This window comes from Flavobacterium psychroterrae (assembly GCF_018380615.1).
Classification (GTDB): domain Bacteria; phylum Bacteroidota; class Bacteroidia; order Flavobacteriales; family Flavobacteriaceae; genus Flavobacterium; species Flavobacterium psychroterrae.
In genome coordinates this window covers 1-115,343 of sequence record NZ_JAGYVZ010000016.1, presented here as the reverse complement: position 1 = coordinate 115,343, position 115,343 = coordinate 1, and the positions used below count along the sequence as shown (strand labels likewise).

General features: G+C 34.3%; 100 protein-coding genes and 2 pseudogenes (1 of these 102 running past the window's edge). 43 read left to right on the top strand and 59 right to left on the bottom strand.

Going from position 1 to position 115,343, the window contains the following annotated elements; all coding sequences use genetic code 11:
- The 10 genes and pseudogenes from ligA to rpsF all read right to left on the bottom strand — a co-directional run.
- On the bottom strand, positions 1–163 hold the start of the coding sequence (ligA, locus tag KHA90_RS16875) for an NAD-dependent DNA ligase LigA (protein ID WP_213303209.1). 1,844 nt of this gene lie to the left of the window's left edge; only the first 163 of its 2,007 coding nucleotides appear in the window; the start codon lies at positions 161–163; its stop codon lies beyond the left edge, outside the window.
- A 245-nt stretch (positions 164–408) separates the two neighbouring features.
- Positions 409–2,343, bottom strand: a complete 1,935-nt coding sequence (locus KHA90_RS16870; RefSeq protein ID WP_213303206.1) for an OmpA family protein — start codon at positions 2,341–2,343, stop codon at positions 409–411.
- Positions 2,344–2,356: 13 nt separating this feature from the next.
- Complete coding sequence (locus KHA90_RS16865; RefSeq protein WP_213303203.1) at positions 2,357–3,289, bottom strand: PorP/SprF family type IX secretion system membrane protein; 933 nt, start codon at positions 3,287–3,289, stop codon at positions 2,357–2,359.
- Positions 3,290–3,334: 45 nt separating this feature from the next.
- A complete protein-coding gene (locus KHA90_RS16860; protein ID WP_394370702.1) occupies positions 3,335–10,480 on the bottom strand; it encodes an Ig-like domain-containing protein in 7,146 nt (2,381 codons plus the stop codon).
- A gap of 21 nt (positions 10,481–10,501) precedes the next feature.
- Positions 10,502–11,818: pseudogene (locus KHA90_RS25845) on the bottom strand (immunoglobulin domain-containing protein); the annotation flags it as partial.
- A gap of 72 nt (positions 11,819–11,890) precedes the next feature.
- On the bottom strand, positions 11,891–12,730 hold the full coding sequence (locus KHA90_RS25445) for an immunoglobulin domain-containing protein (RefSeq protein WP_244860407.1): 840 nt from the start codon (positions 12,728–12,730) through the stop codon (positions 11,891–11,893).
- Between the two features lie 1,230 nt (positions 12,731–13,960).
- On the bottom strand, positions 13,961–14,434 hold the full coding sequence (locus tag KHA90_RS16855) for a DUF6495 family protein (protein ID WP_213303200.1): 474 nt from the start codon (positions 14,432–14,434) through the stop codon (positions 13,961–13,963).
- A 143-nt stretch (positions 14,435–14,577) separates the two neighbouring features.
- Entirely contained in the window at positions 14,578–15,018 is a 441-nt protein-coding gene (gene rplI / locus KHA90_RS16850) for a 50S ribosomal protein L9 (protein ID WP_213303198.1), read from the bottom strand.
- 66 nt (positions 15,019–15,084) lie between these two features.
- Positions 15,085–15,381, bottom strand: a complete 297-nt coding sequence (gene rpsR / locus KHA90_RS16845) for a 30S ribosomal protein S18 (protein ID WP_002987043.1) — start codon at positions 15,379–15,381, stop codon at positions 15,085–15,087.
- A 5-nt stretch (positions 15,382–15,386) separates the two neighbouring features.
- Positions 15,387–15,728 carry a 30S ribosomal protein S6 gene (gene rpsF / locus KHA90_RS16840; protein WP_007810575.1) on the bottom strand — a complete coding sequence of 114 codons (342 nt, stop codon included), beginning with the start codon at positions 15,726–15,728 and terminating at the stop codon, positions 15,387–15,389.
- A gap of 177 nt (positions 15,729–15,905) precedes the next feature.
- On the opposite strand from rpsF, the gene KHA90_RS16835 reads away from it, so the two are divergent.
- On the top strand, positions 15,906–16,604 hold the full coding sequence (locus KHA90_RS16835; RefSeq protein ID WP_055097960.1) for a LytR/AlgR family response regulator transcription factor: 699 nt from the start codon (positions 15,906–15,908) through the stop codon (positions 16,602–16,604).
- Position 16,605: 1 nt separating this feature from the next.
- Here KHA90_RS16835 and priA read toward each other — a convergent pair whose 3' ends face one another.
- The 7 genes and pseudogenes from priA to nadC all read right to left on the bottom strand — a co-directional run bounded on the left by priA (position 16,606) and on the right by nadC (position 22,795).
- On the bottom strand, positions 16,606–19,056 hold the full coding sequence (priA, locus tag KHA90_RS16830; protein ID WP_213303195.1) for a replication restart helicase PriA: 2,451 nt from the start codon (positions 19,054–19,056) through the stop codon (positions 16,606–16,608).
- Positions 19,057–19,089: 33 nt separating this feature from the next.
- Entirely contained in the window at positions 19,090–19,428 is a 339-nt protein-coding gene (locus KHA90_RS16825) for a HepT-like ribonuclease domain-containing protein (RefSeq protein WP_213303192.1), read from the bottom strand.
- Positions 19,421–19,720, bottom strand: coding sequence for a nucleotidyltransferase family protein (locus tag KHA90_RS16820; RefSeq protein WP_213303189.1), 300 nt, complete (start codon positions 19,718–19,720; stop codon positions 19,421–19,423). Before KHA90_RS16820 ends, KHA90_RS16825 begins: the two co-directional genes overlap by 8 nt.
- Positions 19,721–19,754: 34 nt before the next feature.
- Positions 19,755–20,495, bottom strand: coding sequence for a subclass B1 metallo-beta-lactamase (gene bla-B1-FLAV, locus KHA90_RS16815; protein WP_213303186.1), 741 nt, complete (start codon positions 20,493–20,495; stop codon positions 19,755–19,757).
- Positions 20,496–20,511: 16 nt separating this feature from the next.
- Positions 20,512–20,943, bottom strand: a complete 432-nt coding sequence (locus KHA90_RS16810) for a DUF2147 domain-containing protein (protein ID WP_213303349.1) — start codon at positions 20,941–20,943, stop codon at positions 20,512–20,514.
- A 9-nt stretch (positions 20,944–20,952) separates the two neighbouring features.
- Positions 20,953–21,870: pseudogene (locus KHA90_RS16805) on the bottom strand (YihY/virulence factor BrkB family protein); the annotation flags it as partial.
- Between the two features lie 67 nt (positions 21,871–21,937).
- Positions 21,938–22,795, bottom strand: a complete 858-nt coding sequence (gene nadC / locus KHA90_RS16800) for a carboxylating nicotinate-nucleotide diphosphorylase (RefSeq protein WP_213303183.1) — start codon at positions 22,793–22,795, stop codon at positions 21,938–21,940.
- A 347-nt stretch (positions 22,796–23,142) separates the two neighbouring features.
- Between nadC and KHA90_RS16795 the strand changes: the two genes are divergently transcribed.
- From KHA90_RS16795 to rlmH, 8 genes are all read left to right on the top strand, one after another.
- Positions 23,143–24,243: a DNA alkylation repair protein gene (locus KHA90_RS16795; protein WP_213303180.1), complete on the top strand. Its 1,101-nt coding sequence runs from the start codon at positions 23,143–23,145 to the stop codon at positions 24,241–24,243.
- A 32-nt stretch (positions 24,244–24,275) separates the two neighbouring features.
- Positions 24,276–25,031: a YwqG family protein gene (locus tag KHA90_RS16790; RefSeq protein ID WP_213303177.1), complete on the top strand. Its 756-nt coding sequence runs from the start codon at positions 24,276–24,278 to the stop codon at positions 25,029–25,031.
- 204 nt (positions 25,032–25,235) lie between these two features.
- Complete coding sequence (locus KHA90_RS16785; RefSeq protein WP_213303174.1) at positions 25,236–26,117, top strand: pirin family protein; 882 nt, start codon at positions 25,236–25,238, stop codon at positions 26,115–26,117.
- 2 nt (positions 26,118–26,119) lie between these two features.
- Positions 26,120–26,515 (top strand): OsmC family protein, encoded by a 396-nt coding sequence (locus tag KHA90_RS16780; protein WP_213303171.1) that lies wholly within the window; start codon positions 26,120–26,122, stop codon positions 26,513–26,515.
- Between the two features lie 6 nt (positions 26,516–26,521).
- Positions 26,522–26,806: a GNAT family N-acetyltransferase gene (locus KHA90_RS16775; protein ID WP_213303168.1), complete on the top strand. Its 285-nt coding sequence runs from the start codon at positions 26,522–26,524 to the stop codon at positions 26,804–26,806.
- A gap of 212 nt (positions 26,807–27,018) precedes the next feature.
- Positions 27,019–28,434: an amidohydrolase family protein gene (locus KHA90_RS16770; protein WP_213303165.1), complete on the top strand. Its 1,416-nt coding sequence runs from the start codon at positions 27,019–27,021 to the stop codon at positions 28,432–28,434.
- Positions 28,435–28,711: 277 nt separating this feature from the next.
- A complete protein-coding gene (locus KHA90_RS16765; protein ID WP_213303162.1) occupies positions 28,712–29,014 on the top strand; it encodes an antibiotic biosynthesis monooxygenase family protein in 303 nt (100 codons plus the stop codon).
- 119 nt (positions 29,015–29,133) lie between these two features.
- Positions 29,134–29,607, top strand: coding sequence for a 23S rRNA (pseudouridine(1915)-N(3))-methyltransferase RlmH (gene rlmH / locus KHA90_RS16760; protein WP_213303159.1), 474 nt, complete (start codon positions 29,134–29,136; stop codon positions 29,605–29,607).
- 33 nt (positions 29,608–29,640) lie between these two features.
- On the opposite strand, the gene KHA90_RS16755 is transcribed toward rlmH, so the two are convergent.
- Genes KHA90_RS16755 through folP form a run of 3 tightly spaced genes read right to left on the bottom strand, consistent with a single transcriptional unit; the run spans position 29,641 to position 31,619 of the window.
- Complete coding sequence (locus KHA90_RS16755; RefSeq protein WP_213303156.1) at positions 29,641–30,270, bottom strand: hypothetical protein; 630 nt, start codon at positions 30,268–30,270, stop codon at positions 29,641–29,643.
- Positions 30,271–30,330: 60 nt separating this feature from the next.
- Positions 30,331–30,777, bottom strand: coding sequence for a hypothetical protein (locus tag KHA90_RS16750; protein WP_213303153.1), 447 nt, complete (start codon positions 30,775–30,777; stop codon positions 30,331–30,333).
- A 20-nt stretch (positions 30,778–30,797) separates the two neighbouring features.
- Positions 30,798–31,619, bottom strand: a complete 822-nt coding sequence (folP, locus tag KHA90_RS16745) for a dihydropteroate synthase (protein ID WP_213303150.1) — start codon at positions 31,617–31,619, stop codon at positions 30,798–30,800.
- A 254-nt stretch (positions 31,620–31,873) separates the two neighbouring features.
- On the opposite strand from folP, the gene KHA90_RS16740 reads away from it, so the two are divergent.
- The 6 genes from KHA90_RS16740 to tpiA all read left to right on the top strand — a co-directional run bounded on the left by KHA90_RS16740 (position 31,874) and on the right by tpiA (position 36,889).
- Positions 31,874–32,413: a DUF1599 domain-containing protein gene (locus KHA90_RS16740; RefSeq protein ID WP_213303148.1), complete on the top strand. Its 540-nt coding sequence runs from the start codon at positions 31,874–31,876 to the stop codon at positions 32,411–32,413.
- Positions 32,414–32,516: 103 nt separating this feature from the next.
- A complete protein-coding gene (locus KHA90_RS16735; RefSeq protein WP_213303146.1) occupies positions 32,517–33,290 on the top strand; it encodes a hypothetical protein in 774 nt (257 codons plus the stop codon).
- Positions 33,291–33,390: 100 nt separating this feature from the next.
- Positions 33,391–34,491: a BT_3928 family protein gene (locus tag KHA90_RS16730; RefSeq protein WP_213303144.1), complete on the top strand. Its 1,101-nt coding sequence runs from the start codon at positions 33,391–33,393 to the stop codon at positions 34,489–34,491.
- A 222-nt stretch (positions 34,492–34,713) separates the two neighbouring features.
- Positions 34,714–35,160 carry a hypothetical protein gene (locus KHA90_RS16725; protein WP_213303142.1) on the top strand — a complete coding sequence of 149 codons (447 nt, stop codon included), beginning with the start codon at positions 34,714–34,716 and terminating at the stop codon, positions 35,158–35,160.
- A gap of 376 nt (positions 35,161–35,536) precedes the next feature.
- The gene (locus tag KHA90_RS16720; protein ID WP_213303140.1) at positions 35,537–36,031 is read left to right on the top strand and encodes a TlpA family protein disulfide reductase; all 495 of its coding nucleotides are present in this window, start codon (positions 35,537–35,539) and stop codon (positions 36,029–36,031) included.
- 105 nt (positions 36,032–36,136) lie between these two features.
- Positions 36,137–36,889 (top strand): triose-phosphate isomerase, encoded by a 753-nt coding sequence (gene tpiA, locus KHA90_RS16715; RefSeq protein ID WP_213303139.1) that lies wholly within the window; start codon positions 36,137–36,139, stop codon positions 36,887–36,889.
- A 245-nt stretch (positions 36,890–37,134) separates the two neighbouring features.
- Here the strand turns inward: tpiA and KHA90_RS16710 are convergent, their stop codons facing one another.
- Positions 37,135–39,471 carry a hypothetical protein gene (locus tag KHA90_RS16710; protein WP_213303137.1) on the bottom strand — a complete coding sequence of 779 codons (2,337 nt, stop codon included), beginning with the start codon at positions 39,469–39,471 and terminating at the stop codon, positions 37,135–37,137.
- Positions 39,431–40,570, bottom strand: coding sequence for a hypothetical protein (locus KHA90_RS16705; protein WP_213303136.1), 1,140 nt, complete (start codon positions 40,568–40,570; stop codon positions 39,431–39,433). Before KHA90_RS16705 ends, KHA90_RS16710 begins: the two co-directional genes overlap by 41 nt.
- A 113-nt stretch (positions 40,571–40,683) precedes the next feature.
- On the opposite strand from KHA90_RS16705, the gene prmA reads away from it, so the two are divergent.
- The 12 genes from prmA to KHA90_RS16650 all read left to right on the top strand — a co-directional run bounded on the left by prmA (position 40,684) and on the right by KHA90_RS16650 (position 49,958).
- Positions 40,684–41,517, top strand: coding sequence for a 50S ribosomal protein L11 methyltransferase (gene prmA, locus KHA90_RS16700; RefSeq protein WP_213303133.1), 834 nt, complete (start codon positions 40,684–40,686; stop codon positions 41,515–41,517).
- A 144-nt stretch (positions 41,518–41,661) separates the two neighbouring features.
- A complete protein-coding gene (locus tag KHA90_RS16695; RefSeq protein ID WP_213303130.1) occupies positions 41,662–41,937 on the top strand; it encodes an ATP-dependent Clp protease adaptor ClpS in 276 nt (91 codons plus the stop codon).
- A 64-nt stretch (positions 41,938–42,001) separates the two neighbouring features.
- On the top strand, positions 42,002–42,199 hold the full coding sequence (locus KHA90_RS25440) for a hypothetical protein (RefSeq protein ID WP_244860405.1): 198 nt from the start codon (positions 42,002–42,004) through the stop codon (positions 42,197–42,199).
- Positions 42,200–43,261 (top strand): sterol desaturase family protein, encoded by a 1,062-nt coding sequence (locus KHA90_RS16690; RefSeq protein ID WP_244860403.1) that lies wholly within the window; start codon positions 42,200–42,202, stop codon positions 43,259–43,261. It abuts the gene before it with no gap.
- Between the two features lie 18 nt (positions 43,262–43,279).
- Positions 43,280–43,963, top strand: coding sequence for a lysoplasmalogenase (locus KHA90_RS16685; protein WP_213303127.1), 684 nt, complete (start codon positions 43,280–43,282; stop codon positions 43,961–43,963).
- A gap of 228 nt (positions 43,964–44,191) precedes the next feature.
- Complete coding sequence (locus KHA90_RS16680) at positions 44,192–44,644, top strand: 2-dehydro-3-deoxyphosphooctonate aldolase (protein WP_213303124.1); 453 nt, start codon at positions 44,192–44,194, stop codon at positions 44,642–44,644.
- A gap of 582 nt (positions 44,645–45,226) precedes the next feature.
- Complete coding sequence (locus KHA90_RS16675) at positions 45,227–46,018, top strand: arylamine N-acetyltransferase family protein (protein WP_213303121.1); 792 nt, start codon at positions 45,227–45,229, stop codon at positions 46,016–46,018.
- A 535-nt stretch (positions 46,019–46,553) separates the two neighbouring features.
- Positions 46,554–47,372, top strand: a complete 819-nt coding sequence (kdsA, locus tag KHA90_RS16670; protein WP_213303118.1) for a 3-deoxy-8-phosphooctulonate synthase — start codon at positions 46,554–46,556, stop codon at positions 47,370–47,372.
- 17 nt (positions 47,373–47,389) lie between these two features.
- On the top strand, positions 47,390–48,280 hold the full coding sequence (locus KHA90_RS16665) for a hypothetical protein (protein WP_213303115.1): 891 nt from the start codon (positions 47,390–47,392) through the stop codon (positions 48,278–48,280).
- Positions 48,281–48,434: 154 nt separating this feature from the next.
- Complete coding sequence (locus tag KHA90_RS16660) at positions 48,435–49,109, top strand: YiiX family permuted papain-like enzyme (RefSeq protein WP_213303112.1); 675 nt, start codon at positions 48,435–48,437, stop codon at positions 49,107–49,109.
- A gap of 86 nt (positions 49,110–49,195) precedes the next feature.
- On the top strand, positions 49,196–49,648 hold the full coding sequence (locus KHA90_RS16655) for a hypothetical protein (RefSeq protein ID WP_213303110.1): 453 nt from the start codon (positions 49,196–49,198) through the stop codon (positions 49,646–49,648).
- 4 nt (positions 49,649–49,652) lie between these two features.
- Entirely contained in the window at positions 49,653–49,958 is a 306-nt protein-coding gene (locus KHA90_RS16650) for a hypothetical protein (RefSeq protein WP_213303107.1), read from the top strand.
- 83 nt (positions 49,959–50,041) lie between these two features.
- Here KHA90_RS16650 and KHA90_RS16645 read toward each other — a convergent pair whose 3' ends face one another.
- From KHA90_RS16645 to KHA90_RS16580, 14 genes are all read right to left on the bottom strand, one after another.
- Positions 50,042–51,430: a M20/M25/M40 family metallo-hydrolase gene (locus KHA90_RS16645; protein ID WP_213303104.1), complete on the bottom strand. Its 1,389-nt coding sequence runs from the start codon at positions 51,428–51,430 to the stop codon at positions 50,042–50,044.
- 273 nt (positions 51,431–51,703) lie between these two features.
- Positions 51,704–53,623, bottom strand: a complete 1,920-nt coding sequence (locus tag KHA90_RS16640) for a discoidin domain-containing protein (RefSeq protein ID WP_213303101.1) — start codon at positions 53,621–53,623, stop codon at positions 51,704–51,706.
- An 11-nt stretch (positions 53,624–53,634) separates the two neighbouring features.
- Entirely contained in the window at positions 53,635–54,417 is a 783-nt protein-coding gene (locus KHA90_RS16635) for a glycerophosphodiester phosphodiesterase family protein (RefSeq protein ID WP_213303098.1), read from the bottom strand.
- 131 nt (positions 54,418–54,548) lie between these two features.
- Positions 54,549–56,849 carry a beta-glucosidase BglX gene (bglX, locus tag KHA90_RS16630; RefSeq protein ID WP_213303096.1) on the bottom strand — a complete coding sequence of 767 codons (2,301 nt, stop codon included), beginning with the start codon at positions 56,847–56,849 and terminating at the stop codon, positions 54,549–54,551.
- 93 nt (positions 56,850–56,942) lie between these two features.
- Positions 56,943–57,656 (bottom strand): carboxylesterase family protein, encoded by a 714-nt coding sequence (locus tag KHA90_RS16625; RefSeq protein WP_213303094.1) that lies wholly within the window; start codon positions 57,654–57,656, stop codon positions 56,943–56,945.
- Between the two features lie 12 nt (positions 57,657–57,668).
- The gene (locus KHA90_RS16620; protein WP_213303091.1) at positions 57,669–59,048 is read right to left on the bottom strand and encodes a glucoamylase family protein; all 1,380 of its coding nucleotides are present in this window, start codon (positions 59,046–59,048) and stop codon (positions 57,669–57,671) included.
- 71 nt (positions 59,049–59,119) lie between these two features.
- Positions 59,120–60,604 carry a RagB/SusD family nutrient uptake outer membrane protein gene (locus KHA90_RS16615; RefSeq protein WP_213303088.1) on the bottom strand — a complete coding sequence of 495 codons (1,485 nt, stop codon included), beginning with the start codon at positions 60,602–60,604 and terminating at the stop codon, positions 59,120–59,122.
- Between the two features lie 4 nt (positions 60,605–60,608).
- Entirely contained in the window at positions 60,609–63,632 is a 3,024-nt protein-coding gene (locus KHA90_RS16610) for a SusC/RagA family TonB-linked outer membrane protein (RefSeq protein ID WP_213303086.1), read from the bottom strand.
- A 244-nt stretch (positions 63,633–63,876) separates the two neighbouring features.
- Positions 63,877–66,621 carry a helix-turn-helix and ligand-binding sensor domain-containing protein gene (locus KHA90_RS16605; RefSeq protein WP_213303072.1) on the bottom strand — a complete coding sequence of 915 codons (2,745 nt, stop codon included), beginning with the start codon at positions 66,619–66,621 and terminating at the stop codon, positions 63,877–63,879.
- Between the two features lie 94 nt (positions 66,622–66,715).
- On the bottom strand, positions 66,716–67,900 hold the full coding sequence (locus KHA90_RS16600) for an acetate/propionate family kinase (protein WP_213303069.1): 1,185 nt from the start codon (positions 67,898–67,900) through the stop codon (positions 66,716–66,718).
- A gap of 179 nt (positions 67,901–68,079) precedes the next feature.
- Entirely contained in the window at positions 68,080–70,173 is a 2,094-nt protein-coding gene (gene pta, locus KHA90_RS16595; RefSeq protein ID WP_213303066.1) for a phosphate acetyltransferase, read from the bottom strand.
- A gap of 40 nt (positions 70,174–70,213) precedes the next feature.
- Complete coding sequence (gene corA, locus KHA90_RS16590) at positions 70,214–71,284, bottom strand: magnesium/cobalt transporter CorA (RefSeq protein ID WP_213303063.1); 1,071 nt, start codon at positions 71,282–71,284, stop codon at positions 70,214–70,216.
- 122 nt (positions 71,285–71,406) lie between these two features.
- The gene (locus KHA90_RS16585; protein WP_213303060.1) at positions 71,407–71,847 is read right to left on the bottom strand and encodes a hypothetical protein; all 441 of its coding nucleotides are present in this window, start codon (positions 71,845–71,847) and stop codon (positions 71,407–71,409) included.
- Entirely contained in the window at positions 71,837–73,018 is a 1,182-nt protein-coding gene (locus tag KHA90_RS16580; protein ID WP_213303057.1) for an AAA family ATPase, read from the bottom strand. The genes KHA90_RS16585 and KHA90_RS16580 overlap by 11 nt, the downstream gene beginning before the upstream one ends.
- Before the next feature lie 774 nt (positions 73,019–73,792).
- On the opposite strand from KHA90_RS16580, the gene KHA90_RS16575 reads away from it, so the two are divergent.
- A complete protein-coding gene (locus KHA90_RS16575) occupies positions 73,793–75,100 on the top strand; it encodes a site-specific integrase (RefSeq protein WP_213303054.1) in 1,308 nt (435 codons plus the stop codon).
- Between the two features lie 263 nt (positions 75,101–75,363).
- Here the strand turns inward: KHA90_RS16575 and istB are convergent, their stop codons facing one another.
- Both istB and istA read right to left on the bottom strand, forming a co-directional pair.
- Positions 75,364–76,101, bottom strand: coding sequence for an IS21-like element helper ATPase IstB (gene istB / locus KHA90_RS16570; RefSeq protein ID WP_213303051.1), 738 nt, complete (start codon positions 76,099–76,101; stop codon positions 75,364–75,366).
- A gap of 12 nt (positions 76,102–76,113) precedes the next feature.
- Positions 76,114–77,667, bottom strand: a complete 1,554-nt coding sequence (gene istA / locus KHA90_RS16565) for an IS21 family transposase (protein ID WP_213303048.1) — start codon at positions 77,665–77,667, stop codon at positions 76,114–76,116.
- A gap of 597 nt (positions 77,668–78,264) precedes the next feature.
- On the opposite strand from istA, the gene KHA90_RS16560 reads away from it, so the two are divergent.
- The 6 genes from KHA90_RS16560 (at position 78,265) to KHA90_RS16535 (ending at position 83,325) form a co-directional block, all read left to right on the top strand.
- The gene (locus KHA90_RS16560; protein WP_213303045.1) at positions 78,265–78,999 is read left to right on the top strand and encodes an SDR family oxidoreductase; all 735 of its coding nucleotides are present in this window, start codon (positions 78,265–78,267) and stop codon (positions 78,997–78,999) included.
- 125 nt (positions 79,000–79,124) lie between these two features.
- A complete protein-coding gene (locus tag KHA90_RS16555) occupies positions 79,125–80,057 on the top strand; it encodes a hypothetical protein (RefSeq protein WP_213303042.1) in 933 nt (310 codons plus the stop codon).
- 208 nt (positions 80,058–80,265) lie between these two features.
- A complete protein-coding gene (locus tag KHA90_RS16550; protein WP_213303039.1) occupies positions 80,266–80,784 on the top strand; it encodes a GNAT family N-acetyltransferase in 519 nt (172 codons plus the stop codon).
- A gap of 192 nt (positions 80,785–80,976) precedes the next feature.
- Positions 80,977–81,438, top strand: a complete 462-nt coding sequence (locus KHA90_RS16545) for a VOC family protein (RefSeq protein ID WP_213303036.1) — start codon at positions 80,977–80,979, stop codon at positions 81,436–81,438.
- Between the two features lie 361 nt (positions 81,439–81,799).
- Positions 81,800–82,663, top strand: coding sequence for a helix-turn-helix domain-containing protein (locus KHA90_RS16540; RefSeq protein WP_213303034.1), 864 nt, complete (start codon positions 81,800–81,802; stop codon positions 82,661–82,663).
- 74 nt (positions 82,664–82,737) lie between these two features.
- Positions 82,738–83,325 carry a DUF417 family protein gene (locus KHA90_RS16535; RefSeq protein ID WP_213303031.1) on the top strand — a complete coding sequence of 196 codons (588 nt, stop codon included), beginning with the start codon at positions 82,738–82,740 and terminating at the stop codon, positions 83,323–83,325.
- Positions 83,326–83,683: 358 nt separating this feature from the next.
- Here the strand turns inward: KHA90_RS16535 and KHA90_RS16530 are convergent, their stop codons facing one another.
- The 3 genes from KHA90_RS16530 to KHA90_RS16520 form a co-directional block, all read right to left on the bottom strand.
- A complete protein-coding gene (locus tag KHA90_RS16530; RefSeq protein WP_213303028.1) occupies positions 83,684–84,484 on the bottom strand; it encodes an SDR family oxidoreductase in 801 nt (266 codons plus the stop codon).
- A gap of 215 nt (positions 84,485–84,699) precedes the next feature.
- Positions 84,700–85,611, bottom strand: coding sequence for a helix-turn-helix domain-containing protein (locus tag KHA90_RS16525; RefSeq protein ID WP_213303025.1), 912 nt, complete (start codon positions 85,609–85,611; stop codon positions 84,700–84,702).
- A gap of 59 nt (positions 85,612–85,670) precedes the next feature.
- The gene (locus KHA90_RS16520) at positions 85,671–86,669 is read right to left on the bottom strand and encodes an MBL fold metallo-hydrolase (protein WP_213303022.1); all 999 of its coding nucleotides are present in this window, start codon (positions 86,667–86,669) and stop codon (positions 85,671–85,673) included.
- Positions 86,670–86,987: 318 nt separating this feature from the next.
- On the opposite strand from KHA90_RS16520, the gene KHA90_RS16515 reads away from it, so the two are divergent.
- From KHA90_RS16515 to KHA90_RS16500, 4 genes are all read left to right on the top strand, one after another.
- Positions 86,988–87,929, top strand: a complete 942-nt coding sequence (locus KHA90_RS16515; protein ID WP_213303019.1) for a heme-binding domain-containing protein — start codon at positions 86,988–86,990, stop codon at positions 87,927–87,929.
- Positions 87,930–87,934: 5 nt separating this feature from the next.
- Positions 87,935–88,417 (top strand): hypothetical protein, encoded by a 483-nt coding sequence (locus tag KHA90_RS16510; RefSeq protein ID WP_213303016.1) that lies wholly within the window; start codon positions 87,935–87,937, stop codon positions 88,415–88,417.
- Between the two features lie 163 nt (positions 88,418–88,580).
- Complete coding sequence (locus tag KHA90_RS16505; protein WP_213303013.1) at positions 88,581–89,039, top strand: OsmC family protein; 459 nt, start codon at positions 88,581–88,583, stop codon at positions 89,037–89,039.
- Positions 89,040–89,143: 104 nt separating this feature from the next.
- Positions 89,144–89,998, top strand: a complete 855-nt coding sequence (locus KHA90_RS16500; protein WP_213303010.1) for an MBL fold metallo-hydrolase — start codon at positions 89,144–89,146, stop codon at positions 89,996–89,998.
- Between the two features lie 132 nt (positions 89,999–90,130).
- Here the strand turns inward: KHA90_RS16500 and bshB1 are convergent, their stop codons facing one another.
- From bshB1 to KHA90_RS16450, 10 genes are all read right to left on the bottom strand, one after another.
- The gene (bshB1, locus tag KHA90_RS16495) at positions 90,131–90,838 is read right to left on the bottom strand and encodes a bacillithiol biosynthesis deacetylase BshB1 (protein ID WP_213303007.1); all 708 of its coding nucleotides are present in this window, start codon (positions 90,836–90,838) and stop codon (positions 90,131–90,133) included.
- 2 nt (positions 90,839–90,840) lie between these two features.
- Positions 90,841–91,461 (bottom strand): pyridoxamine 5'-phosphate oxidase family protein, encoded by a 621-nt coding sequence (locus KHA90_RS16490; protein ID WP_213303004.1) that lies wholly within the window; start codon positions 91,459–91,461, stop codon positions 90,841–90,843.
- 108 nt (positions 91,462–91,569) lie between these two features.
- Positions 91,570–92,553, bottom strand: coding sequence for a type I glyceraldehyde-3-phosphate dehydrogenase (locus tag KHA90_RS16485; RefSeq protein ID WP_213303000.1), 984 nt, complete (start codon positions 92,551–92,553; stop codon positions 91,570–91,572).
- A 15-nt stretch (positions 92,554–92,568) separates the two neighbouring features.
- On the bottom strand, positions 92,569–93,333 hold the full coding sequence (locus tag KHA90_RS16480) for a sulfite exporter TauE/SafE family protein (RefSeq protein WP_213302997.1): 765 nt from the start codon (positions 93,331–93,333) through the stop codon (positions 92,569–92,571).
- A 4-nt stretch (positions 93,334–93,337) separates the two neighbouring features.
- Entirely contained in the window at positions 93,338–94,252 is a 915-nt protein-coding gene (locus KHA90_RS16475) for an alpha/beta fold hydrolase (RefSeq protein ID WP_213302995.1), read from the bottom strand.
- A gap of 48 nt (positions 94,253–94,300) precedes the next feature.
- Positions 94,301–94,711 (bottom strand): nuclear transport factor 2 family protein, encoded by a 411-nt coding sequence (locus tag KHA90_RS16470; RefSeq protein ID WP_213303346.1) that lies wholly within the window; start codon positions 94,709–94,711, stop codon positions 94,301–94,303.
- A 91-nt stretch (positions 94,712–94,802) separates the two neighbouring features.
- Positions 94,803–95,666: an alpha/beta fold hydrolase gene (locus KHA90_RS16465; RefSeq protein ID WP_213302993.1), complete on the bottom strand. Its 864-nt coding sequence runs from the start codon at positions 95,664–95,666 to the stop codon at positions 94,803–94,805.
- An 11-nt stretch (positions 95,667–95,677) separates the two neighbouring features.
- Complete coding sequence (locus tag KHA90_RS16460) at positions 95,678–96,223, bottom strand: carboxymuconolactone decarboxylase family protein (RefSeq protein WP_213302991.1); 546 nt, start codon at positions 96,221–96,223, stop codon at positions 95,678–95,680.
- A gap of 251 nt (positions 96,224–96,474) precedes the next feature.
- Positions 96,475–97,308 (bottom strand): helix-turn-helix domain-containing protein, encoded by an 834-nt coding sequence (locus KHA90_RS16455; protein WP_213302989.1) that lies wholly within the window; start codon positions 97,306–97,308, stop codon positions 96,475–96,477.
- Positions 97,309–97,424: 116 nt separating this feature from the next.
- A complete protein-coding gene (locus tag KHA90_RS16450) occupies positions 97,425–98,105 on the bottom strand; it encodes a metal-dependent hydrolase (RefSeq protein ID WP_213302987.1) in 681 nt (226 codons plus the stop codon).
- Positions 98,106–98,398: 293 nt separating this feature from the next.
- Between KHA90_RS16450 and KHA90_RS16445 the strand changes: the two genes are divergently transcribed.
- A complete protein-coding gene (locus KHA90_RS16445) occupies positions 98,399–99,256 on the top strand; it encodes an SDR family oxidoreductase (RefSeq protein WP_213302985.1) in 858 nt (285 codons plus the stop codon).
- 189 nt (positions 99,257–99,445) lie between these two features.
- On the opposite strand, the gene KHA90_RS16440 is transcribed toward KHA90_RS16445, so the two are convergent.
- The 5 genes from KHA90_RS16440 to KHA90_RS16420 form a co-directional block, all read right to left on the bottom strand.
- Positions 99,446–99,910: a DinB family protein gene (locus KHA90_RS16440; protein ID WP_213302982.1), complete on the bottom strand. Its 465-nt coding sequence runs from the start codon at positions 99,908–99,910 to the stop codon at positions 99,446–99,448.
- A 16-nt stretch (positions 99,911–99,926) separates the two neighbouring features.
- Positions 99,927–100,814 carry an SDR family oxidoreductase gene (locus KHA90_RS16435; RefSeq protein WP_213302979.1) on the bottom strand — a complete coding sequence of 296 codons (888 nt, stop codon included), beginning with the start codon at positions 100,812–100,814 and terminating at the stop codon, positions 99,927–99,929.
- 128 nt (positions 100,815–100,942) lie between these two features.
- A complete protein-coding gene (locus tag KHA90_RS16430) occupies positions 100,943–101,521 on the bottom strand; it encodes a Crp/Fnr family transcriptional regulator (protein ID WP_213302977.1) in 579 nt (192 codons plus the stop codon).
- Between the two features lie 146 nt (positions 101,522–101,667).
- Positions 101,668–102,390 (bottom strand): YoaK family protein, encoded by a 723-nt coding sequence (locus tag KHA90_RS16425; RefSeq protein ID WP_213302975.1) that lies wholly within the window; start codon positions 102,388–102,390, stop codon positions 101,668–101,670.
- A gap of 20 nt (positions 102,391–102,410) precedes the next feature.
- Entirely contained in the window at positions 102,411–102,884 is a 474-nt protein-coding gene (locus KHA90_RS16420; RefSeq protein ID WP_213302972.1) for a Dps family protein, read from the bottom strand.
- Positions 102,885–103,484: 600 nt separating this feature from the next.
- On the opposite strand from KHA90_RS16420, the gene KHA90_RS16415 reads away from it, so the two are divergent.
- Positions 103,485–104,591 (top strand): alpha/beta hydrolase, encoded by a 1,107-nt coding sequence (locus tag KHA90_RS16415; RefSeq protein WP_213302969.1) that lies wholly within the window; start codon positions 103,485–103,487, stop codon positions 104,589–104,591.
- Between the two features lie 131 nt (positions 104,592–104,722).
- The gene (locus KHA90_RS16410) at positions 104,723–105,703 is read left to right on the top strand and encodes an MBL fold metallo-hydrolase (protein ID WP_213303343.1); all 981 of its coding nucleotides are present in this window, start codon (positions 104,723–104,725) and stop codon (positions 105,701–105,703) included.
- Between the two features lie 726 nt (positions 105,704–106,429).
- Here KHA90_RS16410 and KHA90_RS16405 read toward each other — a convergent pair.
- Entirely contained in the window at positions 106,430–107,203 is a 774-nt protein-coding gene (locus KHA90_RS16405; RefSeq protein WP_213302966.1) for a sulfite exporter TauE/SafE family protein, read from the bottom strand.
- Between the two features lie 210 nt (positions 107,204–107,413).
- Positions 107,414–108,268, bottom strand: a complete 855-nt coding sequence (locus KHA90_RS16400) for a helix-turn-helix domain-containing protein (RefSeq protein ID WP_213302963.1) — start codon at positions 108,266–108,268, stop codon at positions 107,414–107,416.
- Between the two features lie 462 nt (positions 108,269–108,730).
- Here KHA90_RS16400 and KHA90_RS16395 point away from each other — a divergent pair, with 462 nt between their 5' ends.
- Positions 108,731–112,969: a sigma 54-interacting transcriptional regulator gene (locus KHA90_RS16395; RefSeq protein WP_213302960.1), complete on the top strand. Its 4,239-nt coding sequence runs from the start codon at positions 108,731–108,733 to the stop codon at positions 112,967–112,969.
- 43 nt (positions 112,970–113,012) lie between these two features.
- On the opposite strand, the gene KHA90_RS16390 is transcribed toward KHA90_RS16395, so the two are convergent.
- A complete protein-coding gene (locus KHA90_RS16390; RefSeq protein WP_213302946.1) occupies positions 113,013–113,894 on the bottom strand; it encodes a helix-turn-helix domain-containing protein in 882 nt (293 codons plus the stop codon).
- Between the two features lie 509 nt (positions 113,895–114,403).
- On the opposite strand from KHA90_RS16390, the gene KHA90_RS16385 reads away from it, so the two are divergent.
- A complete protein-coding gene (locus tag KHA90_RS16385) occupies positions 114,404–114,907 on the top strand; it encodes a Dps family protein (RefSeq protein ID WP_213302943.1) in 504 nt (167 codons plus the stop codon).
- Positions 114,908–115,343 lie beyond the last annotated feature (436 nt).

Below are 115,343 nucleotides of genomic sequence, written 5' to 3'. Positions count from 1 at the left end.
CTTCATCAAAAAATTCAGGATGTTTATTTTCTAATTCCTGCAGTTCTTTTAGTTTTATATCAAAATCATAATCAGAAATTGTGGCATTGTCTAAGACATAATAGTTGTAATTATGTTGATTAAGTTCGTCTCTTAAAGTCTGAATTGTTTCTTGAATACTCATAAAATATTAAAATACTGGAGGTTGTGTTTTAGAATAACTGAATCTCAAAATTAGGATTATTTTGTTGAAAAAACAGTAAAAAACAAACTTTTATAAAATCAAAAATCAAGTTGCAAAACGATGCAACTTGATTTTCTTCTTGCCCATTATTCTTAAAAAGAATTTAAACAAAACCAACTTCCAAATGGTCTCTTCGCTTTATAACTTTACACTGATAATCAACTAATTACAATGCAAATATAAAACTATTTCTGAATAATGATAAAGTCTGAGCGTCTGTTTAACAAATGTTCTTCTTCTGTACATTTCACTCCATTTTTACATTTATTAATTAATCGGGTTTCACCGTAACCTATTGCACTTTCTATTCTTGAGGGATCTATTTGCTGTGAAACAATATAATCTCTTGTAGATTTTGCTCTGTTATCAGAAAGTTTCAGGTTGTAGGCATCTTTCCCGCGTGAATCTGTGTGCGATTCTATTTTGATTCTGATGTTAGGAAATTTTCTCATAATGAAAACTACTTTAGACAATTCATCGATAGCTAATGGTGTAATATCAAATTTGTCGTAATCAAAATAAATTGGATTTACGTCTACTTTTTCAACACCTTTCTTTTTAACTACTAAATCATCATAATTGCTTAATTCGAAATTGACATCGATAATTTCGCCTTCATTTTCCTTTGTTGTTTCAACTGTTTTTTCGTCGTTGCTGTAGTTTGTTTTTGTAGCCACTAATCGAACTGTTTTATTACAGGGAACTGTTACTGCATATTTTCCTTCGAAATTTGTTTTTGTCTCTGCCAGAATCTCGTTGTATGAATTATAAGCCACAATTGTAACATCAGTTATTGGTAATTTAGATTTTCTGTCAGATGCTTTTCCTGAAATATTCTGGTTGCAAACAGGTTCTCCTTTTACAAAGGAATAGATATCGTCATCGCCTTTACCTCCTGCTCTATTTGACGAAACATAACCATAAGTTCCAAATTTGTCGATTATAAAAGTAAAATCATCTTTGTTGCTGTTTATTGGTGCTCCAAGATTTCGCGGAGTTGTGAAATTTCCATCTGATAAAAATTTACTTTCATATACATCTAAATCTCCAAGTCCGTAATGTCCATCTGAAGAAAAATAAAGTATTCCGTTACGGAAAAATGGAAAAAGATCATTACCAATTGTGTTGATTTTTGGTCCAAGATTTTGTGGTGAACTCATTGTGCCGTCATCTGCAATTTTCACTACATATAAATCGGTTTCGCCGTATCCGCCAGGCATATCTGATGCAAAGAAAAGCCATTGTCCGTCGTCGCTTAAACAAGGATGTCCAACTGAATAGGCATCGTTATCAAAGAAAACTTTTTGTGGGTTTTCCAGTTTTCCGTCTATTATATCACCTTTAAGAATTTGAAAATTATTGATTTTATCTCTGTCAATAACTAATTTATTTTTTTTGATGATGTTTGTCGAATAGTACATTGTTTTTCCGTTGGCAGCAAAACTTGCTGTTGCTTCGTGATACTTTGTCATTACGTTAGGAATAAACAAGGTTTCGTTGAACAGACTTCCGTCAGCAGGATTTCTTTCAGAAACATATAAATTCAGAAACGGCTGATTGTTCCAGTTATACAATTTATCGCTAAACTTTGTGGTATCCCTTGCTGATGTAAATACAATTCGATCCTGATAAAACGTTGCTCCAAAATCTGATTTACCGGTATTTATATCTAAATTTTTAATAGTGTAAAGAGATTTTGCTTTTGATAAACTATCAAGTTGCTTTTTCTGGGCAACATATCGATTGATTTCTTTTTGATCTCCTTTTATATTCAGATATTCTTTTGTTAATTTATCAGCATCGTCATAATCCATTACTGCTTTCATTGTTTGAATATATCGCAGATAATAGATATCGGTTAAATTATTGCCTTGCACTTCGTATAATCTTTTGTACCATTTCAATGCATTTCTGGCATCGGAATTAAAATAATACGAATCTGCAGCATTTTTTAATGTTTGTGCCGATGGATTCTCGATGTTCTGCAAGCATTCTTCGTAGGCTTTTGATGCATCTGCATAGGAATAACTTTTAAACAGTGCATCGGCCTTTTTTAAATTAGTCTGAGCAAAACCTAATGTAAAACTCAATACTAAACTTAGGATATATAATTTTTTCATAGGGGTTTTGGGTTTAGAAGAATCGAGGTGATTTGATTTTACTTTCTCTTTGAGTAAATTGGTAACGCAAAATGATTTCGTGTGTTCCATCATTGTATTTGTTCAAATCGCTTACTGTGTAATCAAAGGCATATCCAATGTAAAAACTTCTGGATATTTGAAAACCTGCCAATATACTCACAGAATCATCTGTTCGATACGATCCACCGATTACAAATTTCTCTGCAATCATAAAATTCGCCGATATATCAGCAGTAAGCGGTGCTCCACTTACTGCTTTTACTAAAAATGCGGGCTTGAATTTTAAATTTGGATTCAAATCAAACACATAACCTCCCATTAAATAATAATGTAAACGATCGTAATCTATAGATTCCTGAACGTCGTCATAATAATCATTTTGCAAAAAGCTTGGGATTGAAAATCCTAAATACCATTTATCAGTATAGTAATAAATTCCTGCTCCAACGGCTAATTTCATTTGATTATCGATGTTTTGGTTCAACAAAACATCATTATTATTGTAAAATCTCCCTTTTGACCAATCAACATTCAACATTCGCATTCCTGCTTTAAGTCCAAATGCTAATCTTTTTTCATATCCCAGAGGAATTGAATACGAGAAGTTTCCGTCAACATACAATTCGTTTGATGGACCAATTTTGTCATTTACGACACTTAATCCTAAACCAATCATCTCGTTTACAAGAGGTGAATGTATTGAAAACGATTGCGTTTCTGGTGCTCCATCAATTCCTACCCATTGTGAACGGTGTAAAAGTGTTGCTTCTAATGTTCCCGTAGATCCAGCATAAGCTGGATTTACGGACATTGTGTTGTACATATATTGTGTGTACTCCGGATCTTGCTGTGCACTGGCACAAAATGTGGTAAAAGAACATATTAAAATAAAATACGTTTCTAATGATTTTATATATAGTTTCATAACGATACTTATTAAGTTTAATTAATTAGATGATTAATAGAGTGATTATCTCATGATAGATAACCATCCTTTTTTAACCGTTCCATCTCCAATGGTTATCACATAAAAATAAGTACCTGTAGGCAACATATCTCCTCTATTAATAACTCCTGATACATTGGCAGTTCCGTCCCAATCATTTTCATAATGTTGTTTACTATATACTAATGCGCCATATCTATTATAAACTTTCAACTCATTGTTAGGATATGATTCGATACAGTCTATTCTGAAAAGATCATTAGCTCCGTCATTATTTGGAGTGAACTCATTATAAACTGTCAGACAAACCGGAACAACTGTTACTGAAGCCGAATTATTTGATGCATCAACATCTAAAGGAGTCGAAATTTCGACAGTTGCAACGTTTGTATAATTACCGCTTGGCAATACTTCGGCAACGATTGTAAGTACAACACTTTGTCCTGCATTTAATGTAGGGATTGTCCAAAGCTGTGTATTTAAATCATATGTGCCTAAAGTGGTACTTGCGCTAATTAAATCGAATCCGCTTGGAAGCAACTCGCTCACTATGGTATTGATAAAGTTACCCTGACCCACATTATTAACTGTTACAGTAAATGTTATTTGCTCACCAAAATTAGGTGTAGGATTACTAACTGTATTTGTTATCGTTAGATCAGAACAAGTTGCTACGGTTACATTTAATGATTTAATTGTTCTTTCATTACATGAATTAATGTAACCAACCTCAACTTTACCAGGTCCAATATCAGACCATGAAACTGTTACGGTTCCATCGGCGTTTCCTCCTCCTGAAGTAATTGTACCGTTTGTGATAGACCAGACATAATCTGATTTTCCGTTAGCAATTGAATATGTAATTCCCTGGAAAACACATGGAGTATCGTCTGTTGTCGTGATTGGAACCATCGCATCATTTTCAAAAGCAATTGAGATTCCTAATCGTGAAGCAGCCGCACAACCATTTGTTGTATTATTAATCGCTGAAGCATAATATGTTGTGGCCGTAAGCGGTGTATTTGCTGCTAATGGTGTTCCTCCGGTTGCAGAAGCATAAAACGCTACATTTGCCTCATTTACCAAAATACTTGCTATTGTTGGTGCTGCTGATAAACAAAATGTTTGTGTTGTTCTGGGTGTTGTAACTAAAAGTGGTGTGTTAACATTTACCACAACTGCTAATCTATTTGGATTTTCACAACCTGAACCACTTGCCACAACTCCATAATAAGTACCACTAACTAAAGCTGTTGTTGCCGGAATTGCTGTTCCTCCTGTTGGAGTACTGTACCAAATTACATTGGCTTCGTTTACCTGAATATTAGCAACTGTTGGCACATTTACAGAACAGAAGTTTTGCGTAGCTGAATTTGTTGTAGGCGTTCCCATTGGGTTCACAATGGTAATTGTAACTGCTAAACGAGCTGCACTTTTACATCCTGTAATTGGATCTGTAAATTCTCCATAATAAGTACCTGAACTTAATGCTGTTGTTAATGGAATTGCTGTTCCTCCGGTTGAAGCACTAAACCATGATACATTACTTTCGTTTACCTGAATACTTGCAAATGTTGGTGCAGCATTTGAACAGAAGTTTTGTGCTGTATTATTTGTCGTTGGATTATTTGAATTTCCAACATTCACGGTAACCTGAAGTCTAACATTACTTTCACAACCTGTAATTGCATCTTTTAATGCTGCATAATAAGTTCCGCTTACTAATGCTGTTGTTACAGGTAGTACTGTTCCTCCCGTTGGTGCATTGTACCAAACTATATTTGTTTCGTTTAGCTGAATACTTGCCAGAGTTGAATTATTTCCTGAACAGAAGTTTTGAGTTCCGGCAGTTACTAATGTTGGCGTTCCGGGATCAGAAACGTTTATAGTTACTGATAATCGTGTTACGCTTTCACATCCTGATGTTGGATCTTTTATTACGGCATAATATGTTCCGCTTGTCAATACTGTAGTTGACGGAATCACTGTTCCCCCCACTAAATCTGTGTACCAAACTATATTTGCCTGATTGAACTGAACACTTGCAAATGTAGGCGCATTTACCTGACAGAAGTTTTGTGTTCCGGCAGTTACCAATGTTGGAGTTCCAGGATCAGAAACATTTATAGTTACTGATAATCTTACAGCGCTTTCACAAAGTGTTGTTGGATCCTGAATAACCGCATAATAAGTTCCGCTGGTCAATACTGTAGTTGAAGGAATTACCGTTCCACCCACTAAATCTGTATACCAAACTATATTTGCCTGATTGAACTGAACGCTTGCAAATGTCGGCGCATTTACCTGACAGAAATTTTGTGTTCCCGCAGTTACCAATGTTGGCGTTCCGGGATCAGAAACATTTATAGTTACTGATAATCTTACAGCGCTTTCACAAAGTGTTGTAGGATCCTGAATTACTGCATAATAAGTTCCGCTTGTCAATACCGTAGTTGAAGGAATCACCGTTCCACCCACTAAATCTGTATACCAAACTATATTTGCCTGATTGAACTGAACACTTGCAAATGTCGGCGCATTTACCTGACAGAAATTTTGTGTTCCCGCAGTTACCAATGTTGGTGTTCCGGGATCAGTAACGTTTATAGTTACCGTTAATCTTACAGAACTTTCACAAAGTGTTGTTGGATCCTGAATTACCGCGTAATAAGTTCCGCTGGTCAATACCGTAGTGGACGGAATCACCGTTCCACCCACTAAATCTGTATACCAAACTATATTTGCCTGATTAAACTGAACGCTTGCAAAAGTTGGTGCATTAACTAAACAGAAATTCTGAGTTCCCGCTGTTACTAGTGTTGGCGTTGCAGGATCGGTAACGTTTATAGTTACTGTCAATCGTGTTGCACTTTCACAAAGTGTTGTTGGATCTTGGATTACGGCATAGTAAGTTCCGCTGGTCAATACTGTGGTTGACGGAATTACTGTTCCACCAACTAAATCTGTATACCAAATAATATTCGCTTCGTTAAACTGAACGCTTGCAAAAGTTGGTGCATTAACCAAACAGAAGTTTTGTGTTCCCGCTGTTACCAATGTTGGTGTTCCGGGATCAGAAAGGTTTATAGTTACTGATAATCTTACGGCACTTTCACAAAGTGTTGTCGGATCTTGGATTACCGCATAATAAGTTCCGCTTGTCAATACTGTGGTTGAAGGAATTACAGTTCCACCAACTAAATCTGTATACCAAACTATATTTGCCTCATTGAACTGAACACTTGCAAATGTTGGCGCATTTACCAAACAGAAATTTTGTGTTCCTGCTGTTACTAATGTTGGCGTTCCGGGATCAGAAACGTTTATGGTTACTGATAATCTTACTGCACTTTCACAAAGTGTTGCAGGATCCTGGATAACCGCATAATAAGTTCCGCTGGTCAATACCGTAGTGGACGGAATTACTGTTCCTCCAACTAAATCAGTATACCAAATAATATTTGCTTCATTAAACTGAACACTTGCAAATGTTGGCGCATTTACCAAACAGAAATTTTGTGTTCCTGCTGTTACTAATGTTGGTGTTGCAGGAGCTGTTATAGTTACATTTACAACAGATCGAACTGAACTTTCACAAAGTATCGCCGGATCTAGTATAGCTCCATAATAAATTGTTCCATTTATCAATGCAGTTGTTGGATCCAAAGCCGTTCCTCCAGTTGGTGCAAGATACCAAACTACATTTGCCTCATTTGCCTGAAGATTAGCAACTGTTGGATTAGCCGTTGCACAGAAATTTTGAGGATCAGTAGTAGATGTTGGCGTTGCAGGATCATTAACAATAACCGTTGCAACTGCCAGTTCTCCGTTTTTATTTGGACAAGTAGTATCACTTGTAACCGCAACATAATAAGAAACAGGACTCATAGCTGTTGTTAAACCCGTAGCTGTTAAAACTCCTGCAGGGCTAACAGTATAGGTTACACCGCCAATTATTACACCATCTGTAATAGGCTGTGTTTTATTAGCATCTAAATACCACAAGAAAACCGGGTTCGTTAAAGGACTTGTAGGTGTTAATGTAGCTGCTGTATCATGACAAATCGAAGCATTGTCAACCAATATATCAGTTGACAGAGAACTTGGTAAAATTGTAAATGTTACCTGTTTTCTATCTGCCGGTGCAGTTTCACAAAATTCATCTGAACTAACTCCTACATAATATGTATAAGTTCCGGAAGCTAATCCTGTCAAAATTAATTGTGGCGTTATCTCACCTGCAATCTCCTGACTTGTTGTACCATCAAAACTATACCAGTGATATACCGGATTTGTAAGTGCCGGTACGCCATTTAAAATTGCATTTAATGTTACTGTACCGGTTTCGGTACAAACAATAGTATTATTATTTCCGTTTATTGTTACGTTTGCTATTGCAGCTGCAGGAGTAGTGGCTCTCACAATTACTGTTACTTCTCCTCTTTCTAAAGCTGGACAACCATAACGAATTGGCTGGATATAATATTTATATGTTCCGGCAGCCAATGTTTCAGGAAGTGTATAAGTTAAACCACTTGCCACCTGATTTCCGCCAGTTGGAGAATCATACCACGCATAATCAGCACAGGATTTAGGCGTAGCCGAGAGCGTTATAGCTGCTCCGGGACAAACCGTGACAGCATTATCAGGATCGCTTCCTATCACTTTAGTATTCGTTACACGATCAATAGTATGAACTCTAAGTTGATCTAAAACATTTGCAGCTCCTCCAAAAGTAATTACAACTTTATCATAAGGCTGTGTTTGTGGTGCAACAATTGTCATTGCCATTGTATCTCCTGCAAGTAATTTTAAAGTCAATAAATTACTTGTATTTTGAATTGGAGCTCCTACAGCAATATCTCCTGAATAAAGCTGGATAGTAAATCCTGTAAGTAATCCAAGATTTAAAAGAGTTCCGGGTTTTGAAATCGTAATTCTTAAACTATCCCCCACCATACTTGGTGTTCTAAAAGTTGTTGTAAGTTCGGCAGCAGCAAGAACTCCTACTCCTGTAAACATTGTAGCATAAGTAGCAACATCGCCATCAGCCACATTCCAAGGATCAGAAACTCCCACCGTTGTTGTTAATGCCCCAACTCCCAAATCTCTCACGCCAGAGAAAATATCTTCAATATCTCCTTGCCCGCAAGCAATTTGTGTTACCTGTTTTTTATAATGAGCATCGTAAACATTAATGTTTTGAGCTACACTTAAAACAGATCCTAATTCTACACGAATACCATCATAATCCTGAAGACCAGCTGTATTAGAAGGTACAAATGTATATTCAAATGAGTTTTGACCCGGTAATAAATTCAATAATGATCCTGATACTGATTGTAAAGTTCCAATATCAATAGGATTATTAGATCCGTCACGTTTTGTTCCTATTACCGAAATATTTTGTCCTACCGCAAGTAAACTATTTTGTAAACCTAGTTTTACTGTTACAGGAGTTCCTTTAGGAATTGTTGTTGGCCATTGCAAATTTTGCCAAGTTGTTCCAATTCCTAAAAGCCCTAAACCAGTGGTTATAGTTGAAAAAGTTGCGGGATTACCATCAGCTCCCGAAGGTCCGTTAGTAACAGATCCGGTAATAATACTTCCTGATAGTTGTGAATTAGCATAAACTCTTTCTAATAAAGAATCACAAGCAGCAGCATCAATAACACTAACAGTTATCGTCTGACTTACTGTACAAGTTCCAAGAGTCGCAATTACAGTATAACTGTAAACACCAACTGTATTAAGTACACCTGTATTATTTGATGGTAACAAATTACCTTGTTGATCATACCACGCAAAGGTTCCATTTGATGTTGCAGTTAATGCAACCGAACTTCCTGTTGTAACAGCAATAGAACTTGTTACTCCGGTTAATGTTGGTAACGGATTTACAGTTACTATTACTTGTTCTCTTAAAGATGGACAAGCAATTCCTGTTGTTTGTGCTTCGATAAAATAAGTACCACTTGCCAAAATATTTGAAGCAGCAAGATCTGTAATTGGATTATTTGATACATCAAAGAAAGTATAAACTGTATTTCCTGATGTATCTAAATTTGTGATAGCATCTCTTAAATTTGCTGTACCACAACGAACTAACGGAGTCTGAACTGTTAAAGCTGATTCAGCAGGATCATTTACTATAACTTCTTTTAATGTTCCGTTTATATTCTCGCAAGTTCCTCCGTTAAGTACAGAAACATAATAATTATAAGATGCATTAGGAGCTAATCCACTAATTGTAAGCGCTCCCGTTGTAGCATCTTTAGAGAAAGTTGCTCCCGGTTGAGCAGCAACAACAGATCCTGTTATAATTTCCTGTGTTTTATTTTGATCTGTATAGTATCTAAATGTTGCTCCCGCTAAAGCAGAAGTTGGAGTCAATACAACACCTCCAGCACATGAAGCTGTTAAAGGACTTGTAATCGCAATATCCGCAGCTGTTGGAATTGGCAATACCGTAATTGTAACCGGCTGGCGAACACTATTAACACAAGTTCCTCCGCGTGTGGCTTCTAAATAATAAATTGTAGTAGCATTTAAAGGAACAGTTGGATTAACAGCCACTATATTCCCTCCTGTTGGAGCATCATACCATGTAAAAGTTTCTGTTCCTGTAGAAGTTGCAGTTAATACAGCAGTTCCTCCAGCACAAATTGGCGCTGTTGCTCCGGTTATTGTTGCATCCGGAAATCTGTACGAAGCTTCATAAATATCTAAAGTAGTTAATAATGTTGCAACTGCTCCTCCTATTCTGATTTCGATTTTATCGAATGGTGCAGTAGCATTAAAACTAACTTTGAATTTATTTCCTGATAATAATTGCAGGCTTAATAAATTGTTAGTCAGTAAACGTCTGTCATTATTATAAGTTGCTCCATTATAAGTTGCAAGGCTAATGCCACCTCCTAATAATGAAACATCCGCAAGACCTGCCGGCAATCCTAATTCAATATCAATAATATCTCCTGCCTGACCTGGGGTAGGAAAAGTTAATTGCTGCTGTATGTAAGCACCAACTGCCGCAACAGGTGTCGAAAGACTTGCAAATGTGTTTATATTTCCATCAACAGAAGCATTTGGATTAGTCGAAGTACATAAAGCACATAATAAACCATCTGTTGTAGTTACCTGTGAATTTGGCTGTAAACAAGTACTCACCGTATTAATTACTATTACATTAATTACAGCTCTTGAAGGACTTGTACAATCTGACGTATTATTTGCCTGAACATAAAATGTTGTATTTGCAGTTAAAGCAGGATTGGGTGTATAAGTACTTGAATTTGCAATTAAAAGATTGCCTCCTGTTGGTGCATCATACCATGTATATGATATTCCTGCAGTAGCAGCAACGGATAATATGACAGTTTGGCCAGACTGAATCACCACATTTGATGATGTCGGAACCGGAACTGCCGGTCTTGGATTAACATTAACCGGAACCGCTGTACGCGCAGGACTTAAACAAGTTCCTATTACAGCTTCTACGTGATACGTTACAGAGCTGGTTAAATTAGGTGTTGTATAAGATGTTCCTGTAGACAATAAATTCCCGCCAGTCGCTGCATCGTACCAATTATATGTTGTACCTGCAACTGGTGCCTGAATTGTTATTGTAGTTGATTCTCCGCTACATAAATTTAAAGGAATAACGTCAATTGCTGTTGGAGCCACAGGATTATTTACTGTAACTATTACCGGAGTTCTTTCACTATTAACACAACCATTTCTGGCAACTTCAACATAATAAGTAGCAGTAGCATTCAAAATTGGCGTTGTATAAGCTGCTGTTGTTACCAGCGGAGCTCCTCCTGTTGCTGTAGTATACCAACCAACAGTTTCTCCCACGGCTAAATTAGCAACTAATGTTGCTGTTTGCCCACTACAAATAGTCGTGTTTCCTGAAACTACAGTTGCTTTATATCTGTAAGTAGCCTGATAGATATCTAAATTAGTTAAAGCGGTTACTATACCGCCTAATCTAATTTCGACACGGTCAAAATTTGCACCGGCAACAATACTAGCTCTAAATCTGTTTCCTGTTAGCAGCTGTAAGGTAACTAAAGGATTATTGATAAAGATTCTGTCGTTATTATAAGTTGCACCATTAAAGGTTGCTAAGCTAACTGCCCCTAGCAATGAAAGATCAGCAAGACCACCTGGTAATGCTAATTCCAAATCAACTATATCGCCTGCTTTACCAGGATTATTAAATTGTAATGTTTGTTGAATATATCCGTTTAGTAAACCTACCGGAAGAGTTATTCTGGCTGCAGTTGCAATATTTCCATCAACAGAATTATTTGGAGTTGTAGAAGAACAAAGTAAACAAAGTCCGTTTTGAGTTGTTTGCTGGCTATTAGCTTCCAAACATCCACCTAACGGATTAGGTAAAACAGTTACCGTTACGGGCACTCTTGTAGCGCTTACGCATCCTCCAACACTATTACGGGACTCAACATAATATGTTTTACTGGCAGTTAAAATAGGAGTTGTAAAAGTATTTGAATGTTAAAACAGTTGCAAGGAACTTCAATTTGTTCTACTGGAGCTACACAGGCAACAACTTTATCTGTTACTTATTGCAGGCTGTACAGGATCTACAACATTAATAGTTACCGGTATTCTTGCGTCACTTTCGCACCCTGCAATTCTTGAAGTACTTACATAATAAGTAGTTGAAGATGTTAAAGCTGGCGTGGTATAATTACCATTAGGTGAAAGTGCTGCGGTTGATGTTGGTGAATCATACCAGGCTACCGTTGTTCCTGCTGCGGCTGTTGCTGAAAGTGCAACTTGTTGTCCTGTACAAACAGCCTGTGTTTCTCCATTTGCAATAGTAGGTCTTGCAAATTGCAAGCGTACGTCATAAACTCTTAAATTAGACAATAAACTGACAAGTCCGCCTACTTGTATTCTAACCTGGTCAGCATCACCGGTAAGTGTATATCTAATAACACCAGTAGTATTTCCAGCCAATAACTGAATATTCAGTAACGGACTATTTAATGCAACTGTAGGACCAGTTGTCCCTGCTACCGAGTTTCTTGGCTGAATACTTGCATTAGACAATAAACCAACGTCTAACAAACCAGAATTTGAACCATAATAAATAACAATTTGATCTCCGGCGCGTGCCGTTTGATTAAATGTTAGCGTTTCCTGCGCAAAACAAAGTACACCAAGTGCATTTGTCAATGTCGCATACGTACTTAAACTCGAATCATAAGCCAAAGTTGGATTAAGAATTTCGGTTGTACCAAGACAAACACCACCAATACCAGAAGTATTAGAAGTAGGTCTGCAAAAGGTTTGTGCAAAGTTTTTATTGCACAAAAGCAATAAAAACAATAAACCTAACAATCTCGTCTTTACGATGAGATCATAAAAAGTAAAATTTTTTTTCATAATTTGGAAGATTAGAAAATGGACAATAAAATACCTGTTGCGATAAGCAGATATGCTTAGGCAATTTAAAAAACGTTAATAATCAGCTAGTTAAAATGAAATTTAAAATCCTAGAATGCTAAGAATGTAAACTGCATTTCAGTAAAAAAATCATGTTGTATTCAGTATACCAAAGTATACCGAAGAGCAATTTTTATCCTTTAGGAATAAAAAACGACTCAAAAATTTTAGGGAATATTGATCTGCATCAATCTTCCAAAAGGAGTGATTTGTCATAGGACTAATTTTCATAAAAGAAAATTTAAGTTGATGTAGAAGGGGGATTTCTATTTATATATAGTTGATTCAATATTCATAAAAAGTTGATTAGCCAATTTATAAATTTTGTTGCTTTAGAAATTATTCTAAAATTGAATCTATTATTTTAATTTGAAGTGTTTTTTGAATCTAAGAAACTAAAACATAAAAAAGCCTTTCATTTACAAAGTGGTCGTTTGGGCTTTGGAAATAAAAAACTGAAATAATTAAAAAATTGTTGAGAAAAGTCTGCACTCTTACGAAAATTAAATTTGATGATAAACTTGATTATCTTCAAACCAATAAAAAATAAACCTAAAATAATATGAATTGCTAATGCAAACTTGATAAAGAGAGTAAGTGTCAATTCCATATGCAAATTAATTTAGTTGGTATTTCATTTGTTTTCTTTTCGTTCTTTTTAAAAACATCTAATTGTAATTTGATTACTAATTATAGTATAAAATTATGAGATGATGGTATTTCTAAAAAGAACAAAAACCGTTTTGTTTAACTTTCTATTCTAAAATTAAAAAAAACTTAAATGTAAAACAAGAATAAAATTCTTATTTTTTTTAATTTAAATAAATCTTAAAATTAAACAAAACGCCAAAACATCAGGAAAATAAAGTCTTTTAAAGGAAAAATAACTGTTAGAATTATAACAAAATAATTATTTGGTTTTTGTTAAATATTAAAAAAGTAAGTTTTAGATTACTTTATAAGTTTCGAAATCGGTTGAGAAAGAAAATACTAAGAATATTTGAGAAGTAAAACTTACAAAATAAAAGTATATTGCAGGATTGAGAAAAAAGGAGTAGAAATACGGGGTAAAAAAAACAAAAAAGTTTAAACAACTGTTAAAAAAATAAAAAATGGTAAATAATTTAACATCAACTACTTACCATTTTCATAAAATATCAACTAGAAAAACTATGATTCAATAATAGTATTGATTTGAGTAAACAATTGACCGTCACTTAAAAACGCACCTTGCTGAATCAACTCAAAAATAGAAGCATTCCTATCTTCAGTAAATACTTTCTTTCCAACTTTCATTTCTATGTTTTCAGTAAACATATTATCGCTTAACCACTGCAATCCTTCTTTTGTTAAAAAATCCGTTTCAGGAATCAACGATTTTAAGACTATTGATTGTACATCTTTATCAAAACACTTGAATAAGAAAATATGATTTTTAGAGAAATGTTCTAAATATTCGGCTCTGGATAAAACACCTTCCCAAATTAAATCAGAGAAAACATCTAATTCCTGTTCTGCTACTTCCGGCTTATTTATTTTAATAGAATCCCACTCTGCTTTATCAATGGTTTGAGTCGCTAGAAAATTAGTGAATTCTGCGTGCAATTCATCAAATTGCTCTTTTGTTAATCTTGCGTATTTCATTTTCTTTTTAGGCTTTATGCCTTACGCTATAAGCTTTAAGCAAGATGCTTTATGCAAATAACTTTAAGTCTGATTAATTATTATTTCATTTAAACAAAAAAATCCCGATTCGCATCGGGATTTTTATATAATATATAAAACGATTACTTTTCAGCAACAATTTCGTATGGTAATTCAACGATTACATCTCTGTGTAAACGCACATTTGCAGTGTATTTACCAGTACGTTTAACGATACCGCTAGTGATGAATTTTCTATCAATTACTTGACCACCTTTAGCTAGAGCGTCAGCGATATCAATATTGGTGATTGAACCGAATAATTTTTCACCACCTGCTTTTGCAAAAAGTTTAATTTCAATTGCTTTCAATGATTCAGCTAATGCTTTTGCGTCTGCAACAACTTTAGCTTCTTTGTGAGCTCTTTGTTTTAGGTTTTCAGCCAATACTTTTTTAGCAGAAGGAGTTGCTAATGCAGCAAATCCCTGAGGAATTAAAAAGTTACGTCCGTAACCAGCTTTTACAGAAACTACATCATCTTTAAATCCTAGATTCTGTACGTCTTGTTTTAATATAAGTTCCATGTTGTTGTCCTTTATTTGAGAAGTTAGGTTCCATCTTACCGGAAACCAACAACTTTGTTTTTAATATTATTTTAATAAATCCGCCACATATGGCATTAAAGCTAAGTGACGAGCTCTTTTCACAGCTACAGAAACTTTTCTTTGGTATTTTAATGAAGTTCCAGTTAAACGACGAGGAAGAATTTTTCCTTGCTCATTAACGAATTTCAATAAGAAATCAGCATCTTTATAATCAATATATTTGATTCCTGATTTTTTGAAACGACAATACTTTTTAGTTTTGTTAGTTTCGATGTTTAAAGGCGTTAAATATCTGATATCTCCGTCTTTTTTTCCTTTTGCAGATTGCTCTATTGTAGACATAATAATTAAGCTTTAGTAGATTTTAATTTGGCTCTTCTTCTTTCAGCCCAAGAAATAGCATGTTTATCTAAACTTACAGTTAAGAAACGCATAACTCTTTCGTCACGTCTAAATTCAGTTTCAAAAGCAATTAGAACTTCTCCAGCTACTTTGAATTCGAATAAGTGATAAAAACCACTTTTTTTGTTTTGGATTTCGTAAGCCATTTTTTTCAGACCCCAATCCTCTTTTGACACCATTTCAGCTCCTCTACTAGTAAGAAATTCTTCAAATTTCGTTACTGTTTCCTTCACCTGAACCTCAGATAAAACGGGATTTAAAATGAAAACAGTTTCATAATGATTCATAAATACAATATTTATTTGTTAAAATTGGGTGCAAAAGTAACCAATAAATTTATATATACAACATTATTTTACTTTTATTCGTTATAAAGTAAAAAACACAGGCTGACTTTAGTTTTTTTTGCAAAAAAATAATACATTTACTATTGCTATCCTGAAATTATTCTAAATTTTTATGTTATGAAACTAAACTGTGTTGTTGTTGATGATAGTTCTATACAGAGGACAATTATTGCAAAATTAGTTAATAATCACCCAGGTTTGCACTTAATCGGGGATTTTTCTAATGCAATTGAAGCAAAAAGCTGTATCTCTCTTAATAATATTGACTTAATATTTCTTGATATAGAAATGCCCGTTATCAATGGATTTGATTTCCTGGACGGACTAAAATCTAAACCACAAATCATATTTATTACTTCTAAAGCTGAGTATGCTTTAAAAGCCTTTGATTATGACGCTACTGATTATCTGCAAAAACCAATCGCTGTAGATCGTTTTAATGCTTCAGTAAAAAGGGCAATTGACATGCATTTACTCAAGAAAGATGTAAAAGAGGAAGAAGGAGAACATATATTCATCAAGAGTAACCTTAAAAAACTTAAAATTTTTACGGCAAAAATCAAATGGATCGAAGCTTTTGGAGATTATGTAAGAGTAGTCACAGAAGACGACAGTAATCTAGTACTTTCTACAATGAAATCTTTTGAAAATGATTTATCAAAAGAAAAATTTATACGCGTACACAAATCTTACATCATCAATATTGACAAGGTAGAACGCTTTAATAGCAAATTTGCAGAGATTGGCATTACAAAAATTCCGCTTAGCCGAAACAAAAAAGAAGATTTAGTAAAAGCATTATCAACGTCGTCATAATTTAATAAAAATCGACATTGGCAATAACCTTTATAGCTCTATATTGAGCAACAGCCTCAAAACTATTCAACATTTTCTGAATAGTTTTTTTCGTACCTCCCAAAGGTAAATTCTGCGGAATCTTGATCAGTATAGTTCTAATATATTCATTTCTTATTCTGCTAATCGCAGGCTCTTCAGGTCCCAATACCGGCATTCCTAAGTTTTGGCTTAAAACCTGATACAACCACATCGAACCTTCCTTCAGTTTTTCAAACTCACGGTGTTTCAAAGTCAATTTTATAATCCTGAAATAAGGTGGATATTTATAAATCTGACGATCGTATAATTGCTCCTTATACATACCCATATAATTATGGTTCGTAACTTGCTGAATTGTATTATGATCCGGATTATAAGTCTGAATCACAACTTTCCCTTGTTTTTCTGACCTACCCGCTCTTCCGGCAACCTGAGTCATCATTTGAAAACTACGCTCAAAGGCCCTGAAGTCAGGATGATGCAGCATATTATCAGCATTCATAATTCCAACCAGACTTACATTATCAAAATCCAAACCTTTGGCAAGCATTTGTGTTCCCACCAGAATATCAATTTCGCGATTCTTAAAAGAGTCAATTATTTTTTCAAAACCAAATTTTCCGCGAGTAGTATCCTGATCCATTCTTCCTGTTTTGGCTTTGGGAAAAAGCGATACTAATTCCTGCTCGATTTGTTCCGTTCCAAATCCTTTCGTGGTTAAATCAATACTTGAACAACTATGACAATGCGTTGGTTTTGCAATAGAATAACCACAATAATGACAACGCAATTGGTTTTTATGTTTATGAAAAGTCAAACTCACATCACATTGCTGACAATGCGGTACGTGTCCACAAGTCAAACATTCAATTATAGGTGAATATCCACGTCTGTTTTGAAATAAAATCACCTGCTCGCCCAAAGACAAAGCCTGTGCAATTTCTTCAATTAAAAGATCACTAAAATGCCCCGTCATTCTTTTTCTAAAATGTTTGTCTTTTAAATCTACCAAAACAATTTCAGGCATTCGAACATTATTGTAACGCTCTGTAAGTGTCACCAAACCATATTTATCAGTTTGAGTATTAAAATAAGTTTCAATACTTGGCGTTGCAGATCCCAAAAGTACTTTTGCATTATGAAAATTTGCCAGAACTATAGCCGAATCCCTTGCATGATAACGTGGCGCAGGATCAGATTGCTTAAAAGTCTGTTCGTGCTCTTCATCAACAATCAACAATCCTAAATTATTAAAAGGCAAAAACAAAGCTGACCTCGCTCCTATCACAATTTGGGCCTTATCAGCATTTTCAAGCGTTTGTTTCCAAACTTCTACTCTTTCGTTATTACTGTATTTAGAATGAAAAACAGCCACTTTATCACCAAAATGAAGGCGCAAGCGGGAAACTAATTGTGTTGTAAGCGCAATTTCCGGCAACAAATACAAAACTTGTTTTCCGGTAACTAAATATTCTTCAATTAATTTAATGTAAATCTCTGTTTTTCCACTTGACGTAACACCATGAAGCAAACAAACCTCTTTTTCCAATAAACTACTTTTAATTGCTGTAAAAGCAGTTTCCTGTGCTTCACTTAGCAATAATTGTTTTTCGGTTGCCTGTCCGGTAAACGAAACGCGATCGTGTTGTAAAAGATATTCTTCAAAAATTTCTTTATCAATCAAGGCTTTTACTACCGCCGAAGTTGAATTCGAAACCTCAACCAGTTTTTTTACTGTAATAGGCTTTTTTTCTGAAGCCATTAATTGAAAATAAGCCAGAACAATTTCTTTCTGTTTATTCGCATTTTTTAAGACTTCCAACAATTCCCCCAAACCATTATCTGATTCATATTTGGCATGTAATTTTACGTACCGAACCAGTTTAGGTTTGTAGCTTTCTTTTATTTCCTCTTCTAAAACGATGATATCTTTATCCATCATTTTTTGAAGAATCGGAAAAATATTTTTCTTATTTAATATCGAAATAATCTCCTGAATTTTTAGAGAATTCTGTTGCTGCAAAGCTTCATAAACCAAAAATTCATCATCAGAAAGTTCATTCTGATTTACCTCAACATCTGCTTTATGCGAAATGATGGTTTCACTTTCCAGTAATAATCCACTTGGGAAAGCACCTCGATACACATCACCAATACCGCACATATAATAAGTCGCCACCCAAAGCCAGTGTTTAATCTGAATTTCGGTCGCAATAGGTTTTTCGTCTAATATCTGATGAATTTCTTTGGCATCATATAAACTGGGCTCGTTTTGATGAATATCAATCACCAACGCCGTATATATTTTACTTTTACCAAAAGGTACCGCAACCCGCATTCCTTTTTTAATAAAATGGAATTCAGCCTCAGAAATACGATACGTAAAAGTTTTAGCTAAGGAAAGTGGTAGAACAACTTCGACAAAAAACATGTAAATATTTTATAGGATTTGAATAATTTGAAATTATTCTGAAAGCATTTTTTCTACTTCAGCTTTAAGAATTGGAAGTTGTTTTACAACAATTCCCCAAATGACCTCATCAGATACAGAGTCGTAACCGTGAATTATTCTATTTCTTACAGCAACAATTTTTCGGGAATCTGAAATTTGAATTTCGTTATTTTCTTTTAAAATTCTATTCATTGCCTCACCAATAATTTCTATATTCCGCTCCACAGCACGTTTAGTGCGCATGTCTTTTTGATAATTTTGAAATTGCATAGATTGATTAAAAAAATAACCCTCAATTTCATTTATGGAACTCCAAATATCAAACAACCAGGTTTTAATATTATTATCCATAAATTAATTTTCTTTCTTTATCAAGATTTTGTTTGAAATAAGGATTCTTAATTGCTTTTTCTTCCAATAAATCAACTGGACGTTTTAAAATATCTTCTAATAAAAATTTAAGATCAAAATAATTATCAGCGTAATCCAAAACATCAAATGACTGAAAATCAACAACCAAGTCAACATCACTTTTATCACTAAAATTTTCTGTGAGTACTGAACCAAAAGCATACAAAGCCTTTACCTTGTGACTTTTGCAAAGCTTAGAGATCTCCGATAAATGATGTTCTAAAAAATTCATTAACTTGTAATTTAATTTCAAATATAAGCAAAAATTACTTTTTATCTGATACTGCATTATATTCCTGAACTAATTTCAAAGTATGATTTAAAGATCCCAGATCCTTCCAGTCATCATGACCAGTAATAATATATTTTGGATTTTTAAATTTCATCTGTACTTTTTTGATAGATTTCTCCCATTCCTTTACGTCAGAGTCACCTAAATAACCAAGATCTTTTGCCTCTGTACTTTTTACAAAACAACCTCCATAAAGCACTTTCTCTTTATTAAACCAAACCACAATATTGTCCGGAGCATGTCCTTTTCCAGGATAATAAACCTCAAAAGTATATTGACCAACAGTAAATATAGTATCATTTGGAATCACAAATTCAGCTCTTTTTTTATTTTCTTTTTCAAGAATCTCATCAGTTAACTTTATAGTATAAGTTTTGATTCCTTTTTGCCTGTAAAAATCCAAACCTCCAGCCCTGTCTTCATGAGAATGTGTTGCAAAATGCATCACAACATCCTTATGATGCCTTGCTTTTATAGCATCTAATAACGGCTGAAATTGTGTCTCGTCCCACGGCGCATCAAACAACACAACGCCTTTATTTGTAACAAGATACAAAGCATTGGCAGAAATTAACGTTCCTTTATAATCATGAAACGTTTTATAAACATAAAAGTCACCCGTAAGATGACTTATTTGTAATGGCGAATTCTTAGATTGTGCAAAACTATTGAATAGTATGGCTAAGAAAAAAATTAATGACGCTAATTTTCGCATTTTATTTTATGAAATTTTAGTTCTTCACTCTTGTCCAATATTGAGTTCTTCCCATGATAGAAATCCCAACATAACCGCGAAGTTTTAATTTATCAGCAGAGTCAAGCGCAATATAACATTTGTATTTTTTACCATTTGTAGGGTCTAAAATTGTCCCTCCGCTATATTCATCACCGTCTTTTTTAAGTCCGTTAATGATTACCAAACCTAAAATTGGTTTGTTTTTTTCTGCACCATCACATTTTACACACGCATCTTTTTTATGGTCTGCACGAAGTATCTCTACTACTTTACCATATAATTTTCCTGATTTTTCGTAAATCTCTACAACTGATTTGGCTTCGCCCGTTTCATCATCAATTGTTTTCCATTTTCCAATAACACTTTGACTATGAATTGTACCTAATGTCAGGAAAAAAACTCCAATTGTTAATATCAAATTTTTCATACTATTTATTTTTTTTTTTTGTTTTAATTTTCTGATAGTAGCATTCAATTCGAACCCTAAAAGCAGAATCATACAGTTTATCCAAATATAAAACATTAGAATTAATAATGTTCCAATTGAACCATAAAGTTCGTTATATTTTGAGAATTTTATAACCCAAATCCCAAAAAAGAACGAAGATATAACAATTAAGATCATCGTAAAAACTGATCCAATGCTTATAAAAGGAACTTTATTATATTGTTTTGTACCATAACGTAATAATATTGAACATGTTATCAAAATCATTAATAAAACAAACAAATATCGACCCAAAATAATCAGCGGAATACGATCACTCAAAACATCCTGAATAATTGTTTTTTGGATAAACACCTCAAAAACTACAATTGTTGCCACCGTGACAAACAATATAATGGTCATAACAAGCGAAATAGCTAATGCAACTAAATATTGACTAAAAAAACCACGTTTATCAAATACATGTTTAGAGGATTCAAAACCGCTAAGGATTCCGTTAATACCATTTGCCATTAAAAAAATCGAAAGCAAAAATCCGGATGATAATAAACCGGAGTGACTATTATTTAAAATATCACTAATGATTTTATTAATCGCATCATAAGTATTTGGAGGAACGCTTTGCTGCACAAACAACAAGAAATCTGCCTGAAAATTATCTATAGGAATAAACGGAATTAAGTTTAAAATAAACAGTGCAAAAGGAAATAAAGCCATAAAAAAACTGAACGAAACAGCACTTGCATGATACGAAAAAGCACCTTCAAGAATTCCTAAAGTGTACAATTCCAGCAAATCGTATAACGAAAAACCTTCTAACCACGGTAATTTTATTCTCTTTAATAATCGGGCAAGAGAACGCACTATAGGAACTTTTTCAATCCGATCTTCTATCTCTTGAGACATATTTATTCTTTAATTTTAGATTTTAGATTCCTTAACTCATAATTCACAACTTATAATTTATAACTTTCTAGAACGCTTTCAAACTCAAATCCATGTTATAAACAGAATGTGTCAAAGCTCCGGAAGAAATATAATTTACACCACATAAACCATATTCACGAATCGTTTTTTCGTTAATATTTCCAGACGATTCTGTTTGGCATTTTGAACCAATTAACTCAACCGCAGTTTTAGTATCTTCATAATTAAAGTTATCGATCAGGATTCTGTGCACTCCGTCACTTAACAAAATCTCACGGATTTCATCCAGATTCCTGGCTTCAACTATAATTTTTAAATCTAAATTATTCGTTTTTAAATACTCTTTCGTTTTCTTGATCGCAAGTGTAATTCCGCCCGCAAAATCAATATGATTGTCTTTTAACATGACCATATCATACAATGCAAAACGATGATTTTCACCTCCGCCAATTTTTACAGCCCACTTTTCAGCCGCTCTAAAATTGGGAGTTGTTTTACGAGTGTCTAAAATTTTAGCGCCGGTTCCTTCTAAAAGCTGAACGTATTGATCTGTTTTTGTAGCAATTGCAGACATTCTTTGCATGGTATTCAAAACCACTCTCTCTGACTTTAAAATAGATTGGGAACTTCCTGAAACTTCTAAAACGACATCACCATATTCTACATGCGTTCCATCTTCTATATACGTCTTGATTTTTAATTTTGGATCTACATACTCAAAAATCATTTTTGCAAGTGCAACACCCGCAATAATCCCCTGATCTTTCACCAATAATTTAGCTTGTCCGTGTGCCGTTTCCGGAATACACGCCAATGAACTATAATCGCCTGTGCCTACATCTTCGCGAATTGCGTTGCTAATCAATAGTTGTAATTCGGTTTGAAATTGTACTTCGCTAATCATTTTCTTAAAGTTTATGAAATGCTAAAGTAGGATATATTTTGGGGATTTGAAAGTGTACTGTCTTTGAAAAATTTCTTAGGTGTAAAAACACTAATGTAAATTATAAGGAAAACGTTTATTTTTTAACCCCATAGAAACATAGATCAAATACTTAAAAAAGATGTTTCACTTAGTATTGATACACACAGTTAAATGCATTTATCTATGTGTAAAAATCTAGATATTTAAAAATATCTTTTGTCTGTAATTTTATTATCTACGTTTCTATGTGTTTAAAATTTTTCACATAGAATCTATAATTTTAATTGAAAACATTAAATATCTTTGAGGTTCATTCAAACAAAACCATGGGATTAATTAAAGACATTTATTCAGTTGCTTTTTACGAAAATTTTGGTCAGGCTTTCGCCGAAGTTGATCCAAATTTCGATAAACAAAAATTTATTGATGCCATTTACGAAGGCAATTTTGCCCAAAAAGAATGGAAGGATCGCATGAAACATACTACCGTTGTTTTGCATCAATTTATGCCTGAGAATTTCCCTGAAGCCGTTTCCTTAATTGACAAAATCATTGAGAATCTAAAGAAAAACAAATTTACAGAAGGCAATCTCGCATTCATTTTCTTTGCCGATTATATTGAAATCTATGGTATTGATGACTTTAAAACTTCGGCGAAAGCCTTTGTTTCAATCACACAATTTATAAGCTGTGAATTTGCTGTTCGACCTTTCATTATAAAATATAAGGAAAAAATGATCGAAGAAATGACAAAATGGTCGCTGCATGAAAATCATCACGTACGCAGATTATCCAGTGAAGGAAGCCGACCAAGATTACCGTGGGCAATGGCGATTCCGTTCCTGAAAAAAGATCCTTCTTCTATCCTTCCCATTTTAGAAAATCTTAAAAATGATACTTCAGAATATGTTCGTAGAAGCGTTGCCAACAACCTGAATGATATTGCCAAAGATAATCCGCAAATTGTATTAGAAATTGCCGGAAAATGGTTTGGAATCAATAAAGAAACTGACGGAATCATCAAACACGGCTGTCGAACTCTGTTAAAACAAGGACATCCTGAAATTCTGCGTCATTATGGTTTAGAAAGTACTAATATTGAACTTTCTAATTTCGAAATTAAAACACCAATCGTGAAAATTGGCGATCATTTGCAGTTTCAATTTCATCTGAACAATACGAATGACGATGCTAAAACGATTCGTTTAGAATATGCCGTCCATTACAAGAAATCAAAAGGACATTTAGCTAAAAAAGTCTTTAAAATCAGTGAGAAAATCTATCAGCCAAACCAATTAATTAAAGTCGATAGAAATCAATCTTTTAAAATCATTACGACTAGAGTTTTTCATACCGGAATCCATCAATTATCCATTATTATTAATGGAACTGAAAGTGAGGTTTTGGATTTTGAATTGACTGATTAAAAAGAATTAAACATATAACTAAAAAACATAAGATGATATTTCCAGACTATTTAAAAGAATTTGAAAATGATTTAGTAAAATACAAATTAGATTATATTCAAATAAATGCAAAACCAATAGAAAAAGAAACTGTTTTACCTTTTATCCAAAGTAAATTTTTAGGAAAACCATATTTGCCAATTGATACAGAATATCCTAGAGATAAGGCAGGAAAGCCAATGATTTTATTGGCACAACTTAATTTTTCAGAAATTCCACAACTTGAAAATTACCCTGAGAAAGGAATATTACAATTTTTTATATCAGGAGATGAATGGTACGATATGGACGATTATAAAGTAATTTTTCATGAAGAAATAAAAAATCATCAAACTGATTTCGAATTCCTAACAGAAGATTTATATTCAGATTCTCCTGTAAATTGCGAACACAGCTTATCTTTTTCAAAAGAAGAAGAATATGGAGGTGTTCAGGATTTTCGCTTCGATTTTAATTTCAATGGATTGGATTATTGGGAATTTGAAGAAAAATTAAATGAATCACAAAAAAAAGAAATTGAAAAATTAGTCGATAACGAAGGACATAAAATTGGAGGTTACGCATACTTTACTCAAGGAGATCCCAGAGAGTATGACGACAAATCAAAAAATGATGTTTTATTACTTCAAATTGATACCGATGAAGAAATAATGTTTGGCGATAGCGGTGTTGCCAATTTTTTCATCAATAAAGACGATCTAATTAATCGAAATTTTGAGAAAGCCTACTTTAATTGGGATTGCTGTTAATAAAAAATTCTTCAGGATTTAGAGTATTTCACTAATTAATTTGGGTTAATTAGTGAAATTCGTGTTATATTTTTAATTCTAACAGAATCTCTATTATTCTATTTCTTACTTTTATAAATAATACCAAAACAAATTTTCTTAATCTAAATTAAGTTACAGATTGCTATCACAACTGTAATTTTGCTTTCAACTAAAACAAATACCATGTCAAATATTAGTTTAATTATCGAAGAACGCGCTGCCAATATTGGCAATTTCATGGTAGGCAGGTTATTGCCTTTCCGTGAAAAAAGAGCCGTTGGACCATTTGTATTTATCGATCATATGGGACCTGCACATTTAAGCGATCATGAAAATATGGACGTTCCTCCTCATCCGCATATCGGACTTTCGACTTTGACGTTTTTATTTGAAGGAAGCATAATGCACCGTGATAGTTTAGGAACCGAATTAGAGATAAAACCAGGCGCCGTAAACTGGATGACTTCCGGAAAAGGAATCGTACATTCTGAAAGAACGCCGGAATATTTAAGACATTCTGATAAAATGCTTCACGGATTGCAGATTTGGGTGGCATTGCCGAAAGAACTGGAACAAATGGATCCAAATTTTGCACATGTCGAAGCAAATGATATTCCGAGTTGGGAAGAAGACGGGATATCTTATAAATTGATTGCCGGAGAAGCATTTGGAAAAAAATCTCCCGTTCCCGTTTATAGTCCGTTATATTTTATTGAAATAAAAAGTACCCAGGCTAAAAAAGTAAATATCGGACATCATTTATTCGGCGGAAGTGGATTATATATTTTAGAAGGAAGCATAAAAAGCGGCGAACATATTTATGATCCTAAACAAATTTTAATTACAAACGACAGCACTCTATGTGAGTTTGAATTAGCCGAAAACACAACGGTTTACATCTTTGGAGGAACGCCGTTTCCGGAAGAACATTATATCTTTTGGAATTTTGTTTCTTCGGATAAAGAACTAATCGAAAAAGCAAAAAAAGACTGGACAGAACAAACTTTCCCGAAAGTTCCGGGCGAAACAGAATTTGTGCCTTTACCTCAACCAAGAATCAAATAAATATGGATACTATATCAGCAAAAATTGATACACGCTTGTATCGAACAGAAGTAACATCTGCCAGCGAAAATATTTTAATTTCTGATGAACCTCAGGAAATGGGCGGTAAAAATTTAGGTCTTAATCCAACCGAACTTTTGGCCGCATCACTTGCTTCATGCACCGTAATTACTTTGCGAATGTACATCAATCGTAAAGAATGGGACGTATCAGAAATCAATGTCAAAATTGATTTCGAAAGAGATTCTGATCGAAACGTATCCTTATTTACAAGAAAAATAGAAGTAATTGGTGAAGTTGACGAAACTCAAAGGCAACGCTTAGAAACAATTGCCAATAGTTGTCCAATTCATAAAGTCCTAACACATTCAATCGAAATTAAAACCACATTAATATAATTTATCATGGAAATTCAACAAATAAACGATATAAAAAGAGGACAATTTGAAGCTATAGAAAATGGAAAAGAAGCCGGAAAAATGACGTATACCTGGGCAGGAGATTCTAAATTCATCATCGATCATACTGAAGTTAGCGAAGATTTCAGCGGACAAGGCGTTGGTAAAAAACTTTTAATGGCTACAGTTGATTATGCGAGAAATAATAATTTACAAATAATTCCGCTTTGCCCTTTCGCAAAAAGCGTTTTTGATAAAACAGAGGAAATACGTGATGTACTTTTTTCTTAAGGTTCAAAGTTGCAAAGAGACAAAGGTTTTAAGGTTTCTCTTAATGCCTTTATAAAACTGAGACGTACTAAATGTGCGTCTTTCTTGCTTTTTATAATACGTGCTTCTCTTAAACTTTGTCCCTTTGCTCCTTTGAACCTTTGTGCCTAAAAACAAAAATTTTAAAATCTCCTCAAAAACTCATATATTTGCATGTAATTTAAACTTAGAGTATGACGAGGATAATTACACTTTTCTGTTTTTTCATAGCACAAATTGGCTTTTCTCAAACAGCTGAAAACTATTTAGAAAAAATTAGAAATAACGAAGCTCTCTTAACAGCTTTCTTTCAACAAATGCCAAAAGGCGGCGATTTACACCATCATTTTTCAGGATCAGTTTATGCAGAACCACTTTTAGAAAGAGCTATTGCAGAAGATTTTTATTTGAATTTAGAATCAATGGGAGTTTCAAAAACAAAACCTGCAATTGGCAATTGGCAAACATTCTCCTCTCTTAAAAGCGAAGGAAAACTGGCATTTTACGAACAACAAGTCATGCAAACCTGGTCGGCTAAAGATTATAATGGTTCTGTACCTTCTGATGATTTATTTTTTGACTCTTTTCAAAAATTTGAACCCACTATTAAAGGTCATTTTGCCGAAGGAATGCTGGAATTAAAAAACCGTGCCATTGCTGAAAATGTATCTTATATCGAAACGCAGCTATCAACAATTCCGTGTGATATGAATGTAGCAGATTTAAATGATTTTAACTCGAAACTACGTAACGCTGCATCTCAAAAAGATGAAAAATCAGTTCTGAAACTTTTAGGTGAATTGTATAAAGCAATTCAGCAGAAAGACGCTAAAAAGTATGCAACAGATTTCAATACTAATTTCATTGCAAAACTTCATAAAGACTTAAAAATTGATGACGACCGTTTTACAATGCGTTATCAAAATTTTGTGCTTCGTTTCATGGATCCTGTCGATTTATTCAAGAATCTTAGCATTGCTTTTATTTCTGCAAACGACAGTAAATTAGTTGCGGGCGTAAACATTGTTTCTCCGGAACATGGCGAAAATTCTATGAAGGATTATTGGCTGCACATGGTAATGTTTAAATATTGCCATTCAAAATTTCCTGATGTAAAATATACGCTTCACGCGGGAGAATTGACTTTAGGTTTGGTTCAGCCCGAAGATTTAACATGGCATATTAACGATGCAATTTATATTGCCGGAGCTAACAGAATTGGTCACGGAGTTGATATTGCTTACGAAGCTAATTCATATGATTTATTGAAATATATGTCTAAAAACAGTATTCCAATTGAGATTAATTTAGTGAGCAACGAATTCATCTTGAAAGTAAAAGAAAACAGACATCCATTTACACTTTACAAAGAATTTAATGTGCCGATTGTAATTAGTACAGACGATGCAGGGATTTTAAGAACAAATATGACAGAACAATATGTTTTATTAGCTAAAAGATATCCTGATGTTTCGTATGCGACAATAAAACAATATGTTTACAACAGTATTAATTATAGTTTTATTCAGGATGCAACTGTGAAAAAACAATTAGTAAAAGATTTAGATGCAAGATTTAAAACTTTTGAAGCTAAATTTTCTAAGAATTAAAATGTTTAATCGTTGCGAAGAGATTGCACGCAGATTAAAACAGATTAAAGCTGATTTACACAGATTTTTTATGCTAAAATATCAAAAATAAAATCTGCTTAAATCTGCAAAATCTGCGTGAAAAAAATTTAGCACACGGATTTAAACAGATTAAACCAGATTCACGCAGGTTTTTTATTTCGAAATATCAAAAAAAATATGCTAAATATGCTAAATATGCGGGAGCTAATTTTTTCTCGCAGATTTAGCAGATCGAGCAGATAAAAATATAATCACTATGATTCTAGAAGCAGTTTTTCTTTATGTTAAATCAGATTTGGCAATTCAATTTGAAGCTGATTTTGCAAAAGCAAGTCAATATATTGCATCAATTGATGGTTATTTAGGACACCGCTTAGAAAAATGTCTTGAAGTCGAAAACAAATATCTTTTATTGGTAGACTGGAATACGCTTGAAGATCATACAGAAGGTTTCAGAAACTCAGAAGCTTATCTGGAATGGAAAAAGATTTTACATCATTATTACGAACCGTTTCCTATTGTAGAACATTTTGAAACCGTTTTTTCGAACAAAAAATAGCCCACAGATTATACGGATTAAACAGATTACCACGGATTTTAAAATTTTAAATTTGTGAAAATTTGTGACTCGAGCAATAGCGAACAGGCGAAGCAAATTCGTGGCAAAAAAAATATCAGATGAACATCAAACTTATCGCCATTGGCAAAACTGACAATAAATCATTACAAACTTTAATCGATGATTATACCAAACGTTTGTCGTTTTATATCAAATTTGATCTGGAGATTATTCCGGATATCAAAAATGTAAAGAATTTGTCTGAAAGCCAGCAAAAGGAAAAAGAAGGCGAATTGATTCTCTCGAAATTAACACCAACAGACCAATTGATTTTATTGGATGAAAACGGAAAAACCTTTTCCAGCGTTGGTTTTTCAGAAGAATTGCAAAAGAAAATGAATTCCGGCGTTAAGACTTTAGTCTTTGTAATTGGCGGTCCTTACGGATTCTCTGATACCGTTTATAGCAAAGCTCAAGGGAAAATTTCACTTTCGTTAATGACGTTTTCACACCAAATGGTCCGATTATTTTTTATCGAACAACTATATCGTGGGTTTACGATTTTAAGGAATGAACCTTATCATCACCAATAAAGTTTAATCGTTTATTTGTTGAATTGTTTATTGTTACAAGATGAATTCTTTTGGAATTTCGTCATTGTAGGAATTTAATTTTTGAAACTGAATTTTAGTTTCAATATATTCCTGATAACTCATATTTTTATCGAATAACAAATATACTTTTGGTTTAACAAAAAAAGCGATACGCCCAATGTGCATTAAAACATCTTCTTTTTTAACTTGTTCGTTATTTACTAAAACAATATCACTGCCTCTCCTAAAATAAATTACCAAGTCTCCATTTGTTGGTTTTCCTATTTCATAATACACTTTCGTAAAAGGTAAAAAAGCCATATTCTTTCCGATAGAATCAGCGTATGAATAATAATTTTCAGCCATTTCGTTTTTGTGTGCTTTTTCAGCTCGCTTTTTTTCCTGAAGTTTCATTATCTCCGGAATTACCAATTTTAAAGGCAAACGCTTGTCAATATTAAAAATCCAATTGGTTGAAATGATGCTGTTTTTTCGGTTTACTTCTGCAATTGTATCTTTTCCTTCCATTTTAAAAAAGATATATATCGGCGAATGATCCTGCACATCTTTGACTATCGAAATATTTGATTTTGGAAGTAAAACTGCTTCTTTATTTCCACAGGAAAAAAGAAGAATTATGAATAATAAGCTAAAGTATTTCATATTTGTTTTTAATTAAAACCATTTTTGTTCTTTAAAATTAACTTTGAAAATTATCTAGTTCTAGATTTTTTCTTTTAATAATGAATAATACCTTTTTTCTAATTTCATGTAATCATTTTTCCAATCTTGAACGGTTTTTGGGGCGTTATACTTTGAATAATTCAAAATTAAAATCTCATCATCTAAATCATCAAAAAAATTCCATTCTTCTTCATATTCATGTATCTCTCCGTTCCAGATATTCATTTTATTTTTATCAAAAGCTATGAGAAATTTTTCACCAACGTATCTACGAATTTTCCAATATAAACTAAGTATATCATCATGATTCAAATTGAAATTTATTTCGAATACTTCATGAAAATCTACAGGATCGCCTATTCCATGTACAAATTGATTTTTTGTCCAATTTGGGATATCTCCAAAATAAAATAAAACAGTGCTGTTTTCTCCGATTTCAACTTTTTGAAGTATGTTCAAAGTATTCAAAATATTTGGCTTTTCCATAAACGTATCATCAATAAATATTAATTCAACTTACTAAACAAAGTAACACATTCCATCGCTTCTTTTACATCATGAACACGTAAAATTTTAGCTCCTTTTGTCAATGCAATCGTATTTAAAACCGTTGTTCCGTTTAAGGCTTCTTGTGCTGTATTATTGAGTGTTTTATAAATCATGGATTTTCTGGAAACTCCAGCCAAAACTGGCAATTCTAACAAATTAAAAAGTTCCATTTTTTGTAAAACTTCATAATTCTGATCGGTTGTTTTGGCAAATCCGAAACCGGGATCTAAGATCAAATCATTGATTCCGAGACTTCTTGCCTTTTTTACTTTTTCAGAAAAATAGAAAAGCATTTCTTTTATAATATCATTGTATTGTGTCAGACTTTGCATGGTTTGCGGATTACCTCGCATGTGCATCATGATATACGGAACATTATATTTGGCAATAACTTTAAACATTTTATCGTCTAATTCTCCCGCAGCAATATCATTTATAATCGCTGCGCCACTTTCTATACTTGGTTTTGCAACCTCAGCTCTAAATGTATCAATTGATAATAATGTTTGCGGAAAATGCTTTAAGATCAGTTCAATTGCCGGAACAATTCGCTCGATCTCTTCTTTTTCAGAAACAAATTCGGCACTTGGTTTACTTGAATACGCTCCAATGTCAATAAATGTTGCACCTTCAGATAACATTTTCTCTACTTGAGAGATAATCTGTTCTTCGTTTTTATACTTTCCGCCGTCAAAAAATGAATTTGGCGTTACATTCAAAATTCCCATTACTTTGGGAATCGACAAATCAATAAGTTGCCCTTTGCAGTTAATTTGCATTTTGTTTATTTTTTGTTTCAAGTTTAACAAAATTTGTTTCAAGTTTTTTTGTTTGATGTTTCAAGTTACTCAGCTTGCGCAATCTACTTCGACCTAAAACTTGAAACCTGAAACTTTTATATTATTATCTCGTTTCAATTTGTCGTCATTAACACTTTGTTTAGAAAAAACTTGAAACAAAGAAAACCTGAAACTTGAAACTCTTTAATATTATACCTATTTTTGAAGAAATTTTAGCAAATATACAGCAATAAATGAAGAATACTTCCCTTGAATATGATAATGTAATTACGGTTTGCCGAACTTTATTTATCAATAAAATGAGTGATTATGGCAGTGCCTGGCGAATTTTAAGATTGCCTTCATTAACCGATCAAATTTTTATAAAAGCACAAAGAATCAGAAGTCTGCAGGAAAACGAAGTTCGTAAAGTAGACGAAGATGAAAAAGGAGAATTCATTGCAATTATCAACTATTCAATTATGGCTTTGATTCAGTTAGAATTAGGCGTTGTTGACCAACCTGATCTTGACATTGAAAAAGCAACCGAATTATACGACGCTAAAATTAAACTGACTAAAGAATTAATGGAAGCCAAAAATCATGATTATGGCGAGGCTTGGCGTGATATGCGTGTGAGTTCATTAACTGATTTGATTCTGCAAAAATTACTTCGCGTAAAACAAATCGAAGACAATAAAGGAAAAACTTTAGTTTCTGAAGGTATTGATGCTAATTATCAGGATATGATTAATTATTCTGTTTTTGCTTTGATTTTAAATCCAATCAAGTAATTTATCTCATAAATATCTATTAAACTTATCAGTTGTTTTTGTCTTTTATTATAAATAACAAATAAGTAAAATTTAAAACATAGTTCAATACCAAAAATTCATTATGAAATCAGGAATTAATAAAGGATACTTAATAGTTCTTGTTTATATAATGGCAATAGTCTGTTTTTCATATATAATTCCAGAATACGGAATGATTTCTATTGCAGCTCCTTTATATATTACAGGGCTTTTTTGTTATATTTTTGGAAGAAAATGGAATAGTACAAATTTAGGAAGAGAAACAGGAAAAGAGGTCAATTTCAAAAAAAGTCATAGTTTGCTTTTTATAAAAATGCAATATTGGGCAATACCTTTTATCTTTTTCGCTACTTTACTGTTAACCAAAGCTATAAATCAGGTTGATGATGACTTATATCTAATTATTCAAAATGTTGCGTTCATTTTATTCTTTTCCAGTTTAATATTTGTTTTTATTCAACTTATTGAAAAGAGTAAGTATAAACGTTATTTTATAATACTATGGTCTGGAAAAGGATATTTAATATTTGTAGTTTTTTTAGTTACTTTTATAGGTTTTACATTTCTTTTTACATCTTCAAAATATACTGTTGCCGCTCCTTTTTATATTACAGCATTTTTTTGCTTTATTTTTGGAAAAATAACAACTGATAAAGTTTCAAAGACCATTATTAATCTGGAAAAAGATGAAGAACTAAGCTTTAAAACTAATGATAGTTTATTTTTGATAAAAATGAAATACTGGACATTTATATTTATTGTTTTTGCTATAATATTAACATTTAGTTCTTCTACAAAAACATCCGGATCCAGTGACAAAATTCCGCGTAAAAATTATTTTAATGAAAATTTTTAATCTTAACTCTATTTAATAAAAATACTGAATAATTAAAACAGGTATTACTTTAAAAAAACCTTTAATATTCGAACTATTTCAAAATCTTATTCAAATTCCCATGAAAAACATCATTACTCAATTCTCAAGACTATTTGTCGGCGTATTATTTATTATTTCGGGATTAATTAAATTAAACGATCCGCTTGGATTCTCTTATAAATTAGCCGAATATTTTAGCGAACCAGTTTTTAATATGCCATTTTTAGAGCCATTAGCTTTAGGATTAGCCATCTTTTTAGTAATTCTTGAAGTTGTTTTGGGTGTTATGTTATTAGTAGGCTACAAATCAAAACTGACAATTTGGGCATTATTATTATTAATTGTTTTCTTTACGTTCCTTACCTTCTACTCTGCTTATTTTGACGTAGTAAAAGATTGCGGGTGTTTTGGAGATGCGCTGCATTTAACTCCTTGGGAATCATTCACAAAAGATATTGTTCTACTTTTCTTTATTGTGATTTTATTCATCAATAAAAATTTAGTAAAACCTTTATTTTCAAATGCTGTAACCAATATCATTACTTTCGCAAGTCTTGTGCTGTGTATTATTATGGCGGTTTGGGTTTTAAATCACAATCCTTTAAAAGATTTCCGCCCTTATAAAGTAGGAACTAATATTGAAAAAGGAATGGAAATTCCTGAAGGTGCGCCAAAATCTGTCGTAGAAATGATTTTTATCTATAAAGTAAAAGGTGTTGACAAAGAATTTGCTGAAAAAGATCTGGCAAATATTCCTGAAGGCGCAACTTTTGTTGACAGAAAAGATAAAGTGATTACAGAAGGTTATGTGCCGCCAATTCACGATTTTACAATGGTAAAAGATGATTCTGATTATAAAGAAGAATTATTGAAAGAACCTAAATTATTAGTTTTTGTAACTTATGATCTTGCATTATCTAATCCTGACGGAATGAAAAAACTGGAAGGTTTAAGTAAAAATGCTAAAGCAAAAGGATATAAAGTAATTGCAATGACGGCTTCCGGAGCTGATGATATTACAAAAGCTAAAAAACAATATGGTTTGGATTTTGACTTTTATTTCTGTGATGCTACAGCATTAAAAACTGTCGAAAGAGCCAATCCTAGTATTGTAGTTTTACAAAACGGAACTGTGATTCAAAAAGTACATTATAACGATACAGATGATTTGAAGCTATAAATCTTCACAATAAATAAAATCAAAAACACCAATTCTTCCCTTAAAGTTGAATTGGTGTTTTTTTTTAAGGCTAAAAACGTTACCAAATAAACAGAAAATCTATATTGATAATCATAATTTAAACTAAAAAATACGTTAAAATAATATACTTGGATTAATATTATAATTTATAAATCTTACCTTTTGTTACTCTAAGGTGTGCTTAATTTAAATCAATAAATCATGAAACAATTGTCACAACTGGTCTTTATATTTTTATTTGTTAGCTGTAATAGTAAAGCTGATGCTATTGACAATCTTACAGCCCCGGAAACATTTGCTTTTCAGCTTATCAATAAAGATAATGGCGAAAATTTATTTACAAACAAAATTTTGGATTCTAAAAAAATAAATGTCAAAAATTTAGATTCCGGTGAAATAGTAAAACATAGCTTTGTTTCCCAAAATAATTTAGATCTTATAGTTCTTGAGAACGTGGGAAGGGAAAGCGAAACTGTGAACTATTCTATCAACGTTGATGACGAAAGTATTTTTGAACTTCATCTTGATGCTATCTTAACAAAAGAAGAGAACTCAGATTATGAATATCAAAATATTGAAATTACAAACAAAGAATCTAATTTAGACAAAACTTCCGGAGTTTATAAAGTCTTTGTTGCAATGGAATAATTACAACATATTTTTTATCAATTTACTTCTCTAAAAACAATTATTTTCTATTTAAAAAAAGCTTTTCTTAGACGTTTTAAAATCTAAAACAGGAAGCTTTTAAAATAAAATAAACTTTTTTCTATTCGATTTTTTCCCTTAAATCAGAAAACGAAGTCAAATTTCATATTTCAACAACCTACTATTACGATTTCATTCACTGTTTTTTAACCGAAATTTTATCTTTTGTTATAAAATAAAGGTCTCCTCAATTTTTGTTAATCTCCATTTCTCATTCGATTTGTTTGTTTAACTTTGTTCTGACGCATTATTTTTTGAATTATTACAAGTGCCAATAAAGAATGTCGGACATAACAATTAAAAATATTATTTTAATATGAAACAAATAGCTCTAATTGCAATTGCATTTATTACTTTCTCTTGTTCTCAGGCTCAGAAAACAAGTTTTTCAAAAGAAGCATTATCTGAAAAATTATTAACTATCGATGGAGGTCAGACTTCTTTCAAAAACATTTTAAAAAAATACAAAGGTAAAACTTTGGTAATCGAGGTTTGGGCTTCATGGTGCGGAGATTGTGTAAAAGCAATGCCAAAATTAAAAGAATTACAAACAAACAATCCTGGTGTTTCTTATCTTTTCCTTTCGGCTGATAAAACGGCTGATAAATGGAAAGCGGGAATTGAAAAACATGAATTAAAGGGCGATCATTTTATGATGAACGACGGTATGAAAGGTGTTTTTGGAAAAGCAATTGATTTAGATTGGATTCCGAGATATATTATCGTTGACAAAACCGGAAAAATCGTATTGTATCGTGCCATTGAAACAGATTTTGACAAAATCAATGAGACTTTGAAAGGATTGAAATAAAAATTAAATAGCAATGACAATTTCAAAATTCAATGTGAATGTCAATGTCAATGTTATCAGAATACAAGAATAAAAACACAAAAGAATAAAATAAAAACTACCAAAATGAGAAAAAAGATTGTTGCAGGAAACTGGAAAATGCATAAAAACGCAGGACAAACTGAAGAATTATTAAACGAATTAATTGCTAAAATACCAGCTCAAACTACTGCTCAGGTAATTGTTGCTCCAACATTTGTAAACTTACAGGCAGCTGTCGCTAAAGTTAAAAATACTACAATTGGAGTTGCTGCCCAAAACGTTCACCAAGCTGAAGGCGGAGCTTTTACAGGAGAAATTTCTGCTGATATGTTAACTAGTATTGGTGTAAAAACCGTAATTCTTGGTCACTCTGAGCGTCGTGCTATTTTTCACGAAACTGATGCTTTAATCGCTAGTAAAGTAGATACTGCTTTGAAACATGAGTTGACAGTTATTTTCTGTTTTGGAGAAGAATTAAAAGATCGTCAATCAGACAATCATTTTAATATTGTTGAAAATCAATTACGTGACGGATTATTCCATATCACAAAAGAATCATGGGCAAATGTTGTTTTAGCTTATGAGCCTGTTTGGGCTATTGGAACCGGAGAAACCGCTTCACCGGAACAAGCACAGGATATGCACGAATTTATTAGAGAAACCGTACGTAAAGCTTTTGGAGCTGATATCGCTGACGAAGTTTCTATTTTATACGGTGGTTCTGTTAAACCTGATAACGCTAAAGAAATTTTCTCTAAACCAGACGTAGACGGTGGTTTAATTGGAGGAGCTGCTTTAAAAGCTGATGACTTTATAGCTATTGTAACTGCTATCTAATTTTAGATTTTTAGATTTTTAGATTTTTAGATTTTTAGATTTTTAGATTTTTAGATTTTTAGATTTTTAGATTTTTAGATTTTTAGATTTTTAGATTTTTAGATTTTTAGATTTTTAGATTTTACTATAAAAAAAGCGTTCGCTGTGCGAACGCTTTTTTTATGCTTTTCATTTTGCTCAAAGCCAAACTTAAATTTTCTTATATAACTTTTATGGTGAAAAATATCACTTACATGTCGAAAAAATTAATTTATAAACGACTGCAATAACGGGCAATTGTATTTTTTAAATGTTGGTGTTGTTTTATAAACCGAATAAAAATTGACAAGCTCCTGCCCTGCTTTAAACGGATTTTTCTCTTCCTCTTCGGTAGAAACTATGTTCGCGTAATGACTATAATAATTACATTCAAAAATCATCAAACTCGCTAAGGCTTTTTCATTGCTGTTTTTAGACATTTTTAACGCTTTTTCATAATACATTTTAGCTATTGTTAAACTGTAATAATTGCCTTTCTGATATCTTTTTTCATTCTCAGAATTGTCTCCATATACATAATCCACATACGATTCACCAGCTGTCCAATCATAGGCAACCATCATCCAGGAATTTCCTAAATACGAGACATTAAAATAAGCATGTGCCAGTTGTAAATTGCTCGATGCTGTATTTTGTTTCTTTAACTGAATTAGTTTTGCAATAAAATCAGCTTTGTTAAAACGATAATTAAATTTGCGTTCTTTATCTTTTTGCAGGATTTTAGGCGAAAAAGGATTTTCGTTCAAATAATCAGTAAATGCATAATTCTTTTCCCAGAAATCTTTTGGCATACTTGCAAAAGTTTTATAAGCTAATTCTAAATTATTATTTCTAAATGCAATTGTTCCTTTTAGATCTTTATAATAATTGATATTAGGAGCGATTGTTCCTGAACAAATATATTTTTCAAAAGGCGTTTTATCTTCTTTTAGCTGTAACGCCATCAATTTATCTACATCATCTATAGTGGCACTTCGATCGAAATAACCAATATAACTGTAGAAATAAGGATTATCATAAACCGAATATTCTCCCGCGCCTTTACTGTCTGATTTCATCATTAATAATCCTGCAGTAACACGATCACCTTTTTTAGCAAAATCTGCGCTGGCAATTCGGTACAAACTGTATAGATTTTTAAATAACCCGTTGTCAGTTTCTACCAAACTTTCAACTGAATTAAAATATTCATAAAGCTGGTTTTGAACTTTCTCGCTTTTCAAATTATCTTGTTTTAAGGAAACTAAAGCCAACTGAATATTCTTTTGCATTTGGATCGATGCATTGGCTTTATCAGAAATCATATTGGTATATTTTTTCCCCAAATCAATCTGATCATCCATAAAACAAAGCTGCGCAATTGCTGCCGTTATATAATCTTTTTGTTCTCCTGAACTTTGTTCGCGAATGGCAATTAAGAAATATTCTAAGGCTCTTAAATGCGAAATATCTTTATTGAAGTTTTCTTCTTTTGCTTTGGCATAATTTCCATACCAATCTGAACCTTCAAAAGTAACCGATGGACTTCCGTTGTTGGTGTATTGAGGCGTAAAAATCCAATCTTCGAGTTTATTGATTTCTCTTCCAATCAAAAAACTCAAATTAATGCTGTTGGGACTTACTTTATAAACTTCTTGTATGGTTTTTAAATCCGGCGCAGGATTTCGGAAACTTTCTATAGCCAGAATTACGCTTCGTTGTTCGTCATTTTGGGCAAGAGCCAAAGTTTGCTCTGTTAATTTCCAATTATAATGCTGTAAAACGGCAAACGCTTTTTCTTCGCATGAAGCGAAAACTTTACTCAATAAATAATTTTGCAAAGGAAAATTTTCAATACATAAAGCCTTATAATACAAAGCCCAGGGTTCTAAAATAGTATTTTTATTATCACCTAAATAAGTATCATATAAACGAATTACTTCATTTTTATCTTCGGCATAAAAACTATATCTTAAAATTAAAAAAGCATAACGCTGTTTCAGGAAAGTATCTTTTGCGGTTTTTATTTTCTTCTCAAAATCATTGACATCGGCTAATTTATGATCTTTGCTTCCATAACCAACCTGATCCCAAGATTCCCATTTTACATCATTATTACCATTGTATTCAAGCTTTTTAGCAAATAAAATATAATTTAAAAAAGCTTTATTTTTTGACAATAGCAAAGCTTCGATAAAAGTATTTTTACTGAATACTTTCTGTAATGACTTGTTTTCATAAGCGGTTTCAAATTGTTCACCGTCCGTTTCATACAAAATAGTATGCACATCTTTTGGATCAATTTTACTCCCTAGTTTTTTCTGCCATTCCATACAATTCAATTCCTGATCAACGCCGGAAACAGTATTGGTCGAATAGTAATAATCTGCTGAATAATAAAATGGTGTCAATTTAAAAAAACCTTCGCGTTGTGCTTTAAACAAAGCCAATCTGCTCGTTTCCGGTGAAACACTCCAACCGCAGGCAAAAGAAACATGAAAGCTTAAAACTAAAAGTAAACTACTAAAAACTCTCATAATAGTTGGATATATTTTGGGTTCCATAATCGTTAATGTATTTTTTATCAAAAGAAAAAAACGTCACTTTGGTTTGGTTGTCAATCTTAATTTTGCCTTTTACAATCGAAATCATTTTCTCAAGTTCTTTTTCGGAAATTTTCTCAATTCTGATTTCGTCGCCGTTTCGCAAATAAGTTTGTCCAATCAAAACATCGTCCTGCAAAACATATTTAGTCGCTGATGTTTTCTTCAGTTTAATTGTATCACTTCTTAATTGATCATAATCTGATAAAATTCCTTTAAACTGATTTCCTCTAAAAACAACTGCCCAACTGTATAATGGCAATGCAATATCAAGTTTCATCTTATATTGATCGTGTGTAATATATTGCGCCAATTCCTCGCTGGTTCCTATTGAGTTTTTAGAATTAAAATCTTCCGGTCTTGTCAAATTATAACACATTAATAAACCTTTATCAACTGGCGGAATTCCTGCTTTTGAAGCATATTTATACTGCCAGAGTCGAATTGTGGCAGAAATTTGTGCCGTTGGAAATCCTTTTTTGATTTGTTTTAATAAATAAAAATAATTGTCTTTTGATTTTTCTGTCCAGTCACAATCGATTAGAATTTCTTTAAAATCAACTTTTAGTTTTGCTAATTCAATCGCTTTTACTGAGTCGTAATTGATTTGTTTGTAGTTTTCCTGCTTGTAATAATCCTTTGGATAAACAATGGCATTGGCAACATTATCGGCTTTGGTTTCATTTATTTTTTCGCCAATTGTTTGCACGCGTTTTGCAATTCGAGCTGCCAGACTATCTAATTGTTTTTTGTTTGCTTGCAAAACAACTTCGTTGGTAATAAAAATACTAGGCGTGATTTCAGGATTACTTGCATTCAGTCTCATATCGTGAATTGTGGCGACTGGCAAAGGTTCTTTTGCGTACGGATTCCAATCAACATCAAAAAAACGAACGTACATATGCTGCACTTTTAAATCCTTGATTAAGGAATCATCTTCTTTTTGAAAATTCAAATCTGTTTTCCAATAACAAAACGATCGCACGACTTCATGTTCGCCTTTTTCACAAGTTGCGCCGTTAAGTGCCGCAAAAAGCAAAATAAAAATGATATTCTTCATATTTTAAAAATCCTTACAAATTCTATTCAAAATTAACATTAATAAATATAAGGATGTCGATTATTTATGAACAACTTCTGCTTTGGATTCTTACCTTTGCAAAAAAATTATTTATGTCGAACATATATTTAGGATACCATTTTACGATTGAACCAAAAGAACCGGGTTCAGAAATTTTAATTGCTGAATTAGGTGAAAAAGCTTTTGAAACTTTTACAGAAACTGAAACAGGAATTTCGGCTTATGTGAAAAAGGATTTATGGGATGAGAATATCTTGGATGACATTTATATTTTAGAATCTGAAGAATTTAAAATCGAATATACGGTTGAAGAAATTGATCAGGTAAACTGGAACGAGGAATGGGAAAAGAATTTTGAAGCGATTGATGTGGACGGAAAATGTCATGTTCGCGCTCCTTTTCATCCAAAAACTGATGCCGAATTTGATATCGTAATCGAGCCAAAAATGAGTTTTGGAACTGGTCATCACGAGACAACTCACATGATGATTCAGCATTTACTAGAAATGGATGTGAAAGGTCTTAAAACTCTTGACATGGGTTGCGGAACTGCCATCTTAGCTATTTTAGCCGAAATGAAAGGCGCAGAACCAATTGATGCTATTGATATTGACAACTGGTGTTATTTGAATTCTATTGAAAATGCAGAACGCAATAATTGCAAACACATCACCGTTTACGAAGGCGATGCAGCTTTATTAGCAGGAAAAAGTTATGACTTGATAATCGCTAATATCAACCGTAACATCTTGTTGAACGATATGCAGCATTATGTTGATTGTTTAAATAAAGGCGGCATAATATTGTTTAGTGGTTTCTACGAAGAAGATATTCCTTTTATTGATGCTTCTTGCACTGAAAAAGGATTAACATATGTTAAAAAGTTTCAAAGAAACAACTGGGTTTCGTTAAAATACGTAAATTAGATAGTTGATATCTTAAATGTAAATAAGCCCCAAGATTAAGCGGATTAAACATATTAGCACAGATTTAGTTTTTGAAAAACCACGCTAATTGCAAATCTCCGGCAAAAGTAAATTAGTAATTACAACAGTACAAAAACTTAAAAAATGAGTACTAAAGAAAAAGTAAGAGAAAGAGTTCGCGAAAAGGAAGCGACAAGTTTCAATAACGAAATCATTGTTTATAATGACGATGTAAACACTTTTGATCACGTAATTGACACTTTAATGCGTGTTTGCAGTCACACGCCTGAACAAGCAGAACAATGTTCCCTAATTGTACATTACAACGGAAAATGTACCGTAAAAACAGGAACAATGGATAAGTTAAAACCTCAATGTACACAACTTTTGGAAGCTGGATTAAGCGCCGAAATTGTTTAATTGCCAATAATGTAAAAAACATTCTATTTTATTCTATATTTGAATAAAATAGAATGTTTTTTTTATGGAAGAATACGGAAAGATATTGATTATCGCAACGCCTATTTTTTTAGTATTAATTGTAATCGAAAAAATATACGGCATTTACAAAAAGGACGACACCGTTCCTTTGATTGATAGCGTATCGAGTATAAGTTCCGGAATTACCAACACGGTAAAAGATGTTTTGGGATTAAGCCTTACTTTTATATCTTATGAATGAATGGTTTCTAAAATTGCTATTTATCATCAGGAAGCCAACATTCTTTCTTACTGCATTGCCTTCATTGTCATCGATTTTTATGGTTATTGGAGCCATCGATGGGCACATCAAATTAATCTTTTCTGGAACAAACACGCGATTCATCATAGCAGTGAGGAATTTAATCTTGCCTGCGCTTTGCGTCAGCCTATTGCGAGTTTAGCTAATTTATTTACTTTTTTACTCATTCCGGCTGCATTATTGGGCGTTCCTGCCACCGTAATTGCAATTACTTTACCGCTCCATTTATTTTTACAATTTTGGTATCATACCAAGCATATTAAAAAAATGGGATTTGTCGAATATATTTTGGTTACGCCTTCGCATCATCGTGTGCATCATGCTATAAATCCGGAATATTTAGATAAAAATCATTCGCAGATTTTTATTTTTTGGGATAAACTTTTTGGTACTTTTCAAGCTGAATTGGATGATGTTCCGCCCGTTTTTGGTATTACAAGACCGGCAAATACGTGGAATCCTATCCGAATTAATTTTCAGCATTTGACCTTATTAATTAAAGATGCGTGGAGAGCTGAAAACTGGAAAGACAAGTTTACTATTTGGTTTAAACCAACGGGCTGGAGACCTGAAAATTTTGAATTAAAATATCCTGTAAACAAAATCGATAATGTTTTTGATTTTGAAAAGTACGGTACTCAAAACTCTAAAAAAATAATTTACTGGTCTGTAACACAAGTTTTAATCACTTTGTTGTTTGTAACCTATTTATTTGATAATATTGCTAAAATTGGTTTGCCAAATATTTTTATCTACGGCTTATTTATACTGGTAACCATTTACAGTTATACTGAGTTGATGGACAAAAGTAGATTTGCCATTTTATGGGAAGGTTTACGCTTTATAATTGCAGTTGCTATTATAGCGTATTATGGAGATTGGTTTAGCTTAAATCATGTTTTTTCTGCAAGCAATTATATCATTTTAAGTTACTTGAGCATATCGTTTTTAATTTCGATTTACTTTGTAACTGTTGATTTTAAAATAAACAAAACCAAATAATAAATTCATAAACCGCTTATGAAAAACGCCATTTTTTTTAAAATCTATATTGTTTTTAGTATTGTATATCTCATTGTTTTATTTAGAGGAAATGAAAATTTAGATTTATTTCTAAAACCCGCTTTAATTCCGTTATTAGGATTTGGAGTTTATTTTCACCGGAAGTTTCCATCAAGAAAAATTCTTTTAGCTGGTTTACTTTTTTCCTGGATTGGAGATGTCATTTTACTTTTTGCTGATATTGCCGAAATCTATTTTATTCTGGGGTTAGTCTGTTTTTTAATTGCACATTTAAGTTATTGTGTGCTTTTTAACAAACAAATTTCGGGCGAAATTCATTTTAATAAAGTTCTTTTTGCACTTGGAAGTCTTTTAATTGCAGGCTATTTAATTGGAATGGTTTCTTTTTTGATGCCAAAATTAGGTGATTTAAAAATACCTGTAATTGTTTATGCAGCTGTAATTTCTACAATGGTTTTATTTGCCTTTAATGGTTATTTAATTTGGAAAAAACCCGGAGCTTTATATGTTTTTTTAGGTGCTTCAATATTTGTTCTTTCGGATAGCATTCTGGCAATCAATAAATTTCATGCGCCAATTGAAAAAAGTGTATTTTTTATTATGTTAACTTATCTTGTGGCACAATATCTGATTGTTATGGGTATCATCAAATTGAATAAAAAAATTAGCCCGGAGGTTTAATTTGGGGAAAAAATGGCTCACGGATTAAACTGACAAAACGGATTTACGCTGTTTTTTTAATCTTTGAATCTTTGACGGAAAATTTGCGCGAGAGTAAAATTCATTGATTTTTTTCTCACGCAGATTTAGCAGATCTTGCAGATTTTTTTTCTTTTTAATGCTTTATTCCGATAGCTTTTGGGAGTGGCAGAAAAAACATTTTACATTTGTACTAACAATATTTAAATCATGAAAAAAATAGTCCTTTTTATCGTTTTGTTAATTACTGCAACTTCTTGTGTGAGTACAAGATCGACTTTGAAAAATGTCGATGATAATGCGCCGGATTTAGTTTTAAAAAAAGACAATACCTTTGTAATTACTCTTTTTAGCAATGATAAAAAATACGGTTTTGATCCTGATTATCCGGTAAATATTTTTTACAGAAATACTAAAGATGAAGCCTTAAACGAAAGTCGGTTTTTGAATGCTTTAGCCGGACCAAATGGAGAAAAAATTACTTTTACCCGTTTAGAAACCTGTTGCCCCTTCCCAACTAAAAGAAGCGATATGGGTGCAGGATTTTTGAATGTCTACGAATTAAAATGGGACGGTCAAAAGAAACCTATAAAATTGTATTTGAATATTTATGAAAAAGGAATTTTAATGGTTCCGATGGGATTGAGTTTGAAGAAGGGATAAGTTTCTTTGACAAGTCATTTTTAAATAACAAACAGAGATTGATTTTACGATATTTAAATCTTTAAAACTTTCTGCAAACATAAAGTATTTCATTAAGTTAAGGGGAATCTATAAAATTACTTAACAGTTTAATCGAGAAAGTAATTAGAAAAAATCCGTTTTTATCAGCGTTTTGCGTTAGCGAATCAGTAAAATCAGCGTCTAATTTTTGACGCGGATAAAACAGATTTACTTCGTAAAAACGCGGATAAAAACGGATTTGATTTGCAATGATTTTATTTTTTAAAAGCTTAACTTAATGACATTGGGGGAGATCCCTCATGCCTAAGGATGACATACTTTGTGGTTAATGCTTTTTGGCTATGTTTTCTAAATTAAATTTAAAGATTAAACTTCCTAAAACCTTGATAATTCCACTTTACTCCTAGCCGGGATAGCAAAAATCATTTCTGAAAAAGCCTATTTTTTCTGGTTTTACACTGCGACCAGAGTAACTCCCCTGAAAAATAAGTTAAATTAAATCTTTACTTATATAATTGTTTTAATTTTGATTGTAGTGATAAAATACAAACAAAAAAGAAAATGGAACAATCAAAAAACAACTATAAAATTGAAGCTTCAAGTTTCGATTTACAGCAATATTTAAAGAGAATCAATTTTGAGGGAGAAATCACATTGAGTTTAGAAGGCATAAAAAAATTGATGCAAAGTCAAATATTTAATGTGCCTTTTGAAAATATTGATGTTCAGGCGGGTAAAGTTATCTCTTTAATTGGTGAGGATATTGTAAACCAAATTGTGAATAAAAATCGTGGCGGATATTGCTATCAAATTAATGGGATATTTTCATTAATGCTTCAAAAAATTGGAGTTCCCCATTATTATATTGCGGTGCGTCCTTTGGTTAATCCCGGTCAGAATGCTAAAACACATTTGGCAATAATTGCTACAATCGAAAATGAAGAATATCTGATTGATTTGGGATTTGGAGGTAACAGCATCAGAGAACCTTTAAAACTGAATGAAATTGGAACTGAAATTAACCAGGGTACTGAAACTTTCACTTTGGTAAAAACCGAAGAGGATGAATATTTACTCCAAATAAAAATTGGAAAAGAATGGTCTAATTTATATTCGTTTGATTTGAATCCCCAACGATGGATTGATTTTAAACCTGCTAATCATTATAATTACTCACATCCTGATTCTTTTTTTACTCAAAATTTAATTGTTGTTTTACAGAATCCTTTGGGCAAAAAAATACTATTTAAAAATTCAATAAAATCAGTAACAAACGGGATTACTGAAATTATTTCTTTTGAGGATAATCAACTGAATACTATTTTGGCGACAGAATTTAATTTGAAGGTATAATTTAGTATAAACTGTTTTAAAGGAATTATTCTCTATAAAAGCGCATAATTCAACTACAGTTCTAGCTCACTGTCATTAAATTAAGCTCTTTTAAAAATAAAAATAATCTCGCAAAGGCGCTAAGACGCAAAGTTTAAACACAATATTGTCATTTCGACGGAGGAGAAATCTCCACGAGAAGCTTGACAAAGATTGGATTTGCAATGCGGAGTTACTTACGGAGATTTCTCTTCCGTCGAAATGACAAACCTTTGCGATTTTGCGAGAGATTTTTTCGGCATAACATTATTGATTTTTCTTTAACTTAATGACATTGATTTCTAGCCCCGATAATAACGGAAATCATTTTTTGAGAAAGCCTATTTTTTCTGGTTTTTACAGAGCGACCGGAGGAAGCTCCTGTAAAGACCAAGAAAAAAAGGGTTTAGAGAAAAATTTTGAAGTGAATAGCGGGAGAAGCTTCTTAAAATAATCTTAAATCTTCATGTGCTATTCATAAATCATAACTACCTTTGCACTGTCAAAAAATCATATTATGAACATACAACATATTCCACAAATTAAGCATACTGAAAGCGGAAATTTCTTTTTATTGGCGGGTCCTTGCGCTATTGAAGGGGAAGAAATGGCTCTAAGAATTGCTGAAAAATTAGTTGGTATTACCGACAAACTTCAGATTCCTTATGTATTTAAAGGATCGTTTAAAAAAGCCAATCGTTCAAGAATCGATAGTTTCTCTGGAATTGGTGATGAAAAAGCATTAAAAATTTTAAGAAAGGTTTCTGAAACTTTTCACGTTCCTACTGTAACTGATATTCATACTAATGAAGATGCTGATATGGCGGCGCAATACGTTGACGTTTTACAGATTCCTGCGTTTTTAGTTCGTCAGACTGATCTTGTTGTGGCTGCGGCTAATACGGGAAAAGTGGTGAATTTGAAAAAAGGGCAATTTATGAGTCCTGAAAGCATGAAACACGCTGTACAAAAGGTTCTTGACTGTCATAACGAAAATGTTATGGTTACAGATCGTGGTTCTATGTTTGGTTATCAGGATATGATTGTTGATTTTAGAGGAATTCCTACTATGCAACAATACGCGTCTACGGTACTGGATGTTACGCACTCGTTGCAACAACCTAACCAAACTGCCGGTGTTACTGGCGGAAGACCTGATATGATTGAAACTGTTGCCAAAGCGGGTATTGCCGTGGGTGTTGACGGTATTTTTATCGAAACTCATTTTGATCCTGCAAACGCAAAAAGTGATGGTGCTAATATGTTGCATTTAGACTATTTTGAAGGTCTGATGACTAAATTGGTTGCCATTAGAAAAACAGTTAACTCATTTTAATTTTTAATACCATTTCATTGAAAACAAAAATTTTATTTTTCTTTTTGTTGTGTTTTTCAATAAACACTTTTGCTCAGGAAGAAATAGCAGTACAAAGATATACAGCTCATAACAAGGGTAAATTCTTTGTTTCCTGGGGAGGAAACAGAGATAGTTACACTAAATCTGATGTGAATTTTAGAGGTAAAGATTACAACTTTACAGTAGCAGACATGAAAGCACATGATAAACCAAAAGGATATCATATTGATTATATAAATCCGGCTAACATGACAATTCCTCAGACTAATTTTAGAATGGGATATTTCTTTAGCGATCATTACAGCGTTTCGATTGGTTGGGACCACATGAAGTATGTAATGACTCAAAATCAGATAGCTAACGTTACAGGCGATATTAATTTACCTGCTGACCAAGCTGGATCTATTTATAACGGAGTTTATAATAATACACCTGTAGATATGTCTCAAGGTGGTGCTCAGGAAGGCGGGAATCAGGGAAATGGTACTGCTTTTTTAATGTATGAACATACAGATGGTCTAAACTACATTAATACTGAGGTTTCACGACATGATGATATTTCGAAGTTATTTAATTTACCCAATACTGATAAATTTCAGATCAATTTAACTGAAGGTTTAGGTGCAGGGCTTTTATATCCTAAAACAAATACAACTCTTTTAGGAAAAGAACGTCATGATGATTTTCACGTTTCCGGTTATGGTTTATCTGCTAAAGCGGGTATCAACTTTACTTTCTTCAAGTATTTTTACTTGCAAGGTGAGCTAAAAGGTGGTTACATCAACATGCAGGATATTAGAACTACAAAAAGTAATGATGATAGAGCTTCGCAGGACTTTTTCTTTTTTCAAAGAATTATTGCTGTAGGTGGAATTTTCAGAATCTAATATTTCTTAAAAAACATTTAAAAATAGCTATCATTTATTTGGTGGCTATTTTTTTTATTACTTACTTTGTAATTCAAAGTTCTTTTAATATATTTGAAAAACAATATTTAACGTAAAGCTTAATAAAGTACTTTTAGCATTCAATTATAAAAACATGAAAAAACAAAAATACCTGTTTCTGGGAATTACATTCCTTTTGAGTTTTGGATTTGCTTTATTTGTAGCCATGTCGGTTTTTCCAAATAATCCATTTTCGAAAAGAAAAGCAGAAAATACGATTGAGAGCAAACTGAAAGATGGTGATATTATCTTGCAGACTTCTCAATCTGCGCAATGTGAAGCTGTTCGAATTGCTACAAATTCTAAATTTTCGCATTGTGGTATTATTTATAACGTAAACGGAAATTGGTTTGTATTTGAAGCAGTTCAACCGGTAAAACTTACTCCGTTTGAGGACTGGATTAAACACGGAAAAGACAATAAATATGTTGTGAAACGATTGATTGATGACAAGGTTTTGACTCCTGAAGTTTTGCAAAAGATGAAAGATTATAGTCAGCAATTTGATGGAAAAGAATACGATGCGTATTTTGAATGGACTGACACAAAGATATATTGCTCTGAACTTGTCTGGAAAATCTATAAAAATGCGGCAGGAATTGAGCTTTCAAAATTGAGGTATTTAAAAGACTTTAATTTAAGTGACGTGAGAGTTCAAAAAATATTAAAGGAACGCTATGGCAATGAAATTCCGCTTGACGAAAAAGTCGTTGCTCCTGTTGATCTTGCCGATTCTAAAATATTGAAAACTATAATAGACAACTATTAACAAAATGATTAAAAGCTAATGCACATCTGTTAGCTTTTTTCTTTACTAATTTACTTTGAAATTCAAAGAACTTTTAAAAAACCATCATGAAAGATTATTGTATCGAAAAATTGTATGAGTGCAGTAAAAAGCCTTATCAAAAATATTTTAAAAAAAATGAACCCTGGAAAATCAACAAGCACGAATTGCTGCATTATCCTGAAGATAGTTTAGGATTTGGTTTAGGGAATTTCCTATTCAATAATCATTTTGATATTCAGGAAAAACTGGAAGATCACGATATTATTCATGTGCTGACCAATACAGGAATTTCTGTTGTGGAAGAAATAGGAATGCAATATTACCTTTTAGGAAACGGAAAGAAGAGCTTGTATTTGTTTCTGGTTATTGCCTCGGGTACAATCTTTTATCCAAAACAAATAAAATATTTTATACAGCAATATAAAAAAGGAAAAGAGGCACTTACATTTTATTATCTGGATTTTTCAAAAATGCTTTTTATGCCTATTAAATCAATTCAACAATCTTTTAAAATTTAATTTTATGAAAACGATTCAAGACAAAACTTTTAAAGAAAAACAATCTGCAGAATTGGCTATTGGCACTTTTGCTATCAGTACTTTTATGTTTATACTTTATATTATTTCAAACGAAAGTCCAAATATTTTAGTTATTGCCTGGCCATTTGCTGTTTCAGGTATTGCCTTAAATACTATCATGTTTACTCATTTAGCCGACAGGTTTATTCACTTACCGGAATATCGAAAAGATATTGCGTTTAAGATCTTAATTCTGCTTTCTAACATTCCGATAACGTTTTTGTATTATTTAGTCGTGATGAAGCTTTAAATAAAACTATGCGAAAGTATTCAAACAAAAAAAAGCTACAAGTATAAACTCATAGCTTTTTAGATATTTTTATTTTTGGAAATTTAATTTACTGTTGGTGTTATAATTCCGGTTTGGTCCATTAAATAAATTAATGATGTCATTGTTGCAGCCCCAAGTTCCAGTTCTCTTTTGTTTACTGCATCAAATTTGTCGTTTGCTGCATGGTGATAATCAAAATAACGTTGTGAATCTGGTTTTAAACCTGCTTTTACAATTGCTTTAGACGTTAAATGACCAATATCTGAGCCTGCATGCCCTATTGTAAAACTGTGCACTAAATATGGCTCAAAAAGATCTTTGAAATCTTTGATTTTTTTATAATTCGCATCGTCAGCTTCTATAGAAAATCCTCTTGGAGTAAATCCGCCTGAATCACTTTCTAAAGCAAAAATATGGTTTTCATTATTTTGTTTAGAAACTTCTTCGTACTTCGCTCCTCCTTTTCCGCCGTTTTCCTCATTCATAAACAAAACAACACGAATAGTGTTTTTTGGTTTGTAGTTTAAGTTTTTAAGGATACGAATTACTTCCATACTTTGCACTACTCCTGCTCCATCATCTTGAGAACCATCGGCTAAATCCCATGAATCTAAGTGTCCGCCAACTACCATAATATTTGATGGAGTAACTGTTCCCGTTAATTCTCCTATCACATTATGCGATAAAACATCTGGCAAAGTCTCGCAAGATTGTTTGAAATAGAATTTTAAAGCTGGATTAGCTTTTAAAGTTTTACTTAACAATTCAGCTCCATTTGTACTAATTGCAGCTGTTGGAATATATTGCTCTTTTGGTAAATCACCATAACTTTGAGCTCCTGCGTGAGGAAAATCGTCTAAACGTAAATTCATTGAACGAACAATTGACCCTACCGCTCCTAATTTAGCCGCTTCTTTTGCTCCTGCAAATCTTTGATCTACACAAGCTCCGTAGGAAACAAAGGTTTCGATATTTTCAGGATTCATTGGTCTGTTAAAAAACACAATTTTACCTTTTACTTTATCTCCTAATGACTTTAATTCATCAATTCCCTGTACTTCAATGATTTCTGCTGTAAGTCCTGTTTTTGGAGTTGCAACTGATCCTCCTAAAGCACAAATTGGAATATTCGTTTTTACTTTTCCGTCTAAAATATAGGCAGTTTCTTTTTCACCACGAACCCAATGCGGCACCATAACTTCTTGTAAATACACTTTGTCTAAACCTAATGCGTCAAGTTGTCTTTTAGTATATTGTACTGCTTCTGCAGCAGTTGGAGAACCTGATAAACGGCTTCCGATATCATTGGATAAATATTCTAACCAAGTATAACATTTAGCCTCGGTTAGTGCTTTTTTATAGAATAATTTAATGTTTTTTTCATCATTTGATTGGGCAGAAGATGCCAATCCGCTTAAAACTAAAGCAGTTAAAAGAATCGTTTTTTTCATATGGTTTATAGCATTTTTGGGTTGTCAGGCAAAGGAACAAAATTCTGAAGAACTGGAAACAGTTTTATTTAACGATTTCTGAAAATATTATTAAAATTAACCCGTTCGGTGTAAATTAATAAAGTTGAATTAAACACATAGAAACATAGATTTTAAATGTAAAAAAGAACGCAAAAAAGAAATACATTTCTTTCACAGCCTTAGCTTTGTGTATTTTAAATAAGTGAAACGCCGATTTTTTAGTTGAAAAATCGGCGTTTCTATGGGTTAAAATTAATTCACTTCTATTAGCTCATTTTTTGTGCTAATTCCGTTCTCATTAAAAGCTTCAATTGTAAAATAATACTTTGTTCCTTTGTCTAATCCTCTAAAATCATATGAAGTTTCATCATAGACCATAATTGTATTGTATAATTTATCAGGCGTGATTCCGTAATAAATATTATAACCAATTGCATCCGCTTGTTTTTTCCATGAAATCATTGCGTTACGGGAATCTGATGCATTTCTGTTAACTTTAAAATCTGAAACTGAAGTTGGTTTTTCAGCCAATCCGTTTCCAAAAACTCTAAAATCTGAAATAGCAAACAATCCAGATGCATTGTGAATGTTTTCCATTTTGATATAACGCGCTTTAATTGCTTTCGTCAACTCTACATAATCATGCGGAACATCTTTTGCATTTTTAGATTTATCAACAACTAACTTCCAATTTACAGCATCATCAGACATGTAGATTTTATATTGGTAATAAATATCCATCGCTTTGTTATACTGCGTTGCTTTATGATCTGCATAATTAATTTGTAACGCATTTATTTGCATTTGTCTGCCTAAATCCAGTTGTAACCATTCGCCTGGATTTGCTGTTTTTGCTGACCAATACGTCTGAATATTTTCATCGGTTAAATTTGAGGCGCCATAACAAAACTTCTCGTATACTTTTTTACCTCCGTTATCTACTCTGTGCGTTTCAACTTCCATACATTCTTCTGATGAAGAAACTGTAACGGGCTTTTTATACGAAAGCAACATCCATCCTGAAGATGCTCCTTTTTCCTGATTTCGTTTTTTGGTTGGTAACATAATCGGAAAATCTCCGTAAGAAGTAATTGAATACATGACATCGTCCTTATCAAATCCTGCAGGAAACATATCGATACGACGCTCAAAACGATCTTTTATGGAGATTTTGCAAGTTCCGGTATTCCAGTAATTTCCGTAATTATCCGCAAAAGTATTTCCGTGTCCGGCTCCAATTACAAATCCGCCTGGTTTATATGACATTGGATTGTGTTTTTGATATGTAAATGGTCCTAACGGACTATTACCAACATGAACTCCATTTGCGTAGCCTTTATATTCCGTTGCTGGCGCACCATATTGCATATAATATTTTCCGTTGTGTTTGGTCATCCACGCACCTTCAATAAAATTACCCCAAGGTGCAGGTTCCATATCATTATTTGGTCCAAAACGTTCCCAACCGTGAGATGAAGGATCTAAACCTACGACTTCTTTTATTTGACCATACGGACGCTGAATATCTTCAACTTCTGTTGCTTTGTATAATTTCTCATAATCAGCCTGATTTCCTTTCGGAAGCCAGGTTTTATAATCTACTTCAACGCCTACAAGTGGTAATTTTCCGCTTGAACCATAATACATATATACTTTTTTATCGTCGTCCTGAAAAATCGCAGGATCCCACGTAGGAAGCATTGCTTTATCAACATGTCTTAACCATTGTCCAGATTTTGGATCAGCAGTTTTCCAGATAGGATGATCTCTTTTCCAGGTTGAACCTACATAAAATAAAGTATCGTTTACAACCCACGCAGCCGGAGCGCATTGATCGTCATCGGCTGGTTTTCTTTGGAAACTTCCGTAAACAAATTTCCAGTCAGACATGTCTTTGCTCCAGAAATATCCTGCCTGATTTGTAGCGAATAAATAATATTCACCTTTAAAAGTAATGATTACAGGATCTGCACTCGAACGACGGGATTCTGGAATACCATTATGATTTTCAGTCGTATAGTTGTAACCAATATTGACAGGATTACAATAAGTTGATGCTTTTTTATTAGGGTCAAACCATTCCGTTTTACCAGGAATATTGTTTTTTTGTGCAATTGTATTATTACACAAAAACAAAAGCAGCAAAAGCGGTATTGAAATTAGTTTATACATTTTTTTGTTTTTTATTTTTTGTTTTTTATTCTTTGATTCAATAATTCAGGTTCATTGGTTGTGATATAATCAAAGTTATTTTCAACAATCCAATCCATAATATCACCGTCATTTACTGTCCAGACATTTAGCGTTATATTATTTTCTTTTGCTTCTTTTATCCATTCCGGATGTTTTTGAAAAACCGAATAATGAAAATCAACACCTGAAATATGATCTGATTTTACTTCTTTTGGAGATTTATTCCCTTCCAGATATTGCAAAGAAGTTACTTTATCAACTTGTCGAATTTGTTTTAGAATTTCATAATCAAAACTGATATATGAAGTCATCTTCTCTGCTTTAAGTTTTTTAATCGTTTCTACAGTTTTTAAAGCTGTTAGTTTCCCTCTTTCTTTAGTTATTTCCGAAGGCTTAATTTCACAGACTAAAAGTGTGTGTGTGTTGTTTTTTTTACCTTCTGTAATATACTCGTGTAAAGTTGGAAGCTTTTCTCCGTTTGAAAGTTTAAATTTTATTAAGTCGGCATAATTTGTTTCCTCAATAAGTAACTTATTATAATGCGCATCGTGATTGATTACGAGTGAATCATCTGCGGTTCTCCAAACGTCAAATTCCGAACCGGCAAGTTTTAAATCAATAGCGTGTCGAAGTGAAGCTATTGAATTTTCAGGTAAATTATTTTTTTTCCATGCACCCCGATGCGCTACAACTGCATTTTTTTTCACATTACAGGAAGTGAAAATGATTGTAATCATCAAAAGAAATACAGAGAATATTTTGATTGAATTCATTTTTCAAAAATTAAGATTTATATATTTTTCAGGAATAATAAATATCGAATTTACTTACAAATCATAGACTGAAAACTAAAAAAAAGCCCTCCGTAACCAACACGAAGGGCAATCAATAATCAATAAACCAACTATTTAGTTAACTCAAAACTAACTTTCTTATCGGCATTTGAATTTCCTCCAACGAAAATATCAAACTGTCCAGGTTCTGCTACAAATTGTAAATCACAATTATAAAATTTTAAATCTTCAACTGTGATATCAAAAGTCAAGGTTTGTTTCTCCCCTTTTTCAAGGGTTATTTTTTGGAAATTTTTCAGTTCTCTAACTGGTCTTGTAACGGAGCCAATTAAATCTCTAATGTATAATTGAACCGTTTCTTTACCATCATAGTTTCCTGTATTGGCAACATCAACTGTAACTTTTAATTTTCCGTTTGCATTCATTTTATCAGATGAAATTTTCAGGTTTGAATACTCAAAAGAAGTATAACTTAAACCGAAACCAAATGGAAATAATGGCTCGTTTCTTTCATCAATATAATTAGATCTGAATTTTTCGAATTTACCTTCTGTATTAGAAAGTGGTCTTCCTGTATTTTTATGCGCGTAATAAATTGGTAATTGACCAACGCTTCTCGGAAAAGTTGAAGTCAATTTTCCTGAAGGATTTACATCTCCAAATAAAACATCTGCAATAGCATAACCTGCTTCACTACCTGCAAACCAAACATTTAAAATCGCAGGAACAGTTTCGTTTTCCTCCTTAATTACTAACGGACGACCGTCAAATAAAACTAAAACAACCGGTTTTCCTGTTTTTAGTAATGCATTCAATAAATCTTTTTGAGATTGTGGAATTTCTAAATTTGTACGACTGCTTGATTCTCCACTCATTTCAGCAGATTCTCCAAGAGCGGCAACAATTACATCTGACTGATTGGCTATTTTTAAAGCTTCGGCTAATAATTCTTCTTTTGAGCGAGCATCACGGTGTAAGGTTTTCCCAAACATTGTAGCGTTAGTTTCAAAAGTTTCATCGTAATCTAAGTTGCTTCCTTTTGCGTATAATACTTTCGCAGAAGTTCCGGCTACTTCTTTGATTCCGGCTAAAAGCGAAATTGCATTTTCCATTTTCGTAGCAACACTCCAGGTTCCCGGCATATTTTCTTTGGCATCAGCCAATGGTCCGATTAGAGCAATTGTTCCTGATTTTTTAAGAGGCAAAACCTGACCTTGATTTTTTAATAAAACCAATGATTGTGCAGAAATTGATCTTGCTTCTTTTCTGCTGCTTGCTGTAAAGATTTCAGTTTTTGCTCTATTAGCATCACAATATTTATACGGATCCTGGAATAAACCTAAATCATATTTTGCTTCTAAAATAAGTTTAACAGCATTATCGATTGTTTCGATAGTTACTTTTTTCTCATCCAAAGATTTTTTCAAAGTTCCAAGGAAACCTTCTCCCACCATATCCATTTCAACACCAGCATTTAGAGATAAAGCAGAAACAGCTTGTAAATCGCCCATACCATGCTCGATCATTTCAGGAATTCCTGTAAAGTCAGTTACCACGAAACCTTTAAAACCCCATTGTTTTCTTAAAACATCTGTCATCAACCATTTATTTCCTGTTGCAGGGATTCCGTCCACTTCATTAAAAGAAGCCATAACAGATCCTACACCTGCATCAACAGCAGCTTTGTAAGGAGGGAAATAATCATTGAACATTCTGATATGACTCATGTCAACGGTATTATAATCACGACCTGCTTCTGGCGCACCATATAAAGCAAAGTGTTTTACACAAGCCATAATCGAATTATTTTTTGAAAGATCATGTTGTTGATATCCGTTTACCATTGCAGTTGCAATTCGGCTTCCTAAATACGGATCTTCACCTGAACCTTCAGAAACTCTTCCCCAACGAGGATCACGGGAAACGTCAACCATAGGAGAAAATGTCCAGTTAATACCATCAGCACTTGCTTCCTGTGCTGCGATTTGAGCACTTCTTTCAATTAATCCCATATCCCATGTACAAGATAATCCTAACGGAATTGGGAATGTTGTTTCGTAACCGTGAATAACGTCCATACCAAAAATCAACGGAATTTTCAAACGGCTTTTTTCAACAGCAATTTTTTGTACTTCTCTAATTTTTTGAACGGATTTAATATTGAATAAACCTCCAACTTTACCTTCAGCAATTTTTGTAGCCACGTCAGAACTGTTTGCCTGACCTGTCGTAATATCTCCAGAAGTTGGTAAATTAAGCTGACCTAATTTTTCCTCTAATGTCATTTTCGACAATAATTCTGCTACAAACTCTGATTTTGGTTTAATTTTTACTGTATTCTTAGTGTTCTTTTTCTGGGCAAACCCCAAAAAAGCACATCCTAAAAATAGTAAGACTAATTTGTTTTTCATGTGTATTTAATATTTGTATTTTTAATGGAACATGGAACCGCTATTCTTTATTTTGCTATGATTTGGAATCATTGCGATTTCATTCTATTATCTTTATTTATTCGTATTTGTTTTTATCTGTTTAAACATCCAGTCATAAATTTCAGGATTGTCATAAACTCTTGTCCAGCTATCGTGACCTGCGTCATCAAAAATGGTCAATTGAACATCTTTGGCATTACATTTTTTTAGTTCTTTATAAATGGTAATTGCATAATCTACCTTTACAACATCATCTAATAATCCGTGAAAAATTCTCGTTGGAATATTGGCAATCTTACAGGAACTTTCCAGGGCTATCAAATCAACAAAACCTGAAATTGGTACTATTGCAGCAAACTTATCCGGATATGTAAGTGCTAAATTCCATGCTGCCCAACCGCCTGAACTTAAACCTGTCACATAGATTCTGTTAATATCTATATTATTCTCTTTTTGAATTTTTAATATCAATTTATTAATGGATTCAATATCCCAATTTTCATTTTCTTTGCATTGGGGCGCTAAAACATAAGCATCTAATTGATGTGTTTTAAGATATTTTAAGGGACCGTTAATTTTTACTTTTTCAATATCTGTCCCTTTTTCACCATCGCCTGATATAAAAACTATTAATGGCTTTTTATCTTTTATATTCGCTGGTTTGTGTAATGCATAACCTAATTCATGTTTTACCACGATTTCGGTTTTAATTGTTCCGGTTACTTCAGTTTGCGCAAAACTTATTACCGAAAAAAGTAACATTATTAACCCTGATTTTTCTTTCATTTTGCAATGTTATTAGAAACCATATTTCCCTGATTTAAATCCAAGTTTTACTAAACCTTGCTTTACTTCCGGTGCATTCATAAATAATTTCCACAATAAACCTGTTCGGTAATTTTCGATCATAACAACTTCAGGTCCCTGATCAATTGCTAAATAGCGTTTTGCTACCCAGTTATCATTTCCTAAACTTAAGGCATCATAAAAACCTGCTTCTCCCCAAGTTTTATCTTTATGATTATCATAAAGATTTCTTATCACAGCCATCGATTCTTTTGGTGTATAAACAATAGAACTTATTGCAGCCGTTGGAGAAATTACTTGCTGATCATTACTTGGCATATGAGCATTGTATCCTATTGATCCATCAGGATTTCTGGAATAAGATGCCGATAATCCCCAATAATCCGGTCCGTAACCTTTCACTTTTCCCGGATTTTCTACACAATATTCGTAATTGATTTTTGTCTGGTTAACATTCAAATCCCAATAATTGGCATATTTATCTGTTAATTGGTTTGGATCAAGTCCAACATAAGAATAATGCGCCCAGAATAATGGTCCTCCAAATTCTTCTGCTCCATTATGTTTTAGTACTAAGGGAATATTATATTTTGTTTTAGATGAAACAATTTTACCACTTCTCGCCCAACCTTCATGATACACTTTTGGATCGATTGTGTGTGTTGGCGAAGACGCTGCCAAGACATAAGTTATCAAACATTCGTTATATCCTTCAAGCGGAAAATTCATTTGCCAGTCGTATGTTGGCGACCAATGCCAATACAAAACATTTTTTTTGTTTGTGTACCATTGCCAGTCAACTCCTTTCCAAAGCGCATCATATTTTTGAGCTACCGCTTTCTCATTTTCAGAACCGTCTTTAAGATATTCGCGAACAGTAATGATTCCTGCAACCAAAAATGATGTTTCGACTAGGTCGCCACCATTATCCTTGGTTCCAAAAGGCTTTACTTTTCCGGTATTTCCGTCTATCCAATGTGACCATGCTCCGTGAAAACGATCTGCTTTGCCTAAAAAGTCAGCAATTTTGTTCAGTCTTTCAACTCCTTTTTCCTTTGTAACATATCCTTGTGACATTCCTGAAACAATTGCCATTAATCCAAAACCTGAACCTCCGGTTGTTACTATGTTTGCATCATTTTCAGGATAAACTCCATCCGGATGAAAACGTTCTCTTGCTAATCCCGAATTTGGTTCAGCATAATCCCAAAAATATTTAAATGTTTGTTTTTGAACTGTTGCTAAAAGTTGTTCATCTGTCAATTTTACCGTAGTAACATTTTTTTCTCCTTCATTTTCTTTTGATTTATCCGAATTACCTCCACAACCAAAAAAACTAAAAACTAATAATAAAACTGAAATTCTAACCATTATAAAAAATTTAAAATTGTAATAAATAATCACTCCCTCCCAGAAACTAGAAGGAAGTGATAATAAGAATATTAATTATAACCTGGATTTTGAGAAGACATTCCTTCAGCTATCAAAAGGAATGATGATGGAATTGGGAACAATTCATTTTTACCTACTGTAAATACTCTTCCATTAGGGAAATCTGCGCTCTTATCAGCTGCAAAAGCATCTTTGGCTTGACCTGTTCTAACTAAATCAAAGAATCTGTCAAATTCGAATGCCAACTCAACTCTTCTTTCTTTCCAGATTGCAGTTCTAACTGCTGCTTGAGAAGTTGCCGGAGTATCACCTAAACCAGCTCTGTGTCTGATTACGTTTAACAATGCAATTGCACCTGGTGTCTGAGCTAATTCATTTAAAGCTTCGGCTTTCATTAATAATACTTCAGCGTATCTTAAATATTTGATATTAGCATCTGTTTCCCATGCACTTGTATAGGCAGAAGAATACGCTTTTAGGTTATATCTTGGATTAGGATCGTCTTCACTTAACACAGGAATCTCTCTTCCGTCATATAAAGTTGTACCTCTAAAAATAATTGTCGCATTTTTTCTAACATCTCCAGCTTCATAAGCATTTACTAAACTTTGAGAAGGTTGATTGAATCCCCATCCCCATGCATCACGGGCACCCTGAACATTAGAATATCCTTGAATTCCACGAGCAGCTACAGAACCTACACCATTAATTTCAAAAATAGATTCTCCATCATTTTCTCCTTCAAGTCTAAACATTTTAGCATAATCCGGAGAAATAATATAACCTGTAACTAAATTGGCGTTATCAATTACTTTTTGCCAATTTTTTTGATATAGATTTACTTTTGCTAATAAAGCATACGCGGCTCCTTTAGAAGCTCTTGCTTTTTCATCTGCAGCATATTGTGATTTATTAGGCAACACTGATGCAGCTTCAGTTAAATCTTTTTCGATAAACGCATAAACTTCAGCGGCAGTTTTACGAGTTAACTGCATTGTTTTGTCTTCTGCTGATAATGGAATTTTTGATACGTGATCTACAATTGGCACGCCTCCATAACATTTTACCAGTGTAAAGTACATGAAAGCTCTCAAAAATTTTGCTTCTCCCATTAATCTTTCTCTTAATGCAGGATCAGCTTTATCCAATTTAGGAAGAATAGCTAAAGCCTGGTTACATCTGTTAATCCCATCATAATTTGCATTGAATGTACTTTCTGCAGATGGATTTGATGCATTGTAAGTTAAAGCATCCAAAACATCTTTATCAGTACCTGTATCACTTGGAGTAGAACCTTTGTCTGCATCATCAGATGTAATGCTGGCTAATCCAATCCATCCAAATGAACTCATATCCCAGTCTAAAAATTTACTGTAAATTGAGGTAACAAATGTTTTTGCCCCGTTGTCATTGTTAAACAATTCGATATCATCTGTAGAAATAGTCTCAGTTTGCTTAACATCCAGATAATCATCAGCACATCCTATAAAAGTAAATGCCGATAAAACAAAGATTGATATATATATCTTTTTCATAATATTAAAATTTTAAATTAGCACCAATTACAAATGATCTTAATGTTGGGTAAGCATCCAATTCTACACCTTGTGTTCCGTAAGGATTACCATCTCCATTTAACTCAGGAGAGAAACCAGAATATTTCTGTGTAATAAACGGGTTAATAGCATTAAGATAAATTCTGCAAGAGCTAATAAATTGATCTTCTTTAAGAGGAAGTTTGTATCCTATTGTGATATTGTTGATTCTAAAGAAATCTGCAGATTCCATATAATAAGTTGAAGCAACAGGAACAGTGTTAAATGGTCTTGGATTTGGTGATGTTGTATTTGTAGGCGTCCAATAATCATTTGTCATAGAAGCTTCAATATTTTCACCTCCAAAACGCTGTGCTTTTTTACCATTATATACTTTTGCTCCACCAGTACCATATCCGTCAACTGAGAAATCAATGCTTTTGTAAACCAATCCTAGAGAAATTCCGTAGTTAGCTTTTGGCAAAATTGATCCTGTATATTTTTTATCAGCTGTTGCAGATAGAGCGTCCTGAGTTACTTTATCACCCGCAGCATTATAATAAAGCATGTTTCCATTTGCTGCATCTACACCTGCATACTCATAAAGATAAAAACTACCTAATGGCTGGCCAATTGAATTATTGTATAACAATTTAGTGTCTTGACCATTTCCTAAATTACCTCCAATTACCTGAGATAATGAAACATCTTTTAAACTTGTAAGTTCATTTTTGTTATGAGAGAAGTTCCCTCCAACCCAGTAGCTTAAATTGTCCGTAATTTTATCATCCCAACGTAATGCGATTTCATAACCTTTGTTTGAAACTTCACCAACATGAGAAGGAGAAGCAGTAGTAATTCCAGAAGTTGGATAAGGTTTTACATATAAAATTACGTTATCTGTATTTTTGTTATAAACATCAAACGATCCTTTTAATTTGCTGCCTAAAAATTCGAAATCTACACCCGCAGAAGATTCTTCAGTAATCTCCCATGTTAAAGTAGGATCAATTTGAGAAGTGATACTTGTTCCTTCATTTAAAATTGAACCTCCTAAATAACTATTTAATCCAGAATTATAGCTTTGACTATTTAATGGTACATTTTGGTTACCCAATTTACCCCAGCTTCCTCTTAATTTGATTAAATCAACTCCTTTAATATCTGACAAGAAACTTTCTTTAGTCATAATCCACCCAAGACCTACAGATGGGAAAGTTCCCCAACGATAATCTTTTGCAAAGTTTGAAGATCCGTCACGTCTAATAGTTCCAGTTACTAAATATCTGTCCATTAATTTGTATTGAAAACGTCCAAAATAAGAAGCTAACTTACTTTCGTTGAATACAATATCTTGTAAATTTGTAACAGTACCTGAGTAATCTACACCTTTTGCATCCGTTGCATTATATAAAGACCAATAGTTAGAATCAGGACTTACATTTTTTCTGGTGATTACTAATTTTTCTCTTGGTCCTTTTACAGAAGTTTCAATACCTGCTGTTAATTCAACATCATGAATTTGAGCAAATACTTTATTATAAGTCAAATAATTAGACAAGTTCCAGTTAAAATACTGCTCTCTGCCTCTAGTCAATAAATTGATAGGATCAGTACTTGAATAATCTGCATCTTTACGAGTTGGATTAGCTGCTAACCAACTATTTTTACTATCCTCGAAATTATAATTTTTCCAACTATAGTATTCACCATTAAATTGTGAAGTAAACTTTAAACCTGTTACGATTTCATAATCCAATTTCAAACCTCCTTGAAGCGTAGTACTTCTTTGTTCTTCGTTATAAAAATCTAATTGTGCTACAGGATTACCAACATTGTTAAATGAAGTACCTGTTGGGCTTGCTACTCCGCTTGCATCTGCAAAAGGTGCTCCATATTGTCCATTTGCAAAACGAACGGGAACAATTGGTGATTGCTTGTATGCATTTGTAAACGCACCTAATGGTTTAGGTGTAGAATTAGCCGATGTAAAGCTAAAATTCTGATTTAAAGTAACTTTTTTAGAAAGTTTAAATTCATTATTATTTCTAAAACTTGTACGGCTATAATCTAAGCCGTTAAGAACTGCCTTTTCCTCATAGTTACCCGCACTAAAAAAGTATTTAACGTTTTCTGAAGCTCCAGAAATAGAAATGTTGTTTTGAGTGTAAGTACCTGTTCTTGTTATTTCATCAAACCAATTTGTATTAACAGGCTGGTTAGTTGAGAATTTGTTTGTTCCTAAAGAAGCATTAGTATATGTAGCATATTGATTAGCATCAGCCATCTTTACTTTCTTAAGCGGTGTTCTAATACCTCCAAAGCTTTCCACTTCTACAGAAATCTTATCTCCTTTACCTTTTTTAGTAGTAATAATAATAACTCCGTTTGCAGCTCTTGTACCATAAATAGCAAGAGATGAAGCATCTTTAAGAATTTCGTACGATGTAATATCGTTTGTATTAATATTATTGATGTTTTCTGTTGGCATTCCATCAACAATATATAAAGGATTTCTTCCTCCTAAGGCAGTTCCTAAACCCCTAATAACTACAGAAGGCGTACTACCTGGAACATCTGACGAAGTTACCTGAACCCCGGCAGCTTTACCCTGAATTGCCTGAGAAGCATTTAATACTTTTGTTCTTGTAACATCCTCAGCTTTAAGCGAAGTAATTGCAGAAGTATTATCTATTTTCTTTCTTGTTCCGTACCCTATAACAACTACTTCTTTTAATGCTGTATCACCAGCTTCTTTTAATGTAATTGACATTGGAGCTGTAGTTGCAGGTATTGAAACAGAATCAAAACCCAGCATTGAGACTTTTAAAGTCTCACCCTCTTTGGCATTTATTGTAAAATTTCCGTCGAAATCAGCATCAGTTGAAGTTCTGGAATTTGAAGCACTAATTACTGCTCCCGGAATTCCCAATCCACTACTGTCTACTACTTTTCCTTTAATTGCTTGTCCAGACATGTAAGCCGGAAGTAGCAAAAGTGCTAAAAAGCTAAAAATAAAATTTTTCATACAGTTTGTAATCGTTTAAGTTAGTAGAGCCAAATTAAACAATTACAACGTTGTAGTACATCATTTATCACTACAACATAGCTACATCATTATGTTAAATTATTAATGTATAATAATGAAAATCAATGTTATAAATGTTAATTTATTTATATTAACATAACGTTATGATGTAGTAATGATGTATTAGAATTATGTAAAAAATGATGTGTAAAAATATAATATCTTTAAAATATAAATACGAATCTTACAGACTTAATAAAAATTTTGAAAGATTCTCGTCCTGAGACAGCTCTAACTTCTTTCTTAGGCGATATCGGTGTAGTTCGACGCCTCTAAAAGAGATATTCATCATGGGTGCAATCTCTTTTGAAGAGAGATTCATTTTAAGATAAATGCACAATTTTATATCTTTTGGAGTAAGATTTGGATATTTTTTTGAGAGATTAATAATAAACTCATTGTGAATCTGATTTAAATTTGTTTCAAATATCTCCCACTCGTGTTTATTGACTTCATTTATCTTGATTGCTTTCTTAATTTCACTTTTTAGCTTATTAAAATCTTTTTCAGAATCAAGAATGCTTTGAATATTATCAATCATTTCACTTTGCTTTGCAATCGATAATGATTTACCTGCAACTTCAGAAGATTTTGTTTGCAATTCCAGTTCCAGAATATGCTTTTGATATTCCTGAACATTCAGTTCATTTTCTGCTTTCAGTTCCATTTCAAGAATTTCCCGTTGATGCTTCAATTCTTCAGCCTGCAGTTTTAATTTTTGCATATAGCGAAGTTTGTTCCATTTATAATAAAAAAATAGAACTGCTCCTACTATTAGTATGTACAACAAAACCATCCAGAAAGAAAAATACCAGGGCTCTGCAACTTTAAAATCAAAACCTGAAACTTTTTCATAACTTGCTCCGTCATGTTTATATATCAAAATAGAATGATTACCGCTATTTAAATTATTCAGAACAATTAATCCGTTTGAAATTTGAATGAAATCTGAGTTTTTATCGAGTTTGTAAAATAAATTGGGTTTACTTGCGCCATAAATTCCAGAGATTACATTTATTTTAAGTTCGGTATTGTATTTAATTTTAGAGTCAGTTTCAACTAAATTTCCGGCGTTAAAGGCTTCGATTTTTACATCCGAATTCTGCTTATTTTCATATTTTAACTGAAGAGAAATAAATCCATCATCCAGATTTAGCAAATAATGATTTTCGGTTTTAAAAATTCTTAAATTATCATTGATCAATGTTCCTTTATAATATTTTTCCTGAATAATATTCCACACAAATTTGTTTCCGTTTGCCTGAATATGGTATAAAATTCCATTTTGAAGAACCATAAAGTGATCTTCATCAATATTTACAACATCGCTTATATTTTTGAAATTAAGATTGAAAAGTTCATTTTCCTGAAGTTTGTTCGTTATAGAATTATAGGTATACCAGGAATTGTTAATTAAAAAAAGTATCTCATTTCTAAATTCAAAAATTTTAACTCCAAAATCATTTTTAATTTTGCTTTGCTGCGTAATATTCTCAACCTTTTTAGTTTTAAAATTATCATCGTATAGAACGCGATACAATCCGCGATAATTATCTGCTGCCCAAATTTCATTCTTTTTATTCTGAGCCACATATTTTATTGGTTTCGAAAGATCCTGAATTTTTTTGTTTTGAGTAAGTTGAGAAATATCATCGTAAACCAAAACACCACTGTAAGTAGATTGAAAATAAGTGTTATTTATGATACTTTTAGACAAATTCCAACCGCCGTTGATATTATTTATTTTTGACAAAGAGCCATTTTCATAACAAAATGTACCATCGTTATGCCCAATAATATATTTGTTACCAATTTTAGTAATATTCCACGCTTGTCCTTGTGTATTGGGCATCATGTGAAATTTACCTGAATCAAATTCAAAAACACCGTGATTTGAAGCTATTAAATAACCTTTATTAGTTGTTGCAACTGAATAAACAGAACCCAAAAGTCCTGAATTATCGTAAAAAAATGATATTGGAGAATTTACCTCAACATGGGCAATTCCGTTATCTAAGCCCAGCCACAAATCATTTTCTTTATCAGAACCAATGCTTAAAATGGAGTTATTCATTAAAACATTATTCCTATCTATATTTTTATAGGTATTTGTAGTAAAGTCGTATATAAAAAGACCTCTATTACCGGTTCCTATTGCCAGTTTATTATTTTTAATAAATTTAGCGACATTAATAGTCGCGTCTTTCAGAGTTTCATTTAATGGATTGTTCCAAGGTCTTAAACCATTTTTTTCTACAATAAAAATTCCTTTTTTCTGAGTAAAAATATAAGTTTTGTTCTGATACTTTTCAATGGCATGAACTACAGTATTTTTTAAGATATTCCAGCCTTTTGGATTCGTGATTTTTGAACCGTTTAATCTAAAAAGACCTTTTTCTACAGAGGCAACGTAAACATTTTTATCAACTACAAAACAATACGATATTAAAAAAGGAAATTTAATTTTTTGAATATGTTTTCCATCGTAAATAAAAATATCATTGAAGGACTGAAAATAAATAGAGCCGTTAAACCTGAAAATCTTCCAAATTTCCTCATTGTCTTTTTCATCAAATAATCTTAAATTTTTAGTAATAGAAACATAATGCATTTGACCATCTTTCCTGTACCAATAACCAAATTCCTTATAAGAACCGGAATAAATTTTATCTCCTTCGATCATAATCGAGCGGATGATGGTTTTATTGGGTAATGTGTATTTTTCCCACATCACACCATCGTATCGCAATAGATAGTGATTATTAGCAAAATACATGGCGTTATCTTTTCCCTGAGAAACATTCCATATTTGATTGTCTCCCTGGTAATCTGATTTATTATAATTTTCTACGAAAGGAAGTAATTCTTGCGCTTGTATTTGTGAAGCAATGAAAAAGAAGAAAAGAAGTTTTAAAAGTATCGATTTCAAAATATTCGGATTTATATTCAAAGGTACTGACAAATATTTAATCTGAAAACATAAAAAACTCCTCGATTGAGGAGTTTTATAAAGTAAACTATCTTTAATTTTGAAGTAACTGATATACCTGATTTGCTATTTCATATTCTTCATCTGTTGGTATAACTAAAACTTTTGTTTTTGAATTTGGTTTGCTTATTTCTCTAATTTCCTTAGAGCGAATTTGATTTTTTTCTTCATCTAATTCAATTCCAAAATAATCCATATTTGTACAAACCAGCTGACGCATATAAGATGAATTTTCGCCAATTCCGGCAGTAAAAATAATAGCATCTAAACCGTTTAAAGCTGCTGCGTATGAACCAATAAATTTTCTAATTCTGTAAGCATTCATTAATAAAGCTAATTCACAATCTTTATTGCCTTTTGCTGCTTCTGATTCAATATCGCGTAAATCGCTATAGCCTGTAAGACTAAGCATTCCGCTTTGCTTTAGTAAAATCGAATTAACTTCATCAGCAGAATATCCAAGGTTTTTAACCATATAAAAAATCACCGACTGATCAATATCTCCCGCGCGAGTTCCCATTATTAAGCCATTTGCCGGAGAAAAACCCATTGTATGATCAATACTTTTTCCATCTTTAATTGCAGTCATACTACAACCGTTTCCTAAGTGGATTGTAATTATTTTCGAACTTTTTTCTAAAGTTTCAATTGCTTTTTCAGAAACATATTTGTGACTTGTTCCATGAAAACCGTAAACTCTAACTTTATTTTCGGTTAATAGATAATTCGGAATAGCGTATTTATTGGCTTCAACAGGAATTGTCTGATGAAAAGCGGTATCAAAAACAGCCACTTGTTTTGCCGTTGAAAAAATTTCTTCGGCAACATTTATTCCAACTAAATGCGCCGGATTATGCAATGGAGCCAATTCTGAAAGTTCTTTGATTTTTTCTTTAACTTCTTCAGTAATAATTGTAGTATCAGAAAAATAACTTCCGCCATGCACCACGCGATGTCCTACTGCTCCAATTTCTGAATTTGACTTTATAACTCCTTTTTCAGGATCTAAAAGCATTTCAGCTGCTTTTTGCAAACCTACTTTATGCGTAGGAATTGGCAATATTTCTTCTATTGAATTTGTGGCGGTTTTAAAGGTAATATTTGAAGTTTCCAACCCAATTCTATCGATCATACCAGAACAAATTACTTCATTTGTTGGCATAATCATTAATTGATATTTTATTGATGAACTTCCTGAGTTTATAATTAATATTTTCATTTTTTTAAAGTTGCTAAGATGCTGAGTATGTAAGTTGCTAAGTTTTTTTAAATTTATTTTATATATAACTAAATTGAACGCGGATAAAACGGATTCGCTATCGCGAAGACACGGATAAAAACGGAATTTTTAAGTAATAATTCATAACGCAAAACTCATAATTAATAATTCACAATTAATTAAAGTCCCTGCGCCTGAATCGCTGTAATTACCACCGTATTTATAATATCATCTACTGTACAACCACGGCTTAAATCATTTACCGGCTTGTTTAAACCTTGTAACATTGGTCCAATTGCTAATGCTCCAGTTTCTCTTTGTACGGCTTTATAAGTATTATTTCCTGTGTTTAAATCGGGAAAAATAAGTACGCTCGCCTGCCCTGCTACTTCAGAATCTGGCATTTTACTTTTTCCAACTACTTTATCTACGGCGGCATCATACTGAATTGGTCCTTCAATTTTTAAATCGGGACGTTTTTGTTTTACAATTTCGGTTGCGGCCCTTACTTTATCTACTTCATCTCCTTTTCCAGATGCTCCGGAAGAGTAAGAAAGCATGGCTATTTTTGGTTCTATTCCAAAAGCCGAACTTGATTCAGCCGATGAAATAGCAATTTCTGCCAGTTGCTCTGCCGTTGGGTTTGGATTAATCGCACAATCTCCAAAAACAGAAACCCTGTCTTCTAAACACATAAAAAACACGGATGAAACTACAGATGAATTTGGTTTTGTTTTAATGAATTGCAATGCGGGCAAAATAGTATGTTGCGTAGTATGTGCAGCTCCGGAAACCATTCCGTCAGCGTGACCTTTGTACACCATCATTGTACCAAAATATGACACATCTTCCATTAAATCCCTTGCCATTGTAATACTTACATTCTTCGCTTTTCTAAGTTCGTAATACGTATTCGCATAATCCTCATAAAGCTCAGATTCTTTTGGATTAATAATGTTTACTTTCGAAAAATCAAAGGTGATTCCAAGTTCAGCAACTTTACTTTCTATTTGTTTTTTATCGCCAATTATAGAAATATCAACTACATCCATATCTAACAATCTTGAAGTAGCCATGATAATTCTATCATCATTTCCTTCTGGCAATACAATATGCTTACGATGCTGTTTTGCTCTTTGCACCATATTATACTGGAACATTTTTGGCGTCATTCCTTCAGGCACAAAAGTGATTAATCGCTCAGATAAATCATCAATTGCAACATATTTTTCAAAAGTACTTATTGATGTTTCTATCTTATGCGTGTTATTTGCGTAGATTTCTGATCTGATAGAACCAATTTTATTAGTTATACTATACGTTCCGCCATCAACAGCAATAATTGGAACAATAGCAGAAAGTCCTTCAATTAACTTTAAAATACTATCCTCAGGAATAATATTTCCTGTAAGGATAATTCCTGAAATAGTTGGATAATTAACAGATTCATTGGCTTGCAAAGCGCCTAAAATAATATCTGAACGATCTCCGGGAGTAATTACTAAAGCATTATCATTTAAGTGAACCAGATAATTGTGTAATTGCATTGCACCTACACTAAAATGACCAATTTCATTGTTTAAATATGCACTTCCAAATAGTACTTTTGCACCAAGCTGATTTACAATTTCCTGCATCGTAGGATTATTTAAACTCGAAATCAACGGAATTGTATTAATCAAAACATTTGAAGGTAAGCTTTTTTGCAATCCCTGTGTTACCAATTCTATGTTTTCAAACTGAACTTTATTAGCAATTACTGACAAAACCTCAACATCTTTTACTTTAAATGAATCGTAGATTAAATAAAGGCTGTCAACTAATTCTTCTAATGTTTTACCAACTCCGGAACCTATAATTATTGTTGGAATCCCGAGGTTTTTTGCAATCAAAACATTCAAATCTAATTCTATCGAAGTTCCTTCGCCTGTAAAGCTGGTTCCTTCTACTAAAACAAAATCAAAGCGTTGTTCTAGTTTTTTATATTTTTCGATAATTAAATCTAAAACATCCCCTATTTTTCCTTTATTCTTCTTCTTGATAAGTTTACTTTTTGTAATGGCATAAGCATCTTCAAACTTAATATCAAGATTAAAATAAGACAAAACTGTTTCTATATGATTGTCTGATTCTCCATCTACAAAATCTTCTATAATAGGTCTAAAATATCCTACTTTAGCCGTTTTACCAATCAAAATACTCATTAAACCGAGGGTAATAATCGATTTTCCGCTATTTTGATCGCTTGTGGCTATGTATATTGCTTTACTCATAATTTATATTTTGAACTTATGTTTAAATTGTATAATAACGCTAAAACCAGCGTCTTTTTTTGAAATAGATAATCAATGCTACAACTAATAAAACCATGCCGCCCATGACAATAAAATAGCCATTTCTCGCTTTTAGTTCCGGCATATATTCGAAGTTCATTCCGTAAACTCCAACAATAAAAGTAAGTGGAATAAATATGGCCGAAATGATGGTCAGCGTTTTCATAATCTCATTCATTTTCCTGCTTTGTTCTGAAAAATAAAAATTTGAAGCACTTTCTAATGAACTCATATCCGAATCAATTTGTTCTAAAAGCTCTAAACTTTTTTGATGTAATCTTATGAAAAAACTGAAAGTTTCTTTTTCAATACCGTTATAAGTATCATCGTCTTTTATCGTTTTTAAATAATACAAAGAATCACGAAGCGGAATAATAGAACGTTTTAAAAAATTAAAATTATCGCGATGGTTTTCAATTTTTTCTAAAATTACAGGATCAGCACCTTTCTTAGTCAAATTGATTAGTTCTTCAATTTTATCTTCTTCATCTTCAATCGTAATGTAAAAGTTTTCCATTACGGCATCTAATAATAAATAAAGTAAATAATCTACTTTTTTAGTTCTTACAATTCCCGCATGAGTGCGAAGACGCTCTCGAATATGGGTAAAAAAATCACTTCTCTTTTCCTGAAACGAAATCAAAATTCCATCTTTCAGAATAAAACTAATTTGCTCTACGCTTATATTATCTGAATATTCTGAAGGTAAAAGTGATTTTATATTAAAAAATAAAATGTCTCTTTGCTCTTCAAGCTTCGTTCTTTTGGTTGTATTTAAAATATCTGCTAATAAAAAATCGTCCAGTTTAAAATGTGCACCAATTGTTTTAATTAAATTAATATCATTTAGTCCGTGAATGTTCAGCCAGTTATTTTTAGTATAATCGATACAAGTATTTAATGCTAAAACAGTAAATTTCTCATATTCAATTACATCTGCATCATTATATACAAAAAGCTGCATCTCGGTTTCGAGCTCTTTTTGTGAGCCTGTATACTCTAAAGTGATATGCTGAAGCTTTCGCCCTTTCTTGTATTTTATCTTTCTCATTCAAAAATATTTTCAATAGTAATATTACGAAAAAGAATCTGAATGCGAAATGACATTTGTCATTTTGTAAATAAACATATTCATAAAAACCATAAAAAAAACCGACTCATATCTGAATCGGTTTACTTCGGGACATATTTACATTGTACACTTTTAATTTCTAAAATCCGTCCATGTTTTTTTGCAAAAGCTTGCTTTAAATTATTTGTTTCAGCACTAGATAATGGATTTCGAGAGCTAACAATAAATCCGAATCTTTTCTCTTTAGAAACTTTAACAATAGTTGATTCAAAAATATTTATTGTGCTAATTATTTGCTCAACGGCAATTTTAACGTCTTTTCCTTTTAATTCTACAAAATAAAATTCGTCATTGGAATGTCTAACAAATCCAAAATCACATTTCTGAACTTTTTTCGACGGAATTAAATAATCATCAATTCTTATTTTTGTGAAATCTTCATTAGAAACAATTTCAAATCTCTTTCCATTCTCAGAAGCTACTTTACTTTTTGAACAACAATCTTGATGTGCTTCAATCAATTCATCAAAACTATTGTGCATATCGTAACTCTGTTAATTTATCAAATTCCTCAGAAATAATATCTGAAACCCTATCAATTGCATTTGTATCAATACTTCTGAATTCTTCATTTTTAATTGAATATACTTTTCCATCATTTCTCACTTCATAAACAGAAATATCATCATAATCTAACCACTTTTTTTCAAAAACGACTTTACTAATCTCTTCTTTTAAATTTGAGTGTTCATTAAATGTATTTTTTGCTAATAACAAAGTATCTAATGCTGAAAGGATATAAGGACTATGAGTCGTAATAACTAAATTATGATTTGTAATGTTTATACTTTGTATTAAATAATCAATTAATTTTTTTTGTTTTATTGGAAATAAATTCAATTCTGGCTCTTCAATCAAAATTGTCTTGGTAAGATTATTATTGTAATTAATTTCATATTCAAAAACTAATAACAGAGGTAGTAATGACTGGATTCCACTTGAAGTCTGACTCAAAATATATTCATTGTCTTCAATTGTTATATAATCAGATTCATTTTCCCATTTATATTTAATGCCAAATGATTCAAAATAAAGCTCTTTTACTTCCTTTCTAGCCACTTCATATCTAGCAGAAAAATCTTTAAAGCAATTAGGCAATGCCACGTTATTTGCCCACAAACCTGAAATGGATGAGCTAAGCATAGAAACTAAAATTCTTTCAGCAGGAATATATATTGGTAATGAATGGGGTAGTTTCTTATTTAAACTAATAAAATCTTTAAGAATTCCTTTTAATTCATCTATTTCTTTAGATGCATGGTTATCTTGGTTTTTTAAAATTTCATTTATTCTATTACTGATCTCTATCAATGAATCTTTTTTTATTTTCTCAGCATCATCATTAAGAACCAACAACACATTATCATGATACACTTCTAATTCCCTATTAGATACTGTAATTTTCAATTTATTATTAATGTATTCAAATGAAGATTTTTTAAAACTAAAATCAATATTATAATGAATAAAAAGTTTACGCAACTCTTCAAGCCTATCAGCTCCAAAAGTTAAATCATTATCTCTAAAAATCGAAATCAACTTCGCCAAAACACTTTTTCCAGTAGAAGTATCGCCAATAAAAACTATATATTTTGTTAAGTCTATTTCAGCTTCTTTTATAGGACCAAAATTTTTAACTATTAACTTTTCCATTTCTTATTTTAAAATTACAATGTAAATATAAATAAAAAAACCGAGTCATTTCTGACTCGGTTTTTCAATATTTATAAAAGAAAGTAAATTATTTTACTTCTTCAAAAATAACAATAACTGACTATCAATACATTACATACAAATGATACAAATATGGAACAAAGTAATTTTTTATTTCACAAAACAACATATTTCTTTCTGAAAGGCAATCATTTTTAAACTCTATTAGAGACAGACTTAATTTCTGGATAAACTAAGTTTTTTTAATTAGAAAGAAATTCTCCTTGATCATTAAAAAGGTGATATCTCTCATTTTTTATGTTTTCTAAAATCTTACTATTACATTCATTATGCTCTATCAGCGCTGAAACATAGTGATGCAATAAAAGGATGCATCATTCCAAGTAAAGCCATATTAACATCTTTAACAGGTTAAATTGATCCTCGTAGGTTTCAATACTGCTCTCCCCACGGAAAGGCCGAAAAGCCAGAAAACTGTAAGTTTTCAATCTTTTCAAAAAGCCTTAAAAAATGTCTTAAAGCCAGTAAATCCGATGATTTACTGGATTTTTTGCTTTATTGCCTGTTTTCAATATTTATAAATGCTCACAAAATTAAAGGTGCAGAATCGGTGCACTTTCCGGCGCACTTTCCGGCGCACAGAAAAGTGCACCAGAAACAGCAAAAATCCCTTACTTTATAGGGGTTAACGAGATTAACGACTTGATTTGAAAGTGATATTATTCTACATTTATTAATTTAAAAAGTAGGATTATGTTGGAAAGCAGTTTTGGTTTGGGATTCTTTTTAAAAAGACCCAAAATAGAAAGTAGAGAATGGATCGTATATTTCAGAATAACTGTTGACGGTATCCGTAAGGAAGGTTCAACTAAGAGAAGATGGGATAATACACGATGGGATCAAAGGTTCGAAAGAGCGGTCGGATCAAAGGAAGATGCAAAGTCGCTGAACTTCTTTTTGGATTCGCTGACTTTAAAAATCAATGAAATCAAAACCGAAATGATGTACAGCGGCAAAACCATAACCGCTGAGAAAATTATGGACGAGGTTCTGGGAAGGACAGGGCCAAAGATTAAGGTGCTCGAAGAATTTCAAAAGCATAACGATGAAATGCAGGCGCTTCTTGGAAAAGGCTATGCAAAAGGCACCCTTGACCGGTTTACCATCACTAAAAACCATTTGACAGCGTTTATAAAATTCAAGCTTAAAAAGAACGATCTTGAATTTGCGGATCTGAATCTTGAGTTTGTCAAGGACTTTGAATTTTATCTTAGAACTGTCCGCGACTGCAGCAACAACACCACCCTAAAGTATATTGCAAATTTCAAAAAGATTGTAATCCGCGCCATCGATAAGGAAATAATCACAAAGGACCCATTTAAGAACTTTAAGGGACGTAAAACAAAACTGGTAAAAAAACCACTCACCGCACAGGAATTGTACGAACTTGAAAGTCATTATTTCACAACGGACAGGCTCAATGTCGTAAGGGATGTATTTGTCTTCCAATGCTACACTGGCCTGGCTTACATAGACGCTTATCAATTAAAGAGAACTGATATAAAGAAAGGAATTGACGGCAATCTGTGGATAATGTCTGAAAGACAAAAAACCAATTCTTCATTTAATGTCCCTCTGCTTCCTCAGGCACTAAAAATAATTGAAAAGTATAAAGACCACCCGCTCTCTATTCAGCGTGGCACGGTACTGCCCGTTTCTTCAAATCAGAAAATGAACGAATATCTGAAAGAAGTTGCAGTTTTATGCGGATTTCCTTTTACGCTCAACACGCATATGGCCCGCCGAACTTTTGGAAGCACGGTAACTCTCAATAACAATGTTCCAATAAATGTCGTAAAGGAACTACTCGGCCATGCATCGGTAAAACAGACCGAGGCTTATGCCATAACAGAGCAGGCAACAATCGGACGTGAAATGTCCATTCTGAATAAAAAGCTCAACAAAACCGCTTCAAAGATTTCAAAACCCGATTTAGCGGTTCTGGGAAGACTTGAAAAAGAAATCCAGGCAATCAAAAAGAAATACAACATTTCTTCGTGATAAATAATTTTAAAATATCTTTAAACTTAAAAGAGGCTATCTCAAATATTTTGAGATAGCCTCTTTTTACACAACTTAACTTCGCTTTTATATCCTGGATGTAAAACTCAGTGATGTTGACCACCTGTTTTCAATTTAAAGTGACCACCTTGTTTTGGTTTAAAGTGACCATCTAATTTCGGTGCAAAGTGAGCACCTCGATTTATTTCAAAAAACTACTTTTTTTTCGTGTGTTAGTTATTATTTCAAAGATAGATAAATAATTATCCCTTGTTTATGCTTTTTTTCTTCCTCATTGATTCCCCATGCAGTTCAACTCGGTGTGATTGATGTATTAGTCTGTCTAAGATTGCATCTGCTATAGTTTTCTCGCCAATTATATCATACCATCCCTGAACCGGGATTTGCGAGGTTACGATAATTGAGCCGCTGTTATGTCTATCCTCAATGATCTCTAAAAGTGCAATTCTGTTGTGACTGTCCAGAGACTGGAGTCCAAAGTCATCGAGTATGATAACATCCTGTCTTTGTATTTTCATGAGTTCTCTTAAGTAAGTGCCGTCTGCTTTTGCCATTTTGAGCTTTGCAAACAATTTTGCGGAGTTAAAATAGCTTACCTTATAACCTTCTATGCAGGCCTGATAGCCAAGTGCTGTTCCTAAAAAGCTTTTGCCGACACCCGTGCTTCCGGTAATTAAGATATTCTCATTCTTTTCTACAAAACTGCATTCTGCAAGCCGGAGTATAAGATTTCTATCAATGTTTCGGGACTGGTCAAAATTGATGCTTTCAATATTTGATTTGTAGTGGAAGCGAGCATTGGCAATACTCCGTTCAATCCGTCTGTTGTGTCTTTCATCCCATTCGGCATCTATTATCATTGATATAAACTGATCAAGGGTATAATGATCAGTTTTGCCGCTTTCGATAGCTGTCATGAAGGCATTATGCATTCCATGAAGCTTCATCTGCTTCATTTTCATTACGGTAGATTCATTCATTGTATATTGATTTTAGTTATAATAATTTTTCCCTCTAATATTACTGTGTTCAGGAAGATCCTGTTCCTGTTCCATTTCCTGTTCAATAGATATTTTATCCAGGCTGTTATCTAAGATGTTCTGTATAGTTTTAAAATTATAAATCTTAAAGTCCAGAGCGCGTTTACAGGCATTTACTAATCTCTCTGTACCTACTTTCTTTTCAAAAGATAATATCCCTAAACAGCTTTTATAGGCCTGCTCCGGGTGGTTCCTGCTTTCGATTATCTGCATAATATATTCTCCTACTGCCGGATCAATACTATTGGCCCAATCAATAAACCTTAAGGCATTCCATTGCGATACAAATTGATGTGTGCTTGCCAGATGTTCAGGATTTGTAGAGTAGACATAAGGCTTGGGATTTCTGATGTGAGTAGCTATGCGATTGTATTTGAAGTAGATTTCTACTGTAGAGTTTGTGTACAGCAGTTTTACTTTTTTCTTTAAATATTGATAAGGTACACTGTAATAATTCTTATCTTGGCTTAACTGAACGTGTCCATTCTGCATAACTGTTGCCAGGGACTGGTATTTAATCTCAAAGCGTTCCAGAGGAAGTGGCTGCAGTTCATGTCTTTCATCTTCAATGAAGAGTTCAAAACGAGAGTAAGGTCTTCCAGTAAGCTTCTTATTGTTATGAGCATCCAGCAGAGTCCAGATCTCCTGATTTAGGTCGTCTATACTGAAGTGTTTAGTGTCTTTTAAGTTTGCATAAATTCTTCTGTAAAGTATTTTAACTGCACCTTCAACCAAAGATTTATCTCTTGGTCTATATGCTCTTGCTGGGAGAATAGTAGTCTCATAATGTTCTGCTAAATCTGCCAGAGTTTCATTAATAGTAGGTTCGAAGCGGCTGGTTCGGATTACGGCAGATTTTAAATTGTCTGGTACTATTGCAGCAGGTGTTCCTTCAAAAAAGCGCATTGCATTCTCTACCGAAGCCACAAAATCTTCCTTTTGCTGGCTCATGGAAGCTTCCGCATAAGTATATTGGCTTGCTCCGAGTATAGCTACAAAAAACTGCACTTCTCTGATCTCTGATGTGCTTTTGTCTAAAATTGAGAGTGTCTTTCCGGCATAGTCTACATACATTTTATCACCAGCTTTGTGATTCATATGCATCACCGGATTTACTTTATTACCCCAGTCCCTGTAACGGTTTCTGAATTGCGTAATTCTCAAGCCATCGGGGTTTAAAGCGATATATCTCTCCCACATGATTTGTATGGTAATGCCGGTTTTTTTTAATTCCCGTTCCATCTGTGGAAAATAAGCGTAAAGATCCTCGATTCTTGAGGAAACAACTTCTGCTGGGCCTGGGGAAAATAGTTCGTCCAATTCGGTATCGGTTTTCTTGTTGACAGTCTCCAGGCTTAATCCAAGCACTTCAAATAAAGAAATATATTTTTTTACTGTGTTTCTGGAAAGTGATAAATACTTGCTTATAAACAGCTTGCTTTTGCCGTTACAATGCAATTTAATGACTTTTCTAATTTTATTCATGTCTAGTTTGTTATTTGCCATAGCCTGTAGTTTTTATACAGATCCATGGTTTAACAACATGAAAAAGAAGTAGTTTTTTAGTGGTCAATTTGAACCGAAACCAGCTGGTCAGTTTAAATTGAAAAGTGGTGGTCAGTTTGATCCGAAAGCTGTGGTCACTTTATGCTGAAAAAGCGTGGTCAGTTTGACCGTTTTTTCCAATCCATAACATATAATTTATTTGGGTCTGATGTGTCGAAAAATCCATACGAGTGATCGTCCGGATTAAAATATTCCTACATCAAAAACTGTTGTAAAATTAAGAAATCAGAGATTTGTGGCAAAATCGTGGCACATGGATATTTTGTAATCTAGAAATCCAACAAAAGCAAGGTATGGCGAGTTTAGGTTCGAAACGTGTATTAGAAAATCACCCGTTAAATACTGAAACCGTTTTTTCAATAATCAGAAATACACCAATCAGGGAAAAATGGTTAATACAATGGGAAATATAGCCTAACCTTACACCCTCCATATGTTGCAACTTTGTGATTATAATAGAGTTTAGCAAATTGAATTTGCAAGTATGTAATCAACACACAAATAATATCAAATTAGTCATTATATAATCCAGAAAAAATGAAATCACTAGTCACAAAAGTAGCTTTGGTTACAGGAGGAAATAAAGGAATTGGCCCGGGAATTGTCAGAAAACTGGCAGACAGCGGAGCTACTGTTGCTTTTACGTACTTTAAAGGAACCGCGAAAGCCAAGGTCCTTGAAGCTGAAATTATAGAGAGTCGTGTAGAGGCAATTGCCATTAAGACCAATACTTCCAACAATGAAGAAATTAAAGCTGCAATCGATCAGATAATTGCCAAGTACGGCAGGATTGATATCCTGGTAAACTGTGCAGGATCCCTAATTCCCAAAAAAACACCCCTCGATGCAAGTGACGAGATTTTAGCCAGAATATGGCAGCGAAGTCTTTTCGGTGCAGCCCAGATGGTCAGCCAGCTGACTCCCTATCTCTCAGAGGGCGGACGAATTATTACTATCGGCAGCTGCGCTGAGCAGCACTCGGGTTTTGTAATTACAGGCAATTATGCCACAGCACGGGAAACACTGGCCATATACACACGTTACTGGTCACAGAAACTGGCCAGAAAAAACATTACAGTCAACATAGTTCAACCCGGCCTGATTGATACCCGACACATCAAAGGGATTCCAGACCGGATACTGGACACCGTTGCACTTAAACGTTTTGGAAAACCGCACGATGTGGGCAATATTGTCTCTTATCTGGCAAGCAAAAAAGGCAGTTATATCACCGGAGCCACATTTACTATTGATGGAGGATTGTATGTATAAGTACCATCATAATTAAAATAATAAAATAAAAACAGGAATGAATAATCCATCAAATAACGTGAAAGATCCATTTCAGGGATCTTTTTTATGTTGGAGATTTGAATTGTATTTAAATAAATAATAAAATGAAAACTTTTTATAACAATACCGCACTGATTGCCTCACAATATCAAATTAAATTTTATACCGTAGCCTATGGACTTATACTGCTAATGACGGCAGTCGCATTGCGCTTTAAGGACAAGGAAATTATTTTGCCGGAACTTGCCGCCCTCTCAATTGGATGTTTCATGTACAAAAAAAACACATGGACCGCAAAACCCTTTCATTTATTTTTGATACCGTCCCTAACAGCATTCATTGGTTTTTTTATAAATCAGTTAGAAATTAATATGGCCGTCAAAATAGTATTGACCCTAATTGTGATGATGGCCCTTTTGTACTCAATAAAGAGCAGTCTAGCACCGGCACTTGCAACAGGACTGCTGCCTATTGTAACAAACTGTGACTCCTATATTTTTCTATTTTCCATACTTCTTTTTATGGGATTGCTTGCCATTTTTGCAGCCGTATTTTTCAAACCTGAAGCTTCCCAAGCTCCTGCCCAACAGCAACCAAAATCAGTTCTGGCAGTTCTGGTATTTCTGGCTGTATTGATAATATGGGTAATGATCTGCTCTGCTGCGGGCATTATGCAGATCGCCGCGCTTCCTCCAATAATTGTACTGGCTTATGAACATATAGATAAAAAGATGTTTGGCGCCGTTATGTTGTACAAAATGGTTACTGTATTGGTGCTGACAGCTTTTGTTGGAGCTCAAAGCTATTATTTTCTGGATAATTATCTACTGGCATCTGTTATAAATTTGATCGCTGTAACCATTATTTTGCATTACCTAAAGATGAAAATGCCCCCTGCTTATGCCATGGCAATGCTCCCTATGGTCCTGCCTTCTTCGTCTCCAGTTCATTTCGCCCTTAACACAGCGGTAGCGGCAACTGCAATTTTAGGAACTGTATATATCCTGATAAATAAAACAGCTGTCAAGCTTTCGTAATAACGCTACTAAAATCAGAGAGAATAATACATTGAAAAGTAATTGACCTTTACATTAATTTAATTACAGTAAGCTTGAATGGCACCCTTAATATATGCCCGAATGTCATGAAAGTAAAGCAAACCTTCCTCTTTTCAGATTATAAAATACGACTTGGATGGCCCAATATATTTTCTCTTAATTTTTATAACTTCGTATCTTCAGACCAATGCAAAATAAAAAACTTTTAAACACTACAGCAAAACTTATGGTTGAAATTATGGAATTTAAAGCGGGGGACCAGAGCCTGGTGCGCGAATTTGTACTGAATATACAAAACGGCGAATTTAATCTGGGATTTACAGAATCAGATCAGCCTGACCTTATTGATACAGAAAAGTTTTATCAGTCCGGGAATTTCTGGACGGCCATGATAAACGGAGACATTGTAGGTACAATAGGCCTGCAAAATCTTGACAATCATAACGGAGTACTGCGAAAAATGTTTGTTCTAAAGGATTACAGAGGTACTGAACTGAGGATTGCACAGGTGCTTTTTGATGCACTGCTTGCTTTTTCGAAAAGTATCAACCTGAAGGTCATCTGGCTTGACACCCCCGGCATTGCAGTTGCCTCGCACCGATTCTATGAAAAAAATGGTTTCCTTCAGACTGATAAATTGAATCTGCCTGAAAAGTATTTGTTTCCCGATAAAAACTCGAAAATATATAAGCTCGAAATACAATAGCACTATAAAAAGGCAAGGATATATAGACCTGCAGGTTTAAAGACAATGAAGCTGTTTTTTTATATTGCTCTTGATATAAATCAATTCTTTTCCTATCAAATGTCAAGCAGTAAAAAGATATTTTCCCGGAAATTTGCACTTTAAATAAAACACTTTACAGGTACTTAATTAATAACTTAATTTTTTTTAAAAATGGAAAACACTTCACTAAATAAAAATGGCCTTGCCTCTTTTTCTCTTTACAATGTTGCTTTTACCGTTGCTGACTTAGATGCGTCGATCGAATGGTACAAATCTATTTTCGGTTTTGATCTTGTAAGCCGAGTGACCTTCACTATTCCAACGGGATCTGCAGAGACAGCTATTATTAAAGCCGGGGAACTTCGTCTCGAACTTTTGCAGGTACCAAATTCAAAACGAATTGAAGCGCTTTTTGCAGAAGCCCCGCAACACCTGGACACAATCGGAAATAAATCTATTGTACTGCAGGTGAATGACCTTGCTGCAGCCTCACAGGAGCTTGAAGAAAAAGGAGTGACATTTGTTTGGCGTGAACTTTATATCGCAGGCGACAAAATGCTTTGTACTATGATTCAGGACGTAGATGGAAATAAAATAAATATTTTCCAGACCAATACCATCATAGGGAACTAAGGACTGGGAATATTTTATTAATAGCAAATAGTAAAAAGCTGTACCACAACGGTGCAGCTTTTTAATTTTGTATATTGATCAGGCTTTGCCTGCCAGGGTAATTATAAAGTGTCTGTCGCATGACCGCCCACAGGACATCTGCCTTTCAAGCCTTTTAGGTTCCTTTATGGCAAGGAGAATTTTACTAACTTTGCCAAAAAATATTGTTATTCTGCCTTATCTAATCCGGCACTAAAAAAAGGCCCGATAAAATGGACAGTAAAACTAGCATTATTGCCAGGAGAAGTGAGATATAATTTTCTAAATTTTTATCATCCATCTTCATAAGATTTAAAAAACTGTCATCAAAGAGCATCAAAGTATGAATAAAGTATTTTCAGAAACAGGAAATGTACTCTTAGGGCTTGACCACCCTGAGGATAATAAATTAGTTTCACCTTCCCAATTTTCAGAATATACGATACTGGTAATAACAGAAGGTGAAGGCACATTTCATGCTGATTTTGCTTCCTTTGCATTTGCGGCTCCTGTCATATTATTCTCAACACCTCAGCAGTCTATTTATATCAAAGAAACCAAAGCTGTAAAATATGCCATGCTGCAGTTTCACAGCGATTTCTATTGCATTGAATACCATAGAAATGAAGTAGCCTGCAATGGACTGCTTTTCAATAATATTTATATGGAGCCGTCATTGAAACTTGCCCCCGAGGAGCTTGGCTCCTATATGCAGCTAGTCAGTCAAATCAGCGATGAATTCCAACAGCCTGATCCATCGGATATTGTCCTTAGGGCATACCTTCAGCTTTTCCTTGCCAAATCCAGCAGCATTAAAATTAAAAGTATAGAGAAACAAAAAGTATTTAAGAATGACAAAATGGATCTGTTCAAACAGCTTCTTGAAGAAAACTTTCTTACCCTTCATAAACCAAGTGATTATGCTTCGCTTCTGGCAATGACGCCAAATAACTTTACCAAACAGTGTACCAGACGTTTTAATAAGACTCCTTCCCTGCTGATTCAGGAGAGACTAATCCTTGAGGCAAAAAAGCAGCTGCATCTTACAAGGCTGAGCATAAAGGAAATTGCTTTTGGACTTATGTTTCAGGATGAATATTATTTCAGCAGACTGTTTAAAAAGATGACTAAAATTTCTCCACAGGCCTTTCGTAATACCACAGGTATTTCAATAGTGGCAGATTTGTCTATCTCAAAGCATTATTGATCCATTTCAGCAGAGCCCTAAGCCCTGTAACTTTGTACTGTTAATTATCAAAACATAATTTAAAAAACAAAGTAATGAAAAATACCTTTTTAAATACAATAGCAAATCTTGATAAGGTCGGGAAATCCGTAATTCGAGCTGGAATAGTGATTGTTTTCCTTTGGATAGGCGCCCTTAAATTTGTTCCCTACGAAGCAGACGGAATTGTTCCCTTTGTCGCCAATAGCCCTTTTATGTCGCGTTTATACAACCATCCTGAGCAATATAAAGACCATGTCAATAAGGAAGGTGAACTGATTGCTGAGAACCGCCAGTGGAATATCGAGAACAATACCTACGGATTTTCACATGAATTGGGTATATTATTAATTTCTCTTGCCTTTCTAGTAGGCATCCACCGCTGGGCACCCCTTGAGAGCATGTTTGGAAGCATCCTTGTATTTATACTAACACTTGGAACAATGTCATTTCTAATTACAACTCCCGAGAGCTGGGTGCCTCATTTGACCGATCAGCAGTATGGATTTCCATATCTATCCGGCCGTGGACGTCTTGTCTTAAAAGATGTAGTGATCATGGGCGCTTCTATAATTACCATGAGCGAATCGGCCGCCCTTTATCTTAAAAATAAAGCAATTATCGCTACAGAGAATATGCTGTAGTCTCCCGATTAAAGTAAAATACATTAACAAGGATCTATGGAAAATATTCTATAGATTCTTTTTTTATGTCTTTATCAAGGAAAAAAAGTCAAGTCTTCTTCAATATATCGGTTTGTAATCGCTATTTTCTAAGCCCTAAGCTAAGTTTCTTCTGTACTCAATCGCTTAAACTCCAACTTATAATTTTTCCTATCATACAAATCCATAATAGTCGTCAGGTATAAAAATTCTTCTTTGGTTTGGATATAAGCATGATACTCCAGTAATTATTTTTTTTTTTTTTGTATTACATTTTTAAGATGAATAAAACAGCGTCCCAAATATTTAAGACGCTGTTTTATATAAGCACTAATGATTTTTATTTAAGTTGAAAAACGTTGTTTTTCATGTGGTTCATGTACTCACCATCTGCCATACTGGTTCTTGCTTTTATCCATGCTTTGGAATCTTCTCCTGATTGGTAACGTAAAGTGTCTGTATCATCTGTAGCTGCCCCGAAAACTACTTCTGCAACAGCATGTGCGGAAGTAACACCTTCAGCCAATCTTGAAATGCTTTTAGTTACGTTTTCCGAAAATTCATTATATGATTTCAATTCAGGATTTAAAGCAAATTTTTCGCCAGATGTAATGTGGAAAGGGGTGTCTACTCCTCCCGGCTCCACCAATTTCAAAATAATATTTTGTGAGGCTAATTCGTAAGATACCGATTCTGAAAATCCTTCCAATGCAAATTTAGAAGACATGTACGTTGATATCAGAGGTAAAGTTATACGTCCGCCTGCAGAACTTATATTGATAATCATTCCCTCGTTTTGGCTTCTGTAATAAGGGACAATGGCTCTCATTACATTCATAACACCAAAAACATTGGTTTCAAATTGGGCACGGATCTGTTCGGGGGTAACAGACTCAAAAATACCGTACTGTCCGTATCCAGCGTTGTTGACTACCAGATCTATTTTTCCAAATTTTTGTAGACCTTCTGCAATAGCATTTTTGATGGTTTGCTCATCACGAACATCCAATTTGGTAACCAACACATTGTCTAAAAGGGATAATTCCTGCTCTTTTTCAGGTGTACGCATTGTAGCGATTACGTTCCAGCCATTTGCTGAAAAATGTTTTGCTGTAGCTTTTCCTATTCCCTGTTGATGCACCAGTAATTAAAATTGTTTTCATAACTAAAAAATTTAATGATTAATTTATCGCACAAAGTTCGCTAAGAAACAAGGGACAGAGATAACTAAAATCAAAGCATTAATGGCAAAAATCAAGTATGCCGTTTTTTTAGCACTGTTTCTTTAACCATAATAAATAACCAATCAAAGATCTTTCTTAGGGTGCATGTAATCACTGTTTCTTTGAAATGAAACTAAACTTTTTTCTGTATGCGAAATTCTAATGGAGTAGCACCTGAATTTTTCTTAAAGAATTTCACGAAATGTGTGGGTTCCTTAAAGGCCAGTCGATAAGCAATTTCTTTAACACTTAATTCGCTGGAATTGAGGAATAGTTTTGCTTGGTCCATAATTTGGTCGTGGATCAACTGTAAAGCCGTACTTCCCGTAACCCGTTTAATTATAGCATTAAGGTGGTTGGGATGTATTGCTAACTGTCCCGCAAAATAAGTTACGGAACGGTTTTCGAATTCATCAAGGTCTGAAATATCGGCAAGTAGTCTTTTGAAGCGACCGAGCCAAACCTGATCTTGTTGGAACGATGCCTGGGCAATTTCAACATCTACTTTAGAACGAGCCTCATATAATCGTTTTACCTGTAAAAGTAACGTTTGTACGTAAGAAACAATCAGAGCAAATCGATCGTTAACATCGGAATGGTATTCTTCATGTATTTTGTGATATGTAGCCGAAAGCCAAGGCACATCTGTTTCTTCAATTTCGAATGGGATTGCTTTATCTAATTGCAGGAAAGGAAAATCGTGTATGATCTGAGCCATCTGTTTGTTTTTGATCAGAAATTTTTCTGTAAACATAACGAACCAGCCTTTGAGTTCTCCCGGATGTATATTCCATGCCAAGACCTGATGCGGAGATTTGAACAACATGAACGGCGTTTTAGGATTTAATTTCCAAAGCCCAATATTAATTTCCAAACCAATATTTTCATAAAGGCTTACCGCATAAAACTTATGACGAAATTCAGGCAAAGGCCCTGAAAAAGTATTATAGTAATCCTCAATGCGCATGACAGTAAAATCCTCATCGATGGGCAAGGGGACATTAATATACTTGGAAAAGGCGATTAAATTATCAAATTCCTGCATAGTATTACTTCTTTTAGACTACAACAAAGTTATATAATTTGTTAATCATTAGCCAAATATTACTCCCACCATTTTTGATTGGGATAAGCGCGTCCAACAATTACAAGCTGGCCAATGAGTGGCGTAGTTATCTCCAAATTTAACTGTTTGTTTTTTTGGAGCAGCCTAATTATTGGTTCATTCCATGAATGGTGTGCTAATGAAAATTTTCCCCAGTGTACGGGCAGTAATACTTTAGCGTTTAAATCTATTGCTGCCTGTGCTGTCTCTTCGGGCATCATGTGGATGTTAGGCCAGTTTTCATTATACTGGCCACATTCCAAAATAGCTATATCGAAGGAACCGAATTTGTCTCCAATGTTTTTGAAATGGGTATCATAACCAGAATCCCCTCCAATGAAAATCTTGTATTTCCCAAGTAACAACACATAAGACGACCAAAGGGATTTATTTTGTACCAAACCCCTCCCGGACATATGTCGTGCAGGTGTTGATATGAGTTTGATGTCTGGAGCAAGAATTTCGGTATCCCACCAGTCCATTTCGGAAATCCGCAGGTTATTGACATGGCAATTCTTTACCGATTTGCCTACACCAAGCGGAACATAATATGTTCTTATTTTTTTTCTTAGTTTCCTGATGCTGCGTTTGTCAAGATGGTCATAATGATTGTGTGTAATGACCAGCGCATCTATGGTAGGCAAATCGGAAAACTTGTAAATATCGGTACCCCGATAAGCCTTAACCAATCCAGGAATCGGGGAAGCACAACCGTTCAAAACCGGGTCGACCAGGATATTGAATCCTTTATAGTGAATTAGATAAGAAGAATGTCCAAACCATATAATAATTGGAGCATCAGAATTCAGTTCTTTCAGATTGGATTTCATAGTCGGTAAGATTCCCGACGGCTTACTGTTTTTGGAATTCCTAAAATACGCTAGCAAAAGGTCTGCATAGGAAGCACCCTTCTTAATGACTCTAGTTTCAGACAAGTTTAAAAACTTTCCATTTGGAGAGCTAGCTGAACATTCTATCGTATTATTATTATTTTTCATACTGAAATCGTTTAAAGTCAAGGTCGCAAATCGTTGATATAAAGATTAAGAAAGTGGTTGTTAATTTTAAGGCAAAGTTCGCGCAGGAATCGAACACATTGGTAACGAAAATCAAAGTAGTAATGACAAAAATCAAAGGAATTTTGTCCTTTCAAAAAGTTTGAAAGGAAACTTGTTGAGTGTCTTATTTAAGAAAAAAAGTTAAGCAATAGGGAAAATTAGTCTAGTGTCTGAGAGAAAAACTATTGCAACTTTGTAGTATTATTAACGACTGATTATAGTTCTAATCTATTTAAAACAATCTTAAAGAAGTACAATATGAAAGCATCATCTAAAAGAAAATTACTGCCTGTAATCGCTCTTTTTATAATTGTCTTTATCGGAATCCAGTTTATAGGAGAAAAAGTAGACCACCCTGCTGTTACCGGAGAAATTAAGGCACCAAAAGAAGTGAAACAGATCTTGGAACGTTCGTGCTATTCGTGCCACTCCAATGAAACCCATCTTGAGTGGTTTGATGAGATTGCCCCGGCTTCCTGGCTCGTGCAGAGCCATGTTAAACACGCAAGATTGGGAATGAATTTCAGCCAGTGGGATACCATGACCGAGATTGAGAAAAAAGGCAAGCTTTGGCAATTATACAATTTTGTCGCCGCGGATCATATGCCCAAAAAAAGTTATCTCGCTGTGCATCCTGATGCCAAAATAGAAAAAAAGGATTTGGATGTTCTGAGAAATTATGTGCTCTCGCTTACCAGCTCCAAAATTAATGATACGTCCAAAATAAATAGTTTTAATAAACAGTACAAAGAGCTTATATCACAGAATGCCTCCAAAGAAATACCAAAGGCCCCCAATGGAATTCCATTTATAGCCGATTATAAAAACTGGCAGATAATAAGCACCAGTGAGCGTTTTGACAGCGGTACCATGAGAATCATCTATGGCAACCCCGCAGCGATCAAAGCGGTAAAAGACAAACAGACTAATCCTTGGCCCGACGGGGTTATTATGGCCAAAATTGTTTGGACTCAGCTTAAAGATGAATTCGGGGAAATAAAGCCCGGCGAATATAAATACATACAGTATATGATAAAAGACAAGCGCAAGTATGAAAAAACACAAGGCTGGGGATTCGCCAGATTTGACAATCTTGACAATAAACCTTTTGGGAAAGAAGATTTTGAATATTCCTGTATCAACTGCCACATGGTAGTAAAAGATCAAGATTATGTATTTACACGTCCAATTAAACAATAGTGACCATGAGAAAATTCATTTATATCACCAGTGCAGTTCTGGCAGCACTTATTTCTTCCTGCCATAAAAATGCCAGTACCATCAATGAGTCGGCATCTTTTCCAAGTGAATTTAAGTTCCTTGATTTGAATTTAAAAGTACTAACCACTATTATAAATACAAACAAAAAGACAACAGCGGTGCTCTACGGAAATGAGCTGGCTTTTAAGAGAGCTGCTGTGCACGATAGCATTCGCACAGCCGGGGAACAATATGTTTTAGTTACCTGGTCCCAGCAGGCTAATCCGGACTGGTTCGGCTCCAAGATCCCTTATGAGCTGGTCTCCGTTGACGTTGTTAAAATACTTGCGTCAGATAAGGGTATCACAAAAACAGAGCACAAAAGGTACATTGGAAAAAATCTAAGTCCCTCAAAAGATACTATTGGACAAGCAGCAGTAACCGCATATATTTTGGCTCAGAAGCCCGCCATTGTTCCTGATCTCTGATTGGGGTCAAATAAAGGGTATCGCGAGGGAAAAACGTTTAATATTCGGGAAAATTAGTCTAGTGCAAGACCGGTAAACTATCGGAACTTTGTACTGTCAATAAAGCAAATCCTTTTAAGTAAGGTTTCTTTAAGTGAACAAAATAATTTAAAATAAAATAAAAATGGCAACTAAAATTAATATCAAAAATTTACCTTCAGGTTATCAGTCTATCATTACAAATGGTAAGCATACAGTTATCGGCGATGAGCCTACAACCAGCAAAGGAACAGATCTTGGCCTCTCACCAACTGAACTTGTCCTAAGCGGACTAGGGATGTGCAAAGTGGCAACAGTGCGATACATCGCACGTAAAAACGGATGGGAGATCAGGGACGTAAATGCTGAACTTTCTCAGGTGGTGCAAAAAGGTGAAAATGGAAAACTTCTTACCACTGTCCAAACCCAAATCAATATCGAAGGTGATATAACAGAGGAACAAAAGCAGGAGCTTTTAAAACAGGCCAATGCATGTTACGTACACAGAATGATTGAAGGGGACTGGAATATTGAAGGCGTGGAAGAGCTTCAGGAAGTGAACGAGCTGAATCACCAGGAAAAAGATCCGCTTTTCAAGATGTAATCTTATCTATGATAATGCAGTAAATGAAACAGTCAGCCTGCTGATGAGATACAGTTATCAGGCAGGCTGCTTTTTTTATTTGAGAATCAATAAAAACATATGTTATGAAAACAAAAATATCACTAGTGCTCATCGCTGTTCTTTGCCTGTCTGCAAGAGGTTTTACGCAAGTGAAAAAAGAGATCCAGTGGATTGGGGGGCCAACCTATATCCTGAAGCTGGGAAGTTTTAAAGTTTTAACAGATCCGATGCTTGGACCAAAAAGCAAGGAGGCATTTCGAATTAAGATCCATCCCACAACCGGAGAACCAAATGCCGCCATTGAACGTTTTTCTGATCCGGCTGAATTTGACAGGTCTAATATAGACCTGCTTTTAATCAGTCATATGCATCCCGATCATATCGATCCCGCTGCAGTTGAGATCTTGGACAAAAATCTAAAAACTATAACTACTGCTCAGGGCGTTGCGACCATGCAGCGGTGGGGATTTACAAATGTTGGTGCATTAGAATGGAGCGATACTCTGACGCTGCAAAAAGCCGGGGAATCCCTAAAAATTACAGCCGTAAAATCCATGCATGCCCAGGAACCCTTAAATAGCGAACTCGGTAAAGGAAATGGATATATAATCGAGTACAGTTCGGGTAAATCCTTTTTCAGGATCTACTGGACCGGGGATACGGTCTGGTTTGATGAAATTGCTTCTTATACCAAATATGGCAAAATTGATTTATTAATTCCCAATATGGGAGCCCCCGGCAATGGAAAAAGAGGCCTTGATGCCCTTCAGGCTTTAAAAATTATTACCGCTCTTAATCCTAAAAAAATAATACCAGTGCATCATACGACTTTTTCCCATTATGCCGAGCCGATCTCTGTTTTACAATCCGAGCTCTCAAAAACAAAATATAAAAAAAGGCTTCAGCTTGTACCCCTGGGAGTACCCGAAAAAATATAATACGTTTTAATTTCAGAGGCAATTACCTTGCCCAGCAATAAATTTAAATGCGCCCAGAGAGAGAATTCTTCCCTTTGGGCGCATTTCTTAATTATATAACTTTGCGTCTTTGCTGTCTAAATCCGTTTTCTGCTATATAAGATCCATTAAATCTTTTGTCCCGATATATCGCTCACAAGTAAAGCCTTCTGCATACTTTACCCCTATCGCACGGCCAAAAATCTGATTGGTGCTTTCAATCTGTTTCAACAGATTTAGTATTCCCACAGCACTTGGATCCGCTGCTGTCAAAAACTGGGTCTCATAAGCCTTGATCACTTCTGTTTTTTGATTAAAAAAATCACTGATATCAACAACGACGTCCGGCTTAATAAAATAATCCTGGATATAATTATAAACTGCCCGTGACCTCCACTTGTGCTGCGCCTTTCCCTGGTGATAAGTTTCTATTTTTCTGAGTCCGGATAGAAATGAGGCTTCCCTGATCAGATCGGCTGCCTTTTTATGATCACTGTGACGATCAAAAACAGCATTGGCCAAAATTATTTTAGGCTGGTATTTGCGAATAATCTCAATTACTTTGAGCCTGTTTTCATGCGTATTTTCAATATTGCCGTCCATCAGGTTTAACTGCTCTCTTGCAAAAAGACCTAGTTTCTTTGAGGCTTCTGCTGCCTCCTTATTTCTGGTGTGCTCATCGCCAAAGCTGCCGAGCTCCCCTTTGGTCAAATCCGCAATAACAACTTTTCCCTGACGGCTAATAGTCTTTAAAATGACTCCCGCTGCTGCACATTCCACATCATCGGGATGTGCCCCGAATGCTAAAATATCAATACTCATATCTAATCTTCTTTAATTCCAAGTTTTTCCTCCAGTATTTTTACCTTGTTCTCCAAACTTACGATGTATTCTTTCTGGGGCATCAGTGCCTCATCAATCTCCTGGGTTGTATAGCGCGGGGTAATATGCTGGGGACAGTTCCAGTCGTATGCCTGAATCTCGAATACCATCATTCTCTCGGGACGGAACTTATAGTCTTCGGGCTTGAGCAAATCGTATAACTTTTGATCGGTTTGAAGATCTACAATCTTTGCCTTGGCATAAAGTTTTAGTCTGGCGCGGTGCGGATAGGAAACCATAATGATAGCTACATTGTTATTGGTGGCGATATTTCCAGTGGATATATATTGTCTATTTCCCACAAAATCCACAAATCCAATGGTTTTATTATCAATGACTTTTATAAAGCCCTTTGGTCCTCCGCGATGCTGTATATAAGGATATTCATTCGCTCCGAAACTTGCCATGTAAAAACTGTCACGGTCCTCTATAAAATAAATTTCATTATCGGTAAGTCCGTCAACCACCGACATTTTTTCCATTCTGTCATAACCATTTCTGCTTCCCTGTTTTTCCTGCAGGTCCTTAACAGCATCTGTAAAAGCTAATTGTGCATAGTTCATAATTAAAGATTTAGTTGTTAGAATTTTTATAGTACAAACAAATTGCAAGGCATATCAAATCCTAAAAAATAACCCTCAGGTTATTTTTTAGGATTTAAAATACTTGTTTTATAATTCCTGAATCTGTCTGATCATCTGATTGGTAAATCCCCACTCATTATCATACCATGCCATAACTTTTACCAGATCCCCATCCACTACTCTTGTCATTTCCAAATCTACTGTCGCCGCATAGGGGCTTTTGATAATATCAGTTGATACCAGTGGCTCATCGGTAACAGCTACAACTTTCACATAACGCTCTGTTAAAGCTTCTTCGGATAATATGGCGTTGATCTCCGGGGCTGTAGTATTTCTTTCAGTTACAAAAGTAATGTCGGAGATAGAACCAACAGGAACCGGAACCCTTACAGCTACACCGTCAAATTTGCCGGCATACTCGGGCAGCGCTTTAGTGGTGGCAATTGCAGCTCCTGTGGCTGCCGGAGCCAGATTTATACCAGCGGTTCTTCCCATTCTTGGCTCTCTTTTAGAGGGAGCATCCATCAGAGTCTGAGAAGCAGTGTAAGCATGTATCGTATTTAAAATAGCTTTCTTTATTCCTATCCTGCGGCCTAAAATCTCGATTAGCGGACTGATATTATTAGTGGTACAGCTGGCGCAGGAAAAAATGGAAACTTTACCTTCCGCCGTATTCACCCCATGTACTATTGTGGGTGTATCCTTAGTCGGGCCTGAAATCACAACAAATTTAGCCCCCGCCAAAAGGTGTTTTTCAGCATCTGCTTTATTGGTAAAAAAACCGGTGCTTTCAATAACTACATCCACCCACATCTCCTTCCATGGTAGTTCTGCCGGATCTTTTATAGAGGTATATCTTATCTTACGCTCGTCAATTAGAATATGATCACCTTCAAAAGTTACTTTTTTGTCGTATTTCCCGTAGATACTGTCATATTTTAGGAGGTAAACAGCATTTTCAATACTCATCAGATCATTAATTCCCACCAGTTCCAGATCCGGAGATTCCAATATGACTTTTAAAGACGCTCTCCCAATTCTGCCAAAACCATTAATTGCAATTTTTTTCATCTTATTTATTTTTAATTATTTAGCTATAAAAAAATACAGGGTTATTACTCCCCCTATAATGATTATTATCTTTTTTAAAACATCCTGATTTACTTTACGGGTCACAGCCGCCCCGTAATATCCCCCAATAAGGGCTCCTGCAATCATTACTATAGTGAAATACCAGTCTATAAAGCCTGAAAATAAAAGTGTAAAAGCTGCGATACCGTTGTTTACAGCAACCATGAGTACTTTAAGCCCATTCATTTCATTTAAATTTTTCATTCCGTAAAAGGTAAATACGGTCAGTACCATCATTCCCATGCCTGCCCCGAAATAACCTCCATAAATGCTCAGCGCCAGAAGGGCTGTAAATTTTTTATGATCATATATAAAACTGTTTTCGGCCTGTGTTTTGGACTTAAAATATTCCAGAATTTTAGTACTGAAAGAAAACAGCAGCCAGGAAAACAAAAGAAAGTAAGGCACAAGAAACTCAAAGGTTTTTGATGATGCCACAATTAAAAGCATAGCGCCCAGGAAACCGCCCAGCCCCGATATGGAAAGCAGGTAAACCAAACTGCGTCTGGATGCTTTGATATCTTTTTCAAATGCCTTGGCACTTGCCATATTTCCGGGCCATAAGGCAACAGTACTGATAGCATTGGCATTCACAGGAGCTGCCCCTGCAAAGACAAGACTTGGAAAAGCGATAAACCCTCCTCCTCCTGCAACTGCATTGAGAACACTTCCCGCAATAGCGGCTAAAAATAAAAGAATCTCAGTAGCATACTGTTCCATAAATTTACATATTAAAATTCAGCTTCCAAAAAGCAATAATTTCGCGGGCTATTTCTGCGCCGAATTCCTCAAGGGCAAAATGTCCCGTAGGATAAAAAATCAATTTAGATTCAGGTATGTCCCTGTGCAGCATCTCTGCTCCCTCTTTCTTAAAGACCTCATCATTCTCACCCCATACTATAAGTGTTGGTGCCTGCAGTTTTTTAAGTGTTTCCTGCCAGAGCGGATACAGTTCAATATTGGTTTTATAATCTCTTTTCAAGCTGATCTGAATTGCTTTTACACCTGGTCTTTCGAGCAGAAACTGATCCAAATAATACGTTTCAGGCATTATTTTAGCCTTATTTTTAGTCCCGTTTAGGTACTCCCAGCGGGTATACTCAAGTTCAAAATATTTATTTAATTTCAAATCACTCTCATTGGAATTGTCGTCGTACAATTTTTTTATTTCTTTGAGTTTGTCCCCTACTCCTTCTGCATAGATGTTACCATTTTGAAATACAATCATCTGCACCATGTCCGGATTTTTGACGATGTTGCGCATCAAAATTGGAGCACCGTAATCAAAAAGATAAAAGCTTGCCCTTTGGATTCCAAGTTCATGTAAAAATTTTGAAACTAATTCCGAATAATTCTCAAAAGTATATTCGAACGCATCGGCACCGGGAATACTGCTGAATCCGAATGCAGGCAAATCGATTGCTATAACTCTGAAATATTTGGCCAGAATGGGAATTATCATCCTGTACATTCTGGAGGAACTAGGATATCCATGCACTAAAAGCAATACATTTTCATTTGACAATCCTGCCTCCCTGTAACCGATCTGCAGTCCATCGACAAGAGCGTAATGATAAAATACGCTGTAATCTACATATTCATAATCCTGAGGTCCATTCCCAATTATTGCTGCTGTCATAATAGATATTATTGGAGGTTTTACAAATTGAAATTGTTTTGCATTTACTTACAACCTTCTGTCCTTCTCTTGAATTTCAAGATCGTTGATACTTGCAAATCTTCTTTGCATAAGCCCGTTTTGATCATATTCCCAATTCTCATTTCCATAAGCACGGAACCATCTGCCATCAAGAGTCTGGTATTCGTACTCAAAGCGGACAGCTATCCTGTTTTCGTAATGTGCCCAGTACTCTTTCTTTAACTTATAATTTTTTTCCTTTTGCCATTTTCTGGTCAGCAGCGCTATAATTTCCTGCGTACCATTGACAAATTCACTTCTGTTTCTCCATTCGCTGTCTGGTGTGTAGCCCTTTGCAACCCTTTCCGGGTCCATACTGTTCCAAGCATCCTCAGCAAGCTGTATTTTTTCCAGAGCTGTCTCCAGAGTAAAAGGCGGAAGCGGATATTTTTTTTCCATGAGTTTTGATTTACCTGTTTGATATTTAATTATAAAATTCATTGTGCACACCCTTGTAAGTATTGCACAATGAATCTATTATTTGAATTTATTATTTTACTTTTCTGGCAAGAAAGTCACTGATCAGGCTGCCAATTTCTTTTCCATAGCTTTCCAAAGCAAAGTGCCCCGTATCAAACAAATGAAATTCAAGATTCTTAAGGTCTTTTTTGAACGCCTCTGCCCCAACTCCTGGAAAAATATAGTCATCCTTTCCATAGACAACTAGAGTTTCAGGCTGATAGTCTCTGAAATACTGCTGCCATTTTGGATACAATACCACATTGGTCTGATAATCATAAAACATTGCCAATTGAATAGCTCCATTTTCCGGACGCTCCAGGTGTCTTAAATCGATTTCCCAGTTGTCAGGAGAAATAGCACTTACATCGGGTACACTGTGTGTATACTGCCATTTTAACCCGTCTGGATTGTGGAAAGTTTTAAGCGTGGCCTCTGCTTCTTTATCATTAACATTTTTCCAGTATGCTTTGATCGGATCCCAGAATGCTTCCAGTCCTTCATCATAGGCGCATCCGTTCTGAATGATTAAAGTATCAATTTTTTCAGGACTGGCACTGGCTATTCTAAAACCAATAGGTGCTCCGTAATCCATCAAATAAAGGCTGTATTTTTGTATGTCAAGCTCACTTAAAAGCGTGGTTACTATGCTGGCCATGTTTTCGAAAGTGTAATCAAAATCTTTCATTGGTGGCTGCTCGCTTCTTCCATATCCTGGATAATCCGGTGCAATTAAATGATATTTGTCTGATAAATCTGCAATCAGATTTCTAAACATATGAGAAGAGGTTGGGTAACCGTGCAGTAATACTAAAGTAGGTTTGTTTTTATCTCCTGCTTCGCGGTAGAAAATTTCTACTCCATTAATTTTTCTGGTGTTATAAGTTGTTTTCATAATATATTGAATTAGTTTTTATTAATTGGTTCAAGTTTTGGAAAATCAATATCCGTTTTAGCGGCATTATTGAAATAATTTGTAAAAATGCTTAAGGCTACCGAGGCTATAACTTCAGCAATCTGCGTATCACCGAATCCCGCTGCTTTAAATTTATCCACAGCGTAATCTGAAACATTACCTTTAGTATCCAGCACCGCTTTGGCGAACTCCAGTACTGCATTTGTTTTATCGTCTGAAGAAATTCCTGATCTTGCCTGATCCAGAACTACTGCATCAAGACCAATTTTCCCTCCTATAAAGCTGTGTGCTGAATTACAATAATCACAGCCATTTTCGTTTGCAACCATCAGTGAAAGAAGCTCTCTCACTTTAGGGTCAAGACTCGCGCTGTTTAAAGCTGTGCTAAGTCCTAAATATCCATTGAGTACCGCCGGTGAATTTCCCATTGTTCTCATCATATTGGGAACCATTCCCATTTTTCCTTTTATTGCAGTAAATAATTCTTTTGATTTCCCATCGGTTTGGTCTGGGTCTAAAGCTGTTAATCGTGCCATAATCTTAAATTTTAAATTGGTATCTGTTTTTGATTGTCATTATCGACAGTACAAAGGTGCAACACTTACAAGGATGGCTGTTAGTCAGATTTTCCCGAAGAGTTAACCATTTTTCCTAAATGCAGTATATTATCGGTATCAGGCAAATTTAAGTTCATGCCCATTTTAGGAATTGGGCTGAGAAGTATTTAAAATGAACCAAAAAAAAAGTGTCCAATGGGGACACTTAGTAGTATTAATTCAAATGGGCTCTAATTTAGTTTTAGTTTTTCCCTGTATTGCATTGGAGAAATTCCCTCCCTGTTTTTAAAGAATCGGCTGAATGTCTGAATATCTTCATAGCCAAGATCATACGCAATTTCTTTTATTGACAGATTCGTATAATTGATCTGTCTTCGGGCATGAAGCATAATCCTGTCATGAATAATGCTGATGGGCGGACGGTTGGACACCATCGCAAAAAGATTAGACAGTGTTTTAGGAGACTTGTTGAGTTTGGATGCATAAAATGCAACATCATGATGCTTAGAGAAATGCCCTTCAACCAAAAAATTAAATTCCCTGATTATATCTACCTGACTTTTTTCCAGGTTCGCATAATTATCCGATTTTTTTAGGCTTCGTGCACAAAAAATTAAGATCTGCTTGAGGATTGACTGAAGCATATCCTTCTGAAGACTGTCGCTGGAGGACATCTCATAGGAGAAGTTTTCCCAATAATTTTCAAGAAACTTAATTTCGTTGTCTATTATCTTTACAATAGGGACACCATTGGCACCAAAGAACAATAATCCTTTGCTTCCCACCTCATTATCATGATTGATCGGACAGAAAAAAGGTTGATTCCACCTGATGAACCGCACTGATTCCAGATTTAAACTGTCTACTTTATGGAATTCGGTCAGGAAGACAACTTCATTCCTGCCTAAATTATATTCAACCTTATCAATTATAATATTCATGTCCTGCCCATTATTCCAAAGCAGGGTCATATCGGTATCTCCAGATTTATAGATTATATCTTTATTGAAATCATTTAATTCCTGAAGGGTCAGAAACTCTTTGCTGTCGCCGTTGAAAATCATAACTGCAGATATTTAATTTTAAAGTCAAATTTAAAAAAAATTGTATCCGAAATACCATTATAGTTTTATTTATTTGATTTAGTAATACATAATTTTGGTAGAACTCCCCAAGCGTTTTATAGCTCTATTGTACTGCCTATAGACGGGAGATAAAGCTTCAGGCCTTCCTCTTTAAACTTTTGATCAGCCCTTTGATGGTCCATGACAATAAAACCGAAAGTATCATAATGAACACCCAAGATCTTTTGGACACCGGTAAGTTTAGAGGCTTCAACAGCTTCTTCTATTCCCATGGTAAGTCCGTCGCCTATAGGAAAAACGGCAAAATCAAGTGGAGTAAATTTCGGGATCAGGCCCATATCCACAGTTAGGGCTGTGTCTCCGCTGTAATAGAAATTCCCATCAGCTGTGGTGAGTACAAAACCGCAGGCAATGCCTCCATAACTTCCATCACTGAAACTGCTTGAATGCTGGGCTGTGACGCATTTTGCAGAACCAAAATCCAAATCCACTTTTCCTCCAGGATTTATGGGATAGGAGTTTTCAATTCCTTTTTTCAGCAGCCAGTTATAGATTTCAAAATTGCCCAATACCTTTGCCCCGGTATTTTTTGCAATTCTCTCCACGTCAAAAATGTGATCATAATGTGCATGGGATAAAAAAATATAATCTGCCTTGATAAGATCCACGTCAATATCTTTTGCAAGATCATTTGGAGTAATAAAGGGATCAAAAAGAATATTTTTCCCCCCGGCAAACACTGAAAAGCAGGAATGCCCATAATAAGTTACCTTCATAGTTATAAATTAAAGTGTTAATAATCGAACAGATGAGTTTAAAGTTCAGCAGGTTTAATTTGTGGAAATATGGTACACTAAATTTAAACATAAATACCTGAATACCAAACAAAAAAATCATTACTTAAAATAAAAGCGATCTTAACTGCACAAAGGCTCAAAATGTAATGACCTTCCTAATTCAGTCTCAATGCTTCCCTTGCTATTGATATATGTCAATAAATAATTTATCATAGGTCAAGCAATAAATTTCCATTGCTCCCGAACTTTGTATTCTTAAATACATACTAAAAATGAAAAAAATAATATTTATCACAGGCACAAGTACGGGATTTGGAAAACTTGCAGCAATTCACCTGGCAAAGCAGGATAACATTGTAATTGCAGGTATGAGAGAAAGCAGCACGAGAAACAAAAATGCTGCTGATGAACTCTCAAAACTTTCAAATATTGAAGTTGTTGATATTGATGTAACCGATGACCTATCGGTTAAAACTGCCTTTGAAGCTGTTTTACTGAAACATGGAAGGATCGATGTACTGGTTAATAACGCAGGGGTTGTTGGTTATGGTCTTGTTGAATCATTCAATATTGAACAGATCAAAAAAATATTTGAAGTGAATTTTTACGGCACAATAAGAACTTATCAGGCCGTACTGCCAAGTATGCGCAGATTAAAAAACGGACTTATTATCAATATCACATCGGGAGCCAGCGGACACACTCTTCCTTTTATGGTGCCTTATCTTGCTTCAAAATTCAGTGTAGAATCCCTTACTGAGGGAATTCAGGAAGAACTTAGACAATTTAATATCGAAAATGTATCTATTCAGCCAGGAGCCTACCCAACTGAAATGACCGACGGAAGCAAAAAAAGCATGGACGGTGAAAAATCAGATATAAGCGCCCAATATGAACCTGTTGCCTCTGAAATGCTAAATGCGATAACATCAGGTTTGTTTGGCAAAATGCAGAAATATAATATGGATCCTCAGGTAATCGTTGATGGAATAACAAGTTTGATAAATATGGAAAATGGAACAAGACCGCTGAGACTTCCATTAGACCAGATCGCAGAAGGCACAGATAAGGAATTTATTGAAAAAAGAGCAGAAATTAAAGCCAGATGGCTTGAAAAATATATGGGTTAATTCTGTAAATCTTACAATTTGATTTTGTTCAGCCGTATTGTTTTTTTTCTTACGGCTGGACATTTTTTATTTGCACAACAAGTTAATTCAACTTCAAGATCTTAGTACTATTTCATTATTATCGTAAGATAAAAGAAAGCCCCGAAATTATCGGGGCTATTTCTAAATTGATTCCGGTTTAAGTAATTTTTAGAGAAGGAAGGCAAGCTGTCCCAAATGATAACATTGATGATTCACGACGTTGAGCATGATTTTAAGTCTTTCAGCTGCTTGCTCACTGTGGCAAATCCATTCTTTTTGCTCCATGGCTGCAAATCTTGTCCTGAGCTCCTCATTTAAAGCAAACCAATGCTTTCTAACCAGGTCAGTGGGCGGAAATTTTTGCGAACATTTATCCGGAGTGCATAAAAATATCTTTTCATACTCAGGATACATTTTCCCGCCAAAACCAAAGAGAGGCATTAACATATCATTACTGGCGATCAGGTGTCCTAATAAATAAAGACCGCTGTTACGCCCTGTAACCACATCCTTTCTAAGATCATCATTGCTAAGGCGGTTTATCAGATCACTAATTTTCCTATTTTGCAAAAGCCACGCATGAAAAATGAGTTGGCTTTCCACTTTACCTTCAAAACGCTCTGCCGTTTTCATACTGTGATTTTTGTTATTAATCTTCCTGAACCGTTTTGCCACTAAAATAGACTTCTTTTAAGAAACTCTCCAAGGTTACAGGTGCTCTGCCAAGCAAAATCTCCAGGGAATTTGACCCGTCACCACGCATATCGTCCATCTTCATAGCCTGAAGCCACTCAGCCCAGAATTCAGCCTGTTGGACAGGAACTCCGGTCTCTGTAATTTTTTGAATAAAATCTTCCCTGCCAGTATCTGCATAAAGTATTTCTTTGCCTGACTCCTTAGATAAAATCTCTGCAATATCTCCATAAGAATATGACCTGTTTCCGATTAAGGCATAAGTCTTATTCTCATGACCGCTCTGCGCTAAAACATTTGCTGTTGCCTCAGCCAGATCGGAACGTAAAGCAAAAGCAACCGCTCCCTCTCCGCCTGGAATAACCAGCTTACCTTCCTTCAGTACATCTCTAAAGTAATATGGGAGATAATCAAAGTAAAAGGTATTGCGCAGTATAGTATAGGCCATTCCTGATTTTTTCAGGTAATCTTCTGTAATTTTCATACTTAAGGTAACCCAGGGAATACTGTGTTGGGCACTTTCTGTTCTGTAAATGCTTGTAAAGACAATGTGCTTCACCCCCGCTTGCTTCGCCGCATCAATAACATTAATATGCTGAGCTGTCAGATCTGTAAAAGCATGTGCGGAGACCAGAAGAACTTTTTCAGCTCCCTTAAAAGCTTTCAGCAACGATTGGTAATCCTGATAATTACCTTCTCTGATTTCTATTCCTAAATTATTTAATTCTTTATCTTTATTTACATCGCGTACCATTCCAACAATTTGATCGGCCGGCAAATTTTTTAATAGAAACTCTATGGTTCCCTTTCCAATAAATCCTGATGCTCCTGTTACTACTATCATCTTATCTACTTTAAAAATTATTAATTTCTTACAGCAAAATTACTTTCAAACAGCGGATTTATTATTGACATAAAATAAAAAAACACTTGACATATATCAAGTGCTTCAAAATTTAAAAGGACTAAATTCTATTTTTTTAAGTTCAGTTTCCTGATCCGGCTTAAGGTCTCGGGTGTTATGCCCAGATAGGAAGCCACCATATGCTGGGGCACCCGGTTGGCAATTTTGGGCTGTCTTTTTAAAAAAGTTGCATATTTCTCCTCTGCGTTTAAACTAATACTGCTGTTAATTCTATCCTGGCTTGCAGCAAAACTTCGTTCAATAATCAGGTTAACCAAATCCTGAAACTGTGGAATGCTTTTCATCAGCACTGCAAAATCCTCTTTGCTGATCAAAAGAACTTCACTGTCTTCTATGGCGTCAATGTTATAGCGGGACGGCGTGCCGTTAAGAAGGCTCTCACGGTCTCCGATCCAGTAATTTTCAATAGCAAAATTTAGAATATGCTCCTGCAGTTTGTCATTTACACTATAGGTACGCAGGCATCCGCTTGTAATAAATGCATTGTAGCGCCATACATCTCCCTCCTGCAGCAGATACTGATTTTTCCTCAGCCTTTTGCTCACGCAGACCTTTTGAATCATATTTAACTCCTGGTCATTAAGCTGTATCTGGTTCTGTAAATATTTAGCAAATACTTCAAACATATTATTATATAATCATTTTAAAAATTTCAACTCGAAAATACTTCAAGTTCAAGAGCACAAAGATAATCTAATTGTGATTATTATTTAAGTCCTGAGGCATTGGTAAAAAGGTATTTCTCCAGTACTTAATGGATATTAGTATTTAGTTAATTAATATTCATTTTATCCAAGTAATTTCCCCTTGGTGTTATACTGCTGGACAGCTCTGTTTTTTCGGACGCATTAATATAGCAGACCACCAGAATTAATCCCGGTAAAATAGCGGCACCCAAACTAAGATAATGTGCCGCAACTGCTCCAATGAAACATCCTGCCAAAAATCCTGTTACAGTAATAAGCTGTTTGATAAATTTCGTATCAATTTTGTATTTTTTGAAGAAATGTTTAAAAACATATCCCAGTGAAAGTGATAGTTGGTTTACAGTGCCTGTGATCATAGTGGTGGATCCAAAGGTTTCTTTATGATATATTTTTCCAAAGGCATTTTGAAATCCAAGAGCAAAAACAAAACACATGGACAGAACGAATGTCACTTCTTGTGATAGCATCCCTGCCAATTTTAAAATATAACCCGATATTCCGGTCATCGTTAAGATTATCCCTTGATAATACAGCAGGTCATATTTTCTGTTTTCCGATTTTTTTGCCACCCAGCCTGCCACTATAATTGACAGTATAAAGACAGGAAATGCCAGCAGCCTTAACCATGAGTGGATGTCATTGCCATTGATGACCTGATAAACAAATATGATAAAGTTGCCCGTGACGTGAGCAGAAAAGATATTATCAGCGGCAAGAAATGTTACCGTGTCACAATATCCTGCAATCGCTGAGAGCAGGACAGTCAGATACGCTGTATTTTTTCTCATTTATGATGAATTTCAATGCATTATTTAATATGCGAGCGCAGCATCCACGCCATTTTCTCATGTGCTTCCAAAAGCCCTGTGATGTAATCGCTGGTCCCCAGATCACTCCAGACCGAATCAAATTTTTTTATATTTTCACGCAGCAGAATCAGAATGCTTTGGTGATCTGCTAACAACTCGTGAATGAATCCTAAACTGTCATTTTTGTCCCTTGACTGCTCGCTGAGCTGTGTAAGTCCAAGGTATTCCTTCAATGACCCCGGTGCATAGTGTCCAAGGGTTCGTATCCGTTCTGCAACGCTGTCTACAATTTGGTCAAGTTCCTGATACTGCTGTTCAAAGAAAAGATGCATGCTGTGAAAGTTTGGGCCTTCAACATTCCAATGCGCTTTTCTTGTTTTGGTGTACAGCACAAATTCATCAGCAAGAATTTTACACATTGCCTGTGCAACTCCTGCAAGATTTTCTTCCTTAATACCGATTTTAGGATCCATAATTTCTTTTTTTAGTTAATTTAAGCAGAGGTGCCAAAGGTTTTTGCCCTTTAATTGGAATAATGATCCGGTTCAATAATCTACCAGCACTCCAGATTTATCAATTCATTTACAAAACTAGTAAATCACCACAGGCCCGGGTTTAGCAAATTTTCCTTATCTATTAACCTTTTTTCCTAATGACAACTCGCTTACATCCTTTTGTAGAAATCATAGACAAGGAACATTCCACTCAGGAGTCACAATAGTAAACAACAGCAGAAATAATGACGCTTCCAAATCGGAAATCAGCTGTTACGGGCTTTAAAACTTTCTTATCTGCCTTAAAAAGCATTACCATGCTTTAAAATGAAAGCAAGGCAAGGCAATTCGAACAAGGCATTAACCTGGCAACCAACATTTAAAGAGCTGGTTTTAAACTACCAATAGCGGGAAAAATAGTTAATAGATAAGGAAAAAGTGACTAACTCTAAGGGGGATATCTGTTGCAACTTTGTACTCAATACAATTGGAAGGCATATTACTCGAGTATATTAATTCCTAAAAGATTCATATTGCATAAGCAACAAAAGAAAAATAAAAACATAAAAAATCTAAACAATGGCAACAACAACCATCAAGAATGTTACGTCAATAGGATTAATTTCTGTTGCGCTTTTATTAGGAGCCTGTAACGATAAAAATACGAATGCAAATCAAAATGCAGCTGCGGAAGAAGCGGTGAAAACAGACCAAACACCTATCGCAGATTTCAACACCGATCCGAATTTAGATATTGAAGTGAGAAAATTTCTAAAAGTACTAAACAGCGGAGGAACTCCTTTAGAGAAACTAACACCTAAAGAAGCTAAGGATGTACTTGTCAACGCTCAGGCTAGTGTTAAAGTAGATCTCTCAGGAATTGAAGTATCTGAAAAAACCATTACCAATGACGGTCTGACCATTTCTTTGAATATTGTCAGACCTAAAGGTATTAAGGAAAAACTGCCTGTCTTTATATTTATACATGGAGGCGGATGGATACTAGGGGATTTCCCTACACATGAGCGATTGGTGAGAGATTTAGTGGTGCACTCGGGATTTGCTGCGGTATTTGTGAATTATACCAGAACTCCAGAAGCCCAGTATCCCGTGGCGATTAACGAAATATTTGCTGCTACCAAATGGGTGGCCGCGCATGGAGATGAAATCAATGTTGACGGAACTAACATGGCTATTGTCGGCAATAGCGTTGGGGGTAATATGACAGCAGTAACGGCCCTGAAAGCAAAAGAAAATAATGGTCCGAAAATTAAGGGCCTAATTATGATGTGGCCTATTGTAGATTCTAAATTTGATACAGATTCCTATAAGAGATTTGGCCAGGATAGATTCTTAACTGTTCCGGTTATGAAATGGATGTATGATTTCTATATTCCAGATCCTGCAAAACGAAACGTTATCTATGCATCACCGCTTCAGGCCAGCCTTGATCAGCTTAAAGGCTTGCCCCCGACTCTGATTCAGACCGCGGAAAACGATATTTTAAGAGATGAGGGTGAGGCTTTTGGACGCAAATTAAGCGAAGCAGGCGTCAAAGTATCTACTGTACGATATGTAGGAATGATACATGATTTTGGACTATTGAACGGTCTGGCCACCCTCCCTTCGGTTAACGCGCTTACGGTGCAGGGCGGCGCGCAATTAAAAGAATATTTAAAAAAATAAACATAAAGCGGCAGAGCCTTATTTGAAGTAAAAAAAAGTGCTACAGTTGAAGAAATCAGTAAGGTTGTCAAAAATCAAACTCTTATCGATTAAATATGCCGCGTATAACATAACCTAAAAATCAATTTATTATGGAAACTAATTTTACAGTGAGCCGTCGAAAATTTCTTGGAGCAACAGGCATTTTGGCTGTCGGCTTGGTAATGGCACCACAGATGGTATTATCACAAAAAGAAAATTTACTGCTTTCGGCCTATCAGGAAAGCCCTGTACTTACCATTATGAGAGCGGCTGCCACGGCAGAAATAATACCAACTAAGCTTAGGGGAAATATTACTGTTTTGGAAGGTTCAGGCGGAAACATCTCAGTGCTGAGCGGTTCTGATGGATTATTAATGGTCGATGCCGGCATTGGAGTTTCTAAACCGAATGTTTCGGCTGCAATAAAAAATATAAGCAGCAAACCTCTAAAATTCCTTATCAACACACACTGGCATTTTGACCATGCTGATGGAAACTTATGGCTCAAACAGCAAGGAGCCACCATAATTGCACAGGAGAATACGCGCAAACATCTTGCCGTTGAAACCAGGGTAGATGACTGGGATTATACTTTTCCTGCAGCACCAACTGAGGCCCTGCCTTCAAAAACTTTTAAAGACAACAATTCAATAACTTTTAATGGGGAAAAAATACAAATGAAACATTACGATCCAGCGCACACGGACAGTGATATTTCTGTTTATTTTCCAAAGGCTGATGTCCTTGTTGTGGCCGATACATGGTGGAATGGATACTACCCTTTTATAGATTATAATACTGGGGGAAGTATTACAGGTATGATCAAAGCGGCAAAAGAAAATGTCGCTAGAGTGACTGACAAAACAATTATAGTTCCAGGCCATGGCCCTGTGGGCAATAAAAAAGAATTGACCGAGTTCAGAGATATGCTTGTAAATGTCCACAAAAAGGTTGCCGCCCTTAAAAAACAGGGCAAAACATTGGAGGAAGTTGTGGCTGCCAAACCAACAGCAGAATACGATTCCAAATTTGGAGGTTTTGTAATAAAAGGCGATGTGTTTACCTATCTGGTCTACAAAGGCATTTCATAAATAAAACAGTTACTACAGTATTTGTTAGTAATTCAAAATAAATGATTGTTTTTAATTTAGAGGTTGATTATTGAAAAATATCCTTTGTATGAATTTTATTTAGATTCTCGCAGAGGATATTTTATGGAATTAAATCCCTTAGAAAATTTCACTCACTCAAATAATTTCTTTAAAAGATTCTACACTATTATAGAAAATAAAGAGGCTGTAGAACTACTAGTGAAATAGCCACTTTTCTGTTTTTTATTCGGCCTCCTTAGTAGAACTCTTGACGAAATAAAAATAAGAGGAATAGACACTTACTGAATTGTTTATTATTATTCTGCTGAAGAGCTAAATTATTAGCTGTAAAATAATCAAAACTTCTTTTGAAAATGAGTGCCCTAGCCCAGATAGAAGGGAAAATTCTTTTGTGCCGGGGTTCGCAGCAAAAGATTGGAATGATAGCTGGAGATAGCTCCAAATTAAACCAAACTTCAATTTTTAAATTCTAAAAAGCCTCAAAAAGTAGAATTAGAGTTCGGATTAATGGCTTTAGGACACAACTTAAGAATGAAAATTGCAGCATAAGGGAAATTTTTGTATCCACTCAAAATAGAGACAATAAAATCAAAAACAAACACCAAAAAAAAAGCCGCCTCAAATTTGTTTTGAGACGGCTTCATTATATTATTTCATCTTTTATAGATTAGGAAGTACAGTATGGCCGCTGCCTACTATTTTCTATTATACTATCAGATCCAAGTCAAGTACATTTAAAAAATATAGCGTTACAATGGCGCCCACCACTATCATCACTCTTTTGACTACCTGCATGTTGATCTTATTGGATACTTTTACGCCATAGTACCCCCCGAAAAGGGAACCGGCAATCAGTACCAGTGCAAATTGCCATTGTATGAGCCCGGAATAAATAAAGATTAAAACGGCAATCCCATTATTGAGTGCAACCATCAGGTCTTTAAAGCCATTAAGCTGTGTGTCATTTTTCATACCGTAGTAACGCAGCAGAGCTATAAACATCATTCCAACCCCCGCCCCAAAATAGCTGCCGTATACATTTAATATAAAAAGTGAAATCAATTTACGATGTGAATACTCAAAAGCTTTATATTTTTTTGAATCAAAGTAGGACAAAATAGTCTTGTTAAAGGTAAACATCAGCCAGGAACATAGCAGCAGATAAGGACCTATGAGTTCAAATGTCTGATGGGAAAAAATAATCAGCAAAAAAGCGCCTGCTGCTCCCCCGGCTAAGGAAATTATACCGAAATATCTTTTTATGTTTTTATCAAGTGGAATCGGGTTCTGTTCACTTGCCATACTGGCCAGGTGACCACACAATAGCGTCGTTGTAGTGGTGGCGTTACTGCTCACAGGCTGCTTTCCCAAATAAATCAAACTGGGAAAAACAATAAACCAGCCTCCGCCTATCGTAGCATTAAGTGCCCCGCCAGCCAGCCCTGCAATAAATAATAAAATGAAGTCAGAATAGTACATAGTCCCGTCTTTAAATTTGTTTCTACATTCCAAAAAATTAAATGAGCAAGAGGAAAAAAGGAGCATCAGCGGAAATGCTTAAATAATTAACTGATTGTCTTTGAAAGTCAAGCACAGTATCGTCAATATTTAAACTTTGAAGACAATCTTGCTGCGATGTAGAGCAAATCCCAATCTTTTCGATAGAACGTACTTTTCCCCCGACCATTATTATGCGCTATACTGCTGTTGCTGAAGTGGAACAGCGGGCAATTTTATTTTCTCACGGTAATGCAGTGGAGATATTCCCTGCTTGTTTTTGAAGAATCTGCTGAAGGTCTGGATATCTTCGTAACCAAGATCGTACGCTATTTCTTTTATTGATTTTTCGGTGTGCTGAATCTGATTTCTGGCATCAGCCATAATACGATCGTGAATAAAATCCTTTGGCGGGCATCCCATCACAAGGGAGAATAAAATAGAAAGTGTTTTGGGAGTCTTATTGAGTTTTGAGGCATAAAATGCCACATCATGATGCTCTGAAAAATGATCCTCGACCAGGAAGTTAAATGCACTGATTATATCAGATGAATACTTTTTCTGCTTTTCAAAATTATCGCTTTTACAGCAAAACCGCAGAATTCTCTTCAGCAGCAGTGCAAGCATATCCCTCTGCATTGCATCCTCTGAATTTATTTCATTGCAAAAAAAGGACCATGCACTTTCCAAATGATCCAATTGGGTTTCATGTATTTTTATAAGCTGCAGCTCTCCGGCGGTGAAGCTGCATAAACTTCTGAGCTCATCGGGTTGCTCCTGGCCGGTACTGCATAAAAATGACTTGCTGAATTTAAGCAATCTGGCTGCTTTTAACTCTACGCCTTCCACCCGATGGAATGAATTCAAAAAAAATACAGCGTTTTTGGAAATCTCGTAACAGACTTTATTAATCTTTATCTGCATGCTGTTTCCCCTATTCCAAATCATGGCAAGTTCTGAGGCATCAATATCAAAAATGGCGGAATTATTTTTAGCATTTATTTCCGCAATTGTCAAAAGCTCCTTTAAGTTGGTTTTGTAAGTCATGATCTTGTAAATTAAAGTTAATAATAGAATGTCGGTGCACCCAAGCGCAGAGGCCAAAATTCTATTTCAAAGTTGCGCATTAAAATCAATTTGAATTTTACCTTTCATTCCATTGTTGTTGACTTTTTCATCCAAGACTGCTCGGTTATAAATAATAAAGTAAACTATTTTGTACAAAAAAGAAAAAAGCGGAAATTTTAAAGATATTGATCATAATTTGCTGTCTTTTGACAAAGGCTGATAAAGCGTGCCGGTACTATATGATTATCAAATAAATATTTCCATTAATGACGAAATTTAACTTTACAGGTACATTAACTTCATTAAAATTTACTTTAAATTGAAAATAATTTGTACTTTAACGATTAATTAATATAATAATTGGAGGGGTAATAAACAAGGTCCGTTTCCATACTTTAGTTGCCGGCAAGATAATTTACTCAGTTTTTAAATCTCGTGTATATGCATTCAAATCAAAGCCAGGACCAAATGCTGGTAAAGCTTAGCAGAGAAATTTCTAATTCACGCAGCAATGTGGAGTTACTGAATGTTATTTGTCACTTATTGAAAAGCCATATTAATTTTGATGACTGCTATGTTCTGCTTTACGATAAAGAGAATAAAAGCTACAAAACATTGCTTTTTGACATTGGAAAAAGATCCGAAGATGCTGCATTTAAAAAACAGCTAAAAATAGCACATTCGCTTTACAGCTTTGAAAATTATACTGATCTTCCACAAGTGCAGGATATTGAATTACTGCTTAGTAATGGCCACAAAGGACTTGAATTTATGCATGAGGCTGGTATTAAAGAATTTGCCAATCTAAGGCTTTACTATAAAGATGAGTTTATAGGTCTCTTTGTAATGCTTACTGAAATCCAAGGGGCGTTCGCTTCTGAGAAGCTCCATCTTTTAAAAAATATTTCTTACCAAATAGCTGCCGCATCTTTAAATATCAGAGATGCCTCTGAAATTGCAAGAAGAGAAGAAGAAAAATCAATACTGCTTTCCTTAAGCGGGGAGCTCTCAGCTCTAAAAAGCAGGGCTGATCTTCATGAAATCATTAACAGGCGTATTAAAAAAATATTTTCAATAGAAGAGCTCGGCATCGCCAAAATCGATGACAATGGAAAAACGTATCGTGCCTTTATTATTGATCAGAAAGATACCATTACAACTGATGTTGAGTTTGAAGCCGCCACTTCAATGGCCTATGAAATCAGCGATCCTTTATTTAGCAGAGTAATGCAGGAAAATGATCCTGTAGTATTTGATGTGGATAAAATTGCGGAAATACCAGAGATGCCGGGATTTGTCCATTTTTGGAAAAAAATGGGCAGAAAACAGGTTTTGTGCCTGCCGATGAAGGCAGGACCAAAAAATATTGGAATGCTTGTACTGCATCTGGGTACCGGTCAAACATTAACTGTTAATAACGACCTGATCAAAGGGGTATGCTCGCAGCTTTCCGCAGCAGTTTCTAATATAGTGGTCAATGAAGAAATCATCAAACGCGAAAAGGAAAGGGAACTGCTTTTATCCTTAAATCTATATATTGCTGCGGTCAGAAATTACGACGATCTTCTTCAGGTCATATCCAATCGTCTAAAAAAAATACTTGGTTTTAGCAATACAGTTATAGCCTTAATCAACGATGACAAAGAGACTGTGAGCACCTTTCTTCTGGATCCAAAATCCAGAACCAAAGATCATCCTATTTATTCAAAAGACTGTACTGCGAAATTTCCTTTAAATGACGGGATACTCGATAAAGCGGCAGTCTCGGACGCAGCGAACATTTTCAATATGAATGAACTTAAGGTGATTCAGGAACTTCCATTGTACCTTAAGGTGAATTTCGAAAGTGGGATGAATCAGGCGGCAGTAATCCGTTTTTCACGTGCCGGAGAAGTTTTTGGATTTTGGATACTGTTTTTTGAGAAGAATATAATGCCAAATATTAAATGGATAAGCCTGATAGAGGGTCTTGCCAATCAAATTTCTGTTGCACTTTCCAACATAATTGCGGATGAAGAAATTAAAAAAAGAGAATGGGAAAGAAACCAGCTTCTGCAATTAAATATGGATCTGGCCGCTGTTAGGACTAACGAAGATTTAATGATTGTCATTACAAAAAAATTAAAAGAAATACTTCTTTTCAGTCATGCCCATCTAACACGGATTAATGAGGACCGAATATCTGTAACGCCTTATTTGTATGACCCGGATTCTAAAAGTAAAAATCACCCTCTTTACGAAACTCTAAAAGGCAGCAGAATTCCCATTGAAGATGGAATACTTAATAAATCAATGGCAACTCCTGAGCCCACTGCCGTTGATTTTGATCAGCTCAAAATGGAGCAGGAACTTCCCCTTTATGCCAAGGTAAATTTTGAAAGCGGTATACAGCGGGTAATTACTACACGATTTACAAGCGGAGACCGTATATTTGGTTTTTGGATGCTTTTCTTTGATAAGAAAATTATCCTTGATCCCCATAAGTCAAGCCTGATAAAAGGCATTTCAGATCAAATGTCCATCGCCGTAGCCAATATCATAGCCGAAGAAGAAATTAAAAAAAGAGAGTACGAGAGAAATACACTGTTATTGCTGAATATGGATCTTGCGGCTGTTCGCACCAATGAAGATCTAATGTTTGTAATAACTGAAAAATTAAAAAAAATTCTCCATTTCAGCCACGCCCATCTGGTAAGAATTAATGATGATCGAATTTCAGTTACCCCCTTTTTGTATGATCCGAATTCAAGAAGCCAAAGCCATCCCCTGTACAGCAAACTTAAGGGAAACAAATTCCTTATTGAGGACGGAATATTAAATAAGTCAATTATTACTGCGGATCCCACCATAATTGATTTTGATCAATTAGAGAAAGAACAGGAACTGCCGCTTTACGGCATAATAAATTATGAAAGCGGAATCCAGCAGGTTGTAACAACCAGATTTATTATAGGAGACAAGGTATTTGGTTTCTGGATGATGTTCTTTGATAAAAAAATTGCACTTGATGCCCATCAATCCAGTCTTATAAAGGGTATTTCTGATCAGATGTCTATAGCAATAGCTAATATTTTTGCAATTCAGGAAATTGAAGTTCGGGAAAAAGAAAAATCAATGTTGCTGGATCTTTCCAACAACGTAGCAAAAATTAGAAATAAAAATGACTTGCGACTAATTGTAGACGAAAAACTAAAAACACTTCTGGTATTTAATAATATTTCTTTCTGTTATGTTAGCCCCGATGGTAAAACATTTGGTTCTTTTATTTTAGATCCGAACTCGCCAAGCGTAAAGCATCCTAAATATGGCGATATAACATCCATGGTGCATCCTGTAAATGATGGAATAATAAATAAAGTACTTGCATCAGAAGACCCGCTGGTCTATGACATGGAAGCATATATTAAAACCAATAACAAAGTTCCTGATTATTTTAGAATGATTTATGATGTTGGTATGAGACAAATGATATTTTCAAGGCTACAAAATGGTGAAAATACAATTGGTTATTTAGCAATAACCAAAAAAGTCAAAATGCATATTGATAGCAATCAACTAAATCTCATTAAGGCAATTTCTGCTCAGTTATCAGTAGCTTTAGCTAATATAAATGCTAATGAACAAATTGAAAATCAAATTAAAGAAATTAAAAAATATAAAAATCAACTCGAAGAAGAAAATTCCTATTTGCTGGAAGAAATTAATAATAACTTTAAGCATAGCGATATTATTAGTGTAAGCGGAGAAATGAAAAAGGTCTTCCACCTGGTTGAACAAGGAGCTCCATCTGACAGTACCGTTTTATTGCTTGGAGAAACAGGGACTGGAAAGGAATTAATTGCCAGGGCTATTCACAATTCATCCCCGCGATTTAATAAACTTATGGTAAAAGTAAACTGCGCGGCCCTTCCTGCAAACTTAATTGAAAGCGAATTGTTTGGTCATGAAAGAGGCAGCTTTACCGGGGCCATAGAAAGGAGAATTGGAAAATTTGAATTAGCAAATAACGGCACTCTATTTCTGGATGAAATTGGTGAGATGCCCCTTGAACTGCAGGTTAAACTTTTAAGAGCACTACAAGAAAAGGAGATAGAGCGTCTTGGTGGAAAAACAACCATAAAAGTCGACGTTCGTATTATTGCTGCCACAAACCGTAATCTGGAGCAATTAATGGAGGAAGGTAAATTTAGAAGCGACCTTTACTACAGGCTAAATATTTTTCCAATAAATCTGCCCCCCCTCAGGGATCGCAAGGAAGATATTCCAGCATTAACTTCTCATTTTATAAAAAGATTTTCAAAAAAAACAGGGAAAAAAATCACCAACTTAAGCAACAAGGCATTGCAGGAAATGATGCAGTACAACTGGCCGGGAAACATTAGGGAACTGGAACATTTAATTGAACGAAGCGTTCTTCTAAATACCGGGGAAACTCTTAAGGGTATTGTGCTTCCTGTAAAAAACAGCAGTACCGTTTTTAAAGAAGAGGATACATTAGATATAAAAACGATAGACGATAACGAACGGGCTTATATCATGAAAATCTTAAAATATACGAATGGAAGAATTGCAGGTTTCGGAGGAGCTGCAGAGCTCCTGGGTATTCCACCAACAACATTGCATTCACGGATGAAGCGATTAGGCATCAAAAAGGAGCATCTTTCAGGCGGGAAGCAATGATTTGGCTTCTTTAGTTTTGTTGCATAAGTTCAACTGCGCATATCTAAGCCACCTGGTGCTTTTGGTTTAACCTGAATTCACTGGGCGCCTGTCCAAAAAAGGATTTAAACAATCTTGAAAAATGGGCTATGCTTTCAAAACCCAGCGTATAACAGATATCCGTTACTGTAAATTTGGTTGCAAGGAGCATTTCTTTAGCTTTTTCAAGTCTTCGTTCCCTTAACCATTGCGATGGGGGCATATTATATATTGCATGGAAATCCCTTCTGAAACTAGACTGGCTTCGGCCTGTTAAAACACAAAGCTGGTCAATTGAAACTGAGTTTAAAACATTATCCTCTATGATGGATTTGAAATTATTTGCAAAACTGGCTTTGAGTTCTAAAAACTGGCTGAGCATTTCTCTTTCTGTATTGGCTATATGAAAAAGAAGTTCAAATAGTTTTATTTTTACAAGCATTTTATTTGGCTCTTCAAAATAAAGATCAAGCGAATCTATGTAATTTTGAAATCTGCTGTCAAATGCTTTTACACTCACTGGGGGATATGAGTCATTTCCCAAAATTGATAAAGAAATTAATTTGACAAATTCCAACACAAATTGATCCTGTAGAGAAAATAAAAAATAACATACTTCAGTGGAAGATTCATCAGGACACTTTATTTCGTATTCAATCAAAATATCCTTTCTAAAGAAAGCCATTTGATTCTCTGCTATTTCATAGGTATCGGTTCCATGTTTACATACCATAGTGCCACGTGTTACAAAAAGCAGTTTACTGGAATTGGTATAAAATGACCCCCTGCAAGCTTTCAGGCATATTCCTGATTCGACAGCGATAGTATTTTCCAACATAAGGTGTCTGTGGCTTTTTTCAAAAATCAGGTTTGTTTGGGGATCGTTTTTCTTTGTAATGGGTTCCATAATTAAGTGTTTATAGTTCAACTTCTCTACGCCCTATATAAGCCAAACGTTGTGCCAACTCACAAGTAATTGAAATACAGTTAGTTAAAATGAATTTAAGGATTTCAAGGTGACTATATATCGCCAGAATACGAAAGGGCGTACGAGATTAAGTCATATGTGCCGCTAGATATCAAATAATTTATGTTGTCAATGAATTTTAGAAAAGCAAATACTTAAAACCATAATAGATGCTTTAAAGGATCAGGCAATAGTATGAGAATTGCAGGTTTCACTTTGACCATATTTGCTCAAATTATGATTTAGGGCGCTCCGAGGGTTAAAAATATAAGTTTCGCAAATTTTTACCCCAACGGAAAAATTGACAACACTATTGGAAAATTTGCCTAACAGCAACACCCACTAACTTTGTAACTTCATTTTCGATTAAGTGTGACTTTACGCATGTTAACCCAAAGATTTTAACCGGCTGTAAAATCACTTTACAACCTCTAATGGACAATTAAGCAATGAAAAGAAACCCCACAATCACAGATCCGAATTTGAAGTCGATTTTAGAAGAATTTCATAAACTTTTTGCCGATGAGATAGTTTTATTTATAAAAAATAAAAACTACTATTGGAATATTGAGGCAGAAAATTTTTATCAGCTGCGTGAGTTTTATAAACAGCAGTCAGATCAATTGGAAAAAATCATTGAAAGGACAGCCGAACATATTCGCGTGTTAGACTCACAGACCCAGACACGGCTTTCTGATTATTTAATGACTACAAATTTGCTCGAACAACCCTATACGGGCCATACAAAAGACCAGCTAAAATACCTGTTGGCCTCCCATGAAACTATTATTGACAATTTAAGGCGTCTTGCTGGACTTTTTTTTAATAAATACCATAATCCAAGTGCTGCCTATTTCGCCCGTAAGATCCTTATCGAACATGAAAAAATGGCCTGGATGATTAGATCCTATCTCAATACACCGCCAAAAAAAAGTAGTACTGTACCGGATTAAACCCAGTAGCCTTTCAAAATACTTTTAATTTTCAAAAAAAGCGGAGAGTTTATAAATTATTGAATTCAAAAAGCAGCATTTATAAACAAGTTATCAGCGCTTTTCTCATTAAAGAAAAGCGGATTTAATAAATGGAGAAATTTCCATATATGATCATATAAAAAGTTTATTTACAGCACAAAAACCTTTAAATCTGCCACTTACCCAAACAGACTTAAAAAAAAATTATATTTAGGCAGCTTTCATACAAGCAATACTCCACATAAGCATCTCATTATTCACATTTAATTTTAATTTATTATGCAAAACTGGATATTCTGGATAAAGTGAGCACCTAATTCTGGATAAAAGTGAGCAGTATAAATGAACTCAAAAAGGTGTCTAAAAAGTAGTTTAAAAATATAAAATTATTTTATTCTATTAGTTGTTTTTCTAT

Coding starts and splice junctions, on each gene's coding strand:
- KHA90_RS16545 (WP_213303036.1), top strand. CDS start 80,977: ATGGAAAACACTTCACTAAATAAAAATGGCCTTGCCTCTTTTTCTCTT.
- KHA90_RS16855 (WP_213303200.1), bottom strand. CDS start 14,434: ATGAAATACGCAAGATTAACAAAAGAGCAATTTGATGAATTGCACGCA.
- KHA90_RS16680 (WP_213303124.1), top strand. CDS start 44,192: ATGAAAAAAATAGTCCTTTTTATCGTTTTGTTAATTACTGCAACTTCT.
- KHA90_RS16450 (WP_213302987.1), bottom strand. CDS start 98,105: ATGAAGGTAACTTATTATGGGCATTCCTGCTTTTCAGTGTTTGCCGGG.
- KHA90_RS16710 (WP_213303137.1), bottom strand. CDS start 39,471: ATGGAACCCAAAATATATCCAACTATTATGAGAGTTTTTAGTAGTTTA.
- KHA90_RS16425 (WP_213302975.1), bottom strand. CDS start 102,390: ATGAGAAAAAATACAGCGTATCTGACTGTCCTGCTCTCAGCGATTGCA.
- KHA90_RS16525 (WP_213303025.1), bottom strand. CDS start 85,611: ATGCAGGAATTTGATAATTTAATCGCCTTTTCCAAGTATATTAATGTC.
- KHA90_RS16490 (WP_213303004.1), bottom strand. CDS start 91,461: ATGAACTATGCACAATTAGCTTTTACAGATGCTGTTAAGGACCTGCAG.
- KHA90_RS16755 (WP_213303156.1), bottom strand. CDS start 30,270: ATGAAATACTTTAGCTTATTATTCATAATTCTTCTTTTTTCCTGTGGA.
- KHA90_RS25445 (WP_244860407.1), bottom strand. CDS start 12,730: ATGAAAAAAAATTTTACTTTTTATGATCTCATCGTAAAGACGAGATTG.
- KHA90_RS16515 (WP_213303019.1), top strand. CDS start 86,988: ATGAAAGCATCATCTAAAAGAAAATTACTGCCTGTAATCGCTCTTTTT.
- KHA90_RS25440 (WP_244860405.1), top strand. CDS start 42,002: ATGGAAGAATACGGAAAGATATTGATTATCGCAACGCCTATTTTTTTA.
- KHA90_RS16400 (WP_213302963.1), bottom strand. CDS start 108,268: ATGACTTACAAAACCAACTTAAAGGAGCTTTTGACAATTGCGGAAATA.
- KHA90_RS16835 (WP_055097960.1), top strand. CDS start 15,906: ATGAAACTAAACTGTGTTGTTGTTGATGATAGTTCTATACAGAGGACA.
- KHA90_RS16540 (WP_213303034.1), top strand. CDS start 81,800: ATGAATAAAGTATTTTCAGAAACAGGAAATGTACTCTTAGGGCTTGAC.
- KHA90_RS16465 (WP_213302993.1), bottom strand. CDS start 95,666: ATGAAAACAACTTATAACACCAGAAAAATTAATGGAGTAGAAATTTTC.
- KHA90_RS16810 (WP_213303349.1), bottom strand. CDS start 20,943: ATGAAAAATTTGATATTAACAATTGGAGTTTTTTTCCTGACATTAGGT.
- KHA90_RS16470 (WP_213303346.1), bottom strand. CDS start 94,711: ATGGAAAAAAAATATCCGCTTCCGCCTTTTACTCTGGAGACAGCTCTG.
- KHA90_RS16500 (WP_213303010.1), top strand. CDS start 89,144: ATGAAAACAAAAATATCACTAGTGCTCATCGCTGTTCTTTGCCTGTCT.
- KHA90_RS16485 (WP_213303000.1), bottom strand. CDS start 92,553: ATGAAAAAAATTGCAATTAATGGTTTTGGCAGAATTGGGAGAGCGTCT.
- rpsF (WP_007810575.1), bottom strand. CDS start 15,728: ATGAATCATTATGAAACTGTTTTCATTTTAAATCCCGTTTTATCTGAG.
- KHA90_RS16445 (WP_213302985.1), top strand. CDS start 98,399: ATGAAAAAAATAATATTTATCACAGGCACAAGTACGGGATTTGGAAAA.
- KHA90_RS16685 (WP_213303127.1), top strand. CDS start 43,280: ATGAAAAACGCCATTTTTTTTAAAATCTATATTGTTTTTAGTATTGTA.
- kdsA (WP_213303118.1), top strand. CDS start 46,554: ATGAACATACAACATATTCCACAAATTAAGCATACTGAAAGCGGAAAT.
- KHA90_RS16660 (WP_213303112.1), top strand. CDS start 48,435: ATGAAAAAACAAAAATACCTGTTTCTGGGAATTACATTCCTTTTGAGT.
- KHA90_RS16635 (WP_213303098.1), bottom strand. CDS start 54,417: ATGAATTCAATCAAAATATTCTCTGTATTTCTTTTGATGATTACAATC.
- KHA90_RS16620 (WP_213303091.1), bottom strand. CDS start 59,048: ATGGTTAGAATTTCAGTTTTATTATTAGTTTTTAGTTTTTTTGGTTGT.
- KHA90_RS16405 (WP_213302966.1), bottom strand. CDS start 107,203: ATGTACTATTCTGACTTCATTTTATTATTTATTGCAGGGCTGGCTGGC.
- nadC (WP_213303183.1), bottom strand. CDS start 22,795: ATGATTAGCGAAGTACAATTTCAAACCGAATTACAACTATTGATTAGC.
- KHA90_RS16615 (WP_213303088.1), bottom strand. CDS start 60,604: ATGAAAAAGATATATATATCAATCTTTGTTTTATCGGCATTTACTTTT.
- KHA90_RS16520 (WP_213303022.1), bottom strand. CDS start 86,669: ATGAAAAATAATAATAATACGATAGAATGTTCAGCTAGCTCTCCAAAT.
- KHA90_RS16510 (WP_213303016.1), top strand. CDS start 87,935: ATGAGAAAATTCATTTATATCACCAGTGCAGTTCTGGCAGCACTTATT.
- KHA90_RS16750 (WP_213303153.1), bottom strand. CDS start 30,777: ATGGAAAAGCCAAATATTTTGAATACTTTGAACATACTTCAAAAAGTT.
- KHA90_RS16865 (WP_213303203.1), bottom strand. CDS start 3,289: ATGAAACTATATATAAAATCATTAGAAACGTATTTTATTTTAATATGT.
- KHA90_RS16550 (WP_213303039.1), top strand. CDS start 80,266: ATGCAAAATAAAAAACTTTTAAACACTACAGCAAAACTTATGGTTGAA.
- KHA90_RS16720 (WP_213303140.1), top strand. CDS start 35,537: ATGAAACAAATAGCTCTAATTGCAATTGCATTTATTACTTTCTCTTGT.
- KHA90_RS16645 (WP_213303104.1), bottom strand. CDS start 51,430: ATGAAAAAAACGATTCTTTTAACTGCTTTAGTTTTAAGCGGATTGGCA.
- KHA90_RS16785 (WP_213303174.1), top strand. CDS start 25,236: ATGTCAAATATTAGTTTAATTATCGAAGAACGCGCTGCCAATATTGGC.
- KHA90_RS16430 (WP_213302977.1), bottom strand. CDS start 101,521: ATGTTTGAAGTATTTGCTAAATATTTACAGAACCAGATACAGCTTAAT.
- folP (WP_213303150.1), bottom strand. CDS start 31,619: ATGCAAATTAACTGCAAAGGGCAACTTATTGATTTGTCGATTCCCAAA.
- KHA90_RS16655 (WP_213303110.1), top strand. CDS start 49,196: ATGAAAGATTATTGTATCGAAAAATTGTATGAGTGCAGTAAAAAGCCT.
- KHA90_RS16675 (WP_213303121.1), top strand. CDS start 45,227: ATGGAACAATCAAAAAACAACTATAAAATTGAAGCTTCAAGTTTCGAT.
- KHA90_RS16795 (WP_213303180.1), top strand. CDS start 23,143: ATGGGATTAATTAAAGACATTTATTCAGTTGCTTTTTACGAAAATTTT.
- KHA90_RS16780 (WP_213303171.1), top strand. CDS start 26,120: ATGGATACTATATCAGCAAAAATTGATACACGCTTGTATCGAACAGAA.
- KHA90_RS16480 (WP_213302997.1), bottom strand. CDS start 93,333: ATGGAACAGTATGCTACTGAGATTCTTTTATTTTTAGCCGCTATTGCG.
- KHA90_RS16600 (WP_213303069.1), bottom strand. CDS start 67,900: ATGAAAATATTAATTATAAACTCAGGAAGTTCATCAATAAAATATCAA.
- KHA90_RS16420 (WP_213302972.1), bottom strand. CDS start 102,884: ATGGATCCTAAAATCGGTATTAAGGAAGAAAATCTTGCAGGAGTTGCA.
- rlmH (WP_213303159.1), top strand. CDS start 29,134: ATGAACATCAAACTTATCGCCATTGGCAAAACTGACAATAAATCATTA.
- KHA90_RS16735 (WP_213303146.1), top strand. CDS start 32,517: ATGAAATCAGGAATTAATAAAGGATACTTAATAGTTCTTGTTTATATA.
- tpiA (WP_213303139.1), top strand. CDS start 36,137: ATGAGAAAAAAGATTGTTGCAGGAAACTGGAAAATGCATAAAAACGCA.
- KHA90_RS16740 (WP_213303148.1), top strand. CDS start 31,874: ATGAAGAATACTTCCCTTGAATATGATAATGTAATTACGGTTTGCCGA.
- KHA90_RS16770 (WP_213303165.1), top strand. CDS start 27,019: ATGACGAGGATAATTACACTTTTCTGTTTTTTCATAGCACAAATTGGC.
- KHA90_RS16390 (WP_213302946.1), bottom strand. CDS start 113,894: ATGGAACCCATTACAAAGAAAAACGATCCCCAAACAAACCTGATTTTT.
- KHA90_RS16460 (WP_213302991.1), bottom strand. CDS start 96,223: ATGGCACGATTAACAGCTTTAGACCCAGACCAAACCGATGGGAAATCA.
- prmA (WP_213303133.1), top strand. CDS start 40,684: ATGTCGAACATATATTTAGGATACCATTTTACGATTGAACCAAAAGAA.
- KHA90_RS16415 (WP_213302969.1), top strand. CDS start 103,485: ATGGCAACAACAACCATCAAGAATGTTACGTCAATAGGATTAATTTCT.
- KHA90_RS16705 (WP_213303136.1), bottom strand. CDS start 40,570: ATGAAGAATATCATTTTTATTTTGCTTTTTGCGGCACTTAACGGCGCA.
- KHA90_RS16385 (WP_213302943.1), top strand. CDS start 114,404: ATGAAAAGAAACCCCACAATCACAGATCCGAATTTGAAGTCGATTTTA.
- KHA90_RS16690 (WP_244860403.1), top strand. CDS start 42,200: ATGGTTTCTAAAATTGCTATTTATCATCAGGAAGCCAACATTCTTTCT.
- KHA90_RS16535 (WP_213303031.1), top strand. CDS start 82,738: ATGAAAAATACCTTTTTAAATACAATAGCAAATCTTGATAAGGTCGGG.
- KHA90_RS16775 (WP_213303168.1), top strand. CDS start 26,522: ATGGAAATTCAACAAATAAACGATATAAAAAGAGGACAATTTGAAGCT.
- KHA90_RS16440 (WP_213302982.1), bottom strand. CDS start 99,910: ATGAAAACGGCAGAGCGTTTTGAAGGTAAAGTGGAAAGCCAACTCATT.
- KHA90_RS16455 (WP_213302989.1), bottom strand. CDS start 97,308: ATGATTTTCAACGGCGACAGCAAAGAGTTTCTGACCCTTCAGGAATTA.
- KHA90_RS16575 (WP_213303054.1), top strand. CDS start 73,793: ATGTTGGAAAGCAGTTTTGGTTTGGGATTCTTTTTAAAAAGACCCAAA.
- KHA90_RS16395 (WP_213302960.1), top strand. CDS start 108,731: ATGCATTCAAATCAAAGCCAGGACCAAATGCTGGTAAAGCTTAGCAGA.
- priA (WP_213303195.1), bottom strand. CDS start 19,056: ATGTTTTTTGTCGAAGTTGTTCTACCACTTTCCTTAGCTAAAACTTTT.
- KHA90_RS16435 (WP_213302979.1), bottom strand. CDS start 100,814: ATGATAGTAGTAACAGGAGCATCAGGATTTATTGGAAAGGGAACCATA.
- rpsR (WP_002987043.1), bottom strand. CDS start 15,381: ATGTCTACAATAGAGCAATCTGCAAAAGGAAAAAAAGACGGAGATATC.
- bla-B1-FLAV (WP_213303186.1), bottom strand. CDS start 20,495: ATGCGAAAATTAGCGTCATTAATTTTTTTCTTAGCCATACTATTCAAT.
- KHA90_RS16730 (WP_213303144.1), top strand. CDS start 33,391: ATGAAAAACATCATTACTCAATTCTCAAGACTATTTGTCGGCGTATTA.
- KHA90_RS16560 (WP_213303045.1), top strand. CDS start 78,265: ATGAAATCACTAGTCACAAAAGTAGCTTTGGTTACAGGAGGAAATAAA.
- KHA90_RS16610 (WP_213303086.1), bottom strand. CDS start 63,632: ATGAAAAATTTTATTTTTAGCTTTTTAGCACTTTTGCTACTTCCGGCT.
- KHA90_RS16820 (WP_213303189.1), bottom strand. CDS start 19,720: ATGAATTTTTTAGAACATCATTTATCGGAGATCTCTAAGCTTTGCAAA.
- corA (WP_213303063.1), bottom strand. CDS start 71,284: ATGAGAAAGATAAAATACAAGAAAGGGCGAAAGCTTCAGCATATCACT.
- KHA90_RS16765 (WP_213303162.1), top strand. CDS start 28,712: ATGATTCTAGAAGCAGTTTTTCTTTATGTTAAATCAGATTTGGCAATT.
- KHA90_RS16725 (WP_213303142.1), top strand. CDS start 34,714: ATGAAACAATTGTCACAACTGGTCTTTATATTTTTATTTGTTAGCTGT.
- KHA90_RS16555 (WP_213303042.1), top strand. CDS start 79,125: ATGAAAACTTTTTATAACAATACCGCACTGATTGCCTCACAATATCAA.
- bshB1 (WP_213303007.1), bottom strand. CDS start 90,838: ATGAGTATTGATATTTTAGCATTCGGGGCACATCCCGATGATGTGGAA.
- KHA90_RS16650 (WP_213303107.1), top strand. CDS start 49,653: ATGAAAACGATTCAAGACAAAACTTTTAAAGAAAAACAATCTGCAGAA.
- KHA90_RS16825 (WP_213303192.1), bottom strand. CDS start 19,428: ATGGATAATAATATTAAAACCTGGTTGTTTGATATTTGGAGTTCCATA.
- KHA90_RS16640 (WP_213303101.1), bottom strand. CDS start 53,623: ATGTATAAACTAATTTCAATACCGCTTTTGCTGCTTTTGTTTTTGTGT.
- KHA90_RS16790 (WP_213303177.1), top strand. CDS start 24,276: ATGATATTTCCAGACTATTTAAAAGAATTTGAAAATGATTTAGTAAAA.
- bglX (WP_213303096.1), bottom strand. CDS start 56,849: ATGAAAAACAAATTAGTCTTACTATTTTTAGGATGTGCTTTTTTGGGG.
- KHA90_RS16410 (WP_213303343.1), top strand. CDS start 104,723: ATGGAAACTAATTTTACAGTGAGCCGTCGAAAATTTCTTGGAGCAACA.
- KHA90_RS16870 (WP_213303206.1), bottom strand. CDS start 2,343: ATGAAAAAATTATATATCCTAAGTTTAGTATTGAGTTTTACATTAGGT.
- KHA90_RS16625 (WP_213303094.1), bottom strand. CDS start 57,656: ATGAAAGAAAAATCAGGGTTAATAATGTTACTTTTTTCGGTAATAAGT.
- KHA90_RS16505 (WP_213303013.1), top strand. CDS start 88,581: ATGGCAACTAAAATTAATATCAAAAATTTACCTTCAGGTTATCAGTCT.
- KHA90_RS16475 (WP_213302995.1), bottom strand. CDS start 94,252: ATGACAGCAGCAATAATTGGGAATGGACCTCAGGATTATGAATATGTA.
- KHA90_RS16585 (WP_213303060.1), bottom strand. CDS start 71,847: ATGCACAATAGTTTTGATGAATTGATTGAAGCACATCAAGATTGTTGT.
- KHA90_RS16580 (WP_213303057.1), bottom strand. CDS start 73,018: ATGGAAAAGTTAATAGTTAAAAATTTTGGTCCTATAAAAGAAGCTGAA.
- istA (WP_213303048.1), bottom strand. CDS start 77,667: ATGGCAAATAACAAACTAGACATGAATAAAATTAGAAAAGTCATTAAA.
- istB (WP_213303051.1), bottom strand. CDS start 76,101: ATGAATGAATCTACCGTAATGAAAATGAAGCAGATGAAGCTTCATGGA.
- pta (WP_213303066.1), bottom strand. CDS start 70,173: ATGAGTAAAGCAATATACATAGCCACAAGCGATCAAAATAGCGGAAAA.
- rplI (WP_213303198.1), bottom strand. CDS start 15,018: ATGGAACTTATATTAAAACAAGACGTACAGAATCTAGGATTTAAAGAT.
- KHA90_RS16695 (WP_213303130.1), top strand. CDS start 41,662: ATGAGTACTAAAGAAAAAGTAAGAGAAAGAGTTCGCGAAAAGGAAGCG.